We start from the raw sequence: 106,877 nt of genomic DNA, 5'->3' as shown, positions 1-106,877 counted from the left end.
GCCCAGCCCCTCCACTGCATTTATATAAGCAAAACACCCCGCCCGACCAGCCGCCCCCCCGACGCCCTGCCCCAGCCATTCCGCTGCATTTATATAAGCAAAACGTCCCGCCGACCAGCCACCGCCCCGACGCCCTGCCCCAGCCATTCCACTGCATTTATATAAGCAAAACACCCTGCCCGACCAGCCACCGCCCCGACGCCCTGCTGCATCCCTGCATCTCTGCATATATAGAGAGCGCCCACTTACCAGCATATGCCCTCCCGTCTATGGCGCTGCTCTTCATATAGAGGAGCACGCCACCATAGTCCTCTGCCCTGCCGTTATCACCGCTGCTCTACATATATAGAGGCAGGGTCAGTCTGGGCTCAAGTCAGATTATGGCGGACAGGTTTACCTGGGCGGAGCCTGGGCTTAATCCGTTTCTGCCTGTACGCGCCATAATTCTGCTGTGCCATGATCTCAGTCGGAAAGAGCACGGCCATAAGCACTGTTGTCACATGCTCAGCACATACAGGTGCTTAACATCAGTACAGCAGACCGTGCTAACTGAGCGTCCCGTTGGCCGGTGTCTGGTGCCCGATGACAGGCTGTTACTGGCACCGGCACTGGCGGTCGGCTCTGGCGGACGAAAGCCGCAGCCTGGGTTGGGCTTATGGCCGCAGCCCGGGTTGGGCTCATACAGACAAACATATGGACAAAGTGAAAGACGGGCCTTATGAAGCCGGCGGGGCTGACCTTAAAGTCGGCTGTAAGGCCTGAGAACAAACAAACATGGAGGCTGTAGTTGTGGATATGAAGGTGCACTGTGCTGCGATATGAGTGATATAAGCTGCATGGTTCTGCCCGGGGTAGCCAGGTGTGGTGACCTTCAGGAGCGATCGCGGGCTGGCCAGCAGGTTCAAACTGCTGTGAAAAATCAGTAAAAACCGCTGCAAAAATGACTGTAAGAGGCCCCTTTGAGGGTCGATGCCTCGTTTTTTGCGTTTCAGCAACAAAGCCGGAAAGGCCTGTAAACAGGCCATTGGAGCTAAAAGCGTTGCTATTTTCGTGCTTTTGTTGCTATTTGGTTTTGGCCCGTTAATTTTTGGATTTGCGATTGCTAATATGCTTTCGACCCCAGCCAAATTCTGTAAGGAGATGCCGATTGCAAAGCGAAAGTACTTTACTTGGCCAGCGCATACGGGAGATTCGCGAGAAGAACAATATCTCTCAGGAGCAGCTTGCCGAGCACATCCATGTAGGCAACAAGTCATCGATCAGCCGCGCTGAGTCTGGCGGTCTCAAACTCAAGAAGACCCGCGAATATGCAATGAAATACTGCGAGTACTTCCAGCTTGATGAGATACAGCGGGAAAACCTGTTCAAGGCCCAGAAAATCGCTGTTCCTGATACCTCCGCCCTTCTGTGCAACCCTCAGCTCATTGACTCCATTGCTGACGAGTACATGCACATCATCATTGCGTCTACTGTACTTTCCGAGCTGAACCGCCTCAAAGACCGTGGCGACCAGAAACAAAGCCGCGTTGCCTGGCAGATAATCCATGATATAGGCAACACCCCAAATATCATTCACCGCGACTGCTCCCCGGACTTTCACGGCAACAATGACCGGCGCATTGTCAAAACAGCTGAAGAAGCGGCCCGTAAATATGGCTGTCTGGCAGAAATCATCACCAATGACGTGGATTTCTCCGCCATTCTCAAGGCCGACATTCCCAATGTCACCGCCATCCACCTGCCTGAATACCAGGTACGCCGCCAGAAGCTGATCAGCACCGAGCGCATGGCCTGGTTTGACAGATACTTTGCCCTCAGCTACGAAGACATTGATCCTCCCAGCTCTGCTGAGGCCAATGCATATCTGGGCAACGGCCTGACTCTGATTATCTCCACAGTACGCAACCAGGAAGCCAGTCTTGATGAACGCAAGGCCAAGATCAAATGGCTCATCAAGCACGGAGCAGACATCGACAAGCTAGACAACAGCAGATACTACTTTCCGGCTCTGACCCATGCCATACAGGCAGGTGACTTCAAGATCTTTCAGTTCATGCTCGATGAGTGTAACGCCAACCCCAACCAGGGCAACCGCAATCCTTACACAGCCTCCACGTTCCGCCGCAAGAACGAAGGCAACATGCCCCTGATGGTGGCTGCATGGGAAGGCAGGGCCCGCTTTGTTAAGGCTCTGTGCCGCAACAAAAAGACCAGCATCAACCAGCAGGATGGCAACGGCTTTACAGCACTTATCAAGGCCTCAGCCAATCGCAACAGGTACTGCCGCGAAATCCTGCTGAGCTACGGTGCTGATAAGAGCATTGTCGATATCAACGGTCTTACCAGTGAGGACCATTACAAGACAGCCATGAGACAGGGACCGCTGCGCAGTCGTGGAAGGCAAAAGTCAAAATGATCACCCGTGTATGTATCTCCATAAATAACCACTGCAATCTCAAATGCCGCTACTGCCACTTTATTGAAAAGGAACAGTCCATTGAGCCTGCAGCCATGGATATCCCGCTCATACTGGACAATATCCGCAGCCATATTGAAAAGCATGACATCAAGCTCTTCAAGATAGGCTTTGTAGGCAATGGCGAGCCCCTGCTTGAGTATGATCTGCTCAAAAGCTGCATTGAGCGCATTGACGACCTGATAAGAGCAGGCCTCGTGGCTGCCTATACCATCACCAACGGCACGGTCTTTACCCTTGACATGATTGCCTGGCTGCATGACCACAAGGTCAATGTGGGTGTCTCGATCGACGGTATCAAAGAGATACATGACAGATGGCGCTGCCACTCCCACCGCAAGGTCATGCAGGGCATTGAGCTGTACCGTGAAGTCACGGGCTCATGGCCGTCTCTTAACTGCACTGTCGGGCAGGATGTCCTCGACCGGGTCGATGAGACCATAGAGTTTTTCAAAGCCTTTGACAGCCGCATCACTTTCTCGCGCATGACCGGACGCTACGGCATAAGTATTGAGCAGTACCGTGAGTTTCTCGACAGGGCAGCCGCCGTGCTCAACGTACGCCGGGGCGGTTATGACTGCACCATGTACGGAGGCAAATGCGCAGCGGGCATGGACAATGTGTTCTACGCCAACGGAAAGATCTTCATCTGCGGCAACTGCGTGGATATCCCTACTCCCTTTACCTCTGACACCCCTCTGGATCAGGTGCACTTCAATCTTCCTGAATTTGACCGCAACTACTGCTATAAGGAGAGCGTTCTGAAAAGATGAGATTTGCTTTGTATGGTATGCCCTGCGCCGGCAAAACCACCCTGATGAACAGCCTTGCTCACAGGCTAGTCCCCATAAGCGGCAGTCAATGGCTCAATGACAATACAGACGGACAGTTCCGCGCGCTCAGCGAGGCCGAAAAACATAAGTGGCGGGTCAGATATACCCAGTACCTGGCATCACGCGATGACGATTTGATAAGCGACGGTCACTATGCCTTTGAAGATCAGGTGGTGTTCTCCCCTGAAGACGGCGCCGTCTATGATGTATTTTTCTATCTGTACTGTGACCCGGCCCTGCTGTGGGAGCGCATGCAGACCTCACATAAGAACAGCTGCTTTGCACACCTGCGCAAAGTGGATCTGGCCCGCTGGCAGGACAGAGAGATCAGGGAGCTGCGCCGCCACTGTCAGCTCAATGAGCGCGACTTCCATGTCCTGCCGGCCACAACGGTCAGCAAGGATGACTTTGCCCTCTTTGTCGAGGACATTATCGCAGGCATGAACTGCTGTGCTCATGCAGTGCAGATAGCTGAGCAGATCATCTCGTGGTTTCCGGATCCATGTGAGCTGCACATAGTTGATGGTGACCGCACGCTCATCTGCCAGGACAGCTTTCGTATCTGTGCCCCTGAACACCGTACCAATGTCTTTGACGGTAACTTCTACACGGGCTTTCAGTCATGGCTTTTTGCCCGTGAGACCGCCGCGCTCAGCCTTGATACCGGGGCTCTGGAGCGCTGCCGGCTCAACACGAACCTTAAAGACACCATAGGCAATGACAGCTTTGTGGTCCTGTCAGCCGGACTGACCGGGCTGTGGGATAACCTGGCCGCACGCTTTAATCTCAGGCACTGCATAGCCTCACCCCTGATCTCGGCTGATACCAAGTACCACACCGTAAGAATCTTAAGGGAGAAGGGATATACCATAACCGCATGGGGCGACAGCTGCAATGACTGGTACATGTTAGGCAAGGCCGATCGGGGCATGCTGTGCCTGAACGGACGCATCAGCCGCTCCCTTGAGGGCCTGGACTGCAGACACCTCCACCTGTTCTGCCCTCCGGCCGTTCACATCCTCACCGATGCCCTGCCCCCTGCGCCTGTATCCGTGCAGGCGCAGGTCCAGGAGGCCGCACCGGACGCTGCCGCCGCACCGGACGCAGCCGCAGCCCCGGCTGCAGCGCCGGCCGCTGCTGCAGCTGCAGCGGACGTGCGCCCGGGCATAGACCTGTTCGATGAGAGCACGGCCGCCCAGATAAGAGCTGACATTGCTATCTGCAAGTCGGATTCTGGCATCAATGGTCATACCCTTGCTCAGGCTCATCTCAACCTGGGCCGCATTATGGGCCAGCAGATGCGCAAAATGTTGCCGCACGAAAGAACTCCGGTGCTGGTACTGCAGCGCGGCGGTTACTTCTTTGGTGCCGGAGTGTATCTGGGCTTTGGCGGGTGCTTCTGTCCTTTCAAGCCTGAAATCGACCCCGTACCCGAGTTTACGGGCAACTTTGCGGTCATAGCTGACAGCGTCATCAACACCGGACGCTCGATACTAAGGCTGATTGACGCTCTCAGGGCGCGCAATCCTGACCTCACAGTCTGTCTTGTAGCCAATGTAGTTCAGAACAATGCTCTGGAGCTGCTAAAAGAGCATATGCTCTTTACCGTGCGCGTCTCGAGCAACAGCTTCACCGGCCGCCGCCAGCACCATCAGACCGGCAACACCGGCCCTGACACCGCCGACCGCCTGTTCAACCTGCTCGACGGCCTGCCTTAGCCGGCCGTCCCGGTGGCACGGCCGGCGCACGGCGCCCATGGCGCTGCTCCACAGGCGTGGCCGGCGCACGGCGCCCATGGCGCAGCCCCGAGGACGAGGCCGGAGCGCCGCCGCCCACGCTGCGCCCTGGCAGCCACCTATTGAAAAGGCCGGGTGAGCTTTTGCTCACCCGGCCTTTTGATTACCGGTTCGTTCGGCACTCAGGGCTGCATGCTGCGCCTGCGGCCCTGAGATCCAGTGCGCATGCTACTTGCGCTTGCCGTCTACTATGTAGCAGGCATCCTTGACGCCGAGCTTACAGGCACGCTGGAAGTAGGTCAGAGCCTTGGCTGTGCTCTTTGGAACACCAACGCCCTCAGTGTAGGCAAAAGCCAGCTGGGTGCAGGAGGTACCAGAGTTCATGGAGCATGCCTTTATGTGGTTCTTGATAGCGTTGTCGTAACGGCCATTTTGCATATCAAGGACAGCAAGGCGCTCACAGCCCAGAGGGGACTTTAACTTACAGCCCTTATCATAGGCCTGCTGAGCAGTAGCCATGTCGTCATTGTTGATGGCGCTGTTGGCAAGCTGCATACAGGCATCAGCACTGCCACCGTCACAGGCACGGGCATAGGCCAGAGATGCACCTGTGGTCAGGTTGCCATAGGAAGCAATCAGAGCGTTACAGGCCATCTTGTGGTCAGCGTTACAGGCATCGGTGAAGAACTTCTGAGAGCCCTTCTGGTTGGCCAGACCCTGCAGGTAGCAGGCCTGAGAATTGCCCTGTTCACAGGACTTGCTCAGAGTGCCATAAGCCTCATTGAGCTTGCCCTTGTAGAAGCTGTAAGTACCGATGAACTGACAGGCCAGCTGATTACCGGATTCACATGACTTGTTGAAGAAAGTCAGAGAGTCGGACAGATTGCCCATGCGTACCTGAGCACGGCCCAGGACAAAGCAGCTGCTCTCGTGGCCCAGTTCACAGGAACGGGCATAGGCCTTACGGGCACCTTCCTTGTTACCGGTACGGGTGTAACGGTCTGCAAGAGCCTGACAGGCAGCGCCGTCATTGAGGTCACAGGCCTTGGAGTAGGCAGCATCACCTTCCTTGTACTTCTTGAGCTCGTACAGGCGGTCGCCAAGACGCAGACAGGCAGAGGAGTTGTTAAACTCACAGGCCTTACGGTAAGAATCAAGAGCACTTTCCTTGGAGCCGGCATCAGCCATGGCCTCAGCGCCCTTGACGCAGTAGGAACCACCGCCAATCTTGCAGCTCATGGCAAAGTTCTGCTTGGCTTCCTTAAAGCGCTTGAACTTTGTGTTTACCATGCCCATCTTGTGGTAGGCCTCAGCAGCAATGGCCAGATCGCCTGCCTCAGTAGCCAGGGTATAGGCCTGCTCGAGCTCTTCGCGAATGTAACGGCCAGGCAGCCAAGTCTCAATATCAAGACCATCCTGCCATGCACGGTACATCATGTCACCCTTGACCAGACAGTAGCGACGCTCGCCACCACAGGCACGTCCAGCAAGGTAGATAGCACTCTTGAGATCACCGAAGTCACGGCTGTTTTCATAGTCTGCAAGAGCTTCAAGAGCCATAACTTCACAGCTCTTACCGCCACGCTCACGACAGTCGGTCTTGATCATTTCAGCACGGGCGATGATGGCTTCCTGCATTTCCTCATCGGTCATCTGCAGGTCCTGGGCGCTGGCGCCACTGTCGGCCACAGCTGCAATCTGATCCTGTGACGGACCGCCACATCCAGTCAGGAGCATACCGAGGCCTAAAAAGGCACTGCCCCACAGGCCCAGTAATTTTTTACGAGTTGATAAACCGTTCACTTATTCATCTCCTTTGGACTTTTACGACCGGTTCTGACCTTAAAGCAAGATTTGAGCCGCCTCCCTTTTGACAGCTCATCATCAGTACCTGAACCTGATTTACAGCACGCTCCCGCGCCCTTTACAGCACCATCACAGACCACCCGCGCCCCTGTTATCCCCTGGTGCATCCCCGGATAAATGCTCCGGATGTACCCCGCTTAAAACAACTGTACACCAGGCCCCCTGGCATCAAATAAGCCCTGAACAGCCACGATAAACAGCCTCAATATTAAGGCAGCCCGCCCCCCCACAAACCCTGCCAGTTATGACCGGCTCCAGGTAACATGGTCATGCCGGCCCTGGGCTACGCACGCTGCGTCCTGGATGAACACGCACTCCACCACCTTATGCGGCGCACCTCCGCAGTTCGATACTAACCATGACAGTATCCTGTCAGGACAAAGGTCCATGAGGGCATGTCACCGGGGTGCGCACCTGCACGAAAGCCTGGTCTGCAATACAGGAAAAAGGCTGCGGGTCATGAGGGAAATCTTTGTAGAAAAATCAAGGTGGGAGAAGGTGGTGAAAGGCTGTACGGGGCTGCATTTTTGTGGGCTTACATGCAGATAAACTGCATATAATGGGGATTTAATAATTTTTTTGTTGCAAAGCTCTCAATTTATGATTTTTTCCCTGCCCTTTTGATATAATACCGCGTTTAGTGCCACAGGCAGCCTGTATGATAAGTGATATGGTAGTTTCGTGGCTTAAATCTTTCTAAGTACTTTGAAAAACCAGGAGCTATTTGTGCCTAATATTAAGTCTGCAAAGAAGCGCGTTATTCTCACCGAGAAGTCCCGTCAGCGCAATGTTGCTGCCCGTTCCAAGATGCGTACCTTAATTAAGAAGGTTCTCGCCGCTGTTGCTCAGAAGAACAAGGAAGCTGCTGTTGCCGCCTTTAAGGAAGTTGAGCCAGTATTAGACCGCGCCGCTTGCAAGGGTTTAATTCACAAGAACAAGGCCGCTCGTCACAAGAGCGAGCTTGCTGCCAAGATCAAGTCTTTAGCTTAATCCGGCTCCTTTGCTGCAACAGCCCTGCTTGATATCGGCGGGGCTCTTGCCTTGTCCTGCTTGCAGAGCCGCTTTACAAAAGAGCCTGTGCAAGCAGGGTAAAAAAAACTGGCCACCTGGGGTGACGTACCTCAGGTGGCCAGTTTTTTTTATGCCTGCCCTCCGCTACGCCGGGCCCGGCAAGATCCCGGGCCCTGCCCGTCCACGGGCTATACGCGCCCATGGCCCGGCCTGCCCTTATCCCAGGGCCCTGCCCGATCCATGGGGCAGCCCGATCCCGGGCCATGTCATGACATGTGCTCTGGTTCTGCACCGGCTGCAGAAGGCGGCAGGTAAATACCCGGGCGGGCAGATAATATCAGGTGCAGGTACCGTGGTTTGCTCTGACCGGCAGGTCATGGCCATGGGCCAGGCCATCGTCCATGGCCATCGGTCATGGCTATGGGCCAGGCCATCGTCCATGGCCATAGGCAAGGCCATGGGCAAGGACCTGGACTCTGGCTGGACAGCCATCAGCATGGCCTGTTTATCAGGCATTTGCGGTCTTTGCAGTATGGATGCGCTGATGGCCGGGGCTGATGCCGGCGGGCTCAGGTACGGCTGTATCAATTAATACAGTGCTTACAGGCATCTATTTGCCCTTTTCAGGCCTGAAACACTATAATCTGGCAAGAAAATTGCCACATATATGGCCTGATACTGCACTGTCAGCAGATCATCTATTGTATTTCAGGTTGACGCCCAAGGAATTTGCCCATGTCGGATACCAAAAACACTTCAAGACCAAACATTATTCTCTATGTAACTGACAGGCAGCGTGCCGATGCCTGCGGCTGTTATGGCCAGACTCTGGAGACCACTCCAGTACTGGATGAGATGGCTGCTCAGGGTATTATTTTCAAAGAGGCCTACAGCACTCAGGCCTGCCCTAATGCCATGAAGGCCGCTCTGCTCACCGGCCAGGACATGACAAAGACCGGCTGCTTCAAGCGCCACACCCAGCTCAACCCTGAAGTAAAGACCCTGGCTGACCTTGCTGAAGAACAGGGCTATGAGACTGCCTTTACCGGTCACTGGCAGCTGGGCGCCAACGACAAGATTGCTCCTGACAGCCCGGTTACTGCTGAACAGCGTGGCGGTTTCAAAGGCTTCTGGCGTGGCAGCCATGAGATCACAGCCACCTCAAAGTCCATCAATGAGGGCTATGTTTACGACGAGAATGGCAACAAGGTTGAGTTCAAGGGCAACCGCAGCCTGTGCGTAAGCGACTTTGCTGTTGATTTCTTAAAGCAGCATGACGCTGCCCGTCCTTTCTTCCTTACTGTTTTCCAGGCTGAAGCTTTCCAGCGTACCAGAGAAGACGTAGAGGCTCAGATTGAAGATTCCCGTGAAGAGCTGGAAAAGAGCATCGAAGAATACATCGAAAAGAACGAGATTACCGCCATTGCCAAGAAGCAGGAAGTAACCGAGCACATGCGTCTTGCTGCCATGGAGAAGATCTTCAAGTTTGAAAGCGCAGACGAAGAGTTTGAAAAGGAACACTATTTCCCACGCCTGCCTCTTGATGTGCAGCTTTACTCTTCCAATATCCGCACTGACTATCCACGTTACCTGGGCCAGCTGCGCCGCGTTGACGAGGGTCTGGGCCGCATCATCGAGCAGCTCAAGTCAAGCGGTCAGTACGACAATACCTTTATCGTATTCACCTCCACCTCAGGCAACACCTTTGGTGCCCGCTCTGCCAACCACAACACCACCGGCTTTGATGACGCCGGCCGCACCTCCCACAAGGGCAGCACTCATGTGCCTCTGGTAATAGGCGGCGGAGCTGTCAGGGAGCACAGGGAAGTTGAGGCTCTGGTATCAACCGAGTCCGTAGCAAAGACCATTGGTCTGCTCATGACTGGCGGCTGCACCTGCTGTGACAGCCTCAATGGTGAGAACCTGCTGACTGTTGCCCCTGAGGCTGACAGCAGCCGTGCTCTGTACTACATGATTGGCGAGAGCCGCACCGGCCGTGCTATCCGCACCAATGATGAAATGTACGCAGTCTTTGCCCCTGATGTTAAGGGTGAAGAGAGCTGCACCAGCGATGTCTGGCGCGATGAGTTCTATTACGATCTGGTAAGCGACTTCTGCGAGGCCAACAACCTCATCAAGGCTGAGCGCTACAAGGATCAGAAGAAGGCCATTCGTGAGCGTCTGCTTGAACTTATGGAAAAGCATGAGGGCAAGCGCTTTGAGATTCAGGATCCTCTCCCTGACTATGTCGAGGAAGATGACGAAGAAGAAAAGGCTGACGACAAGGAAAAGGCCCCAGCCGAAGATAAGGCCGAAGACAAGACTGAGTAACAGCAAGGCCGAAGATAAGGCTGAGTAACAGCCCGGCCGGCACGACCGGCCGTATCTTTGCCTGACCTGCAGCATCTGAACTGCAGACGCAAAAAAGCCCCGCATCTTAAACAGGATGCGGGGCTTTTTTCATGGTTCCAGGCTTACAGTCCGGAGGGCTGAGGGATACAGGCAGAAGCATACAGTCCGGATGACCGTGGGCCCTGGGCTTAGGGCACTGGCACTTTGCCAGGGCACATGGCTCAGGGCCTCACAGCTGCCTTGTCAGGCAGCTGGCAGGATGATCGCCTGTTTCAGGTTCCCTGTGGTTATCAGGACTCTTTGGTCTCGTGTACATGCAGGTCACGGTCGAAATCCTCAGGGATTTCAATCTGGCGACAGGCTACAGCGGTGAAGACCACGTCAGATGAGGAGTTGAGGGCGGTCTCGGTGGAGTCCTGGACTACGCCGATGATAAAGCCGATACCTACAACCTGCATGGCTATGTCATTGCTGATACCGAAGATGGAGCAGGCCAGAGGAATGAGCATCAGGGAGCCGCCGGCGATACCGGAGGTGCCACAGGCACACAGAACGGCAGCGATACACATGAGCAGAGCTGAGGCAAAGTCCACCTCAATACCCAGGGTACGTACAGCAGCCATGGTCATGATAACGATGGTTACGGCAGCACCTGACATGTTGATGGTACAGCCTAAAGGAATGGATATGGAGTAAGTGTCCTTTGGCAGGTGCAGACGCTCACACAGAGCCAGGTTCATAGGAATGTTGGCAGCTGAAGAGCGGGTAAAGAATGCGGTCACAGCGCTCTGGGTAATGGACTTGAAGACCAGAGGATATGGATTCTTACGGCAGATAATGAAAGCAACCAGCGGATTGAGCACGAAAGCAATCAGCAGCATGGTAGCTACCAGCACCAGCACTACCTGAACATAGTTGATGAGGTTGGAAAAGCCGCCTGGCTGAGTGCAGGAGCTGTATACCAGACCCATAACACCAAGTGGAGCAAAACGGATAACAATACGTACTACACCAGCTACAGTCTGAGCAAGGTCATCAAGTACCAGCTTGGTAGGCTCGTGAGCTACACGGAACATCAGACCAAAGGTAATACCCCAGACCAGAATGGCTACGTAGTTACCCTTCATCAGAGCGGTAACAGGATTTTCCACAGCCTGCATAACGAAGTTGAGCAGCACCTCGGCAATACCCTGTGGAGGGGTAATATCCTGAGCGGCATCAGCAAGAGCCGGGAAAGTTACAGGGAAGATATAGCTCATGGAAAGAGCCAGCATGGAGGCGAAAATCATGGAAACAAAGTAGACCACGATTACCGGCTTCATATTGGTCTTTGTGCCTTTGTTATGTCTGGCAATGGCTGAAGAAACCAGAACAAAAACCAGCAGCGGAGCAATGGCCTTCAGAGCTGACACGAAGAGATTACCCATGGCTGGCAGCACGGTGCTGTCTTCAGGATAGATAAGGGCAATCACTACACCAATCACCAGGCCGATAATGACCTGCATGATAAATGGTACAGCATTGAAAAATCTGGCTATTGGATTATTGGGGCTTATAGGCTCAAGCATGACATGATTTTCCGTTTTGAAATGCCGCTTGCGACATGAGAAAAGAACAGGACACAACCTTTGCTGTGCGCCCGCATTTTATCAGGTTTTAACCGGTAATAGACAAATTATGAGCCCTGAATTATGAAGCTCATTTTCCATAAAATACCGCTACCGCCCCTGAAATGACGCATTGTAGCCGCGCACCCCACCTGCAGCCCATGGCCCAAAGGCCACGGACTGCATGCAAGAGGCCTGAGACCCTTGCAGGCGCCAGAGCAAAATGCCCAGTACTGACTCACTCTGTCCGCCATCCTCTCAGCCACTGGCCTGCTTGCAGGCGCCTGAGCTGCTGGCAAGACAATAAAGGCCGCAAATGCGGCCTTTATTGTCTGCCGGCACGGGGTTTATGGCCCTGTGCCGGAGCTGCCTGCAAACTGCAGACATGCTCAAGGGATGTTCTTATTTACCCTTTGGGCTGGAAAGCTTGATGTGATTGAGGCCACGCAGGTGACGGTTGATTTCCTGCAGGCGCTGCTCCTGATTCTGACGGAAAGAGTCGATCTGGTGGCTGCGCATTTCCTTGGCTTCAATAAGCTGCTCGTAAGCGGCATTGAGGTTGAACAGATAGTCACACACCTGATTTACCTCATCACCCTTGAAGAAAGCAACAGGGCGCTTGCAGCGGGCCAGGGCGTACTGCTCTACCTTGGCAAAGCCACGGTCAATTTCATCAGTCACTGTGTCAACGCGGGAGGTTACCTTGTTCTGAATATCCTGGACAAAGTCCTCAAGCTCCTGAGGGTGATTGGAGGCAAGACGGTCCTGACCGCTGGCATTGTCCTTGATAACCAGCTGACCGTCCTTGAGCCAGATGTAGGAAATACCAATCATGGTACGTCCCTCAAGCAGGCGGTAGGTGCGGTAGATGCTGCTCAGCACATTGTCACTGGCATTGAGCAGATCGTGGCTGTAGTTTGGATAGGCAATGATGGAGGAGTACTCGCCTGAGAGCATGTCAACAATGCGGGTATAGCTGACAAAGTTAGGAGTATCCTCAAAACGGTAACTGAACTCATAATTGCCATTGAGCCAGTCCTGATCGTTATAGCCCAGGGTGGCGCTGTAGCCGTTGAGACGACCGTCCTTGAGGGAAATGATGGAGTAGCCGATTTCGCTTTCGCTGCGGCCGGTGTCAAAACGCAGATAGCTTACCAGGGTGTCCTTTACCTTAGGGTCAATCTCTACCAGGTGCTCGGAAACCTTCTTGTCACCGACAGTACGGACAACACGTCCCAGACCAACAGCACGGCCTTTGGAGCAGTTACCGTCCCAGTACAGAGCTGAGTTTTCGCTGTCAGCAACCATAAATGGCAGCAGACAGGCCTGCTTGTAATTACGTGGCTGCATGCGCTCATCGTAAATATTGCTCTGATCAATCTGTGAGGAGACAGTCTTAATCAGCTCATAATCGCTGATAAGGCGGCTTTCAATAGCGGCATTTGTCTGCAGATTGGACATGCCCTGCTCGACTGCACTTTCAGTGCTGTTACATCCTGACAGAGCTGCGGCTACAGCCACGGCTGCAGTGGTTAAAGAGGCAAACTTTACAGACAGAGCCATAAGCATTTTCCCTGTATAGTCCATAAGCACGACCCTGCTGCAATAACCACAGTCACAGGGCGCAATGGATAAGTTAATTTGGTGACACGGCATTGCGGGCCGTCAGAAGGCCTTCTGAGCGATAAAAACCACAGGCAGCATATGATGGACCTGCACCCCTGACTCAGACAAAATACCATTTACCCGCTGGTAATCATGACCATTTAACATGCCCTGTAAGAAACCGGGCACAAGCCTTGTCCTTAAACCGTCAATTTTATTGCAGCTGCAGCGCTCAAATGGGCTTTAAACAGGCAGTTGCACCTTAATCCAGATATTCACTGCAAATGTCGTGCACACATTCATCCTGCCAGTTTGACAGCCCTGTCGCCCGTCCCGTACGCCGCCACGGCGCCAGGCCAGTTCGGCAATGCCAGGGCGCTGCGTCGCCATCCCGCCTGGCGGCCCTGACAGGCCCTGGCATCCAGGCCCTGCCCATCAAGCCTTGCATCAGCATCAGCTCTGAGCCTGTCATTTGAGTTTTCAGGTGTGGAGCATTAGGCGCAGCTGCCGTCCTTGGGGCCAGCACACCCCCCGACTTAATACTTAAGTCACCTGTGGAAAGTGGGTGCAGCAGCCGCACAAATGGCGTGAACAAGCCATCTGGAACGTACGTTTTACATTTTGAGCAAAAAGTTATAATTTTTTTTCAGGCCTGTGGAACTATTTAAGGCTAAGAGGCTCTAATAATACAGAAAGCGAACAACCCCATCATAAGAAGCTGGTGGGCATCCCTAAACAAGTTTTCATACTATCCCACATATGACGGCCTGACCCATCCCTGTCAGGCCGTCTTTATTTTCCCCGCCTGCGCAAGCCTGCTACTATCCCCTGAGCCCGTCTTCTATCAGAGCAGCCCCTACAGCCACGAAAATGCCACGGCCCCTGCGCACATCGCCCCTCTGGCCGTATGGCTTATTGGCCCTGCACCGACAGCCCCTCAGAGCAAAACCATTTTCTCCACAAAACAACTCCCTGAACTGAGCGCCCGCACCAGCCTGACAGCACCGCCACAAACAGCCTGTTTACAGGCATCATCTGCTGCTGCAGCCGAAACCGCAGCCGGCAACCACCAGTTTTCAACACCATAAACGAGCTGTAATTTTAAATACCCAGCTCCCATCTGCACCATGTCAGCAGCGCCATGTCAGCTGCGACACAAGCTCATGGCGCGAGTACTGTTCAGCTGCGCCATGTCAGCTGCGACACAAGCTCATGGCGCGAGTGCTGTTCAGCTGCGCCATGTCAGCTGCGACACAAGCTAATGCTGCGAGTACTGTCCATCTGTCAACGGTACCGCCATTTGCCTCATGCAGCTTAGAGTTTGCGAGTTATCTCAAGGCGCCACTGCAGTGGTGAGGTGCTGGCGTTTTCAGAGGAGCTTGAGTAAGGCTCGCACTGAGCTGGACTGCAGGCAAAGACATTGCCCACAGCAAGTACGACACCACTGCTGTCCTTTACCAGAGGCTGACAGGCACGCTGCCATGGGGCAATGCCGTGCTCGATAAAGAGCTTTTTGAGCTCACGCGAATGACGGCGGCTTACTGGCTTGAGGCGCAGGGAGCCAGGGGCATCAAAGTCCAGCACCACCTCAAAATTATCCTGGTGTCCAGCCTCGAGCGTAAAAACAGCGCCACCATGGCTGTCGGTGCGTGAAGAGCTGTCCCTGCACTGCAGGGCTGTACCCTCTGCTCTTACCAGGCTGTAGCTGTATGCCCCCGCAGTCAGACTTTCCCCTGCTCTGAGTACATGCTGGCCGGTAAGCTGCTCCAGGGTCTGAGAGCTGTCCTTGATGTATACGCACAGCAGGTTCAAAAAGGTCGATACGCACAGGCTGCCAGACAGTGCAGCATCAGCTGAAACGTCGGCTGCCGCTGCGCCGCAGCCAGGAGCGTAAGTTTCGTCCTCGTCTGCAAGGCCGTCAGTCAGGCAGTCACCAGAGGCTGTCGCAAGCGGGCTGATGATGCCACAGCCGTCGGCGCCGGTACTGATGGTGGAGCCGGTGACAGCGCCCGTGACAGCGCCGGTGGTGCTGCTGCCGTCGGCTATGCCCGGGGCAACTGTGACTGGCAGCAGGGCTGTCGGGGGCAGGTGGAGCTCGATGAGGCCATTGCGGTCATGGTCTTTGACCATGAGCTCCATGGAGCGCTCGATGACGTTGAAGTCCACGCCCCGGTGGATTACCCGGGCAAAGAAGGCACGCAGCAGCATCATGGTCAGATTGCGATCGGAAAGGTCCAGGCGCTCGAAGTTAAAGACCAGGCCCTGACTGTCAGGGATATTGTTGATGCCCTGGCGCAGCTGCAGGTAGCACGGCAGCATGGCTGCGGTAAAGCGCTCAGCCATATCATGCTCGGCTGCACAGATAGCCTGAGAGCGCAGTATTGAGCGGTCAATGCCGACAAAGCGCTCACGCAGCTTTGGCAATACCTTAAGGCGCATAAAATTGCGCTCAAACTTCAGATAGTTATTGGACAGGTCAAAGACATACTCATAACCAGACGAGACCAGCAGCTGCTCTACCTCAATCTTATGCAGGTCAAGCAGTGGTCTTAAGATGACGCCGCGCTCATCGTGAATCAGAAAACGCATGCCCCTGAGTCCATGGGGTCCTGATCCACGCTTAAGGGCCAGCATGAAGCTCTCTACCTGATCGTCAGCCTGATGGCCCAGCACCAGACAGTCCACGCCCCTGCGGGTGTTTTCAAGTAATGCCCGATAGCGCTCAGCACGGGAACTGTCTTCAGGAGAGACACCATTGCCATAGACAATATCCAGTACGGGGGTGACCATTTGTACCTGCAGACGCTCACACAGACGGATATTGTTGGTAAGCCAGATATCGTCATCAGGATCGAGTCTGTGGATACAGTGAACGGCCAGAGCCTCATAACCAAATCGGTCCCTGAGGGCACAGGCCAGCACCAGAGCCAGAGTAGAATCGGCACCTCCTGACATGCCGGTCACCAGACCACGGTAGTCACTGCCCTGCTCATAATTAAACAGAGCCAGACGTGCATGGACGAGGTTGCACAGACATTCGACCACCTCAGCACTGAGCTTATCAAGGCGGCTGTTCCCCCTTACAGTACGCAGCGCTGCAATGCCCTGGTCTTTCTGCTCAGGGGCATTACCCATAATGGCGTAGCCTGCAGCTCCTGTGTGCTCCACACTGCGTGCCGATGAGCGGCATGGCTGCACGCGCTGCATGAAGCCACGAAAGCGCTGCAAAGCCTCATCAAAGGCCATGCCCGCCAGCACCAGCTGCTTTTTGAAGTCCCCATGCTGAGCGCAGTGGGCGGCGCCGCCCACTGCCTGCAGCTGAGGTTGCTGCGGCATCAGGTGCGGCTGCGGCTGCTGCGGCCCTGCAGATGTGTTATCTGCATGGCAGCAGCTGCCGGCGGCAATGGTGCTGGCGCCTGCAGGGCAGGTGGTGCGATCGTAATCTTTCATGTCAGCCTCCTGAAAGGCGCTGGGTACAAAGCAATGCGCCCACGCCACGATGGTTTCGTGGGTGGGCGCGGGGCTGGCCTGATGCCCGTCAGGGCTGGGCCGTAAGACAGGTGCCGCTCCTGCAGCACTGTCCGTTAGCAGTAACCGAAGCTCATCAGACGGTCAAAGCGATTGGTCATGCACTCATCTATGGATACAGACTTGATGGACTCAAGCTCACGCAGAATGCAGCTCTTGAGGTTTTCTGCCATCTGATCGTAATCACGGTGGGCACCGCCCAGAGGCTCTGGAACGATTTCGTCGATAAGCCCCAGGGACTTGACCTTGTTGGCGGTGATATTCATGGCCTCAGCAGCCAGAGGAGCCTTTTCGGCGCTCTTCCATAAGATGGAGGCACAGCCCTCAGGGGAGATAACTGAGTAGGTGGAGTACTGGAGCATGTTGACGCGGTCACCTACGCCAATAGCCAGAGCACCACCGGAACCGCCCTCACCGATTACGGTGCAGATAACAGGAACCTTGAGGTCACTCATCATCTTGAGGCTTTCGGCAATGGCACCGGCCTGGGAGCGCTCTTCAGCACCAACACCTGGATAGGCACCAGGAGTGTCGATAAAGGTCAGTACAGGAATGTGGAAGCGCTCGGCAAGACGCATCAGACGCATGGCCTTGCGGTAGCCCTCAGGACGAGGCATGCCGAAGTTGCGCATGGTGCGCTCCTTGGTGTCACGGCCCTTCTGGTGGCCAATAATCATTACCGGCATGCCCTCAAGGCGGGCCATACCGCCGATAATAGCCTTGTCATCGGCAAAGGCGCGGTCACCTGCCAGCTCCTGGAAGTCGGTAAAGATACGCTTTACGTAGTCCATGGTGTATGGACGCATTGGATGACGGGACAGCTGGGAAATCTGCCAGTCGCTCAGGGAAGAATAGAGCTTTCTGGTCAGCTCAACATTCTTCTTTTCCAGCTGCTTTAACTCTTTGGACAAATCAACGTCGTTACCAACAGTGGTGCTTAATCTCTTGAGCTCCTCAATATGAGCAAGCAGATCCGCAATTGGCTGTTCAAAATCTAGATAGTTAATATTCATAACAAAATATCAGACCAGCCTGTCGCTCCGGCGCCCTGTACAACAGCTGATCGTCTGACATCAAATGACAGCTCAGCACAGCGTACATTGTTCAGTTATCTGCCTGCAGGCAGTTACTGCAGCGGGGACGGGACAATCCTCTCCCTTCTAGTTTCAGAAAATATTGATTTGCGCCCTGGCAGCTGCCTTACGGTAATACTCAGTCGGAAGTCTGTTCAGACGGCTCCGGTAGGCTGTGCAGTGCTCAGTCATTACGCAGCATCAAAACCTGATCTGTCAGCGGCGCTATTGCAGCGCCCTGCCGTTAGAGCCCATGCTTTCAGGCAAAGCGCTCAGACGAAACAGCGTTGACAGTACGGGCAGCAAAAAGCACCCGAAAAACTTGTCTACTTTACTAGAAAACGCCTGTTAAATCCAGAAAAAGCCGCACTCCCGTAAGCACTTTTACCTGAAAAATCCCCTGTTTACACCCCTTGCGCCCAGAGGGGCGCCGCTTCGCGGCATGACGGGCTATCCCCCATACCATGCCAGCCTGTCATACAGCCCGATCCCCATGCAATGAACTGCGCGCAGGCAGCTGCGCAACCGCACAGCAGCCATGGCGGCCTCTGCTGGGCGCCTTCGACCTGGCGGTCATGGCGGCCTCTGCCGCCGAGGCCGCTATGACAGGCCGCGCTCGGCCAGCAGTCTGGCTACCGGGCCGTAGCTGCGGCGGTAGCAATCCAGTATTGGCAGAGTGGCCAGAATCTCCAGATGGGCTTTGGTTGGATAGCCTTTGTGGGCGGCAAAGCCGTACTCAGGATAGATTTTGTCGAGCTCATAGAGATCGGCATCGCGTGCGGTCTTGGCAAGAATTGAAGCGGCGGAGATTTCAGGCACCCTGGAGTCGCCCTTGACCACTGTCTCTACCATTACCCCAAGGGAGCTTATGGTGGCAGGCACACGGTTGCCGTCTACCAGCACCAGATTGCAGCTGCGGGCCATGGCATCATAGGCACGGCGCATGGCAAGGAAGGTGGCATTCAGGATATTGAGCTCATCAATTTCCTGAGGTGAGGCCCTGCCAATACCCCAGGCAACAGCCTGCTCTTTGATTACAGGAGCCAGAGCATCACGGGCCTTTTCAGTAAGCTTTTTACTGTCATTGAGACCCTCAATCATATTGTTGTGGTCAAGAATTACGCAGGCAGCAACCACATCTCCCATCAGAGGGCCACGACCGGCCTCATCCACACCGCACACCAGGCAGTGACGAGGATCTACCGGATAGACAAAAGGCTCATCAGGCACCACCACCTTCTTGCGGCCCCTGCCTGAACCTCCGGCTGCCGGAGCTGCAGCCCTGCCAGCCTTTGCAGCCCCGCCAGCCTGGGCACTGGACTGAGCCGCGTCTGCTTTGCTGTCAACATCAGCATCTACTGAGGCATTAGCCAGCAGGTCTCCCATGGAGGCATCAAACTCATCACTGCGATCACGTTTGCTTCTGGCCATGTTGTGCTCCTGATAATAAATCAATAATGACTGACGCCGCCCCGCCGCCTGGCAGTATAACCAGCTGATGCAGTGCTGCATCATGCACTGGCGGGCGGCTGATATTCAAAGCCCCATTATCCCATATGCCCCTAATCTGACAACATGGCCAGACCACAAGTGACTGGCCCATACGGGCCTGCTCAGTATCATGGGGCCCGGCCATAATCATGGGGCAGGACCAGGATCATGGGCAGGTTCAGGGCCAGGCAATAGCCCTGGACCATGGCAATGGTCTCGGGTCCTGGCAATGGCCCTGGACCATGGCAATGGTCTCGGGTCCTGGCAATGGCCTGGGGTCCTGGTGGCGGTTATGAAGTGCAAAGGGGCTGAACCACGGCAGTGATTCAGCCCCTCTTTATTTAGCGGTCGGTGATGCGCTTGATTACATCGGAGTTCTTGCGGCGACCTCCGCGTCCTCCCAGCTCGTCAGAGTCACGACTGCTGTCCCTTGAGCTGGTGGAGCGGGTCAGTTGGCGGTCCTGATAACTGCCTGGTGCTGATCGGCTGCCTGAGCTGCGGGTCAGGGAGCTGTCGCGCCAGGAACTGGAGGAGCTGCCTGCAGTGGTGCTGCGGCTGTCACGATCTCGTGAGCTGCGAGAGTCCGTACGGCTGGAGTCACGCTCCCATGAGCGAGAGCTGCTGCGACTGTCGCGCTCACGGTCGCGATCGCGTACGGAGTCGCGGCTGGAGTCGCGGCTGGAGCTGCGGCTGTCACGGGTATCACGGCTGTCGCGCGAAGAGCGGCTCTCCCAGGAACGACCGGAGTCACGGCTGTCACGTGTGCTGTCGCGACGTGATGAATCACGTGAGTCGCGGGCCGAGCGGCTGCCGCTGTCACGGGTCAGGCTGCTGGTGCTGTAGGAGCCGCCTCCGGTAATGGAGTCAGTGAAATTGTCGCGGCTGGTCCATGCACCACCAGATCCGTCACGATTGTCATAAGAGCTGACACGGGCCGATCCGTAGGAACTGCCCAGTGAGCTGTCTGATGACGAAAATGAGCTGCTGATGCTGCTGCCGGCTGTGCTTGAGTAAGAGCCGGAAATGCTGTTGTCATAGCCGCTGCTCTTGATGATGTCACGGCTGTCGTAGAAGCTGGTGCGGGTGTAGTCATCACCAGAGGAGCTGCGACGGGATGACAGATCACTGCGACTGCTGCGCTCTTTGCGATCCTCAGTGCGGCTGCTGCGCTCACTGTCACGTGAGCTGCGACTGTCATGTGAGCTGCGACTGTCGCGGCTGCTGCGGGAGCTGTCGCGTGCGTCACGGCTGTTACGGGAGCTCTCGCTGTCGCGGCTGCTGCGCAGTGAGCTTTCTGCGCTCTGGGCAGTGGTTCTGAACAGAGACTTGCCTGACCCGGAGCTGTCCTTGCTGTCATAGCCACGGGCAACGTCAGAAATATCAGTCTTGTGAGCGCTGCTCAGGCTCTTGCTGTCCTTATGATCCACACTGGCAGTGCGGGTACGGTCAAGGAAGTCACGATAGCCTGAGGCATCGCTGCCACGTGAGCCTGATGAGGCTGAAGTTGCAGCATCAGTGGCCGATGTGGCTGCATCTGATGCAGAAGCGTCTGCGGTAGCTGATGCAGAGACGCCTGCGGTGGCTGATGCTGACTTGTGCTCAGAGCCATCAGAAGAGCTGATTTCAAGCTTGCTGATGGCGGCGTCTGCGACACTGGCCTTTACTGAGCTTGCTGAAATATCGGTAATCTGGACACTGCCGGCACCGGCTGAACCGGTTTGAGCTGTGGCAACGGCGGCGGCACTTTCACGGGCAGCGGCGGCAGCGAGGGCAGCAGCCTCAGCCTCTGCCTCGGCACGGGCTGCAGCTTCGGCTGCTTCACGGGCCTTTTTCTCAGCGGCCAGACGAGCCTTTTCAGCAGCGCGCTCAGCCTTAATCACATCGCGCTCAGCCTTGCGCTCACGCATGGTTTTGGCAAAGGAGCGCAGTGAACCCATGAAAGACTGACCGGCACTGGATACCCCACCGGCCACGCTCGAAGCAATGCCAGCCAGTCCCTGAGCTAACTGTGCGCCCTTTGACGGCCCCACGGCCTTTTCCGGGGCGGCATCAGCTGCTGCACCGCTGGCAGCAGAGGCAGTGGCGGCCGCAGCTGTCGCATCTGGAACAGCGGCCTGATTGTCTAATACTGCAGCGTCGGTGCTGGCGGAGGCTGCGGAGCTGACAGCGGCAGCAGTGCTGGCCGAGTCAGATGCGCTGGCGGAGTCATATGTACTGCCTGAGTCAGGCTCGGCCTTGCTGTCCTTGCCCTTGCGCTTTTTGCGCCTGTTCTTCTTGCCCTTGCCTGAAGCTGCATCATCAGCTGATGCACTTCCTGAGCTGGCCTGCTGCCCGTCCTCATCAGAGCTCGAGGCAGCGGAGCTGCCTGATGCCGAAGATGAGGCTGATTGTGCTTCTGACTGTGAGCGGGCAGCATCAGCTGCGGCATCGGTAAGGGACACCGGTGCAGATGAGCCAGATGCAATGGCGATTACAGGAGCAGTCATGGTCAGGAAGCGCTCTTCGTCTCCATGGCCATAAATGGTTCCTGATACCACTGAAGCTGTGCCTGTAGCTGCTGCGACGATCGCAGAGCTTTTGGCATCGCCACCGGAGGCGCCGGTAGCGACGGTGGTGCCGGAGGCGCCTGCGTTGCCGGCTGCATCAGCAGATGCTGCGGCGGTGCCGGAAGAAGCAGCCGCGCCTGTGGCTGCATCGTCCTTTTTGTCAGGGGATGGCAGGCGGATAGCTGAATTGGTAAGGGCCAGAGTTTCAAGTTCAGGCTCTTTGGCTGTAAGCGCGGTATCGGTTTTCTTGAGGGCCAGAGCCAGGGTTTCGCGGTCGCGGGTAGCAACGCGGATTACGGCACGGGCGGCCAGCTCATCGGTGTTGACGCGAATGCTCTCATGAAGTGCTGTAAATTCCTTTTTCATCAGCACATTGTCAGAGGTCAGCAGACGTATGCACTCATGGGTAAGCTTGATAGGAGTGCAGTCTTCCTGAATCATCTCCTTGACTATCTCTCTTTTGGCCAGCAGATTTGGCAGAGAGTACATGCTTACCTTGAGCATGCCACGGGCAATGGCGGCAGTCAGAGCTGATACACGGTAGGCCACTACCATTGGGCACTTGAGGAGCATGGCCTCAAAGGCAATGGTGCCGCAGGTTAAAAGGGCGGCATCGGCCGAGGCAATCACATCCTGGGTATTGCCTACAAAGACGGTAAGGGACAGATTAGGACAGTTTTCGAGCCAGATGTCCTTGATGAGCAGAGCGATTTGACGATCCGGGGCTACGGTAATGAAGGTAATGTCCTTCATCTTTTCGTGGAGCATGGCTGCGGTACGGGCATAGATTGGCAGCATGCGGGTAATAATGCCCCTGCGTGAGCCTGGCAGAATAGCCAGCACGCGGGCACTGACTCCGTCGACACAGTTCTTGTACAAAGAGCAGCGCTCACGGGCAGTAGCCTGATCGATATCAACAGGAATGGAATTGGCCAGAGTATGTCCTACATAGGTGCAGGGCATGTCATGGCGATCATAGAATTCTTTTTCAAAAGGCAGGAGGGCCAGCACTTCTTCACAGGCAGCCTTGATTTTGACTATACGCTTTTCGCGCCAGGCCCATACTGAAGGGCTGACATAATGAATGGTGCGGATGCCGGCTTTCTTGAGCTTTGCCTCAACGTAAAGATTGAAGTCAGGGGCATCAATACCCACCATGACGCAGGGACGCTCTTTGATGAGCATGCGGGTAATGGCAGAGCGGATTTTTAAAATAGGCACAGCACGGGCAGCTACTTCAAAAATGCCCATTACCGACAGTTCCTTCATGTCAAAAGCGGACTTCATGCCGCACTGCGCCATCTTCTCACCGCCAATGCCGATAAATCTGGCCTTGGGATCGTGGCGCAAAATGGCCTTCATCAAGCCCGCACCCAGGGTATCACCAGATACTTCACCGGCGATAATGGCATACAGGTGGGGATTGAAATTTGAGTCAGACATTAAAGGGAATCCTATCGAAAAAAGCGCACTAGTGCGCAGTCACGCTCAGTACACGTACAGTCTGGCAAATACTAACCTGGATTGCTTAGTCCTGGCCTGGAATAATGGCCCCGGGTCCGGCCCCTTGCCGTCCGTGGCCCAGGCTTGGCCGGACCTGGCCCGGACGGCATGGGCCCTGGCTGGACGGCCGTGGCCCTGGCTGGACCTGGCCCGAGGCGGGCTGCAGCCTGGCCACAGGTCATGACATGCAGCCTGGCTGCTGGTCTGACCGCTCATTTGCCTGGGCTGTTCTGGCGCAGCATGCGCGGCGACAGCCTTGCAGCAGGCGCCTGCACGGGCCCATCGCTGCCCGGCAGCGCAGAAGCGGCAGCTGACCGGGTTCCTGACATGAGTGAGGTGAAATTCAGGGGCCAGGAAAGATGCTAAGACGCATGAAATCGAATATATAAGTAAAGGACAGTGGCTAAAGTGTTTTAACCTGGCCCATCCTGGGGGCCCGGTCATTAAGGCAGAGCCATGAGGCTCCCTGCAGCCGCGCCGGCCCGCAGAGCGGGCTGGGGCCGCATAAAGGAGCGGAAAACGAAAAGGCTCCAGCCACAGGGCAAGCTGCCTCTGAGAGACTGGAGCCTTCTTGAGCACCAGCTGGACTGAATGGCTAGCGGACGATGCCGCGACCGTTTTTCTTTACGAAATCCAGCAGTGGCTGTACGGCGCTTTCAGCAGCTGCAATTTCCTCAAGCACAGGAATGGCTTCTTCAATGGTCAGATGCTTGTGGTAAATGGTCATATAGGCCTTCTTGATGGCTGCAATGGCAGAGCTTGAGAAGCCACGGCGGGCCAGACCTACAGAGTTGATACCACGGGCACGGGCATAGTGACCGGCTGCCATAACGTAAGGAGGAACGTCCATGTTGAGGGCAGCCATACCGCCAACAAAGGCGTGGGATCCTACGCGGCCAAACTGGTGAATGGCAGAAAGACCGCCAAAGATTACGTAATCGCCAATCTCCACGTGACCTGCCAGAGTGGCGTTATTGGCAAAAATACAGTTGCTGCCAATGATGCAGTCGTGCGCTACGTGGGCATTGACCATAAAGAGATTGTCATTGCCAACGCGGGTCTCATTGAGTCCCTGAACAGTACCGCGATGTACGGTGCAGTGCTCACGGAAGGTGTTGTTATCGCCAATGGTCAAAGTAGTGGCTTCACCCTTGTACTTGAGATCCTGGCAGGCCTCGCCAATGGAGCAGAACTGGAAGAAGTGATTGTTGCAGCCTATGACACTTGGACCACGGAAAACACAGAAAGGCTCGATAACACAGCCATCACCGATGGTTACCTCACCCTCGATAATGACGTGATCCTTTATGACCACATTCTCGCCGATAACAGCCTTGCCCCGGATAAGGGCACTGTCTGCTATCTGAGCAGACCCGGCAATCTGAGGCTGGCCCTCATGGGTATGAACCAGCGGGTAGGCATTGGTACCGGTTAAGCCCTCGCTCTTTGGAGAGCCTGCAGCTTCGTTTTGAGCCATGGAGACATCCTCTCTTAAATGCGCGATCCCGCAGATGCAGGTACTAATATCAGCATTCCCTTAACAGCAAAGACCGGAGACAGGGGGCCAGTCAAACGCTAAGCACCGCTCAATGGCTGCCTGAACATCATTATGGCAAAGGGCAGGACGGGCAAACACAGCTGCCTGTACTCAAAGCCCCTGACCAGATATCAGTATGGCACCTGAGCTCCGGGAGGGAATGCAGATCAGGTTTAGCCTAGCTGCGTACCTTGGCACACATTAAATCAGCAGAGCAGACAACCTCTCCGTCTACTGTGGCTACACCCTTGAAGCTGGCAATGCCGCGCTTTTCCTTGAAGAACTCAACGTCCAGAACCAGCTGATCACCAGGAACTACAGGTCTTCTGAAGCGGGCGTTATCAACGCTGGCAAAGTAGTAAAGCTCACCTGGCTCCGGCTTGCCCACCATGGTGAAAGCAAGAACGCCGGTGGCCTGAGCCATGGCTTCGAGAATCAGCACGCCTGGAAAAATTGGCTTGCCAGGGAAGTGTCCCTGGAAGTAAGGCTCATTGAAAGTGACATTCTTGATGGCCTTTAAGGTCTTGTGCTCCTCAGTAATGGAGTAGTCGACGACCTTGTCAATCATTAAGAAAGGATAACGATGTGGTAAGAGCTCCATGATCTCTTCAACGTTTAAGGTCTTCTTTTCATTGTTCTCGTTACTAGATGTCACTTGAATCCACCTTGTTAGTCATCAAATCCATCAGACAGCTGGCGCTATACACCAGTGATCTCCCCGTCAGACAAGTCCAGCCCGTGCCGGTTTCTACGTGAGAGTGCTGCATACTGCCAGCAGACTGCGCCTGTTGAAACGGCTGCATGAAAGCTGCTGCGGGTGGGCAACCTGGTGTTGCCTGATGACGGTGCCTGAACATATCAGGTACGTCACCACCGGCGGTCAGCAGGAAACATGACTGTCCCTGTCTTTTGTGACCCTCAGGTCAGTGCCACTGCCGGGTGCGATAGGCCTGTCGGGGCAATACTTGAATTAATGGCCAGACAAGCGCCCAATATCATATCATTTTTTGGGCCCGAAAAATGGAGATCCCGCGAATAAAGGCCCCGCCGGGCCCCCTGCTGGCCCGCCGCCCGGGATGAGCTCAGAGCATCATGCCAGGGAACTGCCATGGCCGGTCAACTAAAGGACCAGTCCGGCCAGAGACCGGGATGACCGGCCCTGAAAGTTCAGGGGCTGACAAGCCATATGGCCAGTCAGCCCCTGAATCATGAGGTCAGCAGCTGCGCTGCGCGAAGTGTCTCCCCGTCGTGCTGCCCAGCCATGCCTGCAGGAGGCGCGGCGGGCCGGCACAGCGGTGTGGGATCAGTCCTTATTTTTGAGGGCCTTGACCTCTTTTTCCAGATCCATCATGCGACGGTACATGTCGTTGATGTGCAGCACGCGTGAAGCAGTGCGGCGCCACTCGCTGTTGGTCTGGGCCGGAATGCCAGAGGAATAGGTTGCTCCCTTTTCCTCAATGGAGCGCATCACCATACACATACCGGAAATGGTTACCTGGTCTGCAATGGTAATGTGGCCATTGAATACTGAGGTTCCGCCAATAATACAGAACTTGCCAATGGTTACTGAGCCGGCAAAGGTGGTTCCGCCTGCGATGGCGGTGCCAAAGCCAATCTTTACGTTATGGGCAATCTGACAGAGATTGTCGATGATGACATTGGACTCAATGATGGTGTCATCGATAGCACCACGGTCAATACAGGTATTGGCGCCGATTTCGACAAAGTCGCCAATGACAACACGGCCTGACTGAGGAATCTTTACCCAGGTACCCTTGTCATTGGCATAGCCAAAGCCGTCAGAGCCGATAACGGTACCGGACTGAATCAGACAGTTATTGCCTATGACACAGTGGTGGTAGACGCTTACGCCCGGATAGAGCTTTGTATTGTCGCCGATAACAGCCTCAGGGCCGATGACGCAGTTGGCACCGATCTGCACGTTATCACCGATAACAGCACCGGCGCTGATAACCACGTGAGGGCCAAGACTTACGTTATTGCCCAGCTTTGCGCCCTCTTCAACAAAGGCAGCTGGATGAATGCCCTTTGCAATGGCCGGAGTAGTATCAAGCATCTGAGCCACACGGGCAAACCCCAGATAAGGGTCAGCAAGAACCAGAGCAGTACCTTTGACATGCTCCCTGAACTCAGGCTTGACCATGACACAGCCGGCTGCAGTGGTCTCAAGCACGTCACGGTATCTGACATCAGACAGGAAGCTGATTTCATCAGGGCCGGCTGTCTTGAGATTTGCCACGCGGGCAATATCAAGCTCACCATTGCCGGTAAACTCAGCGTTTAACTGTGCGGCTATATCCTTTACTAACATGACTCAAACCTCATCAGGGGGAAATCAGCCGCAGCATACGGCTGTCCAAATGCAATCTTACGCAAAGCGCATACTAAAGAGGCTCCGGCAGACATCATAATGATGCTACCCGGAGCCCCTCAACAAAGGACAGTAACCTGTCAACAGGAGTCCGTCCCCTGTTATCAGACAGAAAACCAGGCTTTCTGTCAGCTGCCTGCGGCAGCCGCTGAACGCTACCCGGACTGCCCTGCACTGGTATTGTGCCGGGGCTTTGCCCAGGGTCACAGTGCCTGGGCTTTGCCCCGGGTCACAGTGCCTGAACTTTGCCCGGGGGCACTGCGCTATGGCAAAGCCCCGAGCCTGCGCAAGGGCACAGGGTCCGACACAGGTATCTGTGCGTGGACGGTAGTCTTATGGCCGGTTACAGCAGCTGTTACTTCTTTTTCTTGGCGGCGTCAGAAACGCGCTTGATAACGTCGCTGGAGATGTCCAGAGAGTCGATGGTGTAGGCAATGCCCTCACCACGTAAAACCAGGTCAATATTGCGCTCCTGAGCGATGGCATCAATGGCCTTCTGTACAGCTACGGCCAGCTTGCGGTTTTCTTCCTGAATACGCTTTTGCTGATCTTCCTGCAGGGCACGGGCCTTTAACTGGAACTCAGCCTGTAACTGGGCGATTTCACGCTGCTTGTTGACCAGCTCATTGCCCTTGTACTTGCCGGCATTAATGTCCTGACCAAGCTGGGTGCCCTTCTGCTGGAGCTTCTGCAGATCCTGCTCACGCTTGGAGAACTCCTTGGCCAGAGTCTTTTCAACATCCTTGGCCTGAGGAATCTCAGTCATGATTAAAGGCAGGTTGATAACGGCAATGGTTGGGGTCTTGGCAGCTGGAGCGGCCATTACGGAGGTAGCTGAAGCGCCCAGTAAGGCAACGCTTAAGGCAGAGGCAAGTAAAACTTTCTTTAACATCACAAATTTTCCATTGAATCTGATAACCGTCTGCAAGGCTGTGCCGGCGGCATCATCAGTGACAAATCCGTACAGGCTATGAGCGCTTGCGCTGTCAATTAGCATATACCCTCACACCTGGCTGTAACTTATGACAGATCCATGGCCGCCATGAGACAATGCAGCCGCATTGCAGCCAGGGCAGCCTTATGGCCGCCTTATGGCCGCCTGATGGGCCGCGATGGCCGTGCCTGCCGCCAGGGATGCAGCAAATGCAGCAGCCCAGGCAGCAGGTCAGGTGAGGGAACTCAGAGCCCTGATATACAGATCAGAGCCCGGAGCAGTATTCCGCCCCGGGCCCTTTTAGCTTAAGACGGCAGTTGCTTAGAAGCGGCCGCCGATGTCAAAGCTGAAGAACTGGCTGTCGTCACCATCCTGCTCCTTGACTGGTCGAGCCACGGAGAAGGACAGAGGACCGACTGGAGACATCCAGGTAACGGACACACCAGCTGCAGCGGAGTAATTGGATGGGCTGCTGTAGTCAGGTGCACCGGTAAAGCCTTTGGTGTATTCGCTTGAATTGGTATCCCACAGGGCACCGGCATCAAGGAATACAGAGGTACGAACCTGATTCTTATAAGCCTCAGAGATAAATGGGGTTGGAACAATCAGCTCGGCAGACAGAGCCCACAAAGCGTTACCGCCCATGTTGTCATCATCGTCGATACGGATGCTGCTGCCCTCAGGGTACAGAGCACGAGGACCTACGGAGTTGCGTTTAAAGCCGCGTAACCACTGGTCACCACCGAGGTAGAAGTTGTCAAAGAATGGCAGCTTCTGATCCATGCCATCTACGGTACCGTAACCATTACCGTAGGCACCACGGCCACGAACGGAGAAGATCACGTCGTGATTCTCATTCATAGGGAAGTAATGGAAGGTCTGGAAGTCAGCCTTGTAGTACTGCAGGTCAGAACCCTTTGGCAGAGTAGTAAACAGGGTCATACTCTGACGGGAGCCGGCAGTTGGGAATACGCTGCGGTCCAGGTTGTTACGGTTGAGATTAATCTTGAATGTGTAGTTGAGGAAGTCGTTGGACAGATCACCCTCACCATAGGTACGCCAGAAGTCCACAGCCTGCAGGAAGAACTTGTTGGACTTGATGCTCATCTTCTGGATACCCAGAGTGTAGGTAATGTATACGTTATCGGTAATTGGATAACCTGTGCTGATGTCAGCACCGATGGACTCGTTGTCGTAGGAAACAACGTCTGCATCATCACCGTGGAAGTTATCGTAGTAGATACGGCCACCAAGGGAGATCTGATCTACAGACCAGTATGGATCGGTGTAGCCCAGCTCTACGTGCTCACGGAAGTCATTCTGATAGGCGCTCAGATTGGCCTTGGTACCCCAGCCAAATACGTTGCTCTGGGAAATGCCGGCCTGAATCATGAAGCCTGATGAAGTACCGAAACCAACACCGCCCTGGATGGAGCCGGTTGGCTGCTCCTTGACCTTGGTATCAAGAGCTACAGTATCACCTGAGGTGCCAATACGGCGGGTGGTGATGTCGGAAGTCTCGAAGAAGCCGGTACGGTTGAGGCGGGTCTTGGATGCCTCAATGGCCTCATTGGACAGCCAGGTCTGGTCCATCTGGTTGATTTCACGACGGATAACAGTGTCGTTGGTCTGGGTATTACCGGTGATGTTAACACTGGTTACATAAACGCGCTGACCTGGCTCAACCATAAAGGTCAGATTTACTACCTTGTTCTTCTCGTCGAACTCAGGAACGGCAGTTACCTTGGAGTAGGCGTAGCCGAACTTGCCCAGGTAGCTGGCCAGGGTCTTTTCGTTGAGGGTAACCTCACGGGCTGAATAGGTGCTGCCCTTCTGCAGGGAAATCAGCTGCTGCATTTCACTGCCGTACTTGAGGGTATCGCCCATGATCTTGCAGTTGCCGATGGTGTACTTGTCGCCCTCGGTTACGGCAATGGTCAGGTACATGCTCTTCTTGTCAGGAGTAATGGAAACCTGAGTGGAGTCAACACTGAAACGCACGTAGCCGCGATCCTGATAATAAGAACGCAGAGTCTCAAGATCAGCATTGAACTTCTGGGCATCGTAGCGGGAGTTGGCAACCACGTTCCACCATGGGACGTCGTCACGCAGCTGCAGCTGGGATACGAGCACATCTTCGGCAAAAGCCTTGTTACCTACGATGTTGATCTGCTCGATGGCGGCAGCCTTGCCCTCATAGAACTGGATCTTTACCTCAACACGGTTACGTGGGAGGTTGGTCATTACAGTCTTGACCTCAGCCTGATACATACCGGCTGAGTGATAGAAATCGATGAGGCTCTGCTCAATCTGACGCAGGGTCTGAACATTGACAGGCTCACCAGGACGCAGGCCCTGCTGTTCAACTACGTTGCGCAGAGCTTCTTCCTGAATCTGCTCATTACCGGCAAAGGTAACAGAGCCGATGGTAGGCAGTTCGGTGACATCAACCACCAGAGTATTGCCGTCCAGAGAAAGTGCTACATCGGAGAAGTTTCCAGTGGCATACAGACGCTTCATGGACAGAGCAACACGGTCGCGGGTCAGTACGTCACCCTGACGTACCGGCAGAGCAAGCAGCACTGCACCCAGACTGACACGGTTTAAACCACGAACTCTGATATCCTGGATCACAGTTCCATTGAGCTGAGCACCAGCATTGGGACCTGCCTGCGGTGCAGCATAGACGTGAGGAGCCAGAGCGGCCATGACGCCTAAGGCAAGTCCTGTTAAGAGTGATCCTTTATAGTGCTTTCTATCAGTTGACATCTTGAACCCAATCTTAAAACGGGCAGCTGCTCGGGGCTGCAATAACCTGCATCTGTCAGAAAGTTGAGACTGCACCATATTGAGGCCGGAACCTCCTGGGTATGCAGCCACAATCTGACTGTGAGTGATGCACAAAAAAAATGGAAAACAGGCACAGGCAGGCTGCACTCAGTCCTGTCTGAACCGGCCCTGCCATGGGACCGGTCCTGACCTCAGGGCGCGTGTAAAACAGTGAACACTGCGTGCTGAGGCAATGTGGACAACAAGTCCTGCTTGAGCAAATTCAACTATTTTAACTTAAAGCGACGCTATGTCATTAAAAATAGCTAACATTGTCAGAGATAACAGTATGGCCATACCAGCTGCAGTAAGGATACGCTGCAGGCGCACATTAGGTCTGCGGCCGGTAACTTTCTCATAAGTCAGAAAAACCAGCTGGCCGCCATCAAGCACCGGTACCGGCAGCAGGTTGAGAATACCGAGGTTAACCGAGAGCGTGGCCATAAACCACAGGAAGTTGGAAAGTCCAATCTGAGCCATGACGCCGGCACCACGGGCAATGGTGATAGGACCTGAAATATTTTCCGTGCTCAGAGCGCCGGTAATCATCTGACGGGCGCCCTCCAGAATAAGCATGCTCATACGGCCGGTTTCGGCTATGGCATTGGTCAGGGCATCAACAGGACCGTGCTGCACGGTATTGACCAGCTCAGGAATATGGCTGACCTCCACACCAAAGCCCACAATCTGACGCTGCTGGCCGGTGTTTTTGTCATAGACGAGCTCCGGGACTACAGTAAAGCTCATATGGCGGCCGTCACGTACCACCTCAATTTCCATGCTTCCGCCCTCAAAGGCGGCAATGGTGCGGGTTACGGTAAACCAGTTAGGCATGGTCTGACCATTGATGGCTACAATACGGTCGCCCACCTTAAGACCGGCAATATCAGCAGGTGAATCAGGCTTGATAATGGTCAGCCCCTCAGAGACCCTGCCCTGAGATGGCTGAAAACCAATCTGGCCAAAAGTGTCATCACGCGGACCAAAACGCACCGAGCTCAGATCAAGCTCTACTGTACGAACCTGTCCCCTGCCAAGGTCGCCAGCCACTTCCATCTGCACTGAAGAACCTGCACGGGTCATCAGCTCGGAGATAACATCATTCCAGCCGCGCACCTCAGTACCGTCGACACTGCGAATAAGATCGTTATCACGCAGGGCGGCAGCTGAGGCCAGAGTATCAGGAGCCACGGCCCCGACCACAGGCAGCAGATATCTGATGCCCAGCATGTTCATGGCTGTATAGAGCACCACGGCCAGCACAATGTTAAATACCGGTCCGGCTGCCACAATCATGGCGCGCTGCCCTACGGTCTTGGCTGCAAAGGAATCCTCATCATACATAGCGTTACCGTCAGCGCCGACGGCGGCGCTATCGGCAGCGCCATCAGCCCCGCCAGTCGCCTTGCCCTGCCCCTGTCCAAGGGCCAGAGCCTGCTCACGCATTTCCTGACTCCAGGCTGAGTTGTCATCCTCAGAGCCATCAGAGCGGCTGACCCTGCCCTCGCCAGACGGGTCAAAGCAGAAATCACCACCAGACACGGCACCGGCGCCGCTCCCTGCGCCGGCCCCGCTACCGGCCCCGACGCCGCCCTCATCGGCGGCACCGCCAGCGGCGCGACCACCGGCGGATGCCGATGCTGCCTTTGGCTGCACCTCGTCGGCCGGAGCGCCTGGTGCGTTCCTGTCATCGCCCTCGCCCTTCATGGAGCAGTAACCGCCCATGGGAATGGCGGAAATGGCAAATTCGGTGCCGCTTTTCATCCTGCGTTTGTAGATTACCGGTCCCATGCCAATGGAAAAACGATAGACCCTGACGCCAAATCGGCGGGCAGCAAGGAAGTGGCCAAGCTCATGAATGGCAACCAGAACTCCCAGGGAAATGATAAAGAAAAGTATGTTCCACAGGGCCGATGTCATGTTATCTCCTACTAAAGGCACGGACAGGCTAAAAAACGGCTAAAAAACGATATTTTAGAACAGTTTGACCACAAAATGATCCACATGACACAAAAGGTGACAAAGCCATTCATCCCGGAGCGCACTGCCGGCAGTCACAACCGGCCACCCCATGAGCCTGAGCCCCTGTCCTTCAAGGCAAGGTGAGCATGCAGCCATGCCATGCTTTGAAAGGCATGGCCTCATGGCTGCCGCAGTACAGCCCGGGAGCAGAGCTCAGTAACGACAGAGGGCCGTCCCTGCTTTGGGACAGCCCTCAGTTATGACAGCCAGTCATGGCCGCGCTTACCGGCACTGCATGCCAGATGCAGCGCGAGAGCATGCATATCAGGCAGCATCACCTGCTGCTGGCGCAGCTTCGACTTCGGCGGCAGCGCCATCGGCTGCCTCAGTGGCTGCATCTGCAGACTCAGAGGCAGGGGCAGTCGAAGGATCAGCGGCCGGGGCAGGCAGAGCAGCCGGAACAACTTTCTTGGAGATATTCTTGAAGTAGACCACGTTCATGTCGTAGATACGGCCTGAAATGCCCGGACTGTGAGCAGCCAGCTCCTTGGCATGGGAGATAGGAACCACACCGGCATCTTCAGCCATGATGTCGTTAGCGCGCTCATACATACTGGTGCGCACCTTGCCGTCAGGTACATGAACGGCTTCGTTAATAAGACTGATAAACTCCTGGTTAATCCACAGGCCCTGATTGGATACAGGATCAGTGCTGGAGTAGATGTTGATGAAGTTATCAGGATCACCGTTATCTCCGCTCCATCCCATAAAGCAGATATCCCATGAGTCGGTCAGGAGCTTGCTGCGGAAAGTGGCCCAGTCAAATACTGAGATCTCCGACTTGACGCCGGCCTTATGCAGATAAGACTGCACAGCTTCAGCCAGTACCTGTCCGCCTGCTGTGTTGTAGAAGCGTGAGTTGGAGTAAGTGAAAATACGCAGCTTCTTGGTACCTTTCTTCGCAAAGGTCTTACGTGCGGCCGCAGGATCATAGCCTATGACTTTGGCATCAGGGGTATAGCCGGTCATAAAGGTCGGGAAGTAAGAGTCAGCAAAGGTGGCGTAGCCCTTATACAGAGACTTGACCAGCTCAGGACGGTTGATGGCCTGGACTATGGCCTCACGTATTTCAAGATCGGCTGTAGGATGGCCCTTACGGCAGTTGAGCAACATGTAATTGATGTTATTGCCTTCATTTTCATAAATCTGGCCACCGCCTTCCCTGATGTGCTCGATGACGTTGGCATCAATACCGTTGATGATGTCCACCTCACCATTCTTAAGAGCTACTACACGGGCAGATGTGTCCTTCATGATGCGGTAGATAACATTCTGCACATCAGGCTTTGGGCCCCAGTAATCATCAAAGGTGGTCAGCACGAGCTGCTGCCCCTTGTCCCATGAGACAAGACGGTATGGACCAGTGCCTACAGGATTGCTCATCAGGCTGTAGTTGTACTTGCGCAGTGCTGTTGGTGAGGCAATAGGAGCGGCGTAACAGATAGCCATGTTACGCAGGAAAGGAGTCAGAGTCTTGTCAAGGCTGACCTTAACAGTGTGTTCGTCTATAACCTCGGTCTTTCGCACGCTGCCAAAGACAAAAGGAGCATAGGATGCCATTTGCGGGGTCATGTTCTCACGGGACTGACGGTCAAAGTTGAATTTGACAGCCTCAGCGTTAAACGGGGTACCGTCGTGGAACTTGACGCCCTTGCGCAGATAGAAAGTGTAGGTAAGGCCGTCAGGACTGATTTCCCACTTTTCAGCCAGAGATGGCTCAAGCTCAGTAGTTCCTGACTTAAAGCGCAGCAGAGACTCGTAAATATTGGCAACCATGGAGCCTGACTCAGTGTCATCTATGAGAGCCGGATCCAGACCGACCGGCTCTGTAGAGCTGGCGAAGATCAGATTGTCTTCAGGTGCTCGTGACAGGGGGTCCGACCAGGCAGTTGAGACCACAGCAGCGCTGAAAGTCAGAGCAAGAGCAGCTGACAGGCGCTTAATTGACATTTTTATAGACATACAATCACCAGTAAGTAACGCTAACGCAATGGCAAACTCTAAGGAAATGAAAAAGGATATGGATATGGTCAAGGCAATCCTTGCCCCGGTCAGCAAGCTGCCCTCAATGGCCCCCAGCAGCCAGCATCACAGCCAGAAGTCAACAGCCAGAAGTCAGCCGCACAGGCGACAGCCATTATTCAAGCATCCCGGTCCACTCAGCAAGGCAAGCCAGGACGCACCTCATGCCCAGGTCCCGGCCAGGGCTGAACCTGGCGGCCAGCGTCAGGCATAAATGGCACAGGTCTGCTCCAGGTAACGCCTGCAGAGATGAAAATACAGGGCAGACTGACAGGCTGAATATATCCTGTACTCAAAGGGTGTTTACAGTGCCATATCAGGACCTGAGCCATAACAGCTGATGCTGCAACTGATCTGGAGCTGCAGTGTAACCGTAACCCTTTTCCTTCATGCTTCATTCACTGTTTCATTGATGCACCATGGCAATGATGCACTAATGACAAATACTTTCTTTCACTATTACACCGTGCTCCCGGGCACTGATGCTTTCATGAGCTCATTGATTCATACATTTAACTGCTTATGAAAGCAGCAACTTGAACATGCAGGCAGATGTACCTGCACTCATGACTGCTTTCCAGGCACTGACACAGCTTACATAGCTGATAAACTCGTGCCTGAGCTGGTTCAGGGGAAGTTAAACGGGACGTTTTGAGCACATAAAATTCAAGACATACTGCGACAGATAATATGTGAAAAGATCAGTCTGCAGGACAAAAGATCTGAACTTTTTGTGGAACCTGTGTCAGTAGTCTACAAAATACAGGGCTTTCGCACCAATAGAGCACTGTATCAAGCATGGCCTGCACTAATGCAGTTCACAAGTATTGTGCACAAAATGCACGGTATGCGCCACAACATGAGCAAAACTCTGATATTTTCGGGATGTTGGCACCATGTTTTGCTTCAATAAGCACAGACCCGATATCGCATGCTTGCGATATCGGGTCTGATATTGCGCACTTGAGCTTAAGCACTCATCTCTTGAGGCCGTATGGCTGAATATTACAGCTCTGCCTCTGACCATATTTTATGAGCGGGAGGCTACAAAGGATTCTGCAAGGCTGCGGGCCTGACTGTCTACAGCCAGGATCTCCTCGAGCTCATAGGCACTGGAGCCGCTGATGCTGTTGAGGACATGATCTACAGTCTCACTTATGCCAATAAAGGAAAGCCTGCCACTTAAGAATGAGGCCACAGCAACCTCATTGGCCGCATTTAAGGCTGTGGTCATTGCCTGACCGCTGGTGCTGGCCTCCATACCCATAAACAGGCAAGGGTAGCGCTCACGATCCGGCTCACGGAAGGTAAGAGAGCCCACAGAGGTGAAATCAAGGGCTTTGACTCCGGCATCCATACGCTGTGGCCATGCCATGGCATGAGCAATAGGTGTCTTCATGTCTGGCTGACCAAGCTGGGCCATTACTGCGCCATCGACATAAGACACCATGGAGTGAATCACGGACTGAGGATGGACAATGACCTTGACCTGATCTACTGAAGCATTGAACAGATAGCGGGCCTCGATGTACTCAAGGGCCTTGTTCATCATGGTGGCTGAATCTACTGAAATCTTTGGGCCCATGGACCAGACAGGATGATTGATGGCCATGGCCGGGGTCACATCCTTTAAGGCGCTGAGCTCACAGTCACGGAAAGGTCCTCCTGATCCGGTCAGCAGAATCTCGCTGACACCTGTTGAAGCCAGATCACATGAGCCCATACGCACCTGTTCACTTGCCGGCAGACACTGGAAAATGGCGCTGTGTTCACTGTCTACAGGCAGGACCAGAGCCTTGTGGGTGCGGGCCATGTCAAAGAAGAGCTGGCCACTCATGACCAGAGCCTCCTTGTTGGCAAGGCAGATGCGACAGCCGGTCTTAATGGCGGCCAGCAGCGGCTTGAGACCGGCGGCACCAACAATAGCGCCTACCAGGGTATCAGCTCCGCCATCACCGGAAACCTCAATAACACCAGACTCACCGGCCAGAATGTCAGTCCTGGATGCAAGGTCAGGACGGCGCTCCTCAAGCATCTTACGCAACTGCTCTGCTGAGTGTTCATCGCTCATGGCGACGCGCTCAGGCTCAAACTCGGCAGTAAGATCAAACATCTTGGCAGCATTTGATGATGCAGCCAGAGCATGGACCTTGTATTTGTCTTTATGCAGACGCAGCAGATCGCAGGTTGCATCACCTATGGATCCGGTAGCACCAAGCAGGGTAACACTGCGTACAGAGGAAGACTGACTTGAGCTGAGACAGTCACAGCTGCAGCAGCTGCCATCTTTAGCTGGCGACATGGAAAAGTTCTCCGCTGACTAACCAGTACAGGCTCATAAACACAGGCACGGCAGCCAGCTGAGAATCGATACGATCGAGCATGCCGCCATGACCAGGAAAGATCTTTCCCGAATCCTTGATGCCGGTCAGGCGCTTTAGCATGCTCTCAACCAGATCGCCAAACACAGAGAAGATGATGGCGCCGAAAGCCGCTGCAAGAAAGCCCAGTTCATGATTGCCAAAAACTGAATAAAAACTGTAATGTTTTGCCAGATACATAACCACTATTGCCAGCACGACACCGCCGTAGAGACCTTCATAGGTCTTCTTGGGACTGACCTCAGGCATGAGCTTTGTCTTGCCCAGAGTGCGTCCTGTGAAGTAGGCGCCTGAGTCAGATGCCCAGACCAGGGCCATTACTGACAGAACCAGCCAGGCTCCCTCACTGGGACTGTTGGCAAAATTGGTGGCACGCAGAATCAGCAGACCCTGCAGGAAAGGAACCAGCATCAGCAAAGCAAAGATGCAGTTGAGCACCTTGTTATTGTGCCAGCTGGTGTTGTCAGGATAGCTTTTGACCAGAAATACTGACAGTACCCAGAAAGGAAGGCCGGCTACTACCAGATACTTCATGTATTCAGGCACGCCACTTACTATGTACTCACCAGGAGGGGCGACAATGAACATGGTTGTGGAGGCACAGGCTGCGACCACCAGAAAAGGGATGCGGCTCCTGAATTTGAGCAGCGGGCCCATTTCGTAAGCAGCCACCATGTAGATAAACAGGGCACCCATGGTAAATATGGCATAGTCTGCAAAGAACAGCCATGCAACCACGAGGGCAATCAATACTGAACCTGTGGCAATTCTAACGCCCATAGTAAAGTGTTCCTAAAGTCAAAAAGCGCTCAGCTGCCCCCGCCGCATGTCTGCGGGACTGCCTGCAGGCATGCTGGCCCGCGCACCAGCGACCTCAGGCCAGCACGCCTGCCAGCCCTCAGGCCTGTCAATTCACGCATTCTGCGCAAAAGGGCACAGGGCCACGCTCCCGGGACAACCGGGCATGGGTGTACAGCTGTAATAAATTTCCCTGACAGCGTTTACACGACAAGTGCAGTGGCAAAGCTATGCGCTCCTGTATCAGGCACGCTCTATTATCCGACTGCAGCGAGGATCAGTGCAGTGCCAGATGCTCATAATATGAGCCCGGCCTCAAAACTGTCTGTAATCTTATCTGTGATGTATTCATTGGCGGCTCAGCCGCGCAAAAACGATCCGTCAATGGTAACACAACAATGAGCAAAACCGGTTATTTATGGCACACCCCACACCGGCAAAAATCCCATTCATCTCACCGCCCGCTGCAAGCCAGTCATAAGATCGCAGCAAACTGGCATAAAGCGGCAGCAAACTCTACATTATGCCGCAGCATCACCACATGAAGCCGCAGCAGCACTCCCTCCGTCATGCCCACGCTGATGACCATACCACGCGACATATTATGTGAGCACAGTTTGTAAAATCAGAAAGACAACCGGCCACAGGGCTGATCTGCACGGCACCTTTTCTTATAATGGGCGCACTGTTTTGTTTTAGAACCTGTACTCAGGAAAATCACATGGCGTCCAAACTTATCCCGGTCAAACCAGTCAATCTAAGCGAGGCTACACGCAATCTGCTGGAGCCTCATGGACTGTACATTAAAAACGGCGTACTGCTGGCCCGTAACCTGTGCTTTCGTGCCCCGGTCTACATCTCCGAAAACTGCATTGTCATGGGCAGTCAGATTGATTCCTACTCCTACCTGGGACGCTTTTCTGTAGCAGCAGACACAAAGATAGGCCGTTACTGCTCCATAGCACACTACGTGGAGCTGGCCATGGGAATACATAATATCGACCGCTTCTCTACTACACCTGCCCTGTATAACAATATGTTTTTCATGAAGTACTCAGGAAACATTCCAGAGCAGGACCCTGACTACATTGAAAGAGGCGTTTTCAACAGAAGCGTTATCGGCAATGATGTCTGGATTGGCGCAAACGTAAAGATTCCATCATCAGTCACAATTGGCCATGGTGCCGTAATCAGCACCAATGCTGTCATTACCAAAGACGTGCCACCATACGCCGTAGTGGTAGGCGGAAGTGACGATAATGGCCGTGGCTCTCAGCGCATCATCAAGTACCGCTTCCCGGACGAGATTATCAGTGACCTTATGGAGATCAACTGGTGGGATTACGATATCCCTCGCATGATTGCCCAAGGCATTGATGTACCACGTACTGACATCAGGGGCTTAATCTCATTTTTCAAAAACGAAGACCGTGACAGGCTGATCCCGATGGCCTCTCCATGGCGCCTTCTTGCCTGCACTGACAACAATACTGTGCACATGTTCCCAACAGAGCCTGACACCTTTATGCAATACAACGTAGTAGAGGTAGACAAGAAGACAGGCAAGGCCATTTGCATGCGCCTGGCCGTGTAACATCCCATGCTGCTACAGCATCACCGGCTGCCACAGCATGCCCCAGCCCAAGGCGCTCTGATGATCGCCATGGAGGCACCTGCTCACCGCCATGAAGGCCCTTGCCTACCGCCATGGAAGCCCGTGATTAACACTATTGCAGCCATTACCTGCTGCCCGTGCCTAACGATATGGCAGCCAGTGATTACCGCAAGGTATCCCCACCATACTCAAGTCCTGTCGCCGCCAGAGATCGCAGGGAGGCTGCCTCTGCGAAGGCCATCATATGAGAACAAACTACACTAAGGAGTACCCATGTCCGGATGCCATGCCGGGCTGAGGATTTGCCTATGTCGACATCCATTGTTCCTGTTCAGCCTGTTATTCCCTCAGACCGCCTGCGCCAGAAATTTAAGGGCATAGGCCTGACTCTTAAGAATAATGTGATGGTGGATCGCAATCTGCGTTTTCGCAACCCTGCCTATGTGGCCAGCAACTGCATAGTAATGCGCACCCAGATTGACGCATACTCCTACATGGAGCGCTTCAGCGTTGCTTCCAACACTACTATTGGACGCTACTGCTCTATTGGCCATTATGTCGACATGGCCATGGGCATTCACAATTATGAGCGCTTCACCACCTCCCCTGCCTTTTATAAAAATATGATTTTCATGGACCACTCAGGCGAGATAGCTGAAGAGGACCCTGACTTTATTGCACGCGGCATGAATAACGAGGTCACGATAGGAAATGACGTATGGATAGGAGCATACGTGAACATACCTGCTTCGGTAACCATTGGTCATGGCGCTGTAATCAGCACCAATGCCGTAATTACCAAGGACGTGCCTCCCTATGCCATTGTGGTAGGAGGACCTGACAACAATGGCCGAGGCTCTCAGCACATCCTCAAATACCGTTTCCCGGACGAGATAATCAGTGACCTGCTGGAGATTAAATGGTGGGACTATGACCTGCCTCGCATGATTGCACAGGGCATTAAGGTTCCACGGGACAATATTGCTGACCTTATCTCCTTTATCAAAAACGAAGACCGCGACAAGCTCCTGCCCCTGAGCGATCAGTGGCGACTGTGCAGCTTTGCCTCAGCAGACCGCGCTTTTATCTTCCCCTCCCGTCCCGACACTTTCATGGACTACAACGCCGTTGAAGTCGATAACCAGACCGGCGCCGGCGTCAGACTGCTCAACACCCGAACCGACAACCACTGAAATACGAATCCGCAAAATACAGGCAGCAAACAGATCTCCAGAAAGAATAAAGCCTCCAGCTCAAACGAACCGGAGGCTTTATCGTATCTGCAGGAGCCATGGCTCCTGATAGCTGTCAGTCAGGTATTAGCCTAACAGGGACAGACCGAGCTGTGGACGGGTGTTAGCCTGCATCAGCATGGAGGTAGCAGCCTGCTGAATGATGGACTGCTGGCTCAGGTTAGCAGACTCTTCGGCGAAGTCAGCATCACGAATACGGCTGCGGGCATCAGCCTGGTTGGCAGAAACATTAGCCTGGTTTCGGATTGAGCTCTCTAACCTGTTCTGTATCGCACCTAGTCCGGCACGCTGACCATCAACAGCAGCAATGAGCTTGTCCATGCCTTCGATAATGCCGTCAATCTTGGTAGCATCATCAATTAAAATCTTGTCATCAAAGATTTCAGCAAAGCCGGCATCATCAATACCTGCCATACTTGCGATTTGGGAGAGCTTCATACCATTAACGGCGAAGTCGATAGTATCACCCTTGTTAGCACCTACCTGGAGAGTCATCTTGCCTTCCCAGTCACCGGCACCAGCCTCGAAAAGGGAATCATTACCAGCACCGTCCAGAACTTTCTTACCACCAAAAGTGGTCTGCTCAGCAATACGATTTACCTCAAGTGCCAGCTGAGTAGCTTCTTTAGACAGAGCAGTACGGTCTTCAGCAGTATTAGTACCGTTCTTAGCCTGAACAGCCAGAGTACGAATCTTCTGCAGCATGCCGGTAATTTCGTCCATACCGCCCTCAACAGTCTGGGCAAGAGCAATACCATCGGAGCTGTTACGGTTACCCTGGTTTAAGCCGTTAATCTGGGTAGTTAATCTGGAGGAAATCTGCAGACCGGCAGCATCGTCCTTGGCGCTGTTAATTCTCAGGCCAGAACTGAGTCTTTGATATGTAGTAGTGAGCTGATTCTGTACGTTGTTGAGGTATCTGCGTCCGTTTAAGCTTGAGACGTTTGTATTTACGTATACGGCCATAATAAACCTTTTAAATCTGATTCATATGCCCTTTCTGCCACTGTTTGTACAGAGTTGTGTACGCTATTGCACAGTAACAGAAGACATCGATTATTCTGTAAAACGCTTTAGAGAGCGTTAACCGAACATTTGTGAGCTGTCATGTTTTGCTCACATAAGAAAGGTTTCGCTTAAAAGACGATTAACCTAACAGGGACAGACCAAGCTGTGGACGGGTGTTAGCCTGCATCAGCATGGAGGTAGCAGCCTGCTGAATGATGGACTGCTGGCTCAGGTTAGCAGACTCCTCGGCGAAGTCAGCGTCACGAATACGGCTGCGGGCATCAGCCTGGTTGGCAGAAACGTTTGCCTGGTTACGGATACTGGACTCAAGGCGATTTTGTAAAGCGCCAAGGCCGGCACGCTGGCTGTCAACAGCACCAATCAGCTTGTCCATACCCTCAATGATGCCGTCAATCTTGGTTGCGTCACTTAAAAGCGCAGTGCTGTTACCGTCATCCCATATATCGGCAAAAGTAACGTTGGCAAGAGCTGCCATAGCAGAAAGACGCATGGAGTTAACTTCAAAATCAATGGTATCGCCCTTGTTTGCACCTACCTGGAGAGTTAACTTACCGGCATTGCCATTTGCAGCACCGTAAATGTCGGTATCCTTGCCACCGCCGTCGAGGACGGTCTTACCACCAAAGGTAGTGCTTGAGGCAATACGGTTAATCTCGGAGATTAAAGAGGTAGCCTCCTTGTTGAGTGCCTTGCGATCCTCAGCAGTATTGGTACCGTTCTTGGCCTGAACAGCAAGAGTACGAACCTTCTGCAGCATGCCGGTAATTTCATCCATACCACCTTCGATGGTCTGGGCAAGAGCAATACCGTCAGAAGTGTTGCGGTTGCCCTGGTTTAAACCATTAATCTGAGTGGTTAATCTGGAAGATATCTGCAGACCAGCAGCATCGTCCTTGGCGCTGTTAATTCTCAGGCCAGAACTGAGTCTTTGATAGGTAGTAGTGAGCTGATTCTGTACGTTGTTGAGGTATCTACGTCCGTTTAAGGAGCTGACATTAGTGTTTACGTATACTGCCATTTTGTCTCTCTCATAATGTTGCAACATCAATCGCTTGATATTGCCTTTGTCTCTATGCGACCTAACGGGGTGCCTGAATATTTTTATCTATACAGAGGGCCGCATATAAATATAGCATAAACAAACACTTGTATGGCAGTGATAGATACTACATATAAAGTTTACATAGAAACACAGAAACCCTGTTCCTGCGTTAATGTAAACGTTATCGATAAGAAATTTCTGGACTGAAAATATGTCAATATAGATACACTTTTTGAACTTTTGTGAATTACCTCTTCGTCCTTATTTTCCCCGGTGTATGATGAAAGATCATAATGTTTTATAAAGCATATAATTAGCTAAACATGTATCTGCATGAAATAAATCGTTTGATGATTGCTTTACTAAAATATTTTGTAAATGGTCTTAGTCTGACAGTCAATTTTCGGGTAGTAATTATGTCAGGTTGGGATGAAATATCGAACTGAAGATAATTGAGTTTTGAATTAAGCTGAGTTGATGCTGAGGCACAGCGTGCCCGCGCACGTATGGCATGGCAGAAGAGGTGCCGCATTGGAGTGATCAGTGACTTGCAGGCGTACTTGGGCGCACGCTTAGCGTGCTGCCTGAAATGTTGGAGATTTGGGTCTTTTGTAGTGATATGGTGGGGTGGCCGGGCGATGGGCGGGTACAGCCGGTCATACCAGGGAATGAGCAGACGATGTGCTGGTATGGCCGGGCGATCGCCGGGCGATGGGCGGGGATGGCAGGTCTGGACCGGGCCGGGGTGTATGATTTGCTGTGGCTGTGCTAAATGCGGGTGGCGACCTGCTCTGAGGTCATGCCGAAGCGGCGTTCGCGTGAGTTGAAGTAGGTAACAGCTGATCTGATCTGCTCTTCATCAAAATCAGGCCACAGAGCTTCACATACATAAAACTCGCTGTAGGCGCACTGATAGAGCAGGAAATTGCTGATGCGGCTTTCTCCGCCGGTGCGGATAAGCAAATCAACATCATCAAGTACAGTCAGTCGTTCCTGAATGCTCTGCTCGGTAATGTCCTCAGGTGCAATAAGACCAGCCCTGAGATCAAGAGCAAGAGATCTTGCTGCCTGGGTAATATCCCAGCGTCCGCCATAGTTGATGGCGATATTGAGCTGCATGGCAGTATTGCTGGCGGTCAGCTGCTGAAGTTCAGCTACAGCCTTTCTGAGCTTTTCAGAAAAACGGCTCAGATCACCGACAAAGCGTACTTTGATATTGTTCTTGTGGAGGCGGTCGCGTTCGCTTTTTAAAACGGCGGCAAAGAGCTCCATCAGACCTGAAACTTCCTCAGGTGGACGCTTCCAGTTTTCAGAAGAGAATGCAAAGAGGGTAAGAACAGACACGCCCAGAGACGCAGCAAATTCTACAGTACGCGTGACAGCCCGAGCGCCCTGGCGATGCCCCATGAGGCGCATCATGCCGCGCTTTTTTGCCCAGCGTCCATTGCCGTCCATAATGATAGCAAGATGGCGAGGCACAGCTGCCTCGCCAGTTTGTAGTAATTTTTGCATCGCTGTAGAGCTAATTAGATTTCCATTAACTCTTTTTCTTTATCAGCCAGGATGTCCTCACACTGCTTGATGGCAGCATCGGTCAGCTTCTGGATCTGATCTTCACCGGACTTGAGCTCGTCCTCAGAGATGGACTTGTCCTTCTGTAAGTTCTTTAAGGACTGGTTGGCATCACGACGTACGTTGCGAATTTCAACACGGGACTGCTCAACTTCACCGCGGACGATCTTGACGAGGTCCTTACGGCGCTCCTCGGTTAATGGAGGAAGAGGCACGCGGATGTCTACACCGGCTACTACCGGATTGAGACCCAGTTCAGACTTCTGAATGGCCTTCTCAACGTCCTTGATGGCGTTACGATCAAAAACGGTGAGCTTTAAGGTACGGGCATCTTCAACGTTGACCTGAGCTACCTGACGTAATGGGGTAGGAGTACCATAGTAATCAACCATGATTCCATCTAAAATGCCAGGCTGAGCGCGGCCGGTGCGGATCTTGTTCAGGCGGCTGCCCAGGGAATCCACGGCCTTCTTCATGCGCTCTTGAGCATCATTTTTAACGTCATTAACCATAATTTATCTCCTTACTAAGAGATGAGGGTTCCCTCATCTCCTCCGGTTGCGGCGTTTAAAAGGGCACCTTCCCTGGTCATGGAGAAGACACGAATCTTCATCTCATGATCACGGGCCAGGGCAAAGGCAGTCAGATCCATGACCTGAAGCTCCTTGGTCAGAACTTCCTTGTAAGTCAGGGTCTTGTACAGTACAGCATCAGGATCCTTGAAAGGATCGGCGCTGTATACACCGTCAACCTTGGTGCCCTTTAAAACTTCGTCACAGTGCAGCTCAACTGCGCGTAATACGGCAGCAGTATCAGTAGTGAAGAATGGAGAACCGGTGCCTCCTGCTACGATAAGCACTGAGCCCTGCTCCAAAATCTCACGTCCATTCTGAGCGGCATACTGCTCGGTAATCGAAGCAATACCCTGAGCAGACATCAGCACACAGTGAGTGCCCTGACGGATAAGCTCATCACGCATGGCAAGACCGTTAATCACAGTTGCCAGCATGCCCATGTGGTCACCCACAGTGCGGTCCATACCGGCTTTCTGAAGAGCGGCGCCACGGAAGATATTACCGCCACCAATAACCAGAGCAACCTGTACGCCCTGATTCCTGATCTCGATAATGCTGCGGGCCATCTCAGAGAGAATGGCTGGCTCGATACCAAACTGGGTCTCACCGCCAAGAGCCTCACCTGAGAGCTTGATTAAAATACGACGTGAAGATTTTAGTGACGAAGTCATTGAGAAATGCCTATATTACTTGTTGGATGCAGCAGCGATTTGAGCCTGTACTTCAGCAGCGAAGTCGTCGGTCTTCTTCTCGATACCCTCACCAACCTCAACACGGATGAAGGACTTGGCAACAGCACCCTTGGCCTTTAACATGTCGCCTACGGATACGCTTGGGTCCATAACGAATGGCTGACCAGTTAAGGAAACCTCACCGGTGAACTTCTTCATACGGCCTTCAACCATCTTCTCAGCAATCTCACGTGGCTTGCCGGAGTTCATGGCGATCTCGATCTGAATGGCGCGCTCCTTCTCAACAACGTCAGCAGAAACGTCCTCTGGGTTTACGAATTCAGGCTTGGATGCACATACGTGCATGGCAACATTCTTGGCAGTCTCCTGATCGCCGCCCTCTAATACTACAACTACGCCAATGCGCTTGTTGGAGTGGACGTAGATACCCAGGTTGGAACCGGAAACGCGGAAGATGCGACGGATGCCGAGGTTCTCACCGATCTTGGAGATCAGAGCGGTCAGGGCCTCACCTACGTTCTGAGCGTCGTCATACTTGGCAGCCTTTAAGACTTCAACGTCATCGCTCCTGGTAGCAAGGGCGATCTGGGCAACCTTGTTGGCAAACTCAACGAACTCTGCATTCTTGGCAGCAAAGTCAGTCTCGGAGTTAACTTCAACTAATACAACTTCGTTACCCTCGGAAGCGGTAGCAATCATACCCTCGGCAGCAGTACGGGTAGCCTTCTTGGCAGCCTTAAGGGCACCGGACTTACGCATCTCTTCGATGGCGGCTTCGATGTTGCCGTCGGTAGCAACCAGAGCCTTCTTACAATCCATCATGCCTGCGCCGGTAATGTCGCGTAACTCTTTTACGAGAGCAGCGGTTACGTTAGCCATTATTATTTCCTCAACTAATTCATAAAAGGCAGGGTTACCCTGCCTTATATTTTTTAAATAGAGCCTCAACAGTCCAGGTCAGCAGGCTGTACTGATACAGTCAGCCTGATGTGACCACAAGTCACTGCACTCCCTGCTCTTTGTGAGCCTGTCTGAGATGAATCCGGAAAAGCAACCTGAGATTACTGCCAGAATACCTGTTGCTGCAGTCAATAAAGGAAGTGACGCACAGTGGTGACAGTTGGGTGAAGCGCGGCTTGTTCTGAAAGCGCGTTGCTCTCAGGCCGGCCAGAGCTGCCATGGGGCAGCGGGAAAGCGACTTTGGATCTGCATGTCCTGCGACATAAACAGGCGGCTCCGCTCCTGGTGAGATACCAGACTACCGCCTGTGTGAGGTAATAGATTTTTACTTAAAGGCAGTCATGAAAGGTCTGACCATTCATGACAGCGCTGAAATTAAGCCTCAGCGGCTTCCTCAGCCTTAACCTCAGCCTCAACTGGCTGCTCGGCCTCAGCACGGTTCATCTCAGCACGGGCAGCGTTGATGGTCTCAACAGCACCCTTTAAGTACAGGTCGATGGCGCGGATAGCGTCGTCGTTGCCTGGAATTACGTACTGGACGCCATCAGGGTTGGAGTTGGTGTCGACAACAGCAACAACTTCGATACCCAGATTGTTGGCTTCCTTAATAGCGATGTGCTCAACCTCAGCGTCGATAACGAATAAGGCATCTGGCAGACCGCCCATGTCCTTAATACCACCCAGGGAACGGTTTAACTTCTCGAGCTCACGGGAGCGTAATAAAGCTTCCTTCTTGGTCAGCTTCTCGAAAGTGCCGTCGGTAGCCTGAATCTCAAGCTCCTTTAAGCGCTTGATGGACTGACGAACGGTCTTCCAGTTGGTGAGCATGCCACCTAACCAGCGGTGATCAACATAGTACTGATCACAGGCCTTGGCAGCTGGGCCAATCTTGTCAGCAGCAGCACGCTTGGTGCCTACGAATAAGATCTTGCCCTTGTGAGCTACGGTGGAGCTTAAGAAGTTTAAGGCTTCGTCATAGCACTTTACAGTCTTCTCGAGGTTGATGATATGTACACCATTACGGGCACCGAAGATGTACTGCTTCATCTTTGGGTTCCAGTAGCGGGTCTGGTGACCGAAGTGAACACCAGCCTGTAACATATCGCGCATCGAAATAGTAGACATGAAATAATCCTAATAAATGACAAAAAGTGGGTTGGGCCTCCACTGTTCAACTCTTCAAACCTGGCGCTTGAAAACATTCTGCAGTCCGGGCTCTGCTTTCCTGTGACAAAAGCTGCTTTTTCAGCGCTTGCGGATACCGGTCTCCGGCTCCGGATAAATCGTCACTGGCAACCAACTTCAGCCTGGTCCTGCCTGAGTCATCCCTCAGCCGCATCCTGAATCTGTGCAAACCTTTGCATTTGCGGATAGCGGTCTTACACTCGATGACAAGTCTTCAATTATAAGAATGGTCCCTCTATAAGGTCAGGCAGCATCAATACAATGTCCTTTACGCCACCAGGGACGACTCGGGAACATCAGATTTGATCATGTCTGCGGTAACCGCAGCAGGTCATTGTGCTTTACCTTGACCATTGCCACAGGTCCAGGCCCAAAGATCTCCAGGGGCAAGAACCTCAAAATATGTGGCCAGAGTTAAGCGCAGGTCCAGGTACGACAATGTGGCACCTGCCTGCATACCATCTTTTCTAACACCGGGCACCCTGAAGCAGCCTTTATGAACAGTGTGTGTAATACAAAAGAGGTAATTGAATTCTTCCGCCTCTTGCTAACCCCGCTCCAGAGCTTTGCATCTCTCTGAAGTTTCGTTCCGATTACTCGTACAAAATTCACAAAATGTGACCTTTGCAGCAAAAGGCAAACTATTTTAGCATATGGATCAGGAATTTTTCAGCTATTTTGATTTTTTATTCAAGCCCGGAAATATCGGATTTCCTGGACATTTTCAGCCCTTTGTATTCCCGCCATCGCAAGCCCTGGGCACGAAATTCTTCAATACAAACTTTTCTGACAGAGTGAGACGCAAAACAGACTGAACATACCTTACAAAGCTGGCATCTAAATCAGCACTCAGTCCGGCCTTTCCTGCAGTAAAGCAGGACTGCCTTCTCACAATTTCAGGGACTCCATTCCTGCTTCTCCTGTATGACCTGCCGGCTCATGACGACTCCAGCTATGCCATGCCGGCGCATGACGACTCCTGGCGCTGTTCTGAAGGCGCATGACGACTCCTGGCGCTGTCCTGCCATGCCATGACCGCTCTGTTCAGATGTGAAAAAGGCACATTTCCATATGGAGATGCGCCTTTTTCATATGTGGTGAATGCTCAGGCCAGCCTGCCGGATGCTGTACTATGCAGCCGGGGCCTTGCTGGCCTTGTCAGCCTCAGTGGCTGATTCAGGCTCAGAGTCCTGCTCAGCTGCAGCGCCTGCTGCAGCTGCGTCAGCGGCCTGAGCTGAGGTCTGGGCCTCAGCACTGGCAGATACTGAGGACTTGTCCTCAGACTGGCCCTGCTGGTTGAGGGTTACGCAGGCACTGTTCATGTAGCCGTGGGAGTAGATATTGTGACCAAGGTTGCTGTAGGAAATGGCGCGCCTGAGCATCTCCTGATAGTGAGGTTCAGCAGCCTTTTCCTTATCAATCGCGGTAAGCTGCAGGTCCTTTCCTACCTTGTAGAAGTAAGGCTGAGCATAAGGAGCAATCTCTACCAGATCATCGCCCTCAAGCAGACCAAAGTTGTTGTTAATCTGCATGATGGCACGGTTCTTTGTGTCATTGCGGGTCAGGTTCTGACCTACATTTGGAGTAACGACATCAAGACCTGCAAGAGACATCAGGGTAGGTCCCATATCAATCTGAGAGACAATACGCTTATCAGTATGAGGCTTGACGTTAGGAGCGATGATGACGGCCGGAATGGCAAAGTCGTTGAGAGGGAAAATCTCCGAACCATAGACGCGGCTTTCATGGTCAGCAATTACCAGAAAGACTGTGTCCTTGTAATAGTCCTCAGATGCAGCCTTCTCAAGGTAAGTACCCATGGCATAGTCTGCATACTTGGCTGCCAGCAGACGGGCCGGTTCAGGATTTTCAAAGCCATCAAGCGATACCTTGCCTGCAGGGATATCAAAAGGATCATGGAAAGATGATGAGAACACTACTGAGAAGAAGCGCTCGCCACGGGCATGAATTTCCTTAAAGGTTTCATTGGCCTTGTTAAACAGATCCTCGTCGGATACGCCCCATGCAGCTACAAAAGACGGATTTTCATAGTCTTTCTGCTCAACAATATGCTCTACACCGTTGTTGTAGAAATAGGTGCGCATATTGTCAAAATGGCTCTCACCACCATAGATAAAGGAAGTTTTGTAGCCGGCCTGCCTGAACACCTGAGCAAGTGAGGCGTAGGCATAGCCAGGCTGAGCCAGCTTCACAATACTCTGCAGAGCAGATGGCGGATAGGAGGCGGTTACAGCCTCAATACCACGGATGGAGCGGGTTCCGGCGGCATACATGTTTTCAAACCACCAGCCCTTGTCACGCAGTTTTTCCAGATAAGGGGTCATTGGGAAGCCGCCCTGGCTTTCTACAAAATTGTCACCCAGGGACTCCTCAAGAATAATGACCACATTGTAGGTACGGGCAGCATCAGTACCGGCAACGCCACCGGCAGAGCCGGCACCAGCAGCCGCAGCGTCACCGGCATCAGCGGTGGTGCCCGGCTGACCTGGTTTGCCGGTGTACACTCCCCTGAACGGGGTAATGTGCTGATTTATTGGACACTGCTCGTTAAATGGCTGAGCATTGGTGCGTGCTGAGAGCTCATCTATGTGGGCCAGGGCCTCAGGGGCCTCAACACGGGCATAAAGCTGGTCTTCAGTAATGGTCAGATCATCAAGATGCAGATAATGGTAAATAGCTGAATAACTTGAATTTACCGGCAGAGAGTTGGCCAGACTGTTATTGCTGAAAGATACCATTGCAGGGTTTAAAGGACGGTGGCCCAGGGTGGAGCGTATGCCCAGAGGAACGATACAGATGGTCAGCACCAGCGCAATGGCACTGTAGGTGAAGCTGCCCTGACGGTAGTTGCGCAGCAGGAATGAGCTGACACGAAAGCCTACGTATAAGGCAATACCGGTACCGATAATGGTGGCGAAAAGCTCCAGCTTGTGACCACCCCACAGGGTGGCAGTCAGCTCTTTGAGGTACTTGATGTACTGAACGTAAATCTGATTAGGGCGGACGCCGTACTCCATGATAAAGCCAGGAGTAGCCAGCTCATTGAGCACGATAAAGGCAAAGCCCAGAGCACAATAAATGCTGATTATAAAAGGAATGATGCGCGGTACTCTGACATAAGGATTCAATGAGGCCAGGGTAAGTACCAGAAAAGGCAGAGCAAACAGACCGCACACTGAGGCAAAGTCAACACGAATACCCTGCAGCAGCACTATATGGAAAGTACCCTCAGGAATTACATCCCATTGCCATATGGAAAGCGCAATTCGTGACAGGGTGAAGAAAACCATTGCCATCAGCGCCATGACCAGGATTGGGTTGACACCATAGTGAAGGCGTCTTAAAAACTTACGCAGCTCAAACATGCTTGCCCCGCTCTGTAAAACAATATCCACACTGTTCCTGAAAACACCCGCATTAACCGTGCAAGCTCTTAAGCACGACGGTGATGAAACACATGCTGCTCACAGCTGCAGCATTAACATGGGACAGAAAGCTCATACCTGCGCTGCCTGGCACGCCGCAAACATGTGCGGCCAGGCTGGCGCATCGGGCTTGCAGTAGCGCAAGGCGCACCAGGACGCGCACTTCCCAGGATAAACAGTGCCCATGTCAGGAACGTTCCTATGATACAGGCAAACAAACAGAATTTAGTTATTCCCAGGTATTTTTATGCACCAGCTGCGCCACTGCAGGACATAAGCCCCGTCCTGACGGGGCTTTCAGGAGCCTGACATTGATCAGTCCAGGTGCCCATCAATGTGGCCTGCAGATTGTGCAGTCCTGGTGACCATCAATGTGGTCTGCAGTTTGCGCCGTCCAGGTGCTCATCAGTGCGGCCTGCAGTTTGCGCCGTCCAGGTGCCCATAGACGCGGACTCCGCTTTGCAATCTGGAGAAAGCCCTGAGCTCTATGGGTGCAGCGCCACATGAGGGCAGCCCCCATGGCTCCACATGGCTCCCCACGGGGTCTGGATGCCTTGGAGCCTGGGTCGGTCCGGGTTGAGATCAGGAATTTATGCGGGTTGAAATATCCATAAAAAAAAGCATCCTCGGCGCAAAGCCGGGGATGCTTTTTCTTTTGCCCGTTGACAGCGAACAGTTCCGGAAGGATGAGTTTAGCTGCAAGGAATTAAGTTAACTGCAGGGGAGCAGAATGCGCATATTGCGCTATTTTCCTGCAGCGGCTCTGATGCCGGTCTGGTCGGGCTACGGCCCGGCCATATCCACGAGAGTGCTCTCCTGGATCAAACCTGCTCCTGAGTTACGGGCAAGTAATGAAGTATCAGAGCGAACTAGTCCATACTGCCGTCACGCAGCCTGAAGCGTGACAGATTGTTGACCAGATCGGAGATGGAGTTAACAGAGTTGTCGCAGCGTGCCACGGCCTCTTCAGCAGAACGTACGATCTCCTCGGAGTCGGTGGTGATCTTCTGCATGTTGGCTGAAATCTCAGAGGTAGCAGTGGTCTGCTCTTCGGCAGCGGTAGCGATCATACGAATCTGATCGTTTACCTGACCTACGAAGTCGATAATGCTGTTCAGAGTGCTCTCGATATTGGCTGCACGGTCTGCCACGGCATTGATCTTCTCTACAGAGCTGTTCATGGAGCTGGTGGCATCAGAAGCATCCTTCTGAACCTGGCTTACCATTGAGGAGATTTCCTGAGTTGAGGCAGAGGTACGGGATGCCAGAGCACGAACTTCGTCGGCTACCACGGCAAAGCCACGACCGGCCTCACCGGCACGGGCAGCCTCAATGGCAGCGTTAAGAGCCAGCAGGTTGGTCTGAGCAGCAATCTCATCAATGGTACCAACGATGGAACCAATCTTCTGAGTCTGGTCAGCCAGGGCCTGAACCTTCTTGGCATCTTCAGTGGTGTAGCGAGACTGATCGCGAATATCTTCAATAGTGGAACGGATCAGATTTACGCTGTCCTGAGTTACGTTGCTTGACTGGTCAGCCAGTACAGCAGCACGCTCACAGTTTGCAGCAATTTCCTGAGTGGTGGAAACCATCTCATTGGCAGCGGCGGCAACGGAGATAACCTGCTGCTCGGCCTCACGTGATGAGCCCATGATGGAGTTGGCTGAGTTCTTGGTAGCATAAAGCTCGCCGTTGAGCTCATCGGCCAGTCTTCTGATCATGGCAATGGAATCACTCAGGTCATTTCTCATCAAACGCATGGCATCGGAGAGCTCACCGAACTCATCCTTGCTGACGTTCTTGATGGAAACGTTGAGATTATTCTTGGCAATTTCCTTGGCAATGTTAACTGAGGTGCTCAGGTGGGAAGTGATTACGCCGGCAACGTAGAAAGCGGCGACAACGCCCAGAATGATAATACCAACGGATAGAGCTACTACGATGTAGGCTGGGGTAGTGTCCTGCAGTGCGCCTACAGCCTTCTTAACATAGCTTACTACTGCACGGCTCATGGAGCTGGTCAGGTTGGACATGTCGCTGGAGACAGGCTGCATCTCGGAGAGGTAGAAAGACAGAGCATCATACGGCTTGCCAGCATCTACCAGAGGTATAACTACCATGGTGTAGAGCTCATTGAACTGCTTGCCCAGCTCGTTCAGGCGCTTTAAGTGGTTGCCGTAGAAAGCACTGTCACTCTCTAATGAGGCGATATCGTCAAGAGCAACCTTCATCAGTCTCTCAAACTTCTCTCTGTTCTCCGGATTTACATTACCAGGAGTGAGGTAGTTGGACAGGCTGTTATTGGCTGCAACGATATTGTTGTTCACAGTCAGCACGCGCTCGAAACGGGTGTCAATGATCTTGCGAACATCGTCAGCTACGGCAGTACTCTGGAACAGAGCCCGTACTGCGGTTACGGAAATACAGATGGTCAGTAACAGGATGATACCGAAGCCCAGTAAGAGCTTGGTCTTCATCTTGGCATTGTTTAGCAGCGACATGATATCTACTCCCCTGATTCCAGGAAAACCTGGATGTAATTCCCAAGCCCCGTCCTCAAATACCAATACCAGCAGCAGTGCCGGAAGCATTTGTGACCAGGAGGATTACAGCTCCGGGCCATGTCAGTCCAGAAAGGCTGCCCGGGCAACCCTGTTATCTGTAACACCAGCTGTTAAAGCTCAGAAATCAGTTTTATAAAGTCACTAAATGTCTGATGGCAGTGTTTTCAGCTCTGCACCGGTAAGCACATAACTTCAAAAGCGCATCAACATTGATTTAAAAAGGGACTACCCCCTGAAAATACAGTCAGCTGAGCATGCGAGATACCGCGTTTCAGCATTCTGTGAAAACCTTTGCCGTTTTGACTCAGGGCGCCTTCCGCACTAGTCATTAGCAACAGCCGTGCCGGATGAAAAATTATCCGGAAACAAAAATAATGCACCAGTGTACTCCAATAAAACAAATACACGGTGTTTTTAAATTCTTCCGGACAAGAGCTTCAATCCCGGTCTGTAAGTGACTCAATCACACACACACGGCCCAACCCTGAAATAAATGCCACAGGAATCCGGCTGTTATTTAAAAATCTCATATCAGTACTGGCCGCTCTTGGTAAGAACGCAGTACTTGCATGCGGTTTACAGTATGACAACCGCACGAGGGACATAAGGACTTAATGACGGGTAACCCACCTGCTCTTGATCTTGTCGATGGTACCGTCCATGAACATTTCCTCCATGGTTTTTGCAATCAGAGCGCGGTATGGCGAGTCCTTCTGCAGCATCAGAGCATACTGACAGGCATCCTGACCAAATACGTCATCAGTCAGATCGAGGTTCAGCTCATCCATCACAGTTGCAAAATCAGCAAGAGGTGGCCGGTCATAAATAATGGCGTCATAGCGGCCCATGGCTACAAAGAATGAAGCCAGAATATTGCTCTCAAAATAATGAATCCTGGCTCCACTGGCTGAAGCAAAAGACTCTGCAGTGGAGTTCCTCTGCACTCCAACATTCTTGCCTTTGAGGTCTGCAAGTGTCTTCAGACCAGGATTGACTTTGGTGCTGTACATAAGAGCCAGAGATGACTCGAAATAAATAGGTGAAAAATCGTAGTTCTTAGTACGTGCTACAGTGTAGGAAATACCACCGCCCAGAATATCAGCCTTCTTTTCCTTGATACGTCTCATACCCTCAACGTGGGCAATAGGATAAATTCTGTCTTCTGTCAGCTCAAACCCCAGACGCTTCTGCAGCTCAAGGATGATGTCCACATCAATGCCCTGAGGATGAAAAAGATCATTAGTCAGGAAAGCCATTGGAGGACCTGACGGATTTACAAAAGCAGTAAGGGTTTTCCCCTTGAGCTCACCGGCTGCCAGTGCGCCGGAACTCATGCTCAGTCCAAGGGTAAGAGCTGCGGCAATAGCACCTAACTTTTTAGCTAAATACATACTTTCACGACCAGATTTTCTGAAATGCAGAACATGCTGCACAATTTATAAAAGCCTGTCTCTGAACGGCCTGCTGTATTGCACGGTTTTGCAGATGCAGCGACCTCAACATGATATGCCCGGTAAGGATACATGCTGCCAGGACCATCTATAAGCATATGAAAAAGTCCGGCATTTTGCTCAGTTCACAGCCGTGATCTGTGATGCATCACAAATCTTGGACATAGCTACTGAATCTGTTGACACTGATAAAGCGCTGTATTGTACCTTTTCTGCACTTATTTATGGCAAATTTCGGTGAATACATAGTACAAAAAGAGCACGCAAAACTGATAAAAAACAGCAACCTGTCCAGGAACGCACACAATTTCGTGCACCAGCACGCAATTGAACATCCCTTAAAACATGCTTTTAATGAACAATTTCAGGTGCTGTGCCGTGTTCGCACGAAATCAACGCATCATTTTGCGATCGTATCTTTGAAAGCACAGGGAAGCACCAGGTCCCACGGAGCACAAAGAGCACAGCCCTGATAACAACAGCCAGGATCAGCTGGGAATAACCAGGTCAGACCAGGGTACCGACCCATGACGCGTATAAACAAAAAGAACAAGCACGCCACTTACCCACTCGACCATCACAGTTCCGCCAGCCCGCCAGCGGGCTCGTGCTCCTGCCTGCATGATGCGAACACAAGGCCCTGCAGCCATGCATTGCATGCAGGAACTAAGCGTCAGCATCCCTGCGCAGCCGTACAGCTTGCAACTGTGGCCTGCTGCCTGAGCCATGCCATATGTAGCCAGACTCGGGCAACGGTGCGTCAGGCCAAATCACTCAACATGCCACTTTTTGAGGATGGCGGCGATAGTACCGTCGTCAATCATTTCCTGAACAGTGTCATGAATGAGCTTGTTGTAAGACTTGTTCTTTGGCATTAGAAGGGCAAATCTGCAGGTTTCCTAGCCAAAAGGCTCGTCGGTAACATCAAGATTGAGAGTCTTCATGACACGGGCAAAATCAGCAGTTGGTGGACGATCGAAAATCATGCCGTCGTACTTTCCCGTGGCAACCATAAAGTTAGCCAGAACATTGCTGTAGAAATAGACAGGTCTGGCCCCCAGCTTTTCGGCGTAAACCTCGGATGGAGATCCCTCCTGAACACCTATGGTCTTGCCCTTGATGTCATTGATGGATTTTATGTCCGGATTATGGGTTTTGCTGTAAAGGACGGTAAGCGAGGAGGCCAGGTATACAGGGGTATGACCATACTGCTCGGCACGGGCCGGAGTCAGGGAAATACCGCCGCTGATAATATCAGCACGGCCATCAAGTACACGCTTCATGCCCTCAGAAAAGTTCTGAGGAATGACACGGTCCTCGGTAAGCTTAAAACCAAGACGTCTCTGCAGCTCCCTGATGATATCGATGTCGACACCAGAAGTATGCAGAAGATCCTCAGACAGATAGCCCATAGGGGCGCCGCTCGGCACTACCAGAGCTGTCAGTGTCTGGCCCTTAAGTTCATTTTCAGCTGCAGCCTGATTAAAAACACAGCTTCCCAGTGCAGCTGCAATCAGCACTGCACCAAGTTTTTTCACTATATACATAGACAAAAACCGATTCTCACCAATATTAAGGTTTTAGTCAAAAGCCGGGCAGCCTGTCTTGATAACCAGGAAAATCTGTCCGACTACAAGCTCCGCAAAATAAAGAGCCACGAAAAACTGTTGCGGCAACTGCTGAAAATATCCAGCAATCTATCTGTTATCTGCCGCCAGTCCCCAAATCAGGGACAACTACAAAATCTCTTACGAAAATACTGTTATGCTGGTGCCATGGCATAGATCATGGAACCAGTTAAGGCATCAATACTGCTGCCATTGACCGGCAGCGTAATTAGTTAAGGAAAGTTTATCCAGTACAGGATGAACAGGGAGGCAGATAAAACGGGCAGGCCCGGTACTGCAAAGCTCGCCCCTGTGGGCTTTGACCTGCAGGACTGTCCTTGACCGTCATGACAAGGACCCGGCTTTAAGGACAAGGCAGTTGTCCTCCAGCCATTGTTTCGTGCTTAAGAGTCAATCATGCTGCACAGGCGCTACTGCAGCCGCTACTGATTAACTCTTAATGTCGACATCACAGCATCACCAATGAAAACGTTTTCATTGCGAACACCTGTGTCGTGTAAATATTCATCCATCCCATGCATTACCAGTGCCCAGGAGGGACGTGCTGCCTCAATGACGCTGCAAACAAGCCCCTGCCAGCCCCGCCTGGCAAGTGCATGGGCCTGGCAGGCACACCAAGGCAAGGCTGGGGCTTGCCGGGCTGAGCCGGGACGACTATGAGTCATAAAGGAAGGCGGATATCTGAAAAAACCAGATAAATCCGAAAAATCAGAGAGATCAGCTAAGTCTGATATTTATTAAATTCTGACAGTCAAGGCAGGACCAGGTCTGCCCATAATGAAGGAGTTGCTATTCGGCTCCCCACTCAGCCAGAATGCCGTCAATGGTACCGTCTTCCTGCATTTCCTTGAGAGTATCGGAAATGTACTTGGTATAAGGGGAGTGCTTGGCCAGAGCAAAAGCAAACATACAGGCCTCCTCACCGAACTTGCTGTCAGTAACGCCCATATTCATGCTGGGCACACTACTGGCAAAATCAGCGATAGGAGGGCGGTCATAAATAAGACCATCAAGCTGGCCGGCACTGAGCTGGTAAATAGCCATGGTCAGGTTGGTAAAGTACACCGGGGTAGCACCGTATTTGGCTGCATAATCCTCAGCTGTTGAGTTCTTTTCCACTCCTATTCGACGGCCTTTGATATCGTTTTCATTCCTGATAGCGCGACCACCGTCTTTGCTGTACAGAATGCCAAGGCTGGAGTGCCAGAAAACAGGTGTGAAGTCGTACTTTTCAGCACGGGCTTCGGTATAGGAGATGCCGCCAATAACCAGATCAGCAGTACCGTCACGCAGACGGGCAAAGGCATCTGTACGTGGCAGAGGATAGACGCGGTTTTCCTTGAGATTGAACATCAGGCGGCGTTGCAGCTCAAAAAGGATATCGATTTCAATGCCCATAGGGTGGAGGAGATTGTCCTTAAGAAAAGCCTGTGGAGCACCGGCAGGATTTACATAAACTGACAGAGTTACATGCTCCAGCTCGCCGGCTGCATTAGCCTGGGACAGTCCTGCCATACCAATGGCAGCTGCCAGTGCACCGGCAATGATATTCTTGGAAAACCTCATAATTACTCCCCTGATCTGTTCCAGATTCAACAGCGAGCTCCCTCTCGACATTGAAGTCTGAAGTGGATAAAGCCGTGACAACTGACCGTGCGGTCATTATGACCTTGTATTCCACACTCCTTTTTGACATATGCCCCTGTATGTCACATGAGCCCTGCAATATGCCCTGCGCCACATGAGCCCATGCAATATGCCCTGCGCCACATGAGCCCATGCATATGAGCCTCTGTGTCACATGATCCTTTGCACATACCCATGGGACGGCCACAAAAGCCTGACATACAGATAACTGCAGTACGGTAGCCATGCATGGACCATACTAAGATGCACATGAACCGGCAGTGACTGCAACTGATGTTTGAAGTCAATCGTAAGCTGACAAGAAGACAGACTCCTTTCTGTTTTTCACCAGACTATTTATCCAGTCTGCCTCCGCTACTGGAATTTAGAATTAAACTATACCGTTTAGTTTACTTGTCAAAATACGCAAGACTGACAGCATTCCAGGGCGAAGTTAATAATTCTTGTCGTTTTTGATATCGACAGTGTACACAAATTTCTTAACTTGTGTGTGCATTCACGGCTCAAAATCGTGCAGGCAGCCTCATACGTAAATATATGATTTTTTTAAATGCGTTCTGACTGTTCCCTGTAAATACGGGGTTCTTTCAAAAGTACCGAAATGTCATTGCGTTATCCGTGACAAAATAACAAAACTTTAAAAAGTTGTGTAAAGTTTGCGAGAAATGGCATTTCTACCATAATGTCCGGCATTATCATCTTTGCTAGATACACAGAATATTTAATTACAACCCCACCCAAAAGTACCAGCGCCATAAACAAGTCGCCATCCTAAATTCAGTTGTTAACCTGTTCATATATCGGTGTAAACCACTGAACAAGACCACTTACCATCCCCAACGTAAATTCCACAATCCCTGCACAAAAAAAACCATGCCTGACCTACTGCAGCGCCCCATGAATTAACCAGCCCTCCAGCCAGCCCCAGCTCTTCACTTTCATCGCTTATCCGCTCATTCCTCGTTTAGACGCTCCTGACCAGTACCGGCGCCCGCGCATCAGAAACCGGCATAACGTTACAGTCAGAGCCTGATGTGTCAGCGTTCCTGGATGGAAATATATCCAGCTCACATAAGTTCAGATATCAGCGCGGGCCCTCAATTTAAGCCTCCTGTGAGGGCTTAATCTTTTTAAAGTAATACGCCCGGGCAATTCAGGTATTGAAAATGCAGGTGGATGCTCTACAGTGGCCTGCTCCGTTGCATGTGAGGGGGCGGGCCTGATATCTGACAGACACTCAAAAGGAGAAGATACAAATGGGCATCAAGATCAAAATAGCCAATCAGGTATTTACTGCAGAGCTTGAGAGCAATGCCACTGCTGATGCTTTTCTGGATCTTCTCCCTCGCACCTTTCTCATGAACGAAATGGGCGGAAACCAGAAATACCACTATCTGCCTGCCAGCCTGCCCGTCGACCTGTACTCTCCAGGCACAGTAAATGCCGGAGAGCTGCTCATCTACAAAAACAGCTGTCTGGTCCTTTTCTACAAGGAGTGCCAGACTACAGAGCGCTATACCCGCCTTGGCAAGGTCGATAATCCTGAAAAACTCGAATATCTTCTCGGCCGTGGCAATGTCACGGTCACCTTCCAGGAATAAGCTCTCCGCCTGACAGCCCGGCCGCCCGTCCAGCCAGGGCTGTCTCATCACACCATGCCAGCCAACAGCGCGCCCCTGCAGGCTTATCACCCCCTGCCAGCTGACAGCACCTACGCGCTGGTTCAGCACGTCCCTGCTTACACATCACCCAGGCCAGCCAACAGCACGTCCCGGCTTGCACATCACATCCTGCCATCAGTCATTACGTCCTGGCTGTATCATCACCCAGGCCAGATGGCAGCACGTCCAGGCTGGCTCAGCACACCACCCCCTCAACCATAAGTGAGCGGCTCATGCTTTATCCTTCCTGTACCGGTACTGCAAGACAGCCAATACCTGCCCCTGACGCTTATGGTCTGCTCTCTGGCGGTATAGCAGTCCAAAGGCTGTCCGTGAAATGAGTGGCTGGTCGTGCCATGAATGGGGGCCGTCCGGAATGCACTGATTTTATGGCGCTGAAAATGAAAAAGCAGGCAGTGCCCTCCTTACGGTCAGCACTCCTGCTTCAACCTTGTCTCAAAGCAGGGAATGGTAAGCCTGTGACCAGAGGTCAGGGCAAAGACACAGCAAAAGCTGTGTCTGACCAGTCCCTGCAATACATATTGCTGCAGCCACGAGGCCTTCAGCATTACCTTGTCTAAAAACTCTGTGAGTCTCCGTGTCAATGTCGGACACTTCAACATCAATGTTTCCTGAGATTGCGACCGGAACATAAGTTCCGGCTATCACAATGCAGTTCACAACCGCACCGTGCACCGCCCTGCGGGCCTGTCCTTATGGTCCCTGTCTTATCGACTCTTCCTTCGGGACTGCGTCATGTTCTCTGAGACAGCTGCTGCGCTGCATCTTATGTTATGTAAGCACCTGGGGCCATATACCTTATCTGGCCAGGTCATCCTGCTGCCGCTGCCTGCCGTCGTTGCCTGCCGTTCATGGCGGACATAGGGGAGATGCAGGAGTCAGCAGCATTGCCGCCGCTGATGTCGATACGGTCTTAAGCATGCTAAAAAGTGCAGGAATCTTTCTACAGGAACTTGTTGGAGCTCCCCTGCGATGGAGCATTTCAATTACTGAACAGTATTAGACCCGTCTTAAGCCATTGGAAAAGAAGTGAACTTATGAAGTTCACTGCTATGCCTTTAACAGATAACTTTCATAAATCCGTCTATGTCTTCTTAAGACTGTTACGTAAGACAATTTTTAATCACTTATCTTGCATCCAGTGTTGCCAGCATACCCGAATGCACGCAAATTTTTGGGGCACAAAAGCACGTTTTTTCAGTTTAGTGATCTAAATCAAACTTTAATTTAACAGTCTCAATACATGATGTGTAAACAAAGTATAAACAGCATGTAAATAGGCTTTTCAGTTCACGGATACTGATACATAACAGGCCATATCCGTATTTTTCTGCACCAGATTCAGGCCCATGACACTTCCGGCGTGTTGACAACCGTGCCTTTTGTGCAGTAATTGCACAAATGTATCATTTACAGTGCGCGTGCACATTTTTACACAGCAAAGCGCAGACAAGACAGGCACTCAAAATCAGCAAATACACACAATAACGCATCATCAAATATACGTACGCATATACACACCACAAGCCCATATTTACGCCATCTACGGCAGTACCATTGACCACTTTTGTTCTTACTCCCCACCATGCAGTGATAAATCTCACTGATCCTTACTGCCACATGGCTCTCCTTACCAGACATTTCAGCTAATCAGCTTCAATCATGAGATCACTGCGCTTCATGGCCAACAGGCCGGACCAGAGCAGCAGGCAGTACCAGAGCAGCAGGCAGGACCAGAGCAACTGGCTGCCCCGTCATGCCCCCCAAATGATGGGGTACGTGCGGATTGAGGGATAAAAAAACACCGCTGCCCGAAAGCAAGCGGTGTCTTAGGATGACCAGACCATGTGGCCAGGTGGTTTATCTGCTTTGCACAGCCACTGTCATGGTCAGGACAGAAGTTTTGATATTAATTAAGGGTGCCAAATCACTGAGGTGTGCCGATCTGGCAGCGCTGCCGGTTATCGGACCGGAAACCGGGCCGGTGTGACACACCTGCATACCAGGGTAATGCAGGTCCTTTCCGGCCAAAAGGATTCTTCAGCTGCTGTGATGTTACTTAGAACAGGAAGCTGGCGCCTTCCTCGGCTGACCCTACAGAGTTTCTGCAGTTTTTGAACAGGTAGCGTCCAAAGGTCTGCTCAGCGGCCTCGGTATCCGGATGAACAGCGGTACGTCCGCAGAGATCCTCAAGGCAGTTTACTGTGCCGTTTTCAGCATCAAAATCAATCATGTCACCATCACGCAGCAAGGACAGCGGACCACCACGCAAAGCCTCAGGGCTTACATGCAGAGCTGATGGAATCTTGCCTGATGCGCCTGACAGACGACCGTCGGTAAGCAGAGCCACGTGGTAACCGGCTTTTTGCAGATTGCCCAGCACTGGCATCAGCATATGCAGCTCAGGCATGCCTGAAGCAGCTGGACCGGCATAGCGCACCACAATCACGGCATCACGGTTCAGACGGCCCTCTTCATAGGCCTTTTTGACCTCGTACTGGTCATTAAATACAGCAGCAGGTGCCTTTACATGACGGTGCTCTGGGGCAACAGCTGAAATCTTGATTACCGAGCGTCCCAGGTTGCCATTGAGCACACGCAGACCGCCGCTTTGCTGGAAAGACTCATCGGCACTGGACTTGAGTACGCTCTCATCATGAGTCTCACCGCAGTCAACAAAGACCAGCTCATCGTCCTTTATGACAGGAGAGGTCAGCTGTGAGGCAAAGTCGCCAGTAACAGTATTAATATCCTCATGGACCAGGTTACGGCGTGACAGGGACTTCATGAGAACAGGTACACCACCTGCCATCTGGAAAGCATTAATATCGGCTTTGGCATTTGGATAGACATTTACCAGTAAAGGCACAGCCTCGGACAGATCAGAGATGTCCTGCCAGGTGAGGGTGTAGCCAAAAGCACGGGCCACAGCTAGCAGATGCAGAGTGTGGTTGGTTGATCCTCCTGATGCCAGAAGAGCACACAGGGAGTTGATGATGTTTTTGGCTGTTACTACCTTATATAAAGGCATTGGGCTGGTGCCGGTAACAGTACGATCAACAATGGCACGGGAAATATGGTCGGTCAGAGCCTGACGCAGCTGAGTATCTGGCGGAATAAAGGCAGAGCCAGGCAGCATAAGACCCATGGCCTCAAACACCAGCTGATTGGTATTGGCTGTACCGTAGAAAGTACAGGTGCCCTGACTGTGGTAGGAGCAGCACTCCATATCCTGAAGGGCAGTCTTGTCGAGCTTGCCTGCAGCATACTGCTGACGGATCTCGGTCTTTTTGTCATTGGATATACCTGTGCCCATAGGACCTGCAGGAACAAAAGCGACCGGCAGATGACCAAAGGCGGCCGCGCCCATAATCATGCCCGGAGCTACCTTGTCACAGATACCAAGCAGCAGAGCACCATCAAAACAGTTGTGGCTCAGGGAAATGGCAACACTCTGGGCAATAACATCACGGGAGAACAGTGACATGTCCATACCGGCCTGGCCCTGGGTAACACCGTCACACATGGCAGGAACACAGCCTGCTACCTGAGCAGTGGCACCGGCCTTACGTACTGACTGCTTGATAGCCTCAGGATAAAGGCGGTAAGGGCAGTGGGCTGAGAGCATGTCGTTGTAGGCTGAGACAATGCCAATGTTGGCCTTGCTGGCATTGACCACATCTTTCTTGTCCTGAAGATCGGTACCGGCTGCGGCATGAGCAAGATTGGAACAGGTAAGGAAAGAGCGGGCACGGCCTAACTTTTCCTGATCAGCAATCATCTTGAGATATGCTTCACGTCCCTTTACTGATCGCTCTTCCAGATTACGGGTCACCCTGGCTACAACACTGTTTAACATACTGAACCTCTCAAAAAATATCCCCGGCTCATTCCGGACCATCACAGCCGGCACACACCTTATGTCCGGGATTAAATACTGCAAGTGTTAATAACAGCTCAATGTCAAAGCCTGGCACCAGGCCTGTTCCCTGTTCAAAACAAATGCACTGACAATATGCCTGCCGGCAGGCCTGAGGGCACTGCAGCTACAGCTACGGGCTGCATCTGCAGGCTGCAGTGCTGTACAGGACGTGCCTGATACAGTATCAGGCGCGGCATGCGCTGCGCTTATCAGCTGGAGCACTTGAGAGCCTCGCCATCGGCTGCCTGCTGGCGCTCAGTAACCTCCTCAAGGGCCTTTAAGGTGTCAGCAATAACAGCATCAAGAGGCTGCTCAATGGAAATCTCAATAACATCAGGCTCGTCAGCTCCCGGGATTTCAAGGGTGTCAAACTGACTCTGTACCATGTCCTTCTTCATGTAATGGCCCTGACGTGCTGCCATGCGCTCAATAATGGTCTCCATGGAGCCGCGCAGGTGGATAAACACCAGACCGTCATTGTCCTTGCGGATCTGATCACGGTACATCTTCCTGAGAGCTGAACACACCACCACACCTGAAATATGACGGCGCTGCAGAGAGAAAAAGACATCACCAATGCGCTCAAGCCATGGAGCACGGTCATTGTCGTTTAAAGGATGTCCGGCGGCCATCTTGATGATATTGGCACGCGGATGCAGGTCGTCTCCATCAATGAAGGTGGCTGAATAACGCTCGGCAATGGCCTGGGCCACGGAAGTCTTTCCGGCGCCACACACGCCCATAACTACACACTTTACAGCTTTACTCATCGCGAGCTCCTGTTCCTTTCTACTAGAACCATTACTGATGCAGTCCATTTAACCACCACGACCTCGTGGCATGACCACCACAGGCCACTGAACTCTGCGGCCACACAGGCCCGATCTGCTGACAGACCAGCCTGAGGCTGACTGCCTTCCCTGATGACTGAGCCGCTTCAGCAGCGGCTGTTGTGCATACAGACCACTTTGTCCTGCCTGTCTCATGAGAGGACAATTACAGGCTCATAACTTACTGCACCTTATCTGGTGTGACTGAGCTTTACTTAGCTGAGGTATCTGGTCAAATAAGGACTTTTGCTGTCTGTTTACCCATACCTGCAACAAGCCTGCTCAATGTTACTGATAACTATTATATAGAAAAGCGCCATGGTTTTTAATAGTTATCGGTAACATTTTTGCTGCTATTTTGTCATTTTTGTCATTTTTAGAGAAACTTAACGCCCCCAGACAAATCCCAGCCAGGCCGCGCAAACACTTTATTCCTTTCACTTATCCCTGCCCGATTGAAATTACCTATGTTACCAGTATCATGTTAACCATAACATGTTAACGGTAACATTTTACTTTATCAGAAGCATGTAAAAGCATGGCGATATTATTTGCTCTGGCTTTTGTTAATAATATGGCTGATGAATGATGTTGCTGCCTGTTAGCTTTACGGCAGTAACAGCTGGTAACATCAGCCTTTAACCATCAAGTTTCTGATACAGCACTGGTAATGCACAAAGGCCGGCCTTCCTGCCTGCGGGCCCGGACAGAGCATTATTCTCCCTGCCAGTTCAGCAGGAACAGGCTAAGCCAGGCTCAGCCCAGATGATTGCACTGGGCTAAGCTGCCCAGATCAGCACATCAGCTCTCTTGCTCCCCGCTCCTTGCGTCAGCATAGCTGCTGACCTGAGCAGGGGCCTGCGCCCGCACAGGGGCTCACGTGAGCCCGTATGGCAAGATCTGGTCAGCTCAGGTCAGCTGATTGTATTGAGTCGCGCTGCGCCCCTCAGTTCCTCTGGTCCCCATCAGCGTCACTGTCCCCGTCGGGATAGCAAGCTGAGCAATACCGGAACTGAGGCCAGACGCAGCTTAAACTGGTCACACATATGGAGAAGAAGCGGCATGGGGTCTAAAGGCCCCAATTGAGGATATTTATGGAACAGTCACTCGCCCCTTCTACAGGCTACCTGCTCAGTGTTGCAGGTGCTGCTGTATTGATTCTTCTGGTTCTGATTATGAAACTCAGAGTGCATGCCTTTGCATCTCTGGTTCTGGTTTCCCTGCTTACAGCCATGGCCACAGGCATTCCTCTGGACAAAATTGTTCCGTCCATGCTCTCAGGCTTTGGCGGTACTCTGGCCTCAGTGGCACTGCTGGTGGGCCTGGGCGCCATGATTGGCAAGATTCTGGAAAAGTCAGGCGGTGCCCAGGTACTTGCCGATACCCTCATCAGAGTACTTGGTGAAAAGAAAGCCCCGCTGGCCCTTGGTATTGCCTCACTGCTCTTTGCTTTGCCTATCTTCTTTGATGCCGGTCTGATGGTTATGCTGCCGGTTATCCTTTCGGTGGGCAAGCGTCTTGGTGGCTCCATTCTGCTTTATGCCATGCCGGCTACCGGTGCCTTCTCTGTAATGCACGTCTTCCTGCCACCACATCCAGGTCCTGTTGCTGCCTCATCAGTACTGGGAGCCAATATTGGCCTTATGGTGATTGTCGGCCTGTGCATTGCTCTGCCAACCTGGTATCTGTCTTCCTATCTCTTTGGTCTGTGGGCCGGCCGCAAGTGGGAGTTTAAAGTGCCTGAGCTCTTTGCTGATACCTCAGATGACGATATCAAGGTAACTCCACCAGGGTTCTCCACTGTAATGGGCATTCTGCTTACTCCTGTACTGCTGATTTTCCTTAACACCGGTATTGCTACTCTCAGAGCCTCAGGCGTGCTGCCAGACAGCCAGATCCTCGACTTTCTTACCGTTCTGGGTCAGACTCCGGTAGCCCTGCTTATCACTCTGATGGTGTGTCTTGCCGTATTTGGCCGTGACTTCAGCATGAAGGTACTCGAAAGCTTCTGCGACAAGGCTCTGGGCCCTGTCTGCTCAGTAGTACTGGTAACCGGTGCCGGTGGCATGTTTGGCGGTATCCTGCGCCGCTCGGGCATTGGTGATGCCCTGGCCTCAACCCTGTCAGATCTGGGTATACCTGTTATCTGTGCCGCCTTTATCATTGCCGCCTGTCTGCGTGTTGCTCAGGGCTCTGCCACTGTTGCCCTGAGCACTACCGCAGCCCTGATTGCCCCGGTACTGGCCAGCGCAGGTTACAGCCAGATTGAGCTGTGCACCATTGTGATTGCAGTAGCAGCAGGCTCAGTAGTGATGTCCCACTTCAATGACTCAGGCTTCTGGCTGTTCAAAGGTCTGTACGGCCTTGATGAGAAGACCACCCTCAAGACCTGGACTGTTCTTGAAACCCTGATTGGCACCATTGGCTTTGCCTTTGCCGCCGCCATCTACCTCATAGCCTGACAGCCTCCCCTGCAGCCAGCCCGGCAGCCGTCCCACCTGCCGGGGTCAGGCCGCTGCCCCAGGGCAGCCTGACCGCCCATGCTCAGGTCCTGTCCTCAACAGCAAGTCCGTAAGCTGACAGTAACAGCAGTGCTCACCCCGAGCACCACACAGTTGCAGTGAGCCTGCTGACCTGCAATTGACATATTTCCACCCTCAGCAGCAGCTCAGGCAGCCGCCAAAGCCCTCCAGCTGTGGAGGGCTTTGGCATTTGTACAGAAAGCATACGCCTGCAGCTTCAGTCAATCGCAGCCTGCGTCGCAGCCTGCGCCGCAGCTGCCTCATGTCAATAAGCTTCAGTGGCGGGCAGCGCAGATGTAATACAGGCTGGCAGTGGCTGAGCGCTGACTTGCTGCGGCGACCTGAGAGCTGACTTGCTGCGGTGGCCTGGTGCTTTTTGCGGCAGCGTGAGAACGGCGCCCGCGCTGGTCAGGATGGGGGTACTTATTAAGGCTGATGACGGTGATGACTTAATCTGTAATGCTTTTATATTTATCCATATCGGCATGTAACAGTACTTTCCGGGTGCTTTTGCGGGCGCGCCAAAATGGCGAAATCGGACAAACATTGGCTTTTTGAGGCCTCAGCCTTTAAAATGATCGGACAAAGTAAACATTGCTTCTTAATTCCGGCACTATCTATATTGAAATATATAGATATAAGATCTGAGCCTTAACTGGTAATAATATCTTTGCTGCCTGGACACCGGCATGGGAAGCTGTGCTGCTGGAGCTCGGGAGAGCGGACGGCCCTGCGGCTTTCATGGATACAGGACTGCCTGGCAGTCTGATGCCTTTTGTTTTGACCACCTTATTTTGAAGGAGAGCTGATCTTTCAGTAACGTACTGCATCAGATACTCTGGTTGCAGTAACTGGTCTGATGGCCTCAGCGAATTGAGCCGATGAAAGGACAACGCATTACCCTTGAAGACATAGCCCAGAAAGTAGGTGTAACCAAGATGACGGTCTCCCGTTATCTGAAGAATCCCGCCACTGTAGCCAGGGAAACAGGTCTGAAGATTCAGGCCGTAGTCGATGAGTCGGGCTATGTTCCCAATCGTGCCCCGGTTATGCTGTCCAATTCCTCCACCAGGACCATTGGTCTGACCGTTTCCTCCTTTTCCAACCTGCTTTTTTCCGATCTGATTGAGGGTGTAGAGGAACGCGCCAGCGAATATGGTTATGAAGTGCTCATTACCCATACTTCCTACAACCAGGAAAATGAAGAGCGCAAGGTAGTACAGCTGCTGTCCTATCAGGTCGATGCCCTTATCACCACCGAGGCCGAGCACAGCGCCATGACCACCCGCCGTCTGAAGATGGCACGCCGTCCTGTGGTCGAGCTCATGAGCCTTATCAAAAAGCCTGTGGACATGAACATAGGCTATGACCACGTCAAGGTTTCCTATGCTGCCGTCAAAGGTCTTATCAGGAGTGGCCGCAAGAATATTGCCTATCTGAGCGCCCGTATGGACCGCCGTAACATGGACCGTCAGTACGGTTATGAAATGGCCTGCAAGGAGGCCGGACTGCCATCATATGTCTTTGGTTCAGCCGAGCACTCCAACTTCTCACGTGGCGCTGACATGATGCGCAAGGTCATTGCTGATGTACCTGATGTCGATGCCATTTTCTGTACCAATGACGACGTGGCTATCGGCGCCATGATTGCCTGTACCGAGATGGGCATCAAGATTCCTGAGCAAATGTCCGTGCTGGGCTATAACGGCCTTAATATCGGCACTACCACTATTCCAAAGCTGACCTCTGTGGTCACCGCCCGCCGCGAGATGGGCCGCATGGCTGTAGACTTCATCATGAAGCGCCTGCATGAGAACGACAATTCCGAGCACATTCTGGAACTCAATCCTATGCTCAGCCTTGGTCAGACCCTCAAGGACATTGAACACCGCAATATCTCCCGCATGTTCGATACCCTTTACGCCACCAAATTCCCTAACGGCCCGGTGTCGCCATCTGACCTCAGTCGCGTCACCATGTGCTAAGGCTAAAGCACGGCCAAAACACGGCCACAGCAGCCCCATGGCAAATAAGCAAAAGCCCGGCTGACAGAGGGTGCCCGCACAACAGTGCAGGCACCCTTTTGTTTTTGCGCCAGGCAGCCCCCGCTACGACACGCCATCATGCCCGACACTGCAGGCCGGTGTGCAGGCAAAAACCGAGAACCGCTGCGATAACCCGCCAGGCTCCACCCAGCCGCCCATCGGCTAATCCTCAATCCCGCCAGCAGGTCAGCCCAGCCAGCCTCTCCAGGGCCGACCCGGCTATGCCCACCTCTCCAAGGCCCAGCCCAGCCATCCTCCCCCAGGCTTCGCCCAGCTCAGTCAAGGTCCTCGACCATGCGCACTGAGGCGCGCGTCCAGTACAGAGGAAAAGTGCGCTGTGCATACTGGTCCAGGCTGATGAGATAGAGTCTGAACAGTACCTTTATGTTTTTGGGCTGCCACTGCTCTTCCCAGGAATACTGGTAAGTCATACCAAGGCGCTGCAGCACCTGACCGCTGGCCTCATTGGTGACATCATGGCTGGCAAAAACAAAGGAAAAGCCATCCTCCCTGAGCCGGGCAAGCACTGCCCTGCAGGACTCAGTCATCAACCCCTGCCCCCAGAACTGCGGCAGCAGCCCATAGCCCAGCTCACAGCCCATCCCTGAGCTTATATTTATGCCACTGCCCGGTTCAGATACTGACCTGTCAGCCGCTCCAGCACAACCATCACCGCTGCAGCCTGCCGCGCAGCAGCTGTTGCTGGCGATGCTGCGTGCCCACTGACTGGCATCTTCAAAGTCGATATTGATAAAGCCTATGGGCCGGTTATCACTCTTGAGGCAAAGGGCATAATCATAGCCATGGGGCTGTGCGTAATTGCTGCAGTAAAAACCTCTGAAAAAATCGCCCGCCTCTCCCTGGGAGCGTAAAGGATGAATGGGCAGAAAACGGCACACCTGCTCATTTGAGTATATGGTCAGGAAGTCATCAAGGTCAGCGGCGGTAAAGCGCCTGAGGATCAGACGTGGGGTTTGCAGTGTGGGGGTATTGGTCATGGCGGTTTTCAAAGCCGATGTAATGGCGCTTTAATGAGTGTTTTTGAGCTGAGTTACAGCACCTGACAGCCCAGACAGTTCAGACAGTTCAGACAGTTCAGACAGTTCAGACCGGCCTTGCCTGTCAGCCTTTATGCAGGCAAATCCCTCATGGCAGCTGCAGACATGATGGAGCTGCAGGCCCCTGGGGCTGCGCTGCAGCCAGACGTGCTCCCTGCGGGCACTGCTGTGCAGCCTGACATGGTATTACCATGCAGGCTGTGCCGGGAAATGGGGCGTGGTGGGCGGCGCACTGGTATCAATAGCGTATTTGTCTTAAAATAGCACTTGCCCGGGACAGTTGCCTCATGCTAACTGTCTTTTTATTTGGGAACAGCACAGGAGCGTTATTTTGCCTTGCTGATAAACCACATTTGAGGGCGTATCCGGATTTGTAGACACTTTAGTTTGAGGAGCAGCCCATGATCACCTTAAGAAGTCCCAGCGAAATTGAACTTATGCGTGTAGCCGGAAAGCTGGCTGCAGACGTTCTGGTCATGCTTGAGCCTCATGTTAAGAGCGGTGTAACTACAGGTGAGCTTGATGATATCTGCATGGACTATATCACCAACCATCAAAAGGCTGTTTCCGCCTGCCTTGGTTACCACGGCTACCCAAAGTGCGTATGCATTTCCGTAAATGAGGAGGTCTGCCACGGCATTCCAGGCCACCGTACTCTGCGTGATGGCGATATCGTCAATGTCGACGTTACTGTTATCAAGGACAAGTACTATGGAGATACCTCCAAGATGTTTATCGTAGGCGGCAAGACCACACCAATCAATCACCGTCTGGTCAAGACCACCAAAGAGGCCCTGTACTCTGCCATACGTGTAGTTCGTGCCGGTGCCAATCTTACTGAAATTGGTGAAACCATTCAGCGCATTGCCGATCGTGAGGGCTTTTCCATTGTACGTGACTACTGCGGTCACGGCATTCACAATGTCTTCCACGACGAGCCTACCGTGCTGCACTATCGCAACCGCAACTCCCTGACTCTGGCTGCCGGTATGACCTTTACCATTGAGCCAATGATTAACGTGGGCACCTGGAAGTGCAAGGTCAACAAGAAGAACGGCTGGACTGTTACCACTGCAGACAAGAGCGCCTCTGCCCAGTTTGAGCACACCATTCTGGTAACCGCTGACGGCTGTGAAATCCTTACCCTCCGTCCTGAGGAAGAAGAGGAGCTGCCACGCATTCTGCACAACGTCTAATCAAAGGCCATAAGGCCCAGAGAATCCCACGGGCCCTGCAGCCACCAGGCCGACAGGGCTGCCTGACAGGCTGATTCAGAGCAAATCTGAATCAGCCTGTTTTGTTTTGAGCTCAGATGGCAGATTAACCCCACAGACCGCATGCCCTCCAGATAGAGACAAAGCAGCCACGGAAGCCGACAGCTTCAGTGAACTTATGCCCATGCAGCACAGGATTTTTCCTGCTGTACAAGGCATGGCCCTTTTGTGCGGCCAGACCAGGCATCACATGTCCCGGTCCGGCCCTGCCGGACAGGCAGTGCCGTCCCGGCCCTGCCCGCATCTGAGAGCCCCCTGTGAGGAGGCTATTGCACAGAGCCTGCCCTGGCTTATCCCAAATGGACTTCACAGGCTTATTGCACATGGCCTGTCCTTGCTTATTGCTCAGGGACTGTCCTTGCTTATCGCACATGGCCAATCCAGGCTTTTCGCACTGACTGACAATCAGTGTAAAATTAAGACTATATGTGCAGGAAAGTTTCCTTTCCCAGGGCTAACCGGTCTTACCATGGCTCCTGTGTTGCCCGGGGATTGCGGAACCTGTGCAGTCGGATTTTTTGTCACAAATGTCCAGGAGATGTCCCATGTATACCCATATCAGTCTGCCGCACGAACAGCGAAGCGCTGACCTGGTAAAGGAGTTCCCATGCTCGTGTGCTGAGGACATCACCAATGTCAAATGTGGCCGTGACCATCTTCATGACCTTGAGGAGCGCCTTGCCGGGTTTTTCCGTGATGGCTATGCCATCAGCTCGCTGCTGGCTTACCGCACCCACTATGTGGATGATCTCATGTGCTGTCTGTACCACTCATTTCACCTTGATGAAATTGAGGGTCTGACCCTGCTGGCCGTTGGCGGCTACGGACGAGCTGAGCTGTTCTTAAAATCCGATATCGATATTCTCATCGCCTCAGAAGATACCCTGAGCGATGCCGCCTCCGAGCAGATCTCGGCCTTTATCTCCTACCTTTGGGACCTCAAGCTTGATATTGGCTCTTCAGTGCGCACCATTGCCGAGACTCTGGAGAACGTCAACGCTGACCTTACTGTCTGTACCAATCTGCTTGAGACCCGCTTCCTGTGCGGCAACAAGGATGTTTACGACAAACTGCTGGCCACTATCAAGTCGGAAAGCACCTGGAATGCCAAGCGCTTTTTCCACGCCAAGGTAGCCGAAGAGCTTGAGCGTCATCATGCCTACAAGGACACTTCCTATGCCCTTGAGCCTGACCTCAAGCAAAATCCTGGCGGCATTCGTGATATCCACGTCATGCAGTGGATTGCCAATTTCCACTTCCAGGCCAAAACAGCCGAAGACATGCTCTCCCTGGGCTTTTTAAGCCAGGAGGAATATGAGGAGCTCATCGAAAGCCGTGATGTGCTCTATCAGGTACGCTATGCCCTGCATGTCCATACCCGCCGTGAGGACAACAGACTCAACCTCGACTGTCAGCCGGCCGTAGCCGAACTGCTGGGCTATGAAGGCAGCTCCAATGCCCAGGTTGAGACCATGATGCGTGACCTCTACCGCACCCTGCGCCGCATACGTGAACTCAACTCCATGGCTCTGCAGCTTGAGGTACTGCGCATTACCGGTCAGCTTGGCGATGAGGAAACCCAGTTTCTCAACAATGACTTTGTGCGCCGTGGTCCGCTCATCGATGTCACCACTCCTGATGTCTTTGAAAATGACAAGAGCAAGATGCTCGAAATCTTCCTGCTCATGTCCCGCCATCCTGAAGTTGTAGGGCTGCACGTCAACTCCCTGCGCCTGCTGCGCCGCACCCGCCGCTCAATGACCAATTACCTTGTGGAGATTCCCGAGTGCCGTGCCATTTTCCGCTCCATTCTCAATGATCCGAGAGCTGCGGCCATTGCCTTCCCGCTCATGCATGAGCACCGTATTCTTTCTGCCTATATGCCGGCCTGGGAAAAGATTGAGGGCCTGAGCCAGTTTGACATGTTCCACCTGTATACCGTCGATGAGCACACCATTCGTGTCATCAAGAACTTCGGTATCTTCAGCAACTCCCGTGAGCCTGCCTATAACCTGTTCAAGCATGTTTACAGTCAGCTTAGCAATCCTGAGATTCTCATTGTTGCTGCCCTGCTGCACGATATTGCCAAGGGTCAGGGCGGACACCATGCCCAGCTCGGCGCCGGTGAGGCTCTGTACTTCTGTCAGCTGCACCGCTATACCCTTTACCAGACCCGCCTGGTCTCCTGGCTGGTCTATAACCATCTGCTGATGTCCTCTACAGCCCAGCGCCGTGACATCAATGATCCTCAGGTGGTCAGCGAATTTTCCAAGAAAGTTCAGGATGAAGAGCACCTCAATCTGCTCTACTGCCTGTCGGTTGCTGATATCTGCGCTACCAATGACCGCGAGTGGAACTCCTGGAAAGACATGGTCTTCAAGCAGCTGTACTTCTCCACCCGTCAGGCCCTGCGCCATGGCCTTGAGATGCCGCATGACATCAAGCTGCATGCCGGTGAAAACATGGAGCTGGCCATAAAGTACATGCGTGACCTCAATGAGCAGGACATTCGCTCTTACTGGTCATACTTCAGACCTGAGTACTTTATCTACTACACCCCTCAGGAAATTGCCTGGCATACCCGCAATATTCTGACTTTCAAGGTTGAGTCCCACCCTCTGATTCTCTTTGCCCAGCATGAGGGTACAGGCACGGAAATGCTGATCTTCATAAGAGAGCACAATCCGCGCTTTAACTTTGGCTACCTTGCCTACATCATGACCAAGAAGCGTCTGAACATTCAGTCCGCCCAGTTCATACGCAACAGGCTCAATCACTCTATCTGCACTATCAAATTCCAGTCCCAGATGGGCAGCTGCATCGATAACGACCGCCTGCACTCAATTCGCAGCGCCCTTATCAAAGGCATAAGTGAGGAGCCAAGTCTCGATAATATCGATTCAGGTCCGGAGAAGAGCAAGAAGAAGATTTTCAAAATCCCTACTGTTATCAACTATCTGGAAGATCACACCAAAGAGACTACCAGCCTCGAGATTTCAGCCCTCGACCAGCCAGGCCTGCTGGCCCGTGTAGGCATTGTCTTCAACCGTTTCTCACTCTTTGTCCGCAGTGCCCGTATCACCACCACAGGCGAGCGTGCCGATGACTTCTTCTCGGTGACAGACAAGCAGGGCCGCCCTCTTAACGAGCGCACCAAGGACAAGCTGGCCAAAGCCCTGGCCGACGCACTCAACGCCCACCGCGAACAGTCCGCCCAGGATCAGTAACCCCGGCACTGCCGCGCCCCGCACAGCCGAGGCCTATGGCCATGACCTGGCCATGGCCAGGTCATGGCCAGGGCGCCGGCGGCGCCAGGCATCCCCATCAGCAGCGGCCTTGCAGCTGCAGGTGGAGCAGGACTTGCCTGCACTTAAGCCCGCTACCCCTCCCACTCCTACCTGAGCCCTTAGCTCCCGCACAGCCGTTCCGGACTCTCCCCCACAGCCTGCGCCTTACGCCTTTGTGCCCTTCAGGCCCGTACCTCCCCACTGCCTGCGCGTTCCAGCCTTTGCATCTCATGCGGCCGATCACAGCCCCTTACTTTACCTTACGCTACTGATATTTTATGCACCAAAAGCATGCAACTTTCACCATATGAGCAATCAGTACAGAATAAGTGCACTGTTTTTGCACCTTAACATAAGCCAGGGCACTACTTAAGTGCAAAAATCAGGTAATTTCACCATTTAAAGCTCAAAAGCGCACCACAAATATGCATGGCCATTGACTGATAAATGCTATGGGCTAATATTTACGCAAACTGCATGACAGCACCAGGCCATTCAGGCGCCAGACCCTGTAACTGCAGCCTGCAGGCTTAAGGCCTCAGAGCTGACAGTCAGACAGGACAAAGCCCAAGGGGAGGCTGACAGCGCTCCGGCCCATTGATGATATGCGCAGCTGCCTTAGAGCACGCGCCATGTCTGCAGCCGCTCAGGCTCTCCTGACAGCTGTACTGTCATATACCTGATAAGCTCAATACTGAGGATTGAAAAGATGACCCAGCAGCTTCAAGCCATCATCGATAATGCCTTTGAAAACCGTGCCAGCATCACCATGGCCAACTGCGACGCCAATGTACGCGCCGCTGTCAACGACGTAATTTCCGGCCTGGATGACGGCTCCTTACGTGTAGCTGAGAAGATTGACGGCGAGTGGGTCACCAATCAGTGGATCAAGAAGGCTGTACTGCTTTCTTTCAAGTTAAAGGACAACGAGCTGACCACCATTCCAGGCGGCGCTTACTATGACAAGGTTCCTTTAAAGTTCAACGGCTACACTGCCGATCGCTTTGCTGCCGAATCTACCCGTGCCGTTCCAGGTGCCGTAGTCCGTCAGGGCGCCTTCCTCGAGCCAAATGTTGTGCTCATGCCATCTTTCGTTAACATCGGCGCCCGCGTAGGTTCCGGCACCATGGTTGATACCTGGGCCACCGTAGGTTCCTGTGCTCAGATTGGCAAGAACGTTCACTTATCCGGCGGCGTCGGCATTGGTGGCGTACTTGAGCCAGTTCAGGCCGGCCCTACCATCATTGAAGACAACTGCTTCATCGGTGCCCGCTCCGAGGTTGTAGAGGGCGTGATCGTAGGTGAAGGCTCTGTTATTTCCATGGGCGTATTCATCGGTCAGTCCACCCGTATTTATGACCGCGCCACCGGCGAGATCATGTACGGCAAGGTTCCTCCATACTCTGTAGTAGTATCCGGCAACCTGCCATCCAAGGACGGCAAGTACTCCTTATACGCAGCCGTGATCGTAAAGCGCGTTGATGAGAAGACCCGCTCCAAGATCGGCCTTAACGAGCTCCTGCGCGAAGCCGAAGAGGAAATGCAGCGCTAAGATGCAGGTCCAAAATGCAGGGCAGACAGGCCCGGCATGGACCAGGTAAGAGAGCATGATGCTCTCATGACTGCATCCTGCCCCGTCCTTCGGGCATTACCCGAACGGGCCCATGAAAAAAGCTCACCCTTACCAGGTGAGCTTTTTTCATGGGCGCAGCACTCTTGCACTATTTAATCTGTCCAATAAGTGACAGTACCCAGCCAGACCAGGGCCGGAGCCATGCCTGAGGCCTTGTACTATGAACCATGGACCAGGGCCATTGGCATGGCCAGCGGCCCTGGGCCTTGCCCCGTCGGCACCGTCGGCACCGTATGCGCAGTCATCACACTATGTCCTGTGTTCTCAGCAGCAGCGTCCTTGCATTGGCCCTCGTTCGTGAGACTGACTGACTGACTGATGAGACTGATGCATATCCTGCTGTAACGGCTGTAATGAACTTTGCAGAGCATGAAAATCAGGCAGAAACAGACAGCTGCTAATTAAATGATCAATATCGATATTGAAAACTGAAAAAGGGGGCCTGATGCCACTGGTATGACAGGTTGAAAATGCTCTGTTTTACATAAAATAATACTGTTCAGGTACGCCCTTTTTGTGCTTATGGCACAGTACTGATTTTGCTAAGGATGCGATATTTAAGGCAAAATACTCCCATTATCGAACATATATGTGATAAAATTACTCAGATTTTCCCGGACATGTATGTCTTATCTAGGAAGAATCTCAATTATAATTGCGGTCCATTATGTCTCAGCAGAGATCAGAGGTGGCAGCCAGTGTGGCTATAAGTGCTGCAAACCCTACCCGTCTTATGCTCTCCACTGTCCATGCAGCAAGGTGGACCAGACATCAGTATCACTTATAAAAACCTGATTCCCACAGGGGTGGGAAGGTATACAGGTTATTAAGGCACGGTACCTTAATCATACATACTGCCTTTCAGGCAGGTCCAGCTCATGGCCCATACTGCCTTTCAGGCAGCCAGATCAGGTCCAGCTCATGGCCCATACTGTCTTTCAGGCAGCCAGATCAGGCCCAGCTCATGGCCCATACTGCCTGCAGATGCATAATAATGCGCTTACTCACACTGCCAGTTAAGACACCACAGTACCGGCCAAGGATACAGTTGCGATACTGTTAAATATCAGCATGCAGTCATAAAACAGGCGTCCCTGATTACATTGCAGGGGCACAAGGCAAGACTCAGACTGACATCATCACAGATTACTTTACAAAATCCATCAGATCAAAGGCAGCCCCTGCCGCACTGCATAAAGCTGCTCAGGCCCATATGTATGGCATTTTAGCCATATACATACAGGCTCTGTGGCAGCCGTGTAAGCCGCCTCCAGACTGCGCCGGATTTCTGCCAGTCAGGTATGGCACGATCCTTGATTCAGGACAGACAGTGCCTCCGGACACGTAATAATTATTTTTCGCCTCTTTAGGAGCACCTTTTAACCATGGCCAATACTAAAGCTTCAGCCGCCACCAGAAAAAAATCAGCAGCAGCCAAGAATCAGGCCCAGGAACAGGCACCGGCAGCAGCAGCAGACGCCAAGGCACCTGAGCAGGGCACTGGTAAGACTCCTAGTCTGCGTGATATGCAGGAAGCCAAGATGCGCGATCGTCGCGAAAAGATTGAGAACGCCAAGAACAAGGTGCTTGAGCAGAAGAAGCTTCAGCAGGAACGTAAGGCCAAGGCCAAAGCCGAGATGGAGAAGAAGGCACGTCGCTCCATGATTCTCTTCGTCATCGGCCTGTTTGTAATGCTGACCGCTCTTATTGCGCTCTTCCCAAGCACTCCAATGATTATCTTCAGCTCCCTGCTGATGTTCTCATTCTTCTTCCTTGGTATTGCCTATCAGCGCATGGTAATGCAGCTTCTGGTGGTAGCCATTGCCTGTGTATTTATCACGGGTGCTTTCTACATGATTATGAGCTCCATGTAGTAACAAACTGCATGTCTCAAATGGGCCTGACGGCCCTGACTACGCAGCCGGGTGCCCCACAGGGCCCCGGCTGCTTTATTTTAGCTGCACAGCACCGCCGTGCACCTGCACGTAGCAGGCCTGCCGCACACCAGGCCATAAAGGCCTGAAGCATCAAAGCCACAGCAGCCCCGCCATGCAGCCCGCTGCAGCACTGCTGAAGAGCCTGCAGCTCTTTGTGTCTTTAAGAGTTCACATCAAAGCAAGTCAAGGGGGCAGGGCAGGCGCTCAGCTGCGCCATGCTGTGTACTGGCGTGTTGCCAGGCTGGCGCGCCACTGACTGGCTGCAAAGGCACGCCCAAGGCCGCTGCAGGCCATTTACAGGCTGATTGTGCGCCTTAAGGTGAGCGCGGTGCACTCTGCAAAATCACTGGACAAGTAAAGGTATCCTTTTGTAAAATGGGCTCCGCACAGCCAAAGTGGCGGAATTGGTAGACGCAGCGGATTCAAAATCCGCCGCTAGAAATAGTGTATGGGTTCGAGCCCCATCTTTGGCACCAGCAATTGCAAAGCTCTTAAGTGAGCTTTTAATTTGCCCATATGTTGTATCTAGCACGACAGACATATGGCCTTGAAATCGGGCCAGTAATGCGAGTGAGCTCACATATGGAGCATATGCCATGCACCGCAGCGCAGCCAAATGCCGATAACTGTGTCTGGGCTAATTTTCGTTTTTTAGTATTGATACCAGTCAGAATCATAAGGATTACACCAGTGATTTTTCCTGATTCAGTGCGCTATCTGTTTTCTGGTTTAGCGACCACAGGCACTCTGTAACAAGCCCCTGCTATGCCGGTACTTATCTCAGGGCAAAGCACTATGGCAAGGCCTGGCCCGGCCACATCCACCTTCAGGCGGATCCATGGGCGAACGCCATGGCCATGACAAGGCCCCTGTCCAGCTCCAGGCCCCTGGCCGCATCGGGCATGACAAGCCACATGTTCAGCTCCAGGAGCCTGGCCAGGTCCAGGACCATGGCCGAATCAGGCATGACAAGGCGCAAGGCGCGTGCAAAATGGCGCCAGGCGCCTGGTTGTGCAGAGCCATGGCCATAGCTTAGCCCATGCCCATGAGCAGTACTGAGGGGTTGATAACTAATACGAGCTCAACTGTAAGCTCTGAGGATTGATTTATGATCAGGTATTTAGGCACCGCATTATTTGCTCTGCTGTTAAGCTGTTTCTCCATTGGGAGCGCATGGGCATTCAGCCTGTTTCCATCAGGTGGCATGTCACTGAGCGCTGAGGGCCCACAGGGTTTTAAGTGGGAATATAAGGGAGACAACTTCAGCATTGACAACAACGGCATCACCATTGGTAATGGCCAGTTTTTTGGCGACGATGACGATGATGATGACGACGACGACGATGACCGCTACGACCGTGATGATGACGATGATGATGATGATTAGTCGTCAGCTGTAAGGGCCGGCCTGAGGCCATGCAGCCCCATCAACGCAAAGAGCCACCATTCTTCAATGGTGGCTCTTTGCTTATAGGCATCAGCAGGTCGCTGTCCTCAGGGCAGCAGCTGAGCTGCCTGCGTGCTGCTGAGGTGCTTCGCTGCCTTGCTGAGCCACACTGATGCACGGCCAGGAGTGTCAGACCTTGCGGTTGAGCAGGTACAGTGAGAGCAGAATAAAGGCAGCCGGCGGCACCAGTACGCCTATGGCCGGTGGCAGACCAATAAGATAGGTAAAGCCCGGCACAATCTCATTGCACAGATAGAAGCTGAAGCCCATGGACAGACCCAGCAGTACGCGCAGGGACATAGGCACTGAGCGCAGCGAGCCGAATACAGTTGAGGCGCCCAGCATAAGCATCACTATCATGGCCAGAGGCAGGGTGAACTTCTGATAAAGGACGGTACGGTAGCGCTGGGAGTCGATACTGTTGGACTCCAGATACTCTATGTAGTCGATAAGCTCAGGCACTGAGAGCTGATCGTTTTTGAGATTGAAGATCTCAAGGCGCTCAGGGTTGAGGTAGAGCTCCCACTGTACAGACTCCTGACTGTCGAGGGTGATCTTCTTATCTCCAAAGCTGCGGCTGCTTATATCGCGCAGATCCCATTTGCGGTCCTGAGCATTGTAAAAACCTGCCTGGGCATTGGAAATCCTGATAAGACGGGTACCGTCAAAGTCAAAGCGGCTGATATCACGTATGGAACTGTCAGACATGACGGCTCTGATAAAAACAAAGCTGTCTCCCTCACGAATCCAGATACCGTTGCCTGTGCGCGACACACGGCCCTCAGAGCTGGCGTAATTGAAACGATCTTCAGCAAACTGACGCAGTTCGGGCACTATGGTCTGACCGGCCAGACTTACCAGAATTACCAGAGGGATAATCATCTTGCAGGAGCTTAAAATGATGGCTGTCTTGGACATGCCCGTGCTCTGCATGACAATGAGCTCGGAGTTTTTGGACAGCAGACCAAGGCCCACTACACCTCCAATAAGCACGGCCACCGGGAAAATCATTACCAGCATGGTAGGCGTACGCAGTGCAATGTACGAAAGCAGGAAGAGAAAGTCGATATTGCCACTGCCCAGATGACGGGTCTGGTCAATAAAGGTAATGATGGCTGTAATAACAGTAAGCACTGCTGTAGTCAGCAGGATGAAGATAAGTACTGTTTTGCCAATATAGCGATCGATTACGCCAAACATTATTGACTGTCCTCTTGCGCGCCTTGAGTATTCGTCCTGTGCCCTGTTACTGTCACGCACCGCCACAATGGCGCTGCTGCGACCGATGGGTCTTTAATTTGCTGCACCGGGGGCATTGTGCCAGATGGTCAGTGCTTTGCCAGGCATAGGCGGCCACACCGCCCATCAGTGCTTTGCCTGGCATCGGCAGCCACACCGCCCATCAGTGCTTTGCCTGGCATCGGCAGCCACACCGCCCATCAGTGCTTTGCCTGGCATCGGCAGCCACACCGCCCATCAGTGCTTTACCTGGCATCGGCAGCTGCACCAGGCATCAGTGCTTTGCCTGGCATTGGAGGCTGCACCAGGCATCAGTGCCCGTCCTTACGGTCCGGGTTGCTGTTCTCTGATCGGCCAGCTGCGGAGCCTGCATGGTCAGATGACTCTTTACCATTGTCTCCCCAGAAGCCTGCGTCGGCCTTGCGTGAGGTTGCGGCCACCTCGGCAAGAGCTGCGGCCATATTCTTTCTGCGATTGTGCCTGATATGCTTGATGTGGGCCTTTGGCAGGTTGAGCGGAATGGCTACCAGCATCAAAAAGAGCACAGGTACGGCATACATGCCAGGATAAAGCGGCAGCACACCTGTCATGACAAAGTTTCGGGTCGACATCAGGAACAGATAGTAGGCCACATAGATCAAAATGGCCGGCATCAGACGGGCAAAGCGTCCATGACGCGGATTGACCATGGAAAGAGGCACGGCCACCATGCACATAACCAGAGTGGTTAAAATCGGGATAATACGCCACTGTACCTCAACCTTTTCACGCACCCCGTCAACACGTGCCATGAGATCCATGGTGGAGGTACGGGCAATGGAGCGGCCCTGACGGGTCTCGTCGGTGATATTGGCCGATACCGGGGCCCGGAAGGAGCTGAACTCAGCTTTGCGGAAAGAGCCGTCGGCAGGATATTCATAGCGGCGGCCGTCGCTCAGTTCCAGCCAGCGTACGCCGTCCTCATCAACAAAAAGATGGCCCTCACTGGCTACGGTAATGGAGTGGTCATCAATAACGTAGATATTATTGACGTCCCTGGTCTGGGAGTCGCGGGTGACCAGCTTTTCCACGTAAATATTGAACTGACCGAAGCTTACAAATCTACCACTGTCTATAGGAAGGAATTCAGGATCATTGGCAGCCTGCTGCTCCATGGCATAGCGGGCATCGGCGGCTTTCCAGGTAAGCACCATGGAGATATAGCCCACTGCCACTGCACTGACAAGGCCCATTATCATGGCGACCATCATGATACGGCCTGGCGAGTAGCCAACGGCACGCATGACCACCATTTCCGAGTCAGTACAGATGCGGCCCAGGGTAATGATAATGGCCACATAAAGGGTAAGGGGCAAGAGGTAGACCAGAAACTCAGGCAGGGAGTAGAGCAGGAACATGGCAATAAGTCGTGGAGGAAGACCACCCACCACGGCTTCAGTCATGAGCTTGACAATACTCTGGCCGGCGAAAATTGTTACAAGCACCAGCAGCACTACCAGCTGAGATTTTAAAAGTTCTTTAAAGATGTATTTGTCTAAAAGCACTGTCTGGTCTTCCGTATCAAACCTCAGGCAGCAAGCTGCCCTGAGCAGTGATGCTTTGAAAATTCGTCTGCCTGGCCATTACCCGGCGTAAACAGCCTCAGTACATGCTAAGGCCATACAAAGGCCCGGCACGCCCATGGACGCGTAAGGCACGTCCATGAGCGGGCAAGTCCTGCTCATGAGCGCACCGTAAGCGGCCCTGAGCGCGTAAGGCCCGCTCATGAGCGCACCTTAAGCGGCGCTGAACGGGCCAGACCCGCCCATGAACAGGACCTGGCAAGTCCCGGCACGTGCCTGGGAAAGTCCCATGGTTGCCCGGGACGCTTGTGAAACCGGTTCTGAGCAAACAGCTGTGTCCTGCATGACGGATACTCCACAAACCGCCAGAGGTGCATGAGGGTACATCCTCAGAGAGCCACCACACTATGACCTGCAAAACAGGTCACTGGTTCGCCAAATAAAAGCAAAATCGTCACAATACGCCAAAAACGCTGAAAAGCCAAAACTGATGACCCTGAGGTCGCTCCCTCTTCGTTGCTAAACCTGTCCATGTTACCAGCTCTTTCCTGGTAAATTCACAGTAACACAGCGCAACCCTGGAACCACCTGGCACCGCCAGGGATGGCCAGGCGGTCATGCCCCTGCAGACCATGATTGCAGCCCTGGCGCTGCCCAGGATGTCAGCGACGGGCGCGGAAATCCTTTTTAAAGGCCTGCAGCCAGCTGCGCACCAGGGCATGAGGAGCACGGTGCGGAATAATGTTTGGTCTGTCCTGCAGATGACGCAGCAGATCAGCGGCCTCAAAAAGATGGTCACCCTGCAGGCGCTCGAGAATCTGGGCATTGCCGTGCAAAATCAGAGGAAGCTGCTCAACAGGCACCCAGGCCTTGTATTTAAGCACCTCCAGAACCAGCTCACTGAGCAGGGTGATTTGCATGGTGCGGCTTAATTTGTTGAGGCCGTCGATAAGCTCCACGTCATAAGGATCGCCTCTGTGAATGCCGTCTACCAGAGTACGCACCACGTTAATGGCCTTGATGTCTTCGCCTGAGAGCAGCATTTTCATGGCCTCAAGGGGAGCAAGGGAACTTAAGGACAGCGCAATGGCGGCACGCTCGGGAGTTACAGGGCTTTTCAGGCCCTCACAGGCTTCAAGGGCAGTACGCTCTTTTTCCTCCTGCTCAGCCGGGTCAGCAAAGGCTCGCCTGATAAGCGGCGGACGCTGATTTTCTCTGTTGAGCAGGTACTCCATGGCCTGCTCTATGGGCACATCACGGATAACAACCTTGGAAGCACGGGAAAGAATGGTAGGCAGCAGCATCTCAAGGCTGCGGGCTACCATGATAATCATGGTAGAAGGGGCCGGCTCTTCAAAGGTCTTTAAGATAGCGTTGGCCGCGCCTGTGGTCATCTTTTCGGCGCCGTCGATAATCACGACCTTGCCCACGCCGCCTACGGCCGACTCATTGATAAACTGGGGAACCTTACGCATGGTGTCAATGCGCATGGTACGGGTGCTGCGGGCCGCTTCAGGAGGAACAATCAGTCCCGAGCAGTCATGAGTGAAGTCAGCATCGCTGCCTGCCTCTTCAGCCGTGGAGCAGTAAGCTACCTTAAGGTCGGAACTTGAATAGCGGCTGAGTGACTGACAGGAAACGCAGTGACCGCATGGTCCTGACGGACTGCGGTTCTGACACAAAAAGGCACGGGCAATTTCCAGAGCCAGATGACGTCCCCCAAGGCCCGGATGTCCGGCGATAATAATTGAGGCCGGAGCACGCCCCTGACTTAAGGATGCCAGATACTGCTGGTAATAGGGTTGAAGCCAGGAAAACAACATGTAAATACTCCGCCTGTGCCATTAAATGCCTTTTCCGCGTCTGAGGCGGAAAAATCCATAAGATTATAGCCGCTAATGGCCTGCATTCGACAGTACATAAAGCTTTTATGCAGCCAGATGCCATTATACGGACCTGCACAGGACATTAAAAATCAACACTTCCCTGTCTTACAGTTTGCCCATAAGCATGCCGCCATGAGCATGGGCCAGGTATCAGCCAGGGCCCTGCTATGGTCCGTTGCCATGGCCGCCCCTGGCGCGCCCCGTCATGGCCGCACGACCTTGCTGCCCGGTAATGACAAAGGGTGGCCTCTGCCACCCTTTGTCAAAGAGCACGTATAAATTCTGAGTGCAGCTGCCTGGCCATGTCAGTCATGGCGGCCTGCTCGCCAGAGCTGCCTGTCCGCCACAGCCGCCTGTCCGCAAGGACCTGCCTGGTCTAGCCGCGTCTGTCGATAAAATCGGAGAGTACCTTTTTTACCTGGCTGCTGACACCATCAATGTTCTGTGCCCCGTCAATGACCTTGACCAGGTCTTCATGAGCACTGGCGTAGGAAGTAAAGCCCTTACGCACACGCTCAAAGAAATCAAGGGACTCCTGCTCGAAGCGGTCGGCAGCACTGCGCTTGCCTGCGCGCATCATGCCCTCTTTGACATCAATGTCAAAAAGCAGGATTAAATCAGGGTTGAAATCCCCAATGGCCACCTCTCTGATACGGCCAATAAGGTCCAGATCCATGCCACGGCCATAGCCCTGATAGGCAATGGTCGACAGGTCGAAGCGATCGGAAATGACCACTGTACCCTGCTCAAGCAGAGGCTTAATCTTGCTGTTTACCAGCTGAGCACGGGATGCATACATCAAAAGCAGCTCGGTGGTTGAGCAGATCTTTTCTTCATGATCAGGGTTTAGCAAAATGGAACGGATCTGCTCGGCAACAGCGGTACCGCCTGGCTCACGGGTACACTCAACCTTAAAGCCCCTGCCCTCAAGAAAATCTTTGATAACAGGAATCTGCGTGGACTTACCACCACCTTCACCACCCTCAAGGGTGATAAAAAAACCGCGTTGCATAGCAATACTCCAGGGGAAAAATCAGAACAAACAGCCAGCAGCTGACCGGCACCCGGGGTACAGCCCTGCTCAAAATTCAGCAAATGATATCACCGATATGACAGCGTCACAGCGTGATGTCCTGATTATTACAACTTTTGATTAAGTACTGATTAAGCAAAAAGCCCTGAGCACACCTGCAAACTCATGTGTCAGATGCGCTCAGGGCCTGTGTTTTCAGGTCCAGTCACAGCCCGGAGGGCATGCCCTGCAGGCCACCCCCTCCGAGGTCATGACATGTGGGCCACGCCAAGCCTTGTCAGGACCTGCGGGCTTTGCCCATCCTGGTAAGGACCTGATGATTTTACCATGGGCCAGCCGGGCCATGTTCATGGCCATGCCCACAGCAATGGGGCAGACGGGCCTGCATGCGACGACTACTGGCCTTCGTCCTCAGCATGCTCCTTCTTGTAGTCACTTACAGCCTTGCGGTACTGCTTAACGGCAGCGTTATGCTCCTGCAGTGTAGCTGAGAAGATGTGACCCTCCTTTGGATCCGGACCACGGGCTACAAAGTACAGGGCATCAGTCTGAGCCGGATTGAGCACGGCCTCAATAGACTCAGGAGATGGCATCGCAATAGGAGTTGGAGGCAGACCGCGTCTGGTATAGGTGTTGTAAGGGGTATCGCGGCGCAGCTGAGACAGACGCAGTGGTCCCTTGAAGTCAGGGCTTACACCATACATTACAGCCGGATCAGTCTGCAGTCTCATGCCCTTGCGCAGGCGGTTCATAAAGACACCGGCAATCAGGGCACGCTCACTTTTAAGCGAGCTTTCTCTTTCTACCAGTGAGGCAAGAATGAGTACCTGATAAGGAGTGGATACTACCTGATCGATAGCCTGATTGCGCTCTATGTAACGCTCGCGCATGAAGTTAGCCATCTTGATAAGGGCCTTGGCAATGAGCTCCAGATCGGTGGTCTTGCCCGGCTCGTACTCGTAAATGGCCGGCATGAGCAGACCCTCAAGAGTTGGATGGCTGCCACCTATGGCCTGCAGTAAGGAGGTGTCATTGTTATTTCTTATGAGCAGCGCCTCCATGAACAGATCAGGAGTAGCCAGAATCTCAGTAAGCTCCGGCTTTTTGGCAATGTCCTTATTGGCTGCAAGTCGACGCATTACCATGGTAATGGTCATACCCTCAATCAGAGGCATACCAGGCAGTTTGACCTTGATCACATTACCCTGGGCCATGTCTGTGAGAATCTCAGGGAGGGTTTTTACACCATCGATAAGGTAATCACCCTTCTGAATGACAGGGTACTCGTGATTATGCAGCCTTACCCAGGCGCTGAGAAGATAGCGGTGGTAGGCATTTCCTGTGAGGTCACGCACTACAGAGGATAAAGTTGAGCCAGGGCGAATCCTGTACGGCTCCTCCCTTGCAGGAATTACGGTTGCTGTAATAACGTCCAGCTGCTTGTAGCCCCAGAAGGCCACACCACCGACTCCCATAACCATAAGGAGAATCAGGACGAGGAAAATGCGAAACAATCCTATGCCTCTTTTGTGCTCCCGTGGAATATGCGGGTTCTGCTCACGCTCAAGCTGTTTGAGCCGGTTGAACTCGGCCCTTGCCTGCCTGCGTGCCCTGAGCATAGCCTCCTGATTTGATTCATATCCCATAGTTGCCTCGTTAATATAATTACTACAATCTGATCAGTTACCCAGCCTGCCTGTGTGCCCGTCCTGATTATGGGCACGAACTCTGCGGCATACATTTGCTGTTGCCAGCAGCGGCCAGCATGGCCACCTGCCCTGTAGACAGCTGCCGGTCTGCAGGCTGCTTGCCAGCCCAGGGCATTCCCAATGGTCAGTCCCTGGCTGCGCCATAAAAACAGCTATGGCCCCTGCCTGATCAAAAATGCCACCCATGTGGCGATGCCTGTCTGATCGCGACATCTGCACCTTGCACATGTCGGTCATGCCCTCACATATTTATCACAATTAAGCTGCATGGGCAGTTGCCCCTGGGCTTTTTGATGCTGCTGACAGTGAAGAGCAAGCGCAGAGATCAACGGTTTGTTTCCCGGAATCTTTGCGCCTGATTTGTAAAAATTAGAGCTTTGCAGGCAAAAACAGGGCACAAACTACATTCAGTGCCCCAATTTGTCAAATCCTGTGGCCCATTATGATGGCCTTTATCACAGTACCCAAGGCCACCAGTCACTGCTCAGCCCGCTCCTTGCTGTAAGTCACCTTTCCCCACAACACCACGCCTTACATCGCACCGGTCTGTCATTTCCTCATTGCAATGCCAGCTCCACAAATGCAGAGCCAGCCCCATAAATATGTAAAAGTCCATTCTGCGTGTCCCTGCCCCTTTAGCCCTGCAAGCAGCGACTTCAACTGAGGTCCTGCGCGTACGCAACTACATATTGAAACTGAAGATCTTGCTGCGGCCGGGAGTACATACCGCCAAAGCGGAGGACGTCATGGGCGGGCCCCTGCCCGCCTGACAAATGAGAAAATCCCAAAGTCAGGCCTGAATTAGAGTACAATTCTCTATTTATGCTTAAGCGGGTCGGCCAATGCCAATGCAGCCGATCTGAAACCGAGCTCATCCCCGGGCGAACCTCAACAGTAAAGTTATGGACGCCACCAGTAAAGCCTGACCTTGCAGGCATACCAGGACATGCCAAAGTGTGAACTGCCTGATGACAGATCGTAAAGCAGCGCCAGCGCTGAGCACAGCGCTGCCGTGAGCTGCCAGCTGACGTCATCGCCACACAGCCGGGCACAATTTGGCATGGCCTGAGAACAGCAACGCTGTCGGCAGGACTGACAGATACCATCATGCGGCAAGGGCTTCATTTGCCTTGCCATCAAGGGCGCGCCCTGTGGGCGTCCCAGAGGGCGGCCCTGGGGGCATTGCCCTCCGGGCATTGCCAGATGGGGGTATGCAGTCGCAGCCGTCAGAGACATGCTGTTCTGAGGCAGGGGCCGGGGACTGAGCCAGGGTGCTTTCTGTTTCACAGCCTAAAGGAATCTTAGAGAAATCTACTATGGAAATGGATAAGACCTACCAACCGGAAAATTTTGAAAGCAAAATTTACCAGAACTGGGAAGAAAAGGGCCTGTTCAAGCCAAATGGCGACAGCTCCCGACCATCATTCTCCATCGCCCTGCCTCCTCCAAATGTGACAGGATCTCTGCACATGGGTCACGCTTTCCAGCAGACCATTATGGATGCCTTAATCCGTTACCACCGCATGAAGGGTGACAACACCCTGTGGCAGTGCGGTACCGACCATGCCGGTATTGCTACCCAGATGGTAGTTGAGCGCAAGATTGCTGCCGAGGAAGGCATTACCCGTCACGACCTTGGCCGTGAAGAGTTCATCAAGCGCATCTGGCAGTGGAAAGAGCAGTCTGGTGGCACCATTACCAGCCAGATGCGCCGTCTTGGTGACTCCGTAGACTGGACACGCGAGCGCTTCACCATGGACGAGGGCCTGAGTGCTGCCGTGCTTGAGGTTTTCGTACGCCTTTATGATGAGGACCTGATTTACCGTGGCAAGCGCCTTGTAAACTGGGACCCTAAGCTGCGCACCGCCATTTCCGATCTCGAAGTTGAGAACAAGGAAGTCAAGGGCTCCATGTGGTACATCCGCTACCCTCTGGCCGATGGCGTAAAGACAAAGGAAGGCAAGGACTACCTGCTGGTAGCCACCACCCGTCCTGAGACTCTGCTTGGTGATACTGCCGTAGCCATCAATCCAAAGGATGAGCGCTTTAACGATCTGATTGGCAAGTTCCTCGAGCTGCCTCTGGTAGGCCGTCGTATTCCAGTGATCGCCGATGATCACGCCAACATGGAAACAGGTACCGGCTGCGTAAAAATCACCCCGGCCCACGACTTTAACGACTATGCCGTAGGTCGCCGTCACTCCCTGCCAATGGTCAACATCATGACCGAGGACGCCTGCATCCGTGACGCTTCCGAGGTTTACAACACCGACGGTATTGCCTCTGACGAGACTACTGATTTCATCCCTGAGAATCTGCGCGGCCTCGAGCGTTTCAAGGCCCGTGAGGTTGTTCTTGCAGACCTTGAGAAGCTTGGTCTGCTCGATCACATCGAGGATCACACCCTGTCCCAGCCTTTTGGTGACCGTGGTGGAGTGCCTATCGAGCCTCTGCTTACCGACCAGTGGTACGTTCGTGCCAGGATCCTGGGCAAGGAAGCTCTGGAGGCCGTAGAGGATGGTCGCATCAAGTTTGTACCTGCCCAGTACACCAACATGTACTACTCCTGGATGCGTGATCTGCAGGACTGGTGTATTTCCCGTCAGCTGTGGTGGGGTCACCGTATTCCTGCCTGGTATGACAAGGATGGCAAGGTCTATGTAGCCCGCAGCGAAGAGGAAGTACGCAGCAAGTACAGCCTCGGTGCCGACGTTGAGCTGACTCAGGATCCTGATGTTCTTGACACCTGGTTCTCCTCCGCTCTGTGGACCTTCTCCACCCTGGGCTGGCCTGATGATACCCAGGCAATGAAGATGTACCACCCTACATCTGTTCTGGTAACCGGCTTTGACATCATCTTCTTCTGGATTGCCCGCATGATCATGATGACCATGCACTTTATCAAGAATGAAGACGGCTCATCCCAGATTCCTTTCCACACTGTTTACGTTACAGGCCTGATTCGTGACGAAGAAGGTCAGAAGATGTCCAAGTCCAAGGGCAACGTTCTTGACCCTATCGACATGATTGACGGCATCAGTGCTGATGATCTGGTAGCCAAGCGCACCGCCAACATGATGCAGCCTCAGATAGCTGAGAAGATCGCCAAGCGTACCCGCAAGCAGTTCAAGGACGGCATAGCTCCTCACGGTACCGATGCTCTGCGCTTTACCTTATGCGCCCTTGCCTCCAATGGCCGCGACATCAACTGGGACATGAAACGCCTTGAGGGCTACCGCAACTTCTGTAACAAGCTGTGGAATGCTTCCCGCTTCGTACTGATGAATGTAACTTCAGAAAAGCTCGCCCGTCCTCAGGACAGCGATCTGTCACTTGCTGACCGCTACATTCTCTCCCGTCTGTCCAGCTGCATTGAGACCGTAGAAGGTCATATGAACAACTACCGCTTCGATCAGGTAGCTGCCACTATCTACGAGTTTATCTGGAACGAGTACTGCGACTGGTACCTTGAGTTCACCAAGGCCACCTTAAAGGATGACAATGCCACTCAGGCTCAGAAGGACGCTACCGCCTACACCCTGGTTAACGTTCTTGAGGCCATCCTGCGTATGGCCCACCCGGTCATTCCTTTCATCACTGAGACCATCTGGCAGCAGACCGCTCCAATGCTTGATCGCATGAACGCTGACCAGACCATCATGACCGCCGCCTATCCATGTGCCGGTGATTATGCCCGTGATGAAGAGGCTGAAAAGGCCATCAGCTGGATCCGTGACTTCATTACCTGTGTACGTAACCTCAGAGCCGAAATGAAGGCCAGCCCTGCCATGACTCTGAGCGTCATGCTCCGTGATGCCGGTGACTTTGAGCGCTCCTGTGTGGAGAACTACTCAGCTTACCTCACCCTGCTCAGCAACATCGAAAAGCCTGTCTTTGTCGGTGACGAGACCCTGCCTCCTTGCGTATCCAAGCCTCTTGATAAGGCTGAGGTACTCATTCCTATGAAGGATCTCATCAACAAGGAAGACGAGCTCAAGCGTCTGGGCGAAATGGCTGCCAAGCTTGAAGGCCTGATTAAGGGCGGTGAGGCCAAGCTGCAGAACGAGGCTTTTGTCTCCCGCGCTCCAGCCAACATCATTGAGGGTGCCCGCGCCCAGGTTGAGCTTAATAAGGAGCAGCTGGCCAAGATCAAGGCTCAGATGGAAGAGCTCAACCGTCTGTAAGCCCCCGGCTGTCACCGGTCAGCGTGAGCCCCGGCAGGCCGTGTTTTGCCTGGCGCTGAGCGCCGGGCTGCCCTGCCGGCCGCACCGGCTAACGATGCTTACGGCAGGCAGGAGCTGCATCAGGCACTGCAGCAGCTGCGCAAACGCTTTACTGCTGCATGCTGACATCCGTGATCTGCAGCTGAAAGCCAGGACTGTGCAGCTGCACGGTCACTAACAGGGCAGATACCGGTAACCGTTTGATCACTTTTGATACATGACCAGGTGTCCATGTAAACATGCATCACTCAGGTCACAGACAGAAAATGCGTCACCCTCATATGGGGGTGACGCATTTTTTTATCTTAAAATCTCGTGAGTACACTCCCGTGAATATCTGTCTGTTTACCAATATCAACCTGGGATAAATCAGCCACATGCGAGCGAATTTAATCTGAATTTGAGGATGAGTTTTGTCTGCTGTATCAATACTCATCAATCATAAACTGTTACGTATTACACGGTCAGAAATAAGGACAACATATCGAAAAAACATGATAAAAACGTACTTTCATGTGTCGAAAAATATTGTCCTGTCATGTATCTAAATGATAGTATTGCCTCGATAATAATTCGAGCTGCCACTCTTGAGGTGTTTAGTGTGGCAGCTGTTAAAGCGATTATTTTCAGCCAGTCTCAGTGCAAGAGCTGAGTATATTATTTTGCAATGATTTACTGAGGTATTACGCTTAACATTCAGGCCGAACTCTGCCCGGCTGAGGTATGCCTCAAGGACAGGTTCTCTTTGAGAGCGTATGAATGATATGCAGAAACCTCCCCTGCTTAAAAGCCATAAGTATGGAGAGGGTCAGGACTGCCGCCTTGTACGGCCATGCTGCAACATGAGCCTTCTGCATAATGTAAACTGATATTTTCGTTTGATAAGCATAACGGCACTGCCAGCAGTCAGATGCCGTCATATCATCAGCCATACCGCAAGCTTCCGTGCCATCATCTGCCAGGCCATCAGCAGCTATCCGGCAGCCTGCGGCAGCCCTGATGCGTGGTTCTCATCAAAATATGCACACTTAAGCCTGTTAAGGACTTATCTGATTTGAGAGCCGCAAAGTTATTATTGATATTTGTAATTTTAGTTGTATAACCGGATATGCTCAGAACAGCACTGACAAAGCCTCTGACCCAGGCAGAGAGATACGGCAGACATGCAGCGCTATGATGCTGCATACAGACATGTCTGCACGTTCAGTTGAACTTTCGATGCGATAATGGACAAAGGTCGCCCTGCAGCCAGGCAGTCAGCTACAGTGTAGCCCCTGGCCTGGCTGCCAGACCGCCATACTGGCTTAAGTTCGACCTGCACAGCCGTTCTGAACCGGCTTCCATGCTTGTAAATCCTGAATCCCGGCCGTCACAGACGGCCCCTTAACCAACACTTATAAACAGCCACTGCGTCTGCAACAGGAGCAAAATCAAGCGCCATGCCTGCAAAGCCATGCTATGCAAGGCCCGGGCTCCGTCCCTGACGGGCAAACCAGGCAATTGCCATCCAGGCATTCAAACAAGGTCCCAGTTCTGGCAGATCACCTGGCTGCTGAATGCTCTCAACGGCAGAAAAGTCTGTACCATGCTTATAAATCCTTCCTGGTAAGAAAGCTTTCCTGGTAAGAAAGCTTACCTGTACGGGAGCTCTCATACAGTCAGGCAATGGCTTCATAATCAGCTCCCTGCAGACAACGCAGCATGGCGCTGCGCATCTGCCCAGTCTTATCAGCAGCAGACTGCAAGGATGCGCTTCACATAAACAGCCGGTCTCAACCGCACCTCAAGGCTAATCAGGCTAAGCCGTCAACACTTCAGTCTGACCCTGTATGTGCACGAGCCCGGAAAAGGCAAAAGGCAGTATCACTCTGATGAGCAATACTGCCTTTTGCTTATGGGTGGAGCTGCTGCGCGATGCGGTGCAGCAGCACAGCGCGATGCTGTGCGGTGCGGTGCAGCACAGCTGCGCAGGCTTCACCGGCCGCTAATGCGCTGCCATTACCGGCCAGAATGCTGGCCTGGGAGTGAAATTAATACTGACGGATAACCAGAGACTGCCCCTCAACAATGGTGTCGGCCTGAACCTGAAAGTAACCTGCATCCATACCAGTTGCGCTGAGATCATAGGCACTGAGCTCACCAATGGCCTCACGACCACATACTATCTGCTGGGAGTGAACCTTGTTCAGGCGCATGTCCACGCCGTTGAGGCTGACATTTACTCTGCGGGCCAGACCAAGAATCATCACGCCGGCCACACCGTTTTGCACGCCCAGAATCTGCACTTTGACTACATCAGGAGAGGCATCTTTCCTGAGCTGAGAATACAGGGCACAGGGATTGGTCGGGGTCACACGCTGAGCTGTACCGTCAGCCACAGCTGGTGAACAGACTCCAGCCACGACAAAAGCGGCGGCAGCGGCGGCTATGCACAGTGATCTGAACTTCAGGGCCATTGAGATTACCTCCATCATTATCTGCCGCTCAGGGGCGACATTACCGTGTCATCAATGAAGCATCCAGTAACAAAGAAGCTTCAGGTCATCAATGAAGCATCCAGTCACAAAGAAGCTTCAGGTCATCAATGAAGCATCCAGTCAAAATGAAGCCTGAGGTTATCAGTAAACACCGGTCATCGACGACAGTAACAGTCATGATATAACGTCACAATGAGTAATGCATTAGGAGTACCAGGCTTTTTCTTTGTTATATTTTGCTCTGGAGCAAGAAACAGCAAAATGCCTTATATAGGCGCATTTCCCCGTAACGCCTCTTATATCAGTGCAAATTGCAGATAAATTCAGGTTTGGCTAGAAAACCATCAGATTTTGCGCTATGTTAGAGCCACTTTCAGTAAATTGTCCGAGCACATTAGCCCCAGACAGGGCGCTGGCCCAGAGCCGGCAATGTGCTCGCATCCTCACATGTTGATTCAGGACCTGAATTTCTTTCAGTACCAGGCCCCTGCCCCTCCCTTACACGTAAACCTCCCCCTTAGACACCAGTCTCTCCGCTGAGCCCCATGGTCCCAGGCGCTTTGCGCTGCCTGAACACAAAGCAGACCCGTCCCCCATGAGCCCTCCTGGCGTGCACGTGCAAATGTACCTTCCAACAGCAGCCAGCATAGTCCCCAGACCAGCCCCAACAGCAGGCCGGCCTGCTATAGCTGACCTCAGCTTAAATCCATTCCCGCGACCAATCCCCAGATGCCATGTCACACATCCTGACACAGTAGGCTGTCTGTCCCTGGCCAGCTGTGCCACACCTCTGCATGCAACAGGCTGCAGAACGTAACCGGTCTGTAGGTCAGCATAGCTGCAGAGCAACATTGCTGCCCCTGATGTCCCACTGTTCCATCAGCCCCAGAGGCCACACCTGCGCACAGCCCTGCTGCTGTGCTGTGTGCAGTCAAGGCGACTTCAGGGACTGCTGGCGGATGGCTGCACTGTGGGGCGTTATGTGCTCCTAATTTGAGCAAGGGCCATAGTAGTGGTCTGATTTTGGTGCAAAGAGTCAGCTAATGAGCTAAAAAGGCCCCACATAAGGGGCAACTGTCCTATATTAATAGAGCTGGATTCTCTCAGGCCCTGAGGCCTGTTTTTCTTTTAGCTCTGCAAGCAGCTGTGCACAATCTTGCCGGGCAATGTGCAATTTGCGATCAAAAGGAAACGAAAATGAAGTTCGCGACCAAATGTCTGCATGCAGGCTATAAGCCTGGAAACGGTGAGCCAGGCGTATTCCCTGTCTATCAGAACACCACTTATACCTATACCTCAACCGATGAAGTAGCCTCTCTTTTTGACCTCAAGTCTGCAGGCTTTTTCTACTCCCGTCTTGCCAACCCTACTGTTGATGCTGTTGAGAAGAAAATAACCGAACTTGAAGGCGGCGTAGGCGCTATCTGTACCTCCTCAGGTCAGGCCGCCTGCATGCTGGCCATTATGAACCTGTGTGTCAGCGGCGATCATCTGGTAGCCTGCTCCAATATCTATGGCGGCAGCATCAATCTGCTGGCCGTTACCCTCAAGCGCTTTGGCGTCGAGGTAACCTTTGTTGACGGGAGTCTGAGCAATGAGGAGCTTAGTAAGTACTTCCGCCCTAATACCAAAGCTGTCTTTGCCGAGACCATTGCCAATCCGTCCACCCGTATTCTTGATATCAGCCGTATAGCCGACCTTGCTCACTCAAATGGCGTACCTCTGATTGTGGACAACACCCTTGCTACCCCTTATCTGTGCCGTCCATTTGAGTTTGGCGCTGACATTGTAATGCACTCAACCACCAAGTACATCGACGGTCACGCCCTGAGTGTAGGCGGTGTTGTTGTTGATTCGGGCAACTTTGACTGGAGCGCCCACAAGGACAAGTTCGCCGAGTTCTCTGAGCCCGATCCTTCCTACCATGGCTGTGTCTATACCGAGAGCTTTGGAAGTGCTGCTTACATAGTCAAGGCCCGTGTCCAGCTTATTCGTGACATTGGCTGTCTGCAGAGCCCGCAAAACGCGTTTTACATCAATCAGGGCCTGGAGACTCTGCCTTTACGCATGGAGCGCTACTGCGCCAATGCCCTTGAGGTGGCCCGCTTCCTGTCTGCCAATGATAAAGTCGAGTCTGTATCTTACCCAGGTCTGGCCGGCTCATCTGACTATGGCCTTGCTCAGAAGTATCTGCCAAACGGCTGCTCAGGTGTAATCGCTCTGGTGCTTAAAGGCGGCCGTGATGCCGGTGCCCGCTTTATCGACAATCTCAAGCTGGTACGCCTTGAGGTTCACGTAGCTGACATCAAGAGCAGCGTGCTGCACCCTGCCTCCTCCACCCACCGCCAGCTCACAGATGAGCAGCTCTCTGCCGCCGGCATCGAAGCTGGCATGGTGCGCCTGTCAGTAGGCCTTGAGAATGTCAGTGACATCATCGAAGACCTGCGTCAGGCCCTCGATGCTGTCTAACCTGCCCGGGACGCCCCCAAAGGGCTGGCGGCTTGCTGGTGCATGGCTGATGCCCTGAGGGCGCAGCCATCCGGACCGGCCAAAGAAAAAGCAGGACTGAGAATGAACTCGGTCCTGCTTTTTTCATTGTGGACAGCTGAGCACCGGCTGCTGCAAGTGCTACGGCTGCTGACCTTGTCAGCAGCGCAGCCAGCCGGCCAAAAGCTTCAGGGCTTTAGCAGCCACAGGCCTTGCGCAGAGCTTTATCAGCCACGGGCCTGCGCAGAGCTTTATCAGCCATAGGCCTTACGCAGAGCCTTATCAGCCACGGGCCTTGCGCAGGGCATCTACCAGGCGGCCCTTGACGTTTTCAAAGCCGCCATTGCTCATGACAATCACATCAGTGTTGTCATCAACTGCAGCTACTACCCTGTCAATGAGGTCAGCTGTGGTGGTATTGATGATGTGCAGAGGCTTTGGACAGTCGGTAACCAGACGGCTCATATCCCAGCTTACGGCCTCATTCTGATAGACAAAGACCTCATCTGCAGCGCTGAAAGACTGACCGAGCAGCTCGGAGTTGGCGCCCATCTTCATGGAGTTGGAGCGTGGCTCAAAAACACATACTATGCGGCGCTGCTCGCCCATCTTCTTGCGCAGGCCGTCAATTGTGGTAGCAATGGCGGTTGGATGGTGAGCAAAGTCGTCATAGACACGCACATTACCAATCTGGCCAACCAGCTCCATACGGCGCTTTGGCATCTTAAACTCGGCCATGGCACGGGCACCTTCCTCAAAGGAAACACCGGCCTCATGGGCTGCCAGCAGGGCCATAAAAGCATTATGGGCATTGTGCAGACCAGTGGCATTGATGGTGACTGAACAGAGCTTTTTGCCCTCACGGTCCTTTACTGAGAACTCAGAGCCGTCGGCACTGTCGATGCTCAGCACATAAGGACAGCTATCTGAACCTGTGGCCAGAGGCTTTGCCCACAGCCCCTTGTCTATGGTGGACTGGACATTGGCATCATCGGCCGGATAAATCACGGTACCTGAGGAAGGGATGATGCGTATCATCTGATGGAACTGCTTTTTGATGTCTTCAATGGAATTGAAGATATCAGCATGGTCAAATTCAATATTGTTGATGATTGCGATATTAGGGTGGTAGTGAACGAACTTGGAGCGCTTGTCAAAGAAAGAGCAGTCGTACTCGTCAGCTTCAATGACAAAGAACTCACTGTCGGTCACACGGGCAGAGTAGCCAAAGTTCTCTGGTATACCACCTACGAGAAAGCCCGGATTCTTACCTGCATATTCGAGTATCCAGGTGAGCATTGCTGTAGTGGTGGTCTTGCCGTGAGTACCGGAGACGGCCAGTACAGTACGGGAACGCAGACACAGATCCTCAAGGAAGCCCGGACCTGACACATAGTTAAGGCGTTCATCGAGCATACGCTCGATTACAGGCATACCGCGCTTCATGACATTTCCGACCACAATGAGATCAGGCCTGATATCCAGCTGGGCGGCATCATAGCCCTGGTAGATGGTAATACCGGCCTCCTGCAGCTCATCGCTCATAGGTGGGTAAACGTTCTGATCTGAACCGGTAACCTTATGTCCTGCCTGCTTGGCAATAAGAGCAATACCTCCCATGAAGGTACCGCAGATTCCTAAGATATGAATATGCATGATGGTATGACTGTGTTAAAAGGGCAAACTGGTAACGCGCGCCCTGCGTGGCACCATATAGCGATGACCATATGGCGAGCACCATATAGAGGACATCATATGGCAGTCACCATATGGAGAGCACCATATGACGGTCTGCATATGGCTGGCTCCACAGAGCGTATCTGCAAGCCTGTGAGCCGAGAGCTCAGGGGCAGCCGTTCTGCCTGAAAAGGGCATGAAAAAGCCGGGTAATGCTCAAAGCTGTATGCTCAAAGTATTAACCCGGCATCTATTGTCGTCTAAAATCGCCGGAAATGCAGCAACTTCAGCTGTCCTGTCTTACTTGGCAGGAGTGATATTGTTATTTACTACGCACTTGAGGTAAGGCTCGAAGGTACGTGAGTAGGTAGCCAGCTGCTTGCCATTTTCGTCAATTTCAATGGCATAGACAGGCATATCGTTCTTATTGCCCCACTCTACAGCGGCCTTGGCACCCAGTACCAGCAAACCGGTATCAAGGGCATCAGTTACCATGGCGCTGCGGCCCAGTACTGATACAGATACGGTGCGGTGGTCAATTGGCTTGCCAGTATTGGTATTGATGACGTGAGAGTAGAACTTGTTGGTCTCTTCATCAAGGAAGAAGTTGCGGTAGGAGCCGGCAGTGGAGATAGCCATATCATGAGGGCAGACTACCTGATAGACACGGGCACCCTGGCTTAAAGGGTCCTCAATGCCTACACGCCAGAGCTTGCCATCAGGGTTACCACCCTTGGAACGGATAGCACCGGCAACAGCAATCATGTAGCTGGTCAGGCCCTTTTCATCCATAAGGGCAGCCAGCTCGTCAGCGGCCAGACCTTCACCAATGGTGGACAGGTCCAGAGCCACACGTGGATCGTGCTTGCGCAGGTAGGCGGTATTACCGGCACGGCGCAGTTCAAACTTGTCCAGGCCTACATAGGAACGGGTGGTCTTAATCTGCTCATCAGTTGGGGACTTCTTAATATCGCCCTGAGGACCAAAGCCCCAGAGATTTACCAGAGGACCTACAGTTGGGTCCATGGCCTGGTCAACCAGACGGGACTGGCGGATAACCTCTTCCATAATGCCAGCCAGATAGCCTGAGATTACAAAGTCCTCAGTACTGTCAAAGGCATTGAAGCGGGCAATTTCAGCTTCCTTGTCAAAAGAGGAAATGGCATCAGATACTTTCTTGAAGATGAACTCGGCATCATTACGCAGAGTTTCTTCACCGCCTGGATAGCCACCTGGCACAGTGATGTAGTAGAAAGTGCCAAAGGTCTTGCCATCGATCTTGGTTACGGAAGTGGACTTCTCGGTAACCTGGTCAGCTGGGCGGTCAGGCTCCTGGTCCTTGCAGCCAGAAAGGCTTAAGGTCATACAGGCGGCTGCAACAACAGCTGAAAGAGAAAGTACTTTCTTAAATTTAGTCACCATCATCCCCTTTAAAATAAGTTTCTGCAGTTACTGCTCACAGCCCGGTCAGGCTGCTTGTTCATAATACGACAGGCTCCGGCATTACTGCGCTTTCACCATTACCAGCGCCCGCCCCTGCACCTGCAACGGCATCATGCAGACAGCGAACAGCGCAAAATCATCAGGCCCGGCCCGGCAGCAGCCCAGGCGCCTGAATCACCCAGCCATACGGGATAACTGGCATATGCAGCGATCATACACCAAAGACAAATCAGCCATAAAGGCACGATCCATCTAAATATAAGTTATTTTGCGCTCCCGATAACATCCATAAACACGAATAAGCCACAAAACAGCGCAAAAAAAATCTACCCCGCCCGGCCAGCCATTCCAGCCTCATTCGGGATGGCCCCATATGACATGGAGCATCGTAACTGCATGCCCCCACGTCAGCAACAGGCTACGGGCCAGGACTTGACCGCTATGCTTCAGAGCAAGACTTCACCAGGCATGGGGATACATGCATGCTTCCAGGCTGACAAAAAAATTGCCCGCAGTCCCTGCCCTGTGGGCCGGTAAGACTGCGGGCATTTGATGCACGGTGCAGAACGTTGCCGTACATTGGCTGCCCTGGCTTTATCAGACCTGCTTGAAAGCGATATTGTCCTTGCCCTGGGCGCTCTCGTGCTCAGTATCGTTAAGGCACTTCTTGGTTGGCTTGCGTTGCTGGCCCTGGAAGCCGCAGGAGCTGTTGGTGCAGGCGACACAGGTCAGGCCCTCAAGAATGGCGTGAGCCTCGCTTTCAGACTTGAGACCGCCTCTCTTGAAAATCATGCCCATTGCCAGGCAGAAAACGAAAACCAGAAAAATGCCGAATGAAACCAGGTAAACCATAAAACACCTCAGTAGCCTGAGCTATAGAAAATTAACAGTGATCCTAAAAGATCTCCCGCTATCCCTGACCAAGCTGATCGAGCCAAAAGCTTTATCCGGCCTGAGCTTACTATTGAGCAGAGATTTATCAGCTGCCATGTGTCCTGGCAGCTGACCATCTATTTAACACCAGTGACCGCCTGATCTCAAGGAAAAAGCACGTTTTTAGCGACAAAGAACAGATAAGAATTGTCATTACTCAGCAATGACAGCTCAACGCCACCGCCATATCCCCACGATAAGGTCCTTCACTTAGCATCACGCCATTACCTGCCCTGCAGCTGTCCCGGCATCAGCCCGGACACAGAGGCGGCTCCCGCTCTGTGCAGCAACCAGTCTGCCTGCGAAGTAGTACCTCATGTGTCCGTATGCGCAGCAACCAGTCTGCCTGCGCAGTAGTACCTCATGTGTCCGTATGCGCAGCAACCAGTCTGCCTGCGCAGTAGTACCTCATGTGTCCGTATGCGCAGCATACCAGGCTCTCAGGACATATGAGCTGCAGTATGTCAGGGCAGCTCACTTTGATTGATTTGGTTTAGCTGCAAAGTGGTCATATAATGTCTGCGGATCTGAAAAGGCATATCTTTCAGGGATGCAGCAGCCCGGGCTGCTGTTAACTCCATAAGATACGCCCTTTGAGAACATGTCCAGAGCACAGCATTACGACCAGACCAGACAGGGACTGGCCTTGCTTATCTTTGGGGTCAATCTTTTCTTTAGGGTTTTATTTTTCCATGCGTACCAGTCATTACTTACTCGCAACTTTAAAAGAGAATCCAGTCGAGGCCGTTGTTGACAGCCACCGTCTGATGTTGCGTGCCGGTCTGATCCGCCAGGTAGCCTCAGGTATTTATAACTGGCTGCCTACCGGTATGAGAGTTCTCCACAAAGTGGAAGCCATTGTTCGCGAAGAGATGAACAAGAAAGGCGCCATCGAACTTTCCATGCCTGTGGTTCAGCCCGCTGACTTATGGCGTGAGTCCGGTCGCTATGTAAAGTACGGCCCTGAGCTGTGCCGCCTCAATGACCGCAAGCAGAATGAGTTCGTTCTGGGCCCTACCCACGAGGAGGTCATCACTGCTCTGTGCCGCTATGAGATCAAGTCTGCCCGTCAGCTGCCACTTAATCTCTATCAGATTCAGACCAAGTTCCGTGACGAAGTACGTCCTCGCTTTGGCGTAATGCGCGGCCGTGAGTTCATCATGAAGGACGGCTACTCCTTCCACGTTGACCACGAGTCCCTCGAGAAGACCTACCAGGACATGTACGATGCTTATACCAACATCTTTACCCGTCTTGGTCTGACCTTCCGTGCTGTAGAGGCTGATACCGGCTCCATCGGTGGCAACAACTCCCACGAGTTCCAGGTTCTGGCAGATGCCGGCGAAGACACCATCGCCTACTCTGATGAGTCAAGCTACGCAGCCAATATCGAAATGGCTGAGGCCGTAGCTCCGCAGGGCACCCGTGGTGAGCCAGGTGAAGCCTGCTCCAAGGCTGCTACCCCAGGCTGCCACAGTGTTGACGAGGCAGCTGCAGCCCTTAAGCTCGATGCAAACCAGGTTTTAAAGAGCCTCGTTGTACGCGGCGAGCCTGATGAGAATGGGCAGTATGACCTCATCCTGCTGGCCTTACGTGGCAATCAGGAGTTAAATGAGATTAAGGCTGGCAAGATTAAGGGCGTAGCCAATCCTGTTGAGTTTGCTACCGACGAGGAAATCTTCTTGTTCACCGGTGCTCATCCAGGCTCACTTGGTCCAGTAGGCTTCAAGGGCCGCGTGATTATTGACCGCAACGTCAACATCATGAGCAACTTTGCCTGCGGCGCCAACGAGGACGGTTTCCACTTAATCAATGTTAACCTCGACCGCGACATCACCGGCTATGAAGTAGCTGATCTGCGCAATGTTGAAGAGGGCGATCCAAGCCCTGATGGCAAGGGCCGTCTGCACCTGCGCAAGGGTATTGAGGTAGGCCAGGTTTTCATGCTCGGCACCAAGTACTCCGAGGCTATGGGCGCTACCGTTACCGACTCCAATGGCAAGGCTGTCCCTATGGAGATGGGCTGCTACGGCATCGGCGTAACCCGCGTAGTTGCTGCTGCCATCGAGCAGCACCATGATGACAAGGGCATTGTATGGCCTGACTCCATGGCTCCATTCACCGTAGGTATTATCGCTCTTGGTCTGGGCAAGTCCCCTGAGGTTGCCGAAGCTGCTGAGAAGCTCTACAAGGAGCTTGAGGACCAGGGCATTGAGGTTCTGTACGATGACCGCGATGAGCGTGCCGGCGTCATGTTCTCCGACATGGAGTTAATCGGTATCCCTCATGTGATCACTATCGGTGCCAAGGGTCTTGGCCAGGGCATTATAGAATACAAGAACCGCCGCAGCGGCGAGCGCGAGAACATCCCTGCAGACCAGATTCTCGACGCCATCAAGGCCAGAATCAACCGCTAATCCGGCAACTAATCAATCCCGGGCCTGCCTCCAGGACAGCCCCTGGATATGAAGCTGCAACAAAGCCCCGCACAGCAACGGCTGCAAGCCTTGTCCTGCGGGGCTTTTTGTTTCCAGCTGGTAAACACAGAATTAAAGTAACCTCTCAAAAAGACAAAGGCTTCACTGCGCTCCACTATGGCCCACTTCTCATCAGGTACTTTATTTCTTAATAAGGAAACGATCTCACAAATGATCCCATTTATACGTGCGTCTTACTATTATCGCATGTATCTATATAGATAATATTGCAGCCTTTGCATCGACAGCCTGTTAACGGTCTAATAACCAACTGCTGTCCCGTTACAGTTGATAATGCAGGATACTGCGCCAGAAATTGGACCCAGGCACCATTTCAGGCTAAATATACACACTTCAGGAGAGTTATCGATGGCAGTTTATGTAAATACCAATGTCAGCTCCTTAAACGGACGCAGATACCTAAACAACGTACAGAATCAGCTCACTACTACATACCAGCGCCTCAGTTCAGGCATGAGAATCAACAGCGCCAAGGACGACGCTGCTGGTCTGCAGATTTCATCCCGCTTAACCACTCAGATTAATGGCCTGAATCAGGGTAACCGCAACGCCTCCGACGGTATTGCCCTTGCTCAGACCATCGAAGGCGCCATGGATGAGACCACCTCCATGCTGCAGAAGATCCGTACTCTTGCAGTTCAGGCAGCAAACGGCACCAACACTGCAGAGGATCGCGCAGCTCTGAAGAAAGAAGCTGATGCTCTTGGTAATGAGATTACCCGTATTGCCCGTCAGACCAAGTTCGGTGGTAAGACTGTTCTTGACGGTGCTAACGATGATTCTATTTATACAAAGCCAGCTGCCGGTAATGATGTAAAAGGCAAAATGACCCTGCAAGTAGGCGCAAACAAGGGTGACACCATCGACTTTGAGGTCGAGACCACAATTATGTCGAAGCTTTTTGTTGCAGGCGCTGCAGGTGGTAATGCGCTATGGGATAAAGCTGCTGGTTTTACCCTTGCTACAGCGGACGATGCCAGCAAGCTAATTGCTGAAATTGATTCAGTAATTGCCAAGGTTGATGGTCAGCGTGCTGGACTAGGTGCTATCCAGAACAGATTAGAGAGTTCAATTCGCAACCAGGCTAATGTTTCTGCCAACCAGGCTGACGCCCGTAGCCGCATTCGTGACGCTGACTTCGCCGAGGAGTCTGCCAACCTGAGCCAGCAGTCAATCATTCAGCAGGCTGCTACATCAATGCTCATGCAGGCCAATACCCGTCCACAGCTTGGTCTGTCCCTGCTGGGTTAATAACGCTCACAAAGCCACTCCTTGTCAGCATAGCTGGCCAATGCAAGAGCCTGACTGATTTGCAGTCGGGCTCTTTGCATTTAAGGGAAAAGAACACTATTCAGTCAATGAGATTTAGTGCCCAGAGTGCACTCCTGGGTCTTTGCATACCCCTGCGTTTTACACAATATATTCAAATACTGTTATTTATATTGACAGTCATTACACAGATTTTTACAAAGAGCACTATGTATCTATTTTGTTTCTGCAGGTACGGTTGAATCGCGGTTTGTAGCTATGAGCAATTAACATTCTCTATACCGTTACTGAGCTTGAGAATTAATTTAGACACATAAGCGATAAATGGAAGCCCGATTCGACAATTACGGCGCTTTCAGGAGAGAAGACAATGGCAGTTTATGTAAATACAAATGTCAGCTCCTTAAACGGACGCAGATACCTTAACAACGTACAGAATCAGCTCACTACTACGTACCAGAGACTCTCGTCTGGCATGAGAATTAACAGTGCCAAAGACGATGCAGCAGGTTTACAGATCAGCAGCCGTCTGACAACTCAGATTAACGGTCTTAACCAGGGTAACCGCAATGCCTCCGACGGTATTGCCCTTGCTCAGACCATCGAGGGAGCCATGGATGAGACCACTTCCATGCTGCAGAAGATCCGCACTCTGGCTGTTCAGTCTGCCAACGGTACCAACACTGCTGAGGACCGCGCCGCCCTTAAGAAAGAGGCTGATTCCCTTGGTCGTGAAATTACCCGTATTGCTCAGCAGACCACTTTCGGCGGTAAGACTGTACTGGACGGCGCAAACGACACATCTATCTACGGCAAGCCAGCAGGCGGTAATGCAGACAGCGGCAAAATGACATTACAGGTTGGCGCCAATAAGGGTGATACTATCGACTTTGAGGTACAGACCACCATTATGTCCAAGCTGTTCGTAGCCGCTCAAGGTGCTAACGCAGCATGGGATAAGACTAATGGCTTTGTTATGGGTACAGCCGATGAGGCCAGTAAGCTCATTGCTGAAATTGATTCAGTAATTGCCAAGGTTGATGGTCAGCGTGCTGGACTAGGTGCTATCCAGAACAATCGCCACCCCCTATGGTGTTGACCCTTGCCAGAAAACCGCATATATAAGCCGTTTATAAGCAACTACCCTCGAGGTAGTTTTTTTATGTCTAAAATACAACTTGTATGGCAGTTAAATGACTCAAAATCTGTGTACAAACAATTGTGCATTTAGGTGTTTTTGATAAATATTATCATTTGTTTCACCACGCTATGTCGAAAGTAAATACATAATTATCTATATGATTTATAAAGGACGTAAGATATCGGATCGCGCCTAACGACACAACCATAGATACATAAGTCTAACTTTTACAGCTTAGAGCGTGTCAGCTCAAAGACAGATGCCAGTCAATATCCTCATTACTGGCTGGAGGATACCTACTTAGACGCATCATTCCATATAGTCTGACAATGTTTTGTATTAGGCATGGGGCCTTGGACCTTTTGAGCTACTAAAAAAAAATTTGAGTTCAAAAAGTCTACAGGATTAACCTGTAATGCAGCCTCAGCTACGGTCAGTTTGCTCCCTGTTATGGTGCGACAG

The 106,877-nt window shown here is 52.8% G+C and carries 61 protein-coding genes and 1 tRNA gene; 21 read left to right on the top strand and 41 right to left on the bottom strand.

Annotated features, from left to right (window positions below; all coding sequences use genetic code 11):
• Window positions 1–1,147: 1,147 nt before the first annotated feature.
• Genes MXE39_RS05555 through MXE39_RS05545 form a run of 3 tightly spaced genes read left to right on the top strand, consistent with a single transcriptional unit; the run spans window position 1,148 to window position 5,027 of the window.
• Window positions 1,148–2,416: an ankyrin repeat domain-containing protein gene (locus tag MXE39_RS05555; protein ID WP_246977683.1), complete on the top strand. Its 1,269-nt coding sequence runs from the start codon at window positions 1,148–1,150 to the stop codon at window positions 2,414–2,416.
• On the top strand, window positions 2,413–3,249 hold the full coding sequence (locus MXE39_RS05550; RefSeq protein WP_246977682.1) for a radical SAM protein: 837 nt from the start codon (window positions 2,413–2,415) through the stop codon (window positions 3,247–3,249). Before MXE39_RS05555 ends, MXE39_RS05550 begins: the two co-directional genes overlap by 4 nt.
• Complete coding sequence (locus tag MXE39_RS05545) at window positions 3,246–5,027, top strand: hypothetical protein (protein WP_246977681.1); 1,782 nt, start codon at window positions 3,246–3,248, stop codon at window positions 5,025–5,027. The genes MXE39_RS05550 and MXE39_RS05545 overlap by 4 nt, the downstream gene beginning before the upstream one ends.
• A gap of 246 nt (window positions 5,028–5,273) precedes the next feature.
• Here MXE39_RS05545 and MXE39_RS05540 read toward each other — a convergent pair whose 3' ends face one another.
• Entirely contained in the window at window positions 5,274–6,782 is a 1,509-nt protein-coding gene (locus MXE39_RS05540; RefSeq protein ID WP_246977680.1) for a tetratricopeptide repeat protein, read from the bottom strand.
• An 855-nt stretch (window positions 6,783–7,637) separates the two neighbouring features.
• On the opposite strand from MXE39_RS05540, the gene rpsT reads away from it, so the two are divergent.
• Window positions 7,638–7,901 carry a 30S ribosomal protein S20 gene (gene rpsT, locus MXE39_RS05535; protein ID WP_246977679.1) on the top strand — a complete coding sequence of 88 codons (264 nt, stop codon included), beginning with the start codon at window positions 7,638–7,640 and terminating at the stop codon, window positions 7,899–7,901.
• Between the two features lie 756 nt (window positions 7,902–8,657).
• Window positions 8,658–10,253, top strand: coding sequence for a sulfatase-like hydrolase/transferase (locus tag MXE39_RS05530; protein WP_246977678.1), 1,596 nt, complete (start codon window positions 8,658–8,660; stop codon window positions 10,251–10,253).
• A gap of 311 nt (window positions 10,254–10,564) precedes the next feature.
• Here MXE39_RS05530 and sstT read toward each other — a convergent pair whose 3' ends face one another.
• The 16 genes from sstT to MXE39_RS05450 all read right to left on the bottom strand — a co-directional run bounded on the left by sstT (window position 10,565) and on the right by MXE39_RS05450 (window position 38,524).
• Window positions 10,565–11,830, bottom strand: a complete 1,266-nt coding sequence (gene sstT, locus MXE39_RS05525; protein WP_246977694.1) for a serine/threonine transporter SstT — start codon at window positions 11,828–11,830, stop codon at window positions 10,565–10,567.
• 453 nt (window positions 11,831–12,283) lie between these two features.
• Window positions 12,284–13,444 (bottom strand): hypothetical protein, encoded by a 1,161-nt coding sequence (locus MXE39_RS05520; protein WP_246977677.1) that lies wholly within the window; start codon window positions 13,442–13,444, stop codon window positions 12,284–12,286.
• A 979-nt stretch (window positions 13,445–14,423) separates the two neighbouring features.
• Window positions 14,424–14,615 (bottom strand): hypothetical protein, encoded by a 192-nt coding sequence (locus MXE39_RS05515; RefSeq protein WP_246977676.1) that lies wholly within the window; start codon window positions 14,613–14,615, stop codon window positions 14,424–14,426.
• 185 nt (window positions 14,616–14,800) lie between these two features.
• Window positions 14,801–16,936, bottom strand: a complete 2,136-nt coding sequence (tilS, locus tag MXE39_RS05510; RefSeq protein ID WP_246977675.1) for a tRNA lysidine(34) synthetase TilS — start codon at window positions 16,934–16,936, stop codon at window positions 14,801–14,803.
• 134 nt (window positions 16,937–17,070) lie between these two features.
• Window positions 17,071–18,027, bottom strand: coding sequence for an acetyl-CoA carboxylase carboxyltransferase subunit alpha (locus tag MXE39_RS05505; RefSeq protein ID WP_246977674.1), 957 nt, complete (start codon window positions 18,025–18,027; stop codon window positions 17,071–17,073).
• A gap of 660 nt (window positions 18,028–18,687) precedes the next feature.
• Complete coding sequence (gene rnhB / locus MXE39_RS05500) at window positions 18,688–19,317, bottom strand: ribonuclease HII (RefSeq protein ID WP_246977693.1); 630 nt, start codon at window positions 19,315–19,317, stop codon at window positions 18,688–18,690.
• 602 nt (window positions 19,318–19,919) lie between these two features.
• Complete coding sequence (lpxB, locus tag MXE39_RS05495; protein ID WP_246977673.1) at window positions 19,920–23,567, bottom strand: lipid-A-disaccharide synthase; 3,648 nt, start codon at window positions 23,565–23,567, stop codon at window positions 19,920–19,922.
• Between the two features lie 655 nt (window positions 23,568–24,222).
• Window positions 24,223–25,104 carry an acyl-ACP--UDP-N-acetylglucosamine O-acyltransferase gene (gene lpxA / locus MXE39_RS05490; protein ID WP_246977672.1) on the bottom strand — a complete coding sequence of 294 codons (882 nt, stop codon included), beginning with the start codon at window positions 25,102–25,104 and terminating at the stop codon, window positions 24,223–24,225.
• 238 nt (window positions 25,105–25,342) lie between these two features.
• The gene (fabZ, locus tag MXE39_RS05485) at window positions 25,343–25,819 is read right to left on the bottom strand and encodes a 3-hydroxyacyl-ACP dehydratase FabZ (protein WP_348647438.1); all 477 of its coding nucleotides are present in this window, start codon (window positions 25,817–25,819) and stop codon (window positions 25,343–25,345) included.
• Window positions 25,820–26,467: 648 nt separating this feature from the next.
• Window positions 26,468–27,496, bottom strand: a complete 1,029-nt coding sequence (gene lpxD, locus MXE39_RS05480; RefSeq protein WP_246977671.1) for a UDP-3-O-(3-hydroxymyristoyl)glucosamine N-acyltransferase — start codon at window positions 27,494–27,496, stop codon at window positions 26,468–26,470.
• Window positions 27,497–27,911: 415 nt separating this feature from the next.
• Window positions 27,912–28,448, bottom strand: coding sequence for an OmpH family outer membrane protein (locus tag MXE39_RS05475; RefSeq protein WP_246977670.1), 537 nt, complete (start codon window positions 28,446–28,448; stop codon window positions 27,912–27,914).
• 363 nt (window positions 28,449–28,811) lie between these two features.
• Window positions 28,812–31,259, bottom strand: coding sequence for an outer membrane protein assembly factor BamA (gene bamA, locus MXE39_RS05470; protein WP_246977669.1), 2,448 nt, complete (start codon window positions 31,257–31,259; stop codon window positions 28,812–28,814).
• Window positions 31,260–31,556: 297 nt separating this feature from the next.
• Window positions 31,557–33,239, bottom strand: a complete 1,683-nt coding sequence (gene rseP, locus MXE39_RS05465; protein WP_246977668.1) for an RIP metalloprotease RseP — start codon at window positions 33,237–33,239, stop codon at window positions 31,557–31,559.
• A 366-nt stretch (window positions 33,240–33,605) separates the two neighbouring features.
• Window positions 33,606–35,303 (bottom strand): ABC transporter substrate-binding protein, encoded by a 1,698-nt coding sequence (locus MXE39_RS05460; RefSeq protein ID WP_246977667.1) that lies wholly within the window; start codon window positions 35,301–35,303, stop codon window positions 33,606–33,608.
• Window positions 35,304–36,393: 1,090 nt separating this feature from the next.
• Window positions 36,394–37,665, bottom strand: coding sequence for a 1-deoxy-D-xylulose-5-phosphate reductoisomerase (ispC, locus tag MXE39_RS05455; RefSeq protein WP_246977666.1), 1,272 nt, complete (start codon window positions 37,663–37,665; stop codon window positions 36,394–36,396).
• A complete protein-coding gene (locus MXE39_RS05450) occupies window positions 37,652–38,524 on the bottom strand; it encodes a phosphatidate cytidylyltransferase (RefSeq protein WP_246977665.1) in 873 nt (290 codons plus the stop codon). The genes ispC and MXE39_RS05450 overlap by 14 nt, the downstream gene beginning before the upstream one ends.
• 739 nt (window positions 38,525–39,263) lie before the next feature.
• Here MXE39_RS05450 and MXE39_RS05445 point away from each other — a divergent pair.
• Window positions 39,264–40,136: a CatB-related O-acetyltransferase gene (locus tag MXE39_RS05445; RefSeq protein WP_246977664.1), complete on the top strand. Its 873-nt coding sequence runs from the start codon at window positions 39,264–39,266 to the stop codon at window positions 40,134–40,136.
• Between the two features lie 329 nt (window positions 40,137–40,465).
• The gene (locus tag MXE39_RS05440; RefSeq protein WP_246977663.1) at window positions 40,466–41,350 is read left to right on the top strand and encodes a CatB-related O-acetyltransferase; all 885 of its coding nucleotides are present in this window, start codon (window positions 40,466–40,468) and stop codon (window positions 41,348–41,350) included.
• A 126-nt stretch (window positions 41,351–41,476) separates the two neighbouring features.
• Here the strand turns inward: MXE39_RS05440 and MXE39_RS05435 are convergent, their stop codons facing one another.
• The 12 genes from MXE39_RS05435 to MXE39_RS05380 form a co-directional block, all read right to left on the bottom strand.
• A complete protein-coding gene (locus tag MXE39_RS05435; protein WP_246977662.1) occupies window positions 41,477–42,376 on the bottom strand; it encodes a flagellin in 900 nt (299 codons plus the stop codon).
• Between the two features lie 181 nt (window positions 42,377–42,557).
• Window positions 42,558–43,457, bottom strand: a complete 900-nt coding sequence (locus tag MXE39_RS05430) for a flagellin (protein WP_246977661.1) — start codon at window positions 43,455–43,457, stop codon at window positions 42,558–42,560.
• 792 nt (window positions 43,458–44,249) lie between these two features.
• On the bottom strand, window positions 44,250–44,993 hold the full coding sequence (gene uppS / locus MXE39_RS05425) for a polyprenyl diphosphate synthase (RefSeq protein WP_246977660.1): 744 nt from the start codon (window positions 44,991–44,993) through the stop codon (window positions 44,250–44,252).
• 14 nt (window positions 44,994–45,007) lie between these two features.
• Complete coding sequence (gene frr, locus MXE39_RS05420; protein WP_246977659.1) at window positions 45,008–45,565, bottom strand: ribosome recycling factor; 558 nt, start codon at window positions 45,563–45,565, stop codon at window positions 45,008–45,010.
• 14 nt (window positions 45,566–45,579) lie between these two features.
• Window positions 45,580–46,299, bottom strand: coding sequence for a UMP kinase (pyrH, locus tag MXE39_RS05415; protein WP_246977658.1), 720 nt, complete (start codon window positions 46,297–46,299; stop codon window positions 45,580–45,582).
• Between the two features lie 15 nt (window positions 46,300–46,314).
• Window positions 46,315–47,199 (bottom strand): translation elongation factor Ts, encoded by an 885-nt coding sequence (gene tsf / locus MXE39_RS05410; RefSeq protein WP_246977657.1) that lies wholly within the window; start codon window positions 47,197–47,199, stop codon window positions 46,315–46,317.
• A gap of 456 nt (window positions 47,200–47,655) precedes the next feature.
• Window positions 47,656–48,405, bottom strand: a complete 750-nt coding sequence (rpsB, locus tag MXE39_RS05405) for a 30S ribosomal protein S2 (protein WP_246977656.1) — start codon at window positions 48,403–48,405, stop codon at window positions 47,656–47,658.
• A 1,190-nt stretch (window positions 48,406–49,595) separates the two neighbouring features.
• The gene (locus tag MXE39_RS05400; protein WP_246977655.1) at window positions 49,596–51,881 is read right to left on the bottom strand and encodes an LTA synthase family protein; all 2,286 of its coding nucleotides are present in this window, start codon (window positions 51,879–51,881) and stop codon (window positions 49,596–49,598) included.
• Between the two features lie 899 nt (window positions 51,882–52,780).
• Window positions 52,781–54,412, bottom strand: a complete 1,632-nt coding sequence (locus tag MXE39_RS05395) for a HAMP domain-containing methyl-accepting chemotaxis protein (RefSeq protein ID WP_246977654.1) — start codon at window positions 54,410–54,412, stop codon at window positions 52,781–52,783.
• 674 nt (window positions 54,413–55,086) lie between these two features.
• Window positions 55,087–55,866 carry a transporter substrate-binding domain-containing protein gene (locus MXE39_RS05390; protein ID WP_246977653.1) on the bottom strand — a complete coding sequence of 260 codons (780 nt, stop codon included), beginning with the start codon at window positions 55,864–55,866 and terminating at the stop codon, window positions 55,087–55,089.
• A 959-nt stretch (window positions 55,867–56,825) separates the two neighbouring features.
• On the bottom strand, window positions 56,826–57,473 hold the full coding sequence (locus tag MXE39_RS05385; RefSeq protein ID WP_246977652.1) for a transporter substrate-binding domain-containing protein: 648 nt from the start codon (window positions 57,471–57,473) through the stop codon (window positions 56,826–56,828).
• An 870-nt stretch (window positions 57,474–58,343) separates the two neighbouring features.
• Window positions 58,344–59,120 (bottom strand): ABC transporter substrate-binding protein, encoded by a 777-nt coding sequence (locus tag MXE39_RS05380; protein WP_246977651.1) that lies wholly within the window; start codon window positions 59,118–59,120, stop codon window positions 58,344–58,346.
• 1,337 nt (window positions 59,121–60,457) lie between these two features.
• Here MXE39_RS05380 and MXE39_RS05375 point away from each other — a divergent pair.
• On the top strand, window positions 60,458–60,802 hold the full coding sequence (locus MXE39_RS05375) for a cyclophilin-like fold protein (RefSeq protein ID WP_246977650.1): 345 nt from the start codon (window positions 60,458–60,460) through the stop codon (window positions 60,800–60,802).
• Between the two features lie 2,140 nt (window positions 60,803–62,942).
• On the opposite strand, the gene edd is transcribed toward MXE39_RS05375, so the two are convergent.
• Together edd and MXE39_RS05365 are read right to left on the bottom strand one after the other, a co-directional pair.
• The gene (gene edd, locus MXE39_RS05370) at window positions 62,943–64,742 is read right to left on the bottom strand and encodes a phosphogluconate dehydratase (RefSeq protein WP_246977649.1); all 1,800 of its coding nucleotides are present in this window, start codon (window positions 64,740–64,742) and stop codon (window positions 62,943–62,945) included.
• A gap of 272 nt (window positions 64,743–65,014) precedes the next feature.
• Window positions 65,015–65,575 (bottom strand): gluconokinase, encoded by a 561-nt coding sequence (locus MXE39_RS05365; protein ID WP_246977648.1) that lies wholly within the window; start codon window positions 65,573–65,575, stop codon window positions 65,015–65,017.
• Window positions 65,576–66,729: 1,154 nt separating this feature from the next.
• Here MXE39_RS05365 and MXE39_RS05360 point away from each other — a divergent pair.
• Entirely contained in the window at window positions 66,730–68,097 is a 1,368-nt protein-coding gene (locus MXE39_RS05360) for a GntP family permease (RefSeq protein WP_246977647.1), read from the top strand.
• A gap of 941 nt (window positions 68,098–69,038) precedes the next feature.
• Window positions 69,039–70,142 carry a LacI family DNA-binding transcriptional regulator gene (locus MXE39_RS05355; RefSeq protein ID WP_246977646.1) on the top strand — a complete coding sequence of 368 codons (1,104 nt, stop codon included), beginning with the start codon at window positions 69,039–69,041 and terminating at the stop codon, window positions 70,140–70,142.
• Window positions 70,143–70,477: 335 nt separating this feature from the next.
• Here MXE39_RS05355 and MXE39_RS05350 read toward each other — a convergent pair whose 3' ends face one another.
• Complete coding sequence (locus tag MXE39_RS05350) at window positions 70,478–71,200, bottom strand: GNAT family N-acetyltransferase (RefSeq protein WP_246977645.1); 723 nt, start codon at window positions 71,198–71,200, stop codon at window positions 70,478–70,480.
• A gap of 461 nt (window positions 71,201–71,661) precedes the next feature.
• On the opposite strand from MXE39_RS05350, the gene map reads away from it, so the two are divergent.
• From map to MXE39_RS05320, 6 genes are all read left to right on the top strand, one after another.
• Window positions 71,662–72,456 carry a type I methionyl aminopeptidase gene (gene map / locus MXE39_RS05345; protein WP_246977644.1) on the top strand — a complete coding sequence of 265 codons (795 nt, stop codon included), beginning with the start codon at window positions 71,662–71,664 and terminating at the stop codon, window positions 72,454–72,456.
• Window positions 72,457–73,079: 623 nt separating this feature from the next.
• Complete coding sequence (gene glnD / locus MXE39_RS05340) at window positions 73,080–75,761, top strand: [protein-PII] uridylyltransferase (protein ID WP_246977643.1); 2,682 nt, start codon at window positions 73,080–73,082, stop codon at window positions 75,759–75,761.
• 769 nt (window positions 75,762–76,530) lie between these two features.
• Window positions 76,531–77,373 carry a 2,3,4,5-tetrahydropyridine-2,6-dicarboxylate N-succinyltransferase gene (gene dapD / locus MXE39_RS05335; protein ID WP_246977642.1) on the top strand — a complete coding sequence of 281 codons (843 nt, stop codon included), beginning with the start codon at window positions 76,531–76,533 and terminating at the stop codon, window positions 77,371–77,373.
• A gap of 1,466 nt (window positions 77,374–78,839) precedes the next feature.
• Complete coding sequence (locus MXE39_RS05330) at window positions 78,840–79,328, top strand: hypothetical protein (protein WP_246977641.1); 489 nt, start codon at window positions 78,840–78,842, stop codon at window positions 79,326–79,328.
• Between the two features lie 452 nt (window positions 79,329–79,780).
• Window positions 79,781–79,867 (top strand) — tRNA-Leu (locus tag MXE39_RS05325).
• 632 nt (window positions 79,868–80,499) lie between these two features.
• Window positions 80,500–80,778, top strand: coding sequence for a hypothetical protein (locus MXE39_RS05320; RefSeq protein ID WP_246977640.1), 279 nt, complete (start codon window positions 80,500–80,502; stop codon window positions 80,776–80,778).
• A 189-nt stretch (window positions 80,779–80,967) separates the two neighbouring features.
• Here MXE39_RS05320 and lptG read toward each other — a convergent pair whose 3' ends face one another.
• From lptG to mltG, 5 genes are all read right to left on the bottom strand, one after another.
• The gene (gene lptG / locus MXE39_RS05315) at window positions 80,968–82,038 is read right to left on the bottom strand and encodes an LPS export ABC transporter permease LptG (RefSeq protein WP_246977639.1); all 1,071 of its coding nucleotides are present in this window, start codon (window positions 82,036–82,038) and stop codon (window positions 80,968–80,970) included.
• A gap of 350 nt (window positions 82,039–82,388) precedes the next feature.
• On the bottom strand, window positions 82,389–83,621 hold the full coding sequence (gene lptF, locus MXE39_RS05310; protein WP_246977638.1) for an LPS export ABC transporter permease LptF: 1,233 nt from the start codon (window positions 83,619–83,621) through the stop codon (window positions 82,389–82,391).
• Window positions 83,622–84,301: 680 nt separating this feature from the next.
• The gene (locus MXE39_RS05305) at window positions 84,302–85,462 is read right to left on the bottom strand and encodes a DNA polymerase III subunit delta' (RefSeq protein ID WP_246977637.1); all 1,161 of its coding nucleotides are present in this window, start codon (window positions 85,460–85,462) and stop codon (window positions 84,302–84,304) included.
• Window positions 85,463–85,901: 439 nt separating this feature from the next.
• On the bottom strand, window positions 85,902–86,537 hold the full coding sequence (gene tmk, locus MXE39_RS05300; protein ID WP_246977636.1) for a dTMP kinase: 636 nt from the start codon (window positions 86,535–86,537) through the stop codon (window positions 85,902–85,904).
• Window positions 86,538–86,953: 416 nt separating this feature from the next.
• Complete coding sequence (gene mltG, locus MXE39_RS05295) at window positions 86,954–88,204, bottom strand: endolytic transglycosylase MltG (protein ID WP_246977635.1); 1,251 nt, start codon at window positions 88,202–88,204, stop codon at window positions 86,954–86,956.
• Between the two features lie 1,385 nt (window positions 88,205–89,589).
• Here mltG and MXE39_RS05290 point away from each other — a divergent pair.
• Window positions 89,590–92,451, top strand: a complete 2,862-nt coding sequence (locus MXE39_RS05290; protein ID WP_246977692.1) for a valine--tRNA ligase — start codon at window positions 89,590–89,592, stop codon at window positions 92,449–92,451.
• 2,069 nt (window positions 92,452–94,520) lie between these two features.
• Here MXE39_RS05290 and MXE39_RS05285 read toward each other — a convergent pair.
• Window positions 94,521–94,946, bottom strand: a complete 426-nt coding sequence (locus MXE39_RS05285) for a hypothetical protein (RefSeq protein ID WP_246977634.1) — start codon at window positions 94,944–94,946, stop codon at window positions 94,521–94,523.
• 1,218 nt (window positions 94,947–96,164) lie between these two features.
• Here MXE39_RS05285 and MXE39_RS05280 point away from each other — a divergent pair.
• Window positions 96,165–97,436 carry an O-acetylhomoserine aminocarboxypropyltransferase/cysteine synthase family protein gene (locus MXE39_RS05280; protein ID WP_246977633.1) on the top strand — a complete coding sequence of 424 codons (1,272 nt, stop codon included), beginning with the start codon at window positions 96,165–96,167 and terminating at the stop codon, window positions 97,434–97,436.
• 300 nt (window positions 97,437–97,736) lie between these two features.
• On the opposite strand, the gene mpl is transcribed toward MXE39_RS05280, so the two are convergent.
• The 3 genes from mpl to MXE39_RS05265 all read right to left on the bottom strand — a co-directional run bounded on the left by mpl (window position 97,737) and on the right by MXE39_RS05265 (window position 101,366).
• Window positions 97,737–99,110, bottom strand: coding sequence for a UDP-N-acetylmuramate:L-alanyl-gamma-D-glutamyl-meso-diaminopimelate ligase (gene mpl / locus MXE39_RS05275; protein ID WP_246977632.1), 1,374 nt, complete (start codon window positions 99,108–99,110; stop codon window positions 97,737–97,739).
• Between the two features lie 321 nt (window positions 99,111–99,431).
• Window positions 99,432–100,556, bottom strand: coding sequence for an FAD:protein FMN transferase (locus tag MXE39_RS05270; protein ID WP_247073841.1), 1,125 nt, complete (start codon window positions 100,554–100,556; stop codon window positions 99,432–99,434).
• Window positions 100,557–101,171: 615 nt separating this feature from the next.
• Window positions 101,172–101,366 carry a hypothetical protein gene (locus MXE39_RS05265; RefSeq protein ID WP_246977630.1) on the bottom strand — a complete coding sequence of 65 codons (195 nt, stop codon included), beginning with the start codon at window positions 101,364–101,366 and terminating at the stop codon, window positions 101,172–101,174.
• Window positions 101,367–102,199: 833 nt separating this feature from the next.
• On the opposite strand from MXE39_RS05265, the gene MXE39_RS05260 reads away from it, so the two are divergent.
• The 3 genes from MXE39_RS05260 to MXE39_RS05250 all read left to right on the top strand — a co-directional run bounded on the left by MXE39_RS05260 (window position 102,200) and on the right by MXE39_RS05250 (window position 106,373).
• Complete coding sequence (locus MXE39_RS05260; protein ID WP_246977629.1) at window positions 102,200–103,924, top strand: proline--tRNA ligase; 1,725 nt, start codon at window positions 102,200–102,202, stop codon at window positions 103,922–103,924.
• A gap of 429 nt (window positions 103,925–104,353) precedes the next feature.
• Window positions 104,354–105,256, top strand: coding sequence for a flagellin (locus tag MXE39_RS05255; protein WP_246977628.1), 903 nt, complete (start codon window positions 104,354–104,356; stop codon window positions 105,254–105,256).
• Between the two features lie 388 nt (window positions 105,257–105,644).
• Window positions 105,645–106,373 (top strand): flagellin, encoded by a 729-nt coding sequence (locus MXE39_RS05250; RefSeq protein WP_246977627.1) that lies wholly within the window; start codon window positions 105,645–105,647, stop codon window positions 106,371–106,373.
• Window positions 106,374–106,877: the final 504 nt, after the last annotated feature.

The sequence above is a fragment of the Anaerobiospirillum sp. NML120511 genome, from assembly GCF_023050955.1.
Taxonomy (GTDB): domain Bacteria; phylum Pseudomonadota; class Gammaproteobacteria; order Enterobacterales; family Succinivibrionaceae; genus Anaerobiospirillum.
Note: the sequence above shows the minus strand (reverse complement) of the source record. Positions and strands in the feature narration are given on the sequence as shown.

Coding starts and splice junctions, on each gene's coding strand:
- MXE39_RS05550 (WP_246977682.1), top strand. CDS start 2,413: ATGATCACCCGTGTATGTATCTCCATAAATAACCACTGCAATCTCAAA.
- MXE39_RS05545 (WP_246977681.1), top strand. CDS start 3,246: ATGAGATTTGCTTTGTATGGTATGCCCTGCGCCGGCAAAACCACCCTG.
- MXE39_RS05540 (WP_246977680.1), bottom strand. CDS start 6,782: ATGCTCCTGACTGGATGTGGCGGTCCGTCACAGGATCAGATTGCAGCT.
- MXE39_RS05530 (WP_246977678.1), top strand. CDS start 8,658: ATGTCGGATACCAAAAACACTTCAAGACCAAACATTATTCTCTATGTA.
- MXE39_RS05520 (WP_246977677.1), bottom strand. CDS start 13,444: ATGGCTCTGTCTGTAAAGTTTGCCTCTTTAACCACTGCAGCCGTGGCT.
- MXE39_RS05515 (WP_246977676.1), bottom strand. CDS start 14,615: ATGGTGCAGATGGGAGCTGGGTATTTAAAATTACAGCTCGTTTATGGT.
- tilS (WP_246977675.1), bottom strand. CDS start 16,936: ATGAAAGATTACGATCGCACCACCTGCCCTGCAGGCGCCAGCACCATT.
- MXE39_RS05505 (WP_246977674.1), bottom strand. CDS start 18,027: ATGAATATTAACTATCTAGATTTTGAACAGCCAATTGCGGATCTGCTT.
- lpxB (WP_246977673.1), bottom strand. CDS start 23,567: ATGTCTGACTCAAATTTCAATCCCCACCTGTATGCCATTATCGCCGGT.
- lpxA (WP_246977672.1), bottom strand. CDS start 25,104: ATGGCTCAAAACGAAGCTGCAGGCTCTCCAAAGAGCGAGGGCTTAACC.
- lpxD (WP_246977671.1), bottom strand. CDS start 27,496: ATGTTAGTAAAGGATATAGCCGCACAGTTAAACGCTGAGTTTACCGGC.
- MXE39_RS05475 (WP_246977670.1), bottom strand. CDS start 28,448: ATGTTAAAGAAAGTTTTACTTGCCTCTGCCTTAAGCGTTGCCTTACTG.
- bamA (WP_246977669.1), bottom strand. CDS start 31,259: ATGTCAACTGATAGAAAGCACTATAAAGGATCACTCTTAACAGGACTT.
- rseP (WP_246977668.1), bottom strand. CDS start 33,239: ATGACATCGGCCCTGTGGAACATACTTTTCTTTATCATTTCCCTGGGA.
- MXE39_RS05460 (WP_246977667.1), bottom strand. CDS start 35,303: ATGTCTATAAAAATGTCAATTAAGCGCCTGTCAGCTGCTCTTGCTCTG.
- ispC (WP_246977666.1), bottom strand. CDS start 37,665: ATGTCGCCAGCTAAAGATGGCAGCTGCTGCAGCTGTGACTGTCTCAGC.
- MXE39_RS05450 (WP_246977665.1), bottom strand. CDS start 38,524: ATGGGCGTTAGAATTGCCACAGGTTCAGTATTGATTGCCCTCGTGGTT.
- MXE39_RS05445 (WP_246977664.1), top strand. CDS start 39,264: ATGGCGTCCAAACTTATCCCGGTCAAACCAGTCAATCTAAGCGAGGCT.
- MXE39_RS05440 (WP_246977663.1), top strand. CDS start 40,466: ATGTCGACATCCATTGTTCCTGTTCAGCCTGTTATTCCCTCAGACCGC.
- MXE39_RS05435 (WP_246977662.1), bottom strand. CDS start 42,376: ATGGCCGTATACGTAAATACAAACGTCTCAAGCTTAAACGGACGCAGA.
- MXE39_RS05430 (WP_246977661.1), bottom strand. CDS start 43,457: ATGGCAGTATACGTAAACACTAATGTCAGCTCCTTAAACGGACGTAGA.
- uppS (WP_246977660.1), bottom strand. CDS start 44,993: ATGCAAAAATTACTACAAACTGGCGAGGCAGCTGTGCCTCGCCATCTT.
- frr (WP_246977659.1), bottom strand. CDS start 45,565: ATGGTTAATGACGTTAAAAATGATGCTCAAGAGCGCATGAAGAAGGCC.
- pyrH (WP_246977658.1), bottom strand. CDS start 46,299: ATGACTTCGTCACTAAAATCTTCACGTCGTATTTTAATCAAGCTCTCA.
- tsf (WP_246977657.1), bottom strand. CDS start 47,199: ATGGCTAACGTAACCGCTGCTCTCGTAAAAGAGTTACGCGACATTACC.
- rpsB (WP_246977656.1), bottom strand. CDS start 48,405: ATGTCTACTATTTCGATGCGCGATATGTTACAGGCTGGTGTTCACTTC.
- MXE39_RS05395 (WP_246977654.1), bottom strand. CDS start 54,412: ATGTCGCTGCTAAACAATGCCAAGATGAAGACCAAGCTCTTACTGGGC.
- MXE39_RS05390 (WP_246977653.1), bottom strand. CDS start 55,866: ATGTATTTAGCTAAAAAGTTAGGTGCTATTGCCGCAGCTCTTACCCTT.
- MXE39_RS05385 (WP_246977652.1), bottom strand. CDS start 57,473: ATGTATATAGTGAAAAAACTTGGTGCAGTGCTGATTGCAGCTGCACTG.
- MXE39_RS05380 (WP_246977651.1), bottom strand. CDS start 59,120: ATGAGGTTTTCCAAGAATATCATTGCCGGTGCACTGGCAGCTGCCATT.
- MXE39_RS05375 (WP_246977650.1), top strand. CDS start 60,458: ATGGGCATCAAGATCAAAATAGCCAATCAGGTATTTACTGCAGAGCTT.
- edd (WP_246977649.1), bottom strand. CDS start 64,742: ATGTTAAACAGTGTTGTAGCCAGGGTGACCCGTAATCTGGAAGAGCGA.
- MXE39_RS05365 (WP_246977648.1), bottom strand. CDS start 65,575: ATGAGTAAAGCTGTAAAGTGTGTAGTTATGGGCGTGTGTGGCGCCGGA.
- MXE39_RS05360 (WP_246977647.1), top strand. CDS start 66,730: ATGGAACAGTCACTCGCCCCTTCTACAGGCTACCTGCTCAGTGTTGCA.
- MXE39_RS05355 (WP_246977646.1), top strand. CDS start 69,039: ATGAAAGGACAACGCATTACCCTTGAAGACATAGCCCAGAAAGTAGGT.
- MXE39_RS05350 (WP_246977645.1), bottom strand. CDS start 71,200: ATGACCAATACCCCCACACTGCAAACCCCACGTCTGATCCTCAGGCGC.
- map (WP_246977644.1), top strand. CDS start 71,662: ATGATCACCTTAAGAAGTCCCAGCGAAATTGAACTTATGCGTGTAGCC.
- glnD (WP_246977643.1), top strand. CDS start 73,080: ATGTATACCCATATCAGTCTGCCGCACGAACAGCGAAGCGCTGACCTG.
- dapD (WP_246977642.1), top strand. CDS start 76,531: ATGACCCAGCAGCTTCAAGCCATCATCGATAATGCCTTTGAAAACCGT.
- MXE39_RS05330 (WP_246977641.1), top strand. CDS start 78,840: ATGGCCAATACTAAAGCTTCAGCCGCCACCAGAAAAAAATCAGCAGCA.
- MXE39_RS05320 (WP_246977640.1), top strand. CDS start 80,500: ATGATCAGGTATTTAGGCACCGCATTATTTGCTCTGCTGTTAAGCTGT.
- lptG (WP_246977639.1), bottom strand. CDS start 82,038: ATGTTTGGCGTAATCGATCGCTATATTGGCAAAACAGTACTTATCTTC.
- MXE39_RS05305 (WP_246977637.1), bottom strand. CDS start 85,462: ATGTTGTTTTCCTGGCTTCAACCCTATTACCAGCAGTATCTGGCATCC.
- tmk (WP_246977636.1), bottom strand. CDS start 86,537: ATGCAACGCGGTTTTTTTATCACCCTTGAGGGTGGTGAAGGTGGTGGT.
- mltG (WP_246977635.1), bottom strand. CDS start 88,204: ATGGGATATGAATCAAATCAGGAGGCTATGCTCAGGGCACGCAGGCAG.
- MXE39_RS05290 (WP_246977692.1), top strand. CDS start 89,590: ATGGATAAGACCTACCAACCGGAAAATTTTGAAAGCAAAATTTACCAG.
- MXE39_RS05285 (WP_246977634.1), bottom strand. CDS start 94,946: ATGGCCCTGAAGTTCAGATCACTGTGCATAGCCGCCGCTGCCGCCGCT.
- MXE39_RS05280 (WP_246977633.1), top strand. CDS start 96,165: ATGAAGTTCGCGACCAAATGTCTGCATGCAGGCTATAAGCCTGGAAAC.
- mpl (WP_246977632.1), bottom strand. CDS start 99,110: ATGCATATTCATATCTTAGGAATCTGCGGTACCTTCATGGGAGGTATT.
- MXE39_RS05270 (WP_247073841.1), bottom strand. CDS start 100,556: ATGATGGTGACTAAATTTAAGAAAGTACTTTCTCTTTCAGCTGTTGTT.
- MXE39_RS05265 (WP_246977630.1), bottom strand. CDS start 101,366: ATGATTTTCAAGAGAGGCGGTCTCAAGTCTGAAAGCGAGGCTCACGCC.
- MXE39_RS05260 (WP_246977629.1), top strand. CDS start 102,200: ATGCGTACCAGTCATTACTTACTCGCAACTTTAAAAGAGAATCCAGTC.
- MXE39_RS05255 (WP_246977628.1), top strand. CDS start 104,354: ATGGCAGTTTATGTAAATACCAATGTCAGCTCCTTAAACGGACGCAGA.
- MXE39_RS05250 (WP_246977627.1), top strand. CDS start 105,645: ATGGCAGTTTATGTAAATACAAATGTCAGCTCCTTAAACGGACGCAGA.